This window comes from Arthrobacter rhizosphaerae, assembly GCF_023062595.1.
GTDB lineage: Bacteria > Actinomycetota > Actinomycetes > Actinomycetales > Micrococcaceae > Arthrobacter > Arthrobacter rhizosphaerae.
The window spans coordinates 249,627-364,969 of the sequence record NZ_JALLAN010000003.1 but is presented as its reverse complement, the minus strand read 5'-3'; the positions used below and the strand labels follow the sequence as shown (position 1 = coordinate 364,969).

Sequence of the window (115,343 nt, the reverse complement as noted above, 5' to 3'; positions counted from 1 at the left end):
TACTTCCGAAGTGAAGAATTCAAGTTCATTAAGAGCCAGACTCAGCGGGACGTCGTCGGGGTGTCCTTCCACATCGGCCAGGAACATGGTGGCGGCAAACTCGGCCCCCACCATGTAACTTTCGAGCCGCGTCATGTTCACTCCGTTCGTCGCGAATCCGCCCAATGCCTTGTATAGGGCCGAGGGAACGTTGCGGACCCGGAAAACCAGACTGGTGACCACAGCCTCCGGCAACTCCTCACGAACGGGAAGGGGACGCTTCTCCCCGAGGACCACGAAGCGGGTGGTGTTGGTGGGGTCGTCTTCGACTTCGGTCGCCAAGACATCGAGCCCGTACATCCCGGCGGCCAGAGGCGGTGCTAATGACACTTTGGTGGGGTCATTCCAGTCCCGCACTTCGCGGGCGGACCCTGCAGTGTCTCCGGCGATAACGGGCTTCAGCCCGCGGGAACGGATGAGTTTCCGGCACTGGCCGAGGGCGTGCAGGTGGCTGTGTACTTCCTTGGCCTGTTCGATCGTGCTGCCGGGGATTCCAAGCAGATTGAAGCGGATCCGAAGGAAATGCTCTCCGACAATCTGCAGCTCGGAGTCCGGGAGGAGTGCATGGATATCTGCCACCCTGCCTGCGATGGAGTTCTCGATGGGGATCATCGCCAACTCCGCTTCACCGGCCGTGACCAGCCCAAAGGCGTCCTCAAAGCTGGCACAAGGAACGGCAAGCATGTCCGGATACATTTCCATGCAGGCAATGTTTGAGTTGGACCCGGGTTCACCCTGGTATGCAATTTTAGGAACCATAGAGCACATGCTCCCATATGCCTCGTGGGGCATGTGCGTCGAGCAGCTGCGGGCCGTGCAGCCCGCGCATCCTAAGGTTGCTGCCAGCAGGACCTAAATGCCGCTGGCAGCAACCTTCAGGCTAGGACGACGACGGTCCGGCACCAACGCTGACGTCGTCGGCTTCCGGTGCGGGAACCGCTGCCTGCGGAACCGGAGGAGCTGACTTGCGGTAGCGGAACAAGCCGATCCCGACCACTACGGCAGCGAGGGCGAGCGACAGCAGGAGAGACTCGCGGGTGGATTCGAGGATAACCATTCCGATAAGGAGTGCCACGATGCTGACAATTGCAACCCATGTCAGGTAGGGGAAAAGCCACATTTTCAGGGAAAGATCCTTGGCGGCTGCGCCCATCCGGCGGCGCAAGATCAGCTGCGATGCGGAAATGACCAGCCACACGAACAAGGCGATGGCACCGGAGGTGTTGACGAGGAACAGGAACACAGTATCCGGGGCGATGTAGTTCAGGCCAACGGTAACGAATCCCACCACAGTGGAGGCCAGAACTGCTGACGCCGGAACGCCACGGGAGGAGATCTTGGTCCAGGACTTGGGGGCGTCGCCGCGCTTTGACAGGGAGAACAGCATGCGGCTGGCGGTGTACAGGCCCGAATTAAGGCATGACAACACTGATGTCAGAACCACTATGTCCATGATGGTCCCCGCGCCGGGAATGCCGAAGAGCTCGATGACGGCTACGTAGGGACTCTTGGCAACGGACGCGTCATTCCAAGGCAGGAGGGTGACGACGACGGCGATGGAGCCGATGTAGAACACCAGGATCCGCCAGACGGTGGAGCGTACGGCCTTCTTGACAGCATCTACGGGGTTTTCGGATTCACCTGCTGCGATGGTGGCAATTTCGGCCCCGAAGAAGGAGAAAACGACGACGAGGATGCCGGCGAGCACAGCGCCCGGTCCGTTGGGAAGGAAGCCGCCATTCTCCACCAGGTTGCTCAGCCCTGGAGCGGGCACTCCCGGAACCAGGCCCAGGATTGCAGCTGCACCGAAGAGCAGGAACAGGACAATGGCAGTGACCTTGATGGACGCGAACCAGAACTCGAACTCCCCGAAGGATTTCACCGAACTAAGGTTGGTCAGGGTTAGGAGGACCATCAGGATCAGGGCCCAGATCCACTGATCGATTCCCGGAACCCAGCGGTGCATGATGGCTGCACCCGCTGTGGCTTCGATGCCCAGAACGATGATCCAGAACCAGGCGTACAGCCACCCGATGCTGAACCCGGCCCAGCGTCCCAGCGCCTTGTCTGCGTATGTGGAGAACGAACCCGTTTCCGGATTTGCTGCAGCCATTTCACCCAGCATGCGCATCACCAGGATGACCACGAGGCCGGCCGCCATGTAGGCGAGGAGAATACCCGGGCCTGCCTGCTGGATGGCGGCGCCGGAGCCTACAAACAGGCCGGCGCCAATGACACCTGCAATGGCGATCATGGATAGGTGCCGCGGTTTAAGCGACTTCGAGAGTTGCTGTTCAGCCTGCATGGGCGGTTGTCCTCGTCTTCCTGGGTTCAGTTGGAGATTTGTATCGTGGATCACATCGCTCCTACCCTAAGCGTCGGACACCCTGAAGCGATCTGTGCAGTCATACAGTCTGCTGCACTACAAAAAGGAGAAGTCCACAAGAACTTGGCCAAATAGGCATTCACTGTTGCCTGTAGGGCAATTCAGAAACGCTCCGGAAACCCGGGCCGGTCAGGCGGTTCGTGACGGCACGGTCAAACCGCTGATGACTGCCACTATTGAAGGGTTGTGGCAGGTGTCCTGAAGAAGGCCTCGGTGACGTCGGCAAGCCGCTTCGGGTCCTCCACCCCACACAGCTCGCGGGCTGAGTGCATGGAAAGCAGCGGAACACCGACGTCGACTGTCCGGATGCCCAGCCGTGTTGCCGTCAGGGGCCCGATCGTGGAGCCGCAGGGCATCACGTTGTTGGACACGAACTCCTGGTAGGGCACCTCGGCTTCCGCGCATAAACGGGCCCAGAGCGCCGCACCGGCGGCGTCTGTGGCGTAGCGCTGGTTGGCGTTAATCTTCAGGAGCGGGCCGCCGTTGAGGACCGGCTTGTTCGCGGGATCGTGCCGCTCGGAATAGTTCGGGTGCACGGCGTGGCCTGCGTCGGCAGACACGCAAAACGACGCCGCATAGGCCTGACGCCGCTGGCTCACAGAGGCGCCAAGGCCATCCGAAATGCGGACCAGGATGTCTTCGAGGACGGGCCCGCAAGCACCTGAACGGGACGCCGACCCGATCTCCTCGTGGTCGAAGGCCGCAAGCACGGCGATGGGCGCCTGCCCGTTGGTGCTCTCCGGCGAGACGGCGTGGTTGATCAGGGCCGTCAGTCCGGCGTGGGTGGCGGACAGGTTGTCCAGTCGCCCGGAGGCGAAGAACTCCCCCTTTGCGCCGAAAACCGCGGGTTCCTGCGTGTCTGCAATAACGACGTCGTACCCGCCGATCTGCCCCGGGTCCACCGTCGTATTGCCAGCAACATTCCCGGCAAGGAGCGCGAGGATGTCCTCTCCGTTCGGCTCCCCGAGCCCGAAGACGGGATTCATGTGCTGTTGCTTGTCCAGGGTCAGTCCGTCATTCGCTGAACGGTCCAGATGGATGGCAAGTTGGGGAAAGCGAAGCAAGGGCCCTGTGGCCGTGAGGTGAAGCGTTCCGTCCAGCATGACCAGCCGGCCCGCGAGCCGCAGCTCCCGGTCCAGCCACGAATTCAGCAGCGGCCCCCCATAAACCTCCACCCCTGCCTGCAGCCAGCCGAACCTGCCCGTCGTGGGTTTGGGCTTGAGCTTAAAGGAGGGCGAATCGGTATGGGAGCCCAGGATATTGAAGGCCGTGGTGGGTCCCGAGCCGGCCGGAGTCACCCAGGCGATCAGGGCGCCGTCGCGGATCACATAGAACTTGCCTGCGCCGTTACTTTCAGAGCCCACGGCATCCCAGGCTGCCAGCTCGTCCAGGCCGGTGAACCCGGCTTCGTCCAGGCGGCGGGCCGCTTCATGGACGGCATGGAAACTCGACGGCGACGCCATGACGTACGCCGCAAGGTCCTGGATGTGCTCGGCGGCGCTGGTTTTGGAAGGCATGCCGTCGAGTCTATCCCCGCCAATATCTCCGCCTAAACCGTCACGTTCAGGCCTGCCGCATAACCCGCTGATACGGACCCGCCCATGGTGGCCAGTTGATGGATTCCTCCGTCGTCCCCGAAGACCATGTCCGATTGCAGAGTGGTGCTGGGGAAGTTGCTGGCACTGGTTTCGTAACCCGCTGAAGCATAGACCTCGCGGCAGGCGGCGTCCGTGAGCGCGATCTGCGAGACCGCCAGCACCTGCCCGGCGGCGGTTGCGTTGCTCATGGATTCAAAAACCTCAAAGTGGATGTGGGGCCAGCGGCCCCTGTAGGCGCCGGGGAAGATGGTCTTGAAAGTGACCTGCCCATTCGCGTCGGCCTCCTGGACGCCACGGAGGTAATTTTCGTTTTCCAGCCCGGAGTCGTACATGGAGTACTTGCCGTCCCGGTCGCAATGCCAGGCATAAACGGCAGCACCCGCCAGCGGGACGCAGCCGTTGGAGTTGTCCAGGAGCGTCATGGTGACGGTCAGCGGGACGCCGTCCACCTTTGTGGTTGAGGTTCCGAAGCTGGAGCTGATGTCCTGCCGCACCACGCCGGAAGCCTCCAGGACATTGGGGCCATTGGAGCCATCGCCAGGGTAAGGACCTGCCGTTTCGGCCGGAATCTCCACCCCGCATTCGGCAATTGCCCTGGTCAAGGTAGGTGAGGCGGTGGCCGTCGCTGTGCCGGCGGGCGCCGTCGTCGTACTGGTTGCGGTGGCAGTCGCTGTGCTGGTGCCACCAGCGGTTGATCCGCCCGGTGTGCACGCGGCCAAAGCTGCCGCCGCCGTACCCGCGCCAAGGAAAATACCAAGGGAACGGCGGCTCAGGAGTGTGGAGAGATCGAATTCCAGGCCTCGGTCGTGATTCGGATGAGGTTCGTGGGGTTGGGGGAGGTTGTCCATGGGTCAATAGAACCTTCCCCGGCTATGCACTGCATAGACCGTTCCTGTGCTTCTGCTGTGCTCCAGGTTCTCCAGGTGTTCCCCGGTGTCCCTGGGTGTTCTCAGTAGTCAGGGTTGCTTGGCACCACAAGTCCTGTCTCGTAGGCGTAAACAACTGCCTGGACGCGGTCCCGCAGATGGAGCTTAGTGAGGATACGCCGCACATGGGTTTTCACAGTGGCTTCAGAGAGGAAGAACTTCCGGGCGATCTCAGCGTTGGAAAGTCCCTCTGCCATGGACTCCAGCATTTCTGTCTCACGGGGCGTGAGGTCCTCCAGCAAGGGGTCGCGCTGCGGAGCGGTAACCTGCTCATGGCCGCCGCTCGCCTGCCCCGCAAATGCCGTTCCATTGCCGCGGACATAGGTTTCCAGCAATCGTTGCGTCACCCGGGGCGCCACCACTGCATCGCCGCTGGCCACCACTCTTACTGCGTGGGTCAGTTCTGCCGGAGCCACATCCTTGAGGAGAAAAGCCGACGCTCCCGCCTGCAATCCGGCGAAGGCATACTCGTCCAGATCGAAAGTGGTCAGGATAATCACCCGGGCATTCGAACCGGACGTCGAAATTGCACGCGTTGCCTCGATCCCGTCCAGCACCGGCATTCTCACATCCATAAGGACCACATCGGGTTCCAGGATCCGGACCTGCTGGACCGCCTCTGCGCCGTCTGATGCCTCGCCCACAACCTCAAGCCCATCCTCTCCCTCTAGGATCAGGCGGAAGCCCATCCGCAGTAAGGGCTGGTCATCCACCAGCACAATCCGTATGGCACTCCTGCCGCTCATTTGATCCCCTCGTCAGTCATGTTCAGCACTGCCCTCACGCTCCAGCCACCGGCTGCCCCGGGACCGGCGTCCACCTTTCCGTTGTAGATTCCTGCACGTTCCTTCATGCCTTCGATCCCCTGGCCGGTCCCGGACTGGCCCGACGGCACGCTCCCCTTACCGTCGTCAGTCACCTCTATGGTCACCCGGGAGCCGTCCCGGACAATGTTTGCATCCACCCGGCCTAAGCCTCGGCCATAACGGAGCACGTTGGTCAGTGATTCCTGCACTATCCGGTAGACAGTGAGTTGGAACGCCGCGTCAGCCGGAAGCGCCGGCCCTGTATGCGAGAAATGCAGCGGAAGTCCGGCCGTACGGAATCCGTCGAGGAGTTTGCCCAACGTGGCACTGCCCGCCGGAGGTTCGCGGGGAGATTCCTCGGGCCCGTCGTTCCTCAAGACACCCAGCACACGGCGCATGTCTGCCAGAGCCGTCCTCCCGGTTCGGGACAGCTCACCGAGAACCTCACCGGCTTGTTCGGGACTCCTTTTAACGGCGACGGCGGCACCGTCCGAAAGGGTGACCATCACCGTCAGGGAGTGGGCTATAACGTCGTGCATTTCCCGGGCTATCCTGTTGCGCTCATTGACGGATCCGAACTGGGCAGCCCGCGAGGCCCACGCCGCAATTTCCTGCTCGTGGAGGCGCCGCTGCCGGACGGAAAAGCCGATGCCGGCAGCAATGACGTTGGAAAGGGTGATGGTGATGCCGGCCACCAGGCTGACCAAATGCAGATCATTCCCTGCCCCTCCGGCGTTTTCGGGAAGGGGGCCAACCAGCATCAGGAAATAGACCAGGGAAAGGGGCGTCGTTGCCAGGGCCAGCGCCACAAGGGCAAAGCGGCGGGTGTGGGCAACAGCCAATGCATAGAGGGCGAACCACAATCCTGCAGAGACGTTCGCTCCCCAGGGATGGAGCATGGTGATTGCCACTTCAAGTATCGCCACCACAGTCACAACCATGGCCGGCTGATCCCGCCGGGAAAGCAGCACCACGGCAAGGGTGCCCATCAGGGCAATACCTGCCCAGTCGCCGTCGTTCGCGGCTTCAACGATGGTGGGTGTCACCAGCAGCAGGTAACCGGCAGCGACCAGGAGGTCCACCAAGCGGGGCCGCCCATGCAGGTAACGCCGCAGGCGGCCCCGGCGGCGGGCGGTAATCTCGGCAAAGGACGCGTCGACGTGGGTGGTCGACGCGCCCTTTAGCTGGGTTATTTCACTCATACGCTGAACCGGTGCTGGCTACACGTCGCGTTTCTTCAGCAGCAGCACGGCCAGGACCACCGGAACAACAACCCAGGCGCCGAGCACCAGGGCGGCCTGCCAGACTTCGAGAGTGCCCGGCTCATGGTTCACGGCCGTCATGGGACTGACAGTGTTGCCCGGGAGGTACTTCCGTATCTCCTTGGCAACGTCGCCTTGAATGATTTCGAGGGCAATCGGAGCCACAAAGAACAGCCCGACAAGGCTCATGATGCCGCCGGCGGAGTTCCGGATAATGCTTCCCAGTGCCAGACCAATAGCAGCCACCGCGGCGACGTAAATGCTGCTGACCAGCAGGAGCTTCACGGACTGGGAACTGGCGAGGTCAAGTTTGAGGTCGTAGGAATCCAGGATGGGAAGGGCAACGAGTCCGGCCAGGAACGAAGATACGGCTGTGAGAAGGAAGGAAGCCACCAGCACGACAATCAGCTTGGCTGCGAAGGCAGGCAGCCGCTTGGGCACGGCGGCGAACGTGGAACGTGCCATGCCGGTGGTGAATTCGGAACTCATCAGCAGCACGCCCAGCGAGCCCAGGATCAATTGGGCAAAGGCGATGCCGGAGGTGGGCACGGTGATTGCCAGGTCCCCTCCTTGGGCTGCCATCGCCGCAGCAGCCTCCGGGTCGCGCATGGCCTCCTCTGCAAAAGCTCCGGTTCCCCAGCCTGTCAGGGCACCGAAACCCACCATTACAAGCAGCGTGCAGGCCAACAGGATCAAGGTGGATGTGAGGGTACGGAACTTTATGAACTCGGAATTCAGCACCCTGAAGAAGCTCGGGCCCGGTCCGATGCCGGCAGCAGTTCCGCGGCGGCTCGGCGTTGATGAGTTCGGCGTTGATGAGTTCAGCGTGGACGTGTTCAGGTTTGATGTGCTCATGGCTCAGTTGCCTCCGGCCTGAACGGGAGCAGGGGCTCCCGAAGTGATCAGCGAGTGGTATTCGACCTCGTCCTTGGTCAGCTCCATATAGGCTTCCTCGAGGCTTGCCTGCAACGGCGTGAGTTCGTAAATCATGACCCGGTTCTCGAGTGCAATGCGGGCGATCCGGCGCGGATCAAGCCCGGTGACCTCCAGCAATTCAGGCTCTTGCACCTGGATGGAGACACCATCCCCGGCCAGAATGTTCATCAGGTGCTCAGGTTGGTCGGTCCTCACCCGGGCCCGGCTCTGTCCCTTGCCGTTGATGATCTGCTGGATGGGAGCATCGGCGATGATCCTGCCGCGGCCGATGACAATGAGGTGGTCGGCAGTGACTGCCATCTCGCTCATGAGGTGGCTCGAGAGGAACACAGTCCGACCCTCCGCGGCCAGGTATTTGGCGAGGTTGCGGACCCACACCACGCCTTCGGGATCAAGGCCGTTGACCGGCTCATCCAGAATGACGGTTTGGGGATCGCCCAAGAGTGCAGCGGCAATTCCGAGGCGCTGGCCCATGCCCAGCGAGAAGCCCTTGACCTTCTTCTTGGCCACGTCGGACAAGCCGGTCATTTCGATGACCTCGTTGACGCGCTTCCTGGGGATGCTGTGAGTGGCTGCCATGGCGAGCAGATGGTTGTAGGCGGTGCGTCCTGTGTGCACAGCCTTGGCGTCCAGCAGAGATCCGATCTCGCGCAGCGGGGCCACGTGTTTGGCGAACGGAACCCCGTTCACCGTGACGGAGCCCGACGTCGGCCGGTCAAGTCCCATGATCATTCGCATGGTGGTGGACTTGCCTGCCCCGTTGGGCCCTAGGAAGCCGGTGACCCGGCCTGCCTCGACCGTGAAGCTGACAGCGTCGACGGCGGTTTTGTCGCCGTAGATTTTTGTCAGGCCTTTTGCTTCAATCATGGAAGCTTTCCTTTGCGTAGCAGGTGGATGCAGGGTGCGTTGGGGTGCACCCTCCACGCTACCCATGTGGCGCGGGAAATTCGCCGGTCTCAGGGATGATTCAGGGGAGAATCAGGGTAGTCCGATCGGATGATCCTTCAGGCGGTCCTTCAGGGCTCGGGGGAGTAGTACCGCAGGGCACCGCGACGCACCGTAAACTCCACGCTGCGAACTCCCGGAATGACCTCACCGTCCACGGCCAGAGTCAGCGGGCTGCCGTTGGCCACAACCCTGATCCTCGTAGCCTCACGAAGATGGGTGATTTTCGACGTCGCCACTGTCCCGGTGAGAATTGACCACAACAGGCGCAGCCTGGCGAATGACTCATCGGCAGTAATTAGCCGGAAGTCCAGCACGCCGTCGTCCAGCACCGGACGTACCAGGGGAGCGTGGTCGCGGGGGAAGTACCTGCCGCGGCCCACGTAAAGCATCCAGAGCTTGTGGCGAACCCCGTCCACAAACAGTGTTGTGGGGGTGCCGGCTGCGAATGTCCGCAGCATTGCGACTACTCCTGCGAGCGGTTTACCCATGCTGGGCTGAAGATGCTCCCGGCGCCTGACCATATCGGGATACAAGCCGATGCTTGCAGTATTCAGCATTGTCAGCTCAAGGCGCTGGGGGTTGCCAGGCATCCCGCGCTCCACCACAACGTGGCCCACATCCGCAAGTGCTGCCTCACCCTTTTCAGCGGCATCCAACGCCAGGGTGAGGGTGGAGGTCCCGGCATCGCGGGCGAAGTGGTTGAGAGTTCCGCCGGGAAGCACCAGCAAGGGCAGCTTCTCGGCCACCCCGTACGCAGCGGCGGCGCCGACGGTGCCGTCTCCGCCCCAGACGCCCAGGGCTTCCGTTCCGGAGTGGGTGGCCACAGCCTGGATCGCAGCAATCAGGTCGTCGTCATGACTGATTTCTCTTATATACGCTGAGGGGAATACTTTTTGCAGCGCCGCTACTGTCTCCGGACCGTAGGATCCGCCAAGGGTGTTCACCGCGATGCTAAGACCCTGTCCACTTGAGATCTTGGGTGCGTGAGTGCGGTTTCGCCTCGTGTCAGGAAATGGTGGCCTGACAGGCCACCATTTTCGGGTGATAAGGGCGGCTCCCACTCCGATGGCAGATCCGAAGATCACATCTGACGGCCAATGGGCACCTGTATGCACTCTTGAGTATGCAACGCCGGCAGCGACGGGAGCCAGTGCCGCTCCTATGACGGGATGGACGAAACCAGCCCCCACAGCGAAGGCCGCTGCTGACGCTGAATGCCCGGACGGCATAGAAGAACTCGTCGGTTGCGGATGAACGAAACGAAATACCGGCAGGTGCTCCGGCAGTGGCCGTGCGCGGGGCAGCAGGGTCTTGAAGCCGACGTTGGTCACCGTTGAAGCCACGCCTTGGGCAATAAGGCCATGAAGGGCTGCACGACGGGGCTTGCCCTTGAGGATCGCGAGGACAGCGGCGACGGCGAACCACAGCTTCCCTTTGTTGGCCGCCGCGGACAGCCGGCGGAAGAAGTCGTCGTGTTCGCCTCCGGGGAAACCCGAAACAGCCCTAACGAGTGCCCGGTCCAGACGCGCAATCCTTCCAGGCCCCCTCCTCAGCATCCTTCGCATTTCCCCACCCTACAACCGAAGGCCCGTTGTGGATTTGAGTGGCTTTGGTTGAATGTCGGGTCAGGGGTAGGAGAAGGCACGCCGACTGCATCATCGGCTCAAATTCCGAGTCGCTTGATGGTTACGATGAACCAATGACGCGCGTCCTCGACCCGCAACGTTATTCTCCGGGCCCGGTGATCGCGGCCAGCACGGCCCTGCTCTCACTGATGTCCGTTCTGGGCGGCCTGCTCTTGGCTAACAAGGCTGACCCTCCCTTCCTGGCCCTGGACAACGGATGGCATCAGTTTGTCGAGACGCTGCAGAGCCCCGCGTGGGACGGCATCAACGAGTTCCTTAATCTGGCTGGCTACCGCGGAATCTACGTGCTGCACGCCTGCCTCGTCATCGTTCTCCTGGTGCGCCGAAGGCCCCAGGCTGCCGTTTTCTCCGTTGTCGCTGCCGCCTCTGTGGCACTGCTGACCCAACTGATCAAGGCGGGGATTGGCCGCGGCCGTCCCTCTAACACCATCGTCCTCACTGATACAGGTTCATTTCCCTCAGGCCATGTGTCCGCCACGGCAGCATTTCTGCTGGTGGTTGCACTCTTGATCGGACGGCTCTGGATGTGGCTCCTGGCCGTTCTGGGAACACTCACCATGATGGTCAGCCGGACGTACCTCAGCGCGCACTGGCTGATGGACACCTTGGGTGGTGCATTACTCGCTGCTGCGGTGGTGCCCCTGGTCTGGCTGATATTTCAGGGCACCTGCGTTCGGGAAAACAGCGACGCCCGCAGGTTGCTTACTTGGCGTGCAAGGGCTTCGCGGCGCCAGCGAGCAGCAAGGCAACGAGGATCGGAGCGAGGATAGCAAGGAGTGCGAGGTGGATCCCCGTAATGTCCCCGAGATATCCGAGCAAGGGCGGGCCCGCCAGGAACGACATGTAGCCGATCGTCGACACCACGGATACCCGTGCCGCAGCATGGCGGGGATCATCGGCCGCGGCTGACATCCCCATGGGGAAGGCCAGTGCGGCTCCCACTCCCCAGAGTGCGGCCCCAGCCGCCGCCAACCACACGTTGCCCGCCAAGACGAAGAGACCCAGGCCGGCGGCTGCCGCGGCCATGCTGGCTCTTAGCACCGCCACCCGGCCAAAGCGGTCGATAACCATGCCGCCCGCAAACCGCATGGCAGTCATGGCCAGGACAAATACCGCAAAGAGCAATGCGCCGGTGGACTCGGTTGTACCAAGGCCGTCGACTGATGCCTTTGCAATCCAGTCATTGCCTGCACCCTCGGTCAAGGTAGCGCCGAGCACCACCACGCCAATCAGGAGGGTCCGCCCGTCACGCCAGGCAGAGGGTCCCTTTGCTGGCTTGGGCTCGCCATCTGCTGGCCGCTCGGCCGCGATATGGGGAAGGAAGTAACGGGGCACCACCAGGGTCAGAACGGCAACCAGGCCGGCGATGACCAGGAGGTGTACGGGCAGGCTCACGCCGAGGTTTGACAGAGCGGAACCGATCAGGGCTCCCACAAAAGCACCGCCGCTGAAAGCCGCGTGGAACTGGGGCATGATGGTGCGTTTAAGCCGGTGCTCGACGTCGGCCCCTTCAATGTTCTGGGCGACATCCCAGAGTCCAATGCCCATTCCGAAAAAGAACAGGGCCAAGGCGGTGGCCGGTACAGACTCTGCCAACAGGGACAACGCAACAGCTGCGCCGGCCAATGCGGCGAGGATCCCGCTGGCACGAACTGTATTGGCGGTCCCGATCCGGCCGACAACCCAGCCTGCTGTGGGCAGGGCGATCAGCGAGCCAATGGCCGTACACAGGAGCAGCGTGCCCATCTGGCCAGATGTCAGGTGCAGGATTTCGGTGACAGCGGGGATCCGTGCCGCCCAGCTGGCAAACACCAGCCCATTCACCCCGAAAATCAGGAAAGTAGCGACCGATGCCGCTCTAAGGCTGGGGGCGGTTGCGATGTTGACGCTCATACAGTCACTACTTTCACCGAGTACGTTTCGAGTTGTGCGAGTTCTTCAGGAGTGAGGATTCTGTCCGTGACCAGGACATCGACTGCCGGCAGTGCGGCTACGAGGGCAACAGCGTTACCGTTCCACTTTGAGCCGGCGCAGGCAACCACTACCCGGGCCGCCGACTCCAGCCCCGCGCGCTTCACGGCGGCGTCGTCCACGTCGTGGGCCAGCAAGCCGTCCTTGAAGTTCAAAGCGCACGGGGTCACCACGGCCGTATCGAAGCGCAGGGAGCGGATGGTTCTTTCCGCCAACGGTCCACGGAAGGAGAACTCGCCAGGAATCAGGCTTCCACCTGGGAGCAGCAGCGCCGGGCGGTGTCCGCTCTGCCAATCGTCCACCGCCAGTACGTTCACGGACCGCAAGGACATGGGCATCAACGTGAGCTCACGCTGGCGCAGTTGACGGGCGATTTCCGTCGCCGTGGTTCCACTGTCCAGCCACACATGTTCGCGATCGCCCAAAAGCGATGCGACTCCAGCCGCAATCCTGACCTTTATGGCCTGGTCTTCAAGTTCCCGCTGACCATAGCCGGGGTTTTCGCCTCGAAGGACAAGGCTCTTTGCGCCGCCGTGGATCCGCCGGAGAACACCGTGTCCTGCCAGCACCTCAAGGTCCCGACGGATGGTGGCTCCTGAGGAGTTGCACTCAGTGACGAGCTCCTCGACGCTCACCTCATCCCGCGTTCGCAAAAGCTCTGCGATGAGACGATGTCTTTCTTCGGTCTTCACGCTCAAATGATAGTCCTTAGTGATCATTTAGTCACACAGAGTGGGGTTTTTGCACCGTAAGCTATTCCTATGGCTGAGGAATTGTTCAAGGACGGCAAGCTCTCCGGAACCGGCGAATACGTCGACGGCGAGAGGCAGGGCCGGTGGAAGTTCTACTACCGTAATGGCCAACTAAAGGCGGACGTCGCCTATTCCAAGGGCCAGCTCGACGGCGACTGCACGTGGTACCGCGAGGGCGGCGGTTTGCTGCAGCGGGGCGCTTTCCGTGACGGCCAGCAAAACGGTTTCTGGCAACGCTGGCACAGCACCGGTGAGCTGATGGACGAAGGAAGGTACGACGTCGGCCGCAAAGTAGGTGACTGGGTGACCTACGCCCCCGATGGATCCGAGACCAAGCGCAAGACGTTCAAATAAAACCCTCCCTCACCTTTCGCCGCAAAAGACCAAACCCTCCCTCACTAAGTGAGGAAGGGTTTGGCAAAAAGCTGCGAAATGTGAGGGAGGGTTGGGGCTAGCGGACGCGTTCCACGCGCTTTTCATCCCAGACAGGTGCCTCAGATTCGTACACCTTGCCGTCTGAGCCGAATACAAGGAAGCGGTCAAAGGTCCGTGCGAACCAGCGGTCGTGGGTGACTGCCAGGACAGTTCCTTCGAAATGGTCGATCGCGCGCTCAAGAGCCTCGGCCGAGTGGAGGTCGAGGTTGTCGGTGGGCTCATCGAGCAGCAGCAGCGTGGCTCCCGAAAGCTGCAGCAGCAGAATCTGGAACCGTGCCTGCTGCCCGCCGGACAGTGACTCATACTTCTGCTCAGACTGTCCTGCCAAGCCGTAGCCGTCCAGCGCACCAGCAGCCGCTTCACGGCCTAATCCCGAGCGGTGCTCGTCCCCGCGGTGCAGGATCTCCAGCAGGGTTTTGCCCAACAAGTCCGGGCGTACATGCGTCTGGGCGAAGAATCCGGGCCGGATGCGGGCGCCGAGTTTCACCGTTCCCTCGTGCGGAACCTCGGCGATCTCCACCTCTGAGACCGGCAGGTGTTCACGCTCAGGATCTGTACCCCCTGTGGCCAGCAGCCGCAGGAAATGGCTCTTGCCCGAGCCGTTGGACCCGAGAACACCGACACGGTCCCCAAACCACACCTCGGTGGAAAACGGCTTCATGAGGCCTGTGAGTTCAAGGCGTTCGGCGACAATGGCACGCTTGGCCGTCCTGCCTCCCTTGAGCCGCATCTTCACGTTCTGCTCGATGGGAAGGGCTTCGGGAGGGCCAACTTCCAGGAATTTTGCCAGTCGGGTCTGCGCAGCGTGGTACCGGTTGGCCATGTCAGAACGAAAGGCGGCCTTGTTCTTGTACATGTTGACGAGTTCTTTGAGCTTGATGTGCTCCTCGTCCCAGCGTTTGCGCAGTTCCTCGAAGCGCGCGTTCCGGTCAGCCCTCGCATCGACGTAAGAGCCGAAGCCGCCTCCGTGCACCCATGCGCCGGCGCCGTTGATGCCCGGTTCAAGGGTGACGATACGCCCGGCGGCATTGTTCAGGAGCTCACGGTCGTGGCTGATGAAGAACACTGTTTTTTTGGACTCGTTGAGTTTGCCTTCGAGCCAACGCTTTCCCGGGACGTCGAGGTAGTTGTCCGGTTCGTCCAGAAGCAGCAGTTCGTCAGGACCAGCAAAGAGGGCCTCCAGCACCAGTCTCTTTTGTTCGCCCCCTGACAGGCTCGACGCCGGGCGGTGCTGCGCCCGGTCAAAGGGAAGTCCCAGGGCAGCCATGCAGACCTCGTCCCAGACGGTTTCGACGTCGTAGCCGCCTGCATCTCCCCAGTCCACTATTGCTTGGGCATAGCGCATTTGGGTGGGTTCGTCGTCGAACTCCATCATTGCCAGCTCGGCTTCATCCACTGTGCGGGCGGCCGCCGCCAGAGCTGGTGGTGCCGCGGATACCAAAAGGTCACGAACGGTCGAATCGTCACGGACCTGGCCTACAAACTGCCGCATGATGCCCATATTCCCGGAGCGGCCAATGACTCCTTCATCGGGGACCAGGTCTCCGGCAATGATCCTGAACAGCGTGGTTTTCCCTGTGCCGTTAGGCCCGATCAGCGCAGTCTTACTTCCATCGGGCACTTTGAAAGTGACACCGTTGAGCAGTTGGGTGCCGTCGGAGAGGAAGTAATCAATGCCGGATACGTCAATATGAGCCACAAAAGCAATCTTCCCATGCCCCATTGCTGCGCTTGATCCGGTTGCCAACCCTCCCTCACGTTTCGCAACGAAAAGCCGGATCCTCCCTCACTTCATGAGGGAGCGTCGGCTAAAAACCCGCGAAACATGAGGGAGCGTCGGCTAACAACCCGCGAAACGTGAGGGAGCGTCGGGTGGTTAGCGGGCGGCGGTCAGGAATTCCTTCAGCAACGGACCCGAGGTGGTCGCACCAAGGCCGCCTTCCTCCACAAACACTGCGACGGCGAGGTCCCCGTGCACAGCAACGATCCAGGCGTGCGTCTTCGGCGGATTCTCCTTGCCGAATTCGGCTGTGCCGGTCTTCGCGCCCACCGGTGATCCCGGAACGTCCATGAGGAATCCGGCATGCCCAGAGGTCACTACCGCCCGCATCATGTCCGCCAGCGCTGTCGCTTCCTCTTTGGTGATCGGTTTATCGGCGGTTTTTGCAGGTGGCGGGGCGTCGGAGGCGGACGACGACGGTGTGGCGGCTGCCGCCGTCGGGCTTCCGGAAGCCGCGCCGCCCGGGACGGCTGCGTCAGCGTTGAGAACCAGTTGCGGTGAAACGGGGGAGCCCTTGGCTACAGAACCAGCCATCACGGCAGCAGACAGCGGGGACATGAGAATCTTGCCCTGGCCGATCATGGACGCCGCGTGTTCGGTACCTTCGGCCGCGCCTGGGACGGAACCGAGGAAGGCGTCCACCCCCAGCTTCGGTGCTTCTACGGCCACACCCAGTGAAGTGGCCGCCGACTCCAGCTGGGCCTGACTCACAGAGTCCCTGGCCGAGATGAAAGCAGTATTGCAGGAGTGGGCGAACGCGTCCCGCAGGGTGACAGACCCCAAGGACTCAGCGGGATAACCCTCGGCGTTTTTGAAGGTCCTGCCGTCCACGGTCAGAGTAGGTGTGCATTCCACCTTCGAATCCGGCGTCATTCCGTTGCGGAACATGGCCAGGGAATCCACCATTTTGAAGGTTGAACCCGGAGCGTATTGGCCCAGCATGGCGGTGTTGTAACCGTTGCTGCCAGGACCCGAAGCGGCGGCAAGGACAGCACCGGTCGAGGGGCGGAGCGCCACGATGGCGGATGCCGGTTGAATTTCAGCCAGGATCCCTTCGGCCAGTTGCTGCAAAGACGGGTCAAGGGTGGTCTTCAGTGGCGTGCCAGGTGTCGCTGGAATGTCGAAGACGGTTCGGCGGGGATCAGTGCCCGCCGCTCGGATCTCCTCAGCGGTTAGGTCTGCCTTCTGGGCCCGGATGATCACTCTGTCCGTTCCACGCAACAGAGCATCGTACTGCTGCTGCAGGCCTCCGGTCCCGGTCACGTCTCCGGCTGTCAGGGCGCCGCCGGATTTTTCAATCTGTTCAGCATTGGCTTGCCCCACCGTGCCCAGTAACGCCCGGGCGAAGGTGCGCGTAGGCGCGAGCGGCATGCTTTCTTTGATGGCACGCGCGCCGGGAATCGCGGAGATCTGCGCATCTGTGACAGTCCTGCTGGCGTCGTCACGCAGGGTGATGGCAACCACGAAAGCCTCAGCACCGGCAGCCTGCACCTGGCTGACGAACGCCGCGGAATCAACTCCCACCAGCTCAGCGAGCTTTCCTGCAGAGACCGCGGGATCCCCACCGGCGAGCTGTTGCTTGTCTATGCCAACGTTCACCACAGGCCGGGAAGTAACCAGCGGGGCATCACCGGCGCCAAGAATATCGGCGCGTTGAGGTGATTCGGTGGCCTTGGTGAGAATCTCGCCATCCACCAAGTCGGGCACCAGAAGCGCTGGCTTCCAGACAGTTAGCCACGAGTCGCCGGATTTCTTGAGTTCGGCCGTTACGGAATACTTCCATTCCGAGGCGCCGATTTTCCAGTTGTACGCCAGGGGGACGGTGGCGGTGTCTTCCTCCAGCTTCAGCTCACCGGTTTCTACGGCAGGCTTACCAGGCTCAAGTGCCTTGAAAACCTCGTGAAGCTGCTCGTTGGCGGCGGCAGCATCCTTGCCTTCAAAGGCAACACCCCCGACGTCGAGGGTTGAGATGGCGGACGCGAGCTGTTTTGCTGCGCCTTCCGCCCCTGCCCGGCCGTCGTCGCAACCCACCAACGAACCGCCAATAATGAGCCCGACAAGTGCCAGTGATATCTTCTGAATTTTCCCCACCGCGTCATTATGCCTGCTCACCCTGAGAATTGGGTTGTCAACTCGTTCGGACAGGCTTGTGTGGGCTCCATCAAAACGGCGGCAGGTACGTGCCGCGGCTACGGGCCGGTTGAGCCTTCCAGGACTTCCGCGTCCCGAAGTTCGTCGTAGGTATCACGGGCGTCAATGATGGCCGGCACGTTGTTCTCTGCCCATTCACGCAGTTGGCTTAGCGGTGCAAGCAGCGATTCGCCCAGGTCAGTCAGTGTGTAGTCCACTCTCGGCGGAACCTGCGCGTACACCTTCCGGGTGATGAGGCCATCCCGTTCCAGAGAACGAAGTGTCTGAGTCAGCACTTTTGGCGTGACCACATGGACCATCTTCCGCAGCTCGCTGAATCGGACGGGTCCTTCAGCCAGAACCTGGATCACTAAGGAGGCCCATTTATCCCCGATGCGCTGGAAAACCACCCGGGAAGGGCAGTCCGGGTCCAGGACGTTGGCAGCCTGCGGGTTGGTTTCCAATCGGATACTCAGTTTCTTTGAAGGTCTCTGTATCAAAAAGATACTTTTGGGGCTGTTCGAGAGTACCAAAACTAAGGAGCGTCATGAAAATCGCAGTCTATGGAGCCACCGGCATGGTCGGAAGCCAGATCGTCAATGAGTCTTTGAGCCGTGGGCATCAAGTGACCGCCGTTTCGCGGAGCGGTTCAGCCGTCCAAGGTGCGTCGGCACGCTCCGCTGATCTCGCTGACCAAGCCGCCTTTACCCAAATTGTTGAAGCCCACGACACTGTGGTCCTGGCTACCGGGCCGAGCCGCACCGGGGGAGACCACTCAGAATGGCTCGATGCGATGAACAGCGCCTACGCCACTGCCGCCGATACGCGACTGCTCATCGTCGGGGGCGCCGGCGCCCTTGAGATCGATGGGGTAAGGCTCGTGGATTCGCCCGATTTCCCCGAAGCCTACAAGGCGGAAGCACTCACCATGGCCGCGGCGTATGAGGCAGCCAAAGAGGCCCCTGAGCACGTGGACTGGACGGTTCTGGCCCCGGCTCCCCTGATCCAGCCAGGTGAGCGGACCGGGGAGTATGTGACTGACCTGGACACTCCGGCGGGCTCGCACATCTCCACCCAGGATTTCGCGGTGGCGATGCTGGACGAGATTGAAAACCCGAAGCACCGCCGCACCCGCTTCACTGCTGCAAACCAGTAATTCTTCGACGCCGCCGGTTCCGATCCCTTGGTTCCGCTAGCCCTACACAGCCCCCGATAGTTTCAGGAAGCCTGCCTTCCCAGAGAGGGCACCGGCAGTCCGAATATGTCTTTCAAGGCATACTTCGCTGCGTGGAATCCCGGCATACCCGTCACCCCCGGGCCCGGCGGCGTTGAAGACGAGCACAAGTACACTCCCGGGATCGGTGTCCGCCAAGGTACCGGACTGATGATGGGCCGCTTGATGATCCCGAAGACGTCAATTATTCCCGAACTGAAGTCACCGCCCACGTAGTTTGCATCGTAACTGGCCAGGTCCGCGGCCGTCGTTACCTTGGACTGGAGCACGACGTCACGGAACCCCGGCGCAAAACGCTCAATCTGGGCCACAACCCGTGCTGTCATATCCACAGTTGATCCAGCCGGAACATGGCAGTAGCTCCAGAGGATGTGGCGGCCAGCCGGGGCCCTGCCGGAGTCGAACCGAGAGGGCTGCGCCACCAGCACATAGGGCCGTTCCGGGTGCCGGCCGTCAGCCACGGCGGCTTCCGAGGAAGCTATTTCCTCTCGCGTCCCACCCACATGGACCGTTCCTGCGTCAGACAGTTCCGTGGCTGCCCAAGGAACAGGGCCTGACAGGATGAAGTCCACCTTGCACGCTGCATTACCAAACCGGAATGCTTCAAGGGAACGCCGATACCCCGGAGGCAGCCGGTTCCCGGCCATCCCCAGGAAGGCAGGTGGTGTCACGTTGAGGAGAACGGCCTTCGCTGAAGACAGCTGGTCCAGGGAGTCAATCCGCACTCCCGTTTCTATAATGCCGCCGTGTGCCTGGATGTCGTCTGTCATGGCCTTCACGATGGCCGCCGACCCGCCCACCGGAATCGGCCACCCCTCCACATGGGCCAAGGTAGCCAAAAGCAGGCCAGCACCGGCAGGCGCCAGGGACGGATGCCTGCCAACCGCATGAGCGGTCGCTCCGGAAAGAAGCGCCGGCGCCAGGTCTTCCTGAAATCTCCTGCCCCAGAGGGGTGACCCCTGCTCGAGCGTCCGTAATGCGAGCACTGCGGCGGCCAGCGGATGGCGTGGCACCCGCAGGAGGTGGTTCAGGGCGGTGTCCGTGACGCCCTCCACCATACGCACCAGCGGGCCCATGAGCCTTCGATAGGCGCCGCCGTCGCGTCCCAGCTCTGTTGCCGTCCGTTCCAGTGACCTGTACGCCAAGGCGACCCGGCCGCCGTCGAGCGTTGCACCGTACGACAACTCGGGTGTCTTCAGCTCGATCCGGGAAGAGAGCCCGAAGGCTCGAAAGAACGGCGAAGCCAACGCCATGGGATGGACGGCGGAACAGACGTCATGGAAGTGCCCTGTCTCCATCAGCTCGCTGGTCCGTGCCCCCCCACCTGCGGATTCAGCGGCCTCGTAGACTTTTACGCCGAGGCCGGAGCGGGCCATCATGACAGCTGCCGCCAATCCGTTGGGCCCTGAACCAACGACCGCGACGTCAGGCATTGCTTTTGTCCTTCCAACGGAGCACCGAAGCAGAGGGGCGGCCGAGATCCAGTCGCAGCCGGTCCGGGGCCCCGTCAAAAGGACCTCCGTGGGGATCATCCATGGCGTGCCTGCGGATGACGTCATAGTCGGGATACCAGATGTCCCAGCTCACCCTGATCATGAGGTAGCAGGTCGCCGCCATGTGCAGGATCACCGCGAGAACGTAATAGGGCATGTCGATGTTGTGCTGCGTGGACCCGTTGCTGGTGACTTGGCCGAGGTACATCCAGATCGCCGCCCAGTGGAGTCCCTCGATGGCCTGCCAGATGAGGAAGTCGCGCCATCGAGGCCGGGCAAGTGCCATGAGGGGTATCAGCCAGAGGACAAATTGCGGCGAGTAGACCTTATTCGTGAGGACGAACGCGGCCACGATGAGGAAGGCGAGCTGGGCGATCCTTGGCCGGGTGGGTGATGACATTGCCAGGAGGGCAATCAGGAGGCAGGCCAAGAAGAACAAGCCCAGTGCCATCGTGTTGATGGTCCCGGGTTCCAGGGGCTGCCAGTTGAGCCGTTCAGCGATCAGGTTGTACGCAAACCACGGGGAGCTGTAGCCGGCCGGCCGGTCCTCGGTGAAGTCATAAAAGTACCTCCAGCCGGACGGGTTCATCCCGGCAACGGGCAGGTTGACAGCCAGCCAGGCAGTGGCTGCTGCTCCCGTCGTGACCAGAAGCGGCCTGATCCGGCCAGTCCGCAGGGCGAGCAACAGGATCGCGCCCAGGATCAGGAGCGGATACATTTTGGTGGCCGCGCCCAGGCCAATGAAGATTCCTGCCAGCACCAGCCGGTCCCGGGCAAAGAAATACATGGCAAGGGCCAGCAGTCCGACGGCCCACATGTCCCAGTTGATCAGCCCGGACAGGATGATTCCGGGTGCCAGGGCAACCATGGCGGCGTCCCACGGGCGACGGCGGGTCATCCGTGCCGTTGCGAGCACGACGACGATCCATACGGCAATGATCAATGTCGCGTTAACATCGAAATAACCGAGGATCCTGGCATCATTGACTCCCGCACCGGGAATCATCAGGGCGGTGATACCGGCAATCAAGCCCGTCAGTACCGGGTACTCGAAGGAGGAACCTTGCGTGAAGAACGGAAAGACACCGTCACCCAGCCCTCGGTTCCTGAACAGCTCCGGGAAGTCCGAGTAGCACGTTGAATAGAACTGTCCGGGTGTTTCCCAGCCGTTGAGGCGGCAGTGGTTCTTGATGAGGACACCGGTTAAGGCCGCCGCCACCGTGAGGATGATGAGTACGCGTTCCACGGTAAAAAACCCAGGGGATACGACGCCGGGGGCTGACCGGGTGCCCATAGGGCCACCGATGAGTTCGGTGAAGTTCCGCAGCAGGAGGTCGCTTCGGCTTGGAATGACCAGACGCGCCCTTTTCGGCCCCGCCGGTTGCTTGATCTCCTGCATGTGTTCGAGCTTACCGCTGGAGGGAGCGGTGGCTAGGGACCCGGTTGTACGGGGCCAACGCCCCCCGTATATGCTCGTTTTAATCAGTCAGCCTCAGGGGGCTCCACAATGTCACGCCAACTTTCCCATGAAACCGGACCCGTTTCCGGGCAAAAGGGGCGCCGGTCCTCAGAGCTTCACAGAGTCCCGGCGTCGTCCAATGGGAGCCCATTGTCGCGCCCATGGCTCAGCCCTGTGGGGGTGGGGTTCGCAGCCTTCCTCGTGGCCTTCCTTGGTTCATGGATTCCCTCATTTTGGGACGATGAAATTGCCACAGTTTCATCAGCAGGGCGTTCGCCTGCCGAGCTGTTTACGCTGCTCCAGTCCGTTGACGCTGTCCATGGAACCTACTACCTCTTCATGCATGCCTGGACCTCTGTCTTCGGTTTCTCAGAGCTGGCGCTTCGTACGCCATCGGCCATCGCCGTAGGTCTGACCTGCGCGGTAACCGTCCTTATTGGACGCCGTCTTGGTTCCGAAAGCATCGGAATCGCCAGCGGCCTCGTCCTGGCTGTGCTCCCACGGATGGTGTGGTCGGGAACGGAAGCACGGCAGTATGCGATCTCTGCCTTACTGGCGGTGGTTCTCACCCTCCTGCTGATCCGGGCGTGGGAATCGAACCGCAGCATCGACTGGGTCCTTTACGGGGCGTGCGCTGCTGTGGGGGTATTCGTTTTCATGTTCTTTGCCCTCGCGGTCGCCTCTCATGCTGTGGCGGCACTCCTCCTTCGCAAACGGATCCTTGGAACGCTCATCACGTCAGCAGGGATCGGGCTTTTGGTACTTCCCTTCCTGCTGTTTGCGTTGACTCAAAAGGCGCAGGTTGACTGGATCCAAAACCGATCGTTCCTGCAGAACCTGAGCGCTGCTGCTGTTAAGCAGTTCTTCTACGGCGACGATCGCCCCACCGGAAACCTGCCTCCCACATGGATTCTCGCGGCAGTTGGGCTGCTGGGAGTTGCGCAACTCGTCCTGATCATCCTCGGCATTGTCGGCTTGGCCCGAGGCGACCGGCAGAGCGATCAGCGGACGCTCCTGGTGTTGTGCCTTACAACAGTGATCCTGCCCGTGACGGGTCTCCTGGTGGTCAGCCTGATAGCCCAGCCCGTCTACGTAGCCCGGTACCTGACCTTTACGGCTCCGGCCTTTGCGCTCCTCGTCGGACTCGGCCTGGACTATGTCAGGCGCAATCAGCGCCGGCTGCTGCCTCTTGCCGTGGCCGTTGTTCTCGGCGCCAGCCTGGTTCCGCAGTTGACCCTGAAGAGCGTTGTGAACGAACCCCAGGACACGGAACGCGATATTGCGGCAATCATCGGCAGCGAGACTCAGGGACCTGCTGCTGTGGTTTATGAGCGGCCGGACTTACGGGATGTCTCCATTGCATACCCCTCAGCTTTCCGGCCACTCGCGGACCTGTCCCTGGCTGCATCTCCAGCGGAGTCGGGCACCCTGTGGGGTACCAATAAAGAAGTTACGGCGGCTGCGCTTTCGGGGCGCGGTCATGTGTGGTTCGTCGGTGCAGGCGGTGGATCGGTCCCTGATCTAAGGGCATTCAGCGATGCAGGATGCTCCTCCACGGAAGTAAAGAGCTCCCAGCGGGTGCTGCTACTTTCCTACAACTGCCCGCCGCGTTAAGAGGCCCAGGCGTTAAACGGGGGGAGCCCACGCGTTGCCGCGTGGGCTCCTGGCGGATTGGTTCCGATGTGAATCATCAGATCCTCCTTCAATGGCGTAATCCGTTGAACTCGTGTCCGTTGTACTGCGGGCGGTCCGCACCGGCATCATCGGTTCAGCGGTTCACATGCATCATGTACATAGCGATCAGGACATCTTCCCTGTTCTTGTCGAGCTGGTCGCCGTTGAACAGAGTCCGTTCGTTCCGCGACGGGATGCCGATCATCGAGAAGAATTCATCGAATAACTTGGTCATGCAGATCACCTCCTCTCATTTACTCGAACTCAAAGTCCCGGACAGGCTGCCCGGAACTTGATTTTGGGCGCACCAATTAAAGCCTCTTAATTCACAAAGGAATTGGCCGGAATTGGGCAAAGAAATGCCCGATAGGGCAAGTAATTGCAAATAGGGAAACTACCCGTGGAATATGGATGCGAAAGACCCAGGGGAAGCTGGTTCCGATTCAGGAGGAATTGCGCAGCCGCTTAATACCGAGGGGTAGAGCCACTGCTACCGGGCATCCCCAAAAGAAGAAGCAGGGGATCTATCAAGGTCCTGGCCACTGGGGCCAACGGACACTAGGAGACAGTCACTCCCGTATGAGGGCGGGCGTGGGCAGCAGAGGCTGGGTTCGCGGCGACGGTCATCTTCCATCCGCTAGTCAAAGTAATCATTTTTCCCAACCTCCTTTTCTGCTGTGCCGTAGCTCCAACCGACTTCGTTGGGCTGCGCGCGCCTTGACCCTGGCAAGACGCACTGGGGCCATAAATAAAATTACACTAAAGACAGATCATTTGACCAGTCGAATTACAGACTTCTCTAAAGTTATTCCGCAATTCACTCATTTGACCCCGTCAAAGGGCCTGGAAACTACTGCTTAGAGGCCCCAGCGGACGACGGCGGGGGTCTTCTTGTCCCAGCCCAGCGTGCAAACTTTGGCTGTGCCCAAGAGGAAGTGCCGGCCGTACTGGGCGTCAAGTCCCAACCAGCGCGCAGTCAGGATCCTGGAGAAGTGTCCGTGGGCCACAATGAGCACGTTGTCCAGGCCGGACTCCAGTACCCGGGCAACGATCTTGTCCGCACGGGCAGCAACCTGATCCAGTGTTTCCCCGTTGGGAACTCCATGGGTCCAGATCAGGTAGTCGGGGTTGTCCTTGCGGATGAGGTCCGAACTGATTCCTTCGTAGTCTCCGTAGTCCCATTCCACAGCCAAGGGTTCCTGCTTCGCGTCCGGAAAGCCGGCAAGCTCAGCAGTGCGGCGTGCCCGCCGGAGGGGGGAAGTGAGGACCAGATCGAAGTCGACGCCGTCCAGGGCCTTCCGCGCCTCCACCGACTGCTGCTCTCCTTCAACGGTCAAGGGAAGGTCAGTGAGCCCCGTGTACTGCCCGCTCTTGGACCATTCGGTCTCCCCATGACGCATGATCCACAGTTGGGGACGGGGAGTGTTGAATTCTACGTTCACTTAAGACTCCTCGGTTGGGACATGGTCGACGTCGGCGGGAACAGGGGGGAGAGCTTCTGGTTGAGCCTCCCACCACTTCCGCAATTTTTCTGCAGCTTCATCTTGATCCAACGGACCGTGCTCCATCCGTTCCTCCAGCAGGAACTTGTAAGCGCGGCCCACCACCGGACCGGGCTTCAGACCAAGGATGGCCATGATCCGGCCACCGTCAAGATCCGGGCGAACCGCGTCGAGGGATTCCTGTTCCCGCAGGGCAGCAATCCTGGCTTCGAGATCGTCGTAGGCGAAGGCAAGCCTCTCAGCCTTGCGCTGGTTCCGGGTGGTCACGTCCGAACGAGTGAGTTTGTGAAGCCGATCCAACAACGGACCGGCGTCCGTCACGTACCGCCTCACGGCGGAATCGCTCCAGCCGGCCTCTCCATAGCCGTAAAAGCGCATGTGCAGTTCCACCAGCCGGGCCACGGCCTTGATGGTGTCGTTGTCAAAGCGCAGAGTCTTCATCCGTTTAGTGGTGAGCTTGGAACCCACCATGTCGTGGTGCCGGAAGCTCACCGCGCCGCCCGGTTCAAAACGGCGCGTAGCCGGCTTGCCGACGTCGTGCATCAGGGCAGCAAACCGCAGCACGAAGTCAGGACCCGGCACAGGTCCGTCGGGGCCATCCTCCAGGGACGCTGCCTGCTCAAGGACCTGGAGGGAATGCTGGTAAACGTCCTTATGCCGGTGGTGCTCATCTGATTCCAGTCGAAGAGCAGACACCTCGGGGAGCACAAACTCAGCCAGGCCGGTCTCCACCAGCAGGTCCACACCGACGCGCGGCTGCGGGCCGCAAATCAGCTTGACGAGTTCGTCCCGGACGCGTTCAGCCGAAATGATGGTGATGCGCTCCGCCATCCGGGTCATCGCGAGGCGGACGTCGTCGTGGACTGAAACCCCAAGCTGGGAGGCAAATCGTGCGGCTCGCATCATGCGCAGCGGATCATCGGAAAAGGATGTTTCGGGCGCACCCGGCGTGGCCAGCAAAGAGGCATGAAGATCCCGGACTCCGCCGAAGGGATCGACGAGCTCCAGGGAAGGCAGGCGAAGCGCCATGGCGTTGATGGTGAAATCGCGGCGCAGCAGATCGTCAGTCAGCGATGAGCCAAAGGCGACCATAGGCTTTCGGGATTCGGGATCGTATGCCTCGGCCCGGTAAGTGGTGATCTCTATCTGGAAGCCCGCTTTGCGCAGTCCGATGGTTCCGAAGGCACGGCCGATTTCCCAGAAGTTGTCGGCCCATTTCCGGATCAGGGCAATGGTCTGATCCGGCGTCGCGTCAGTAGTGAAGTCAAGGTCCGGCGAGGAACGGCCCAGGAACAGATCACGAACCGGGCCACCCACAAGGGAAAGTTCGTGACCTGCGTCGACGAAACGCTGGCCGAGCTCCAGGACCACCGGGTCCACCTTAAAATCAACGGTGTGGAAGTCAGTCGTGTGATGTGCGTGCGCCATAGTTACTTAAGCTTGGCAGAAAATCTTCAGCATTCTTCATCGAAGTACTGAAACATGCAGTAAAAGAGCAGGTGCAGGACCCCCATCATCTGGCTTTGTCGAAAGTTTGCGGGTGCGGATTCCGTCACATCCAGTCCACTTTCCTGTCATGTTCCGGTCATCACCACGGGGCAAGAGTCGTTAGAGTGGACGTTATGGCCCATCCCGTACCGAGCGCTCCCGGCAGGAGGACGAACCCACCGTTGCCGTCGGCAATCGGTGCGCACGTCGCGCCCGCGCCGCACTCGGCACCGGCCTCGCTGCCGACCGTCGAAGAAATCTCCGCTGGCGGCGTTGTGGTGGACACGTCCGACGGCGAACTCAGGGTTGCGATTATTGCCCGCCTGAACCGCGGCGGTCGCCTCGAATGGTGCCTGCCGAAGGGGCACCCGGAAGGCAAGGAAAAGAACGAGGAAGCTGCTGTCCGTGAAATCGCCGAGGAAACCGGAATTGACGGGATCATCCTGGCACCCCTGGGCAGCATTGATTACTGGTTCACAGTCAGCGGACACCGCGTCCACAAAACTGTCCACCACTACCTCCTGAGGGCAACAGGAGGAGAGCTGACCATCGACAACGATCCCGACAAGGAAGCTGTGGACGTCGCATGGGTGCCCATTACTGAGCTTGCCCGGAAACTGTCCTTTCCCAACGAACGCCGCATTGCCGACCTCGCTAAAGAAGTACTGCCGGAACATCTCTGAGAGCCCTGTGACTCATGCCATCCACCCCCGCTGACAGGATTACCCTCTTGCGAGTGAGACGATGAAGGCAATGTCAGCAGTCAAACCAGAACCCGCCGAAGGCGGATCAGCGCACGCAGGAGAAGCCCGTTCCAGCGCCATCATGGCGGCCGGTACCCTTATCTCGCGCTTTTTGGGCTTCGGTAAGACGTGGATGCTGGCTGCGGCGCTGGGACTGGGCTCCACAGTCAACGACACCTTTATCAACGCGAACAATCTGCCCAACCTTATTTTTCTCCTGGTGGCCGGCGGAGTCTTCAACGCGGTCCTTGTTCCGCAGATCATCAAGGCCAGCAAGGCTCCGGACAGGGGAGCGGACTACATCAGCCGCCTGCTGACCCTGGCTGTTCTCGTCCTCCTAACTCTGACCCTCCTGGTGACACTCTTCGCACCGGTGGTCATTGATCTGACCACGCAGAATTACTCCCCGGAACAAAAGGCGCTGGCCATTTCCTTTGCCTTCTGGTGCCTGCCGCAGATCTTCTTTTACGGGCTGTATGCGCTCCTGACCCAGGTCCTGAACGCCAACGGGGCCTTCGGTCCGGCCATGTGGGCTCCCATCCTTAACAACATCGTCGCTATAGCCGGCCTCGGCATGTTCATCTGGATCCTGGGTCCGAACGTCGACAACCCCCACACCTTGGAAACCTGGGGACCGTTCCAGACGTTCCTGGTGGCCGGCTTCTCCACCATTGGCGTCGTCGCTCAGACGCTCATCCTCATGATTCCGGTGCTGAAGCTCCGCCTCGGACTGCGACCCCGATTCGGCTGGAGGGGTGTAGGACTGGGGCAGGCAGCAAGGCTCAGCGTATGGACGCTCCTGACTGCCGCCGTCGGGCAACTCGCCTTCCTGTATGTAATGCGTGTTGCCACCATCCCCGGCGCTGAACGCCTGCGCCTGGAACAGGCGGGGGATCCGGCCGCAAACAGGCTCCCTGGCAACGCCATCCTGGAAGTGGCCAGCCAGCTGTACCTTCTTCCGCATTCGATCATCGCCCTGTCGCTGGCCACAGTGTTGTTCAACCGCATGACCAGGGCGTCGCAGGACGGAAATCGTGCGGCGCTGCGTGATGCCCTGTCCCACGGTTTGCGCACCATGGCCGTGGCCACGGTATTCGGTGCCCTCGCGCTGTTCGCCCTCGCCGGCCCCTTGGGGATGTTCTTTTCCGGCGGCAAGGAGCAGGACGGCGTAATGCTCGCCCAGACGCTTACGATCCTGGCCCTCAGCACACCTTTTATGAGCGCCAACTTCATGATGTCCCGGGTCTTTTATGCCAACGAGGACGCGCGGACGCCCTTCCTTATCCAATTGGTTCTGGCACTTGTCAATGTGGTTGCAGCTTTCTTCATCCAGTTCCTTCCTGCCGATCAGATCATCTTCGCCATCGCCATTCTGTACACGGGCGGCAACATCCTCTCGGTCATGGTCAGCGCTGCCTTCCTTCGCCGGCTCCTGGGCCATCTGGACGGTCCGCGTGTTGCCAATTCATATATCCGGATGGGGTACGCGGCGCTGGGTTCCGCCCTGACCGGGGCTGTGGCACTTTGGCTCCTGGGAAGCTACCAGGAAGACGGATTCGCATGGAGTGGCCGGATCGAGGCGCTGGTGACCATCGTCGTCGTCGGTCCGGTAATGCTCGTGGCGTACCTTTTCCTGCTGAAGATATTCCACGTCTCCGAGTTGCGGGATCTCCTGCGGCCACTGCTCGGCCGTCTCGGCCGGGGCCCGGCCGCAACGCCCGCGGCTCAACGCACAACGTCAGCCGGGCCGGACAGGGCCACCGTCTCCGTGGACACTGGCTTGATTCCTCGCATTTCGGGAGAGTTCGATTCTGCTTCCTTCCGGGCAGGCCCGAAAATGGAACATACCGACGATGATGCGGAAACCAGATACCTTCCGGCGGAAGAAATGCCCAACACCGCCCGCGGCAGCATGGTCCGTCAAGAGATCCCCCTGCCGGGCCGCAGAACCTACCAGGGAACGGCCGGACACAACCCGTATTTCCGCACGCGCAGGAAAAAGAAATAAAGGACCGATGCTCTGCCTGGCCCTGATTCCCACGGCAATTGGAAGGCATCGGCTAGGATCAGAAGCTAACAAGGGTAGTTGCCAACCAAGGATCGACGGACGTTCCGGATGATCCGTGATCACTGAGGGGATCATTCTGGCCAGCGCTTCCCGGACAGTCTAGGAGGAACCAGTGTCCCACCCGATCGACGTCGGATCAGTACTTGGCGGCCGCTACAAGGTCACCGCAACAGTGTTGACCTCTCACGACCAGGATCTGGTGCTGGATGGTGTGGACCAGGTTCTCAACCGTCCAGTCAGCATTTTGGTCGCCGGGCAGGGCAACGCCGACCAGGTGGCTCAGAGCGCACGTGAGGTGGCCACCGGTGAACGCCCCGGAAGCGTCCAGATCCTGGACCTTGGCGTCAGCGATGCAACCACCTACCTGATTACCAACCACACCTCCGCGGCGGATCTGCTCGATCTGGTGGTGGCGTCCCATGCCCCCTATGTGGAACCGTTCTTTACGGACACCCTGGGTAGTGAGATCTTCGGCCAGCCGCGGTCTAAGGAACCTGAGACTTATGACGGACTGTACGACGACGAAGAAGTCGACGCCGGGGTCATCAACTACCAGAACCTGAATCCGGCCGCCCCGCAACGTCCCGCAACCCAGCCCTCGGCGCCTCCCCGTCCGGCCCGTCCGGCATCTGCTCCCTCAGCCGCTCCCTCAGGGCGGACAGGTGCCAGCGCTGCAGGTGCCGCCGCCGCAGGAGCCGCCGCAGGGGCAGCCGGACTTGGCGCAGCTGCGGCATCCGGTCGTGGTTCCGCACCTGGAGCTTCACAGACACCGCGCACCACTTCACAGCCAGAGGCCCCGGCGTCACCTCCTCATTCCACCGTGTCCCAGCCCGTTCCGGCGGGTAACGGCCGGCAAGAGCCTGTCACCGAAGCTGCTTCGGGGGTAGCCAATGCACCCGCGGAGTCCCCGAAAGTGTCTCTCTGGGCTGAGGATGACTACGATTATCCCGCCGGATCCAACAACGACTCATACGATGATGTCGGTCCGGATTCACACAACGACTACGTGGCCGCGGGTTCGACGCAGGATGCGGACCGCGACTACTACGACGACGAGCCCAAGGGCGAACCACGTTCGCTGCGTTGGCTCGTGGGAGGACTGCTGGCCGCCGTGTTGATTGTGGGGCTGGTATTCGCAGTGGGCAATCTGGGCAGCCTGTTCAAGTCGGAACCCCAGGCTGATTCCACATCGGAGCCTGTGGCTACGGCTCCCCAAGCATCAGGGGAACCTACCCGGACCGACAACGCCGTGCCAACCGGTCCTCCCGCTGTTGAGGGTGTGACCCGCCTTGGCAGCTTCGACTTTGCAGCGACATACGACGGCGACCTATCCAAAACCTTCGACGGCAATGCGGCCAGTTACTGGTCCGACATGGAGTTCGCCACCGACAACTGGGGCGGTTTGGCCACGGAAGGCGTTTCACTGGTTGCCAAATTGAAGAGTCCGTCTCGGATTTCGTCGATCACGCTCAGCCAGCTGGGGGCCTCCGGCGGAAGCATCAGTGTATTCACGAATGACCGTCCCTCCCTGGATGGGGCCAAGCAGGTAGGAACGAACAGTTTCACCTCGCCGGACCTCACCATCCCGCTCTCTGAACCCGTCAACGCCCAGTACGTGATTGTGTCTATCAAGACCCTTCCCAAGCTCGCTGCGCCGAAAACCCGTTTCGGCTACGGCCTCCGGCTCGCTGAAATCAAGGTCCAATAGCCTGCTTTATCCAATAGCCTGGTTCAAGCGCGTTTCAGCGATTCATTAGCCGCGCCCGGTCAGCAGCCGATTCCGGTAATACGAATCAACGCCTTGCCCACCCGGACGGTACCCTGAATGGTGGCTTATCCCTGGTATGGGGAGTGCCCGGAATATTCATTAGGAAGATCGAGTTGTGCCATGTGGCCGGCCATAAAGGCGGGCGCATCGACTAAGGAAGAGGTTCACCGTTCAGTGAGCAACGCAGAAAACGCCACGTCAGACGTGCGTGATGTCATCATTGTCGGCTCGGGCCCTGCTGGTTACACCGCCGCGGTCTATACGGCACGTGCCAATCTGAAGCCGTTGCTTTTGGCGGGATCCGTCACCGCTGGTGGCGAGTTGATGAATACCACTGACGTTGAAAATTATCCCGGTTTTCCCGAAGGCATCATGGGCCCGGACCTCATGGAGAACTTCGAAAAGCAGGCTGCCAGGTTTGGCACGGAAATTCAGTTTGAGGACGTTACTGAATTGGCGCTCGACGGCGACATCAAGACCGTGACCATCGCCACGGGGGAGACCTTCCGCGCCCGGGCCATTATTCTTTCCACCGGGTCGGCATACCGGGAACTGGGTCTTCCCAATGAAAAACGGCTTTCCGGACACGGTGTCAGCTGGTGTGCAACCTGTGATGGTTTCTTTTTCAAGGATCAGGACATTGCGGTCATCGGCGGCGGTGACTCTGCCATGGAAGAAGCACTCTTCCTGACGAAGTTCGCGAAGTCCGTCACAGTCGTCCACCGGCGGGACACCCTGAAGGCATCCAAGATTATGGCCGACCGGGCACTCGCTCACGACAAGATCAGCTTTGTCTGGAATTCAGCTGTACAGGACATCGTGGGCGAGGCGAAGGTCACCGGCCTGAAGTTGAAGAATCTTGTGGATGGAACAGAGTCGGACCTGGCGGTTACTGGAGTGTTTGTCGCTATCGGTAACGATCCCCGGACAGAACTCATCAAGGACTCCTTGGAACTGACCCTCGAGGGCACTATTGCCGTGGAGGGCCGCAGCTCCAAGACCAGCATTCCGGGTGTTTTCGCAGCCGGCGACGTAGTCGATCCGACCTACCGACAGGCCATCACAGCCTCGGGGTCCGGCTGTGTTGCTGCAATTGATGTTGAGCACTACCTCGCAGATTTCCAGGCCTGAGATTCAGACGTTTCACGGCGCCGCTACAAGTTAGGGAGAAAGACAAGGTATGAGTAACGCAAAAGACGTAACAGACTCCAGTTTCGGCACAGATGTATTGGCCTCAGAAAAGCCGGTTATTGTCGACTTCTGGGCAGAGTGGTGCGGCCCCTGCCGTAAGCTGAGCCCCATCTTGGATGAGATCTCGGTGCAGTACGGGGAAAAAGTTGAAGTCGTCAAGGTGAACGTGGATGACAATCCCGCAATCGCCGCGGAATACGGCATCACCTCGATTCCCGCTGTCTACCTGTTCCAGGACGGCGAAGTGAAGAGCACCGTTATCGGCGCCAGGCCGAAGCAGTTCTTTGAGAAGGAATTTGCGGACGTCCTGTCCTGACCCACAAAGCAGAGTTGGCAGAAAGCGGCCCCCTTATGGGGGCCGCTTTTTTTGTGCCTGCCACGGAGCATCGATCAAGCGCCCGTGTTGGCCCGTGGGAGTTTTCTTCTGATATTCAACAGATTCCTGTTGTTGCTTTGGTGTCTTTTCTTGGGAACAGAACCTGGCGTCTCGACAACCACGAGTAGCCAGGTTCCTCATAGAATCGGCTACACTCTGCCGGGGAAGAGCCCCTGTTTTCCGGGCCTTCAGCTTGTTTCGTCTATCCGGGGTCTTCTGGGCCCTGGCAACTGAGCCTTCATCCGTTTGCAAGGTAATAGCTGTACTTCGGCGACACGTTGTCGAGCCGCAAGGCATCAATCCATCGTTTCACGTGAAACATTGGATTCCCTCTCTGAACCGAATCCGTTGGCCTTGCGAGGAGAACAGCTCTTAATCTGTTTACTTCAGAAAAACTGAGATGAGTCTGGCGCGGAACAGGGGACAGTTAACCACTGCGCCGCTTGGCCAACTTGGTAGGTTGCCATACGGAGTTACATGCCTAGTCACCTTGCTCCTATCCCACGGCTCCCTTCGAGCCACTTGACGTGCGCTTCCCAAGCTGGAGCTCTGGCCGCGCACAAAAATTCCGACTTCTACTGCAGACCACTTCACGATGGAGCTGCGCTAATCCTTCGAACGAGGGCGAACAGCAACCAGGTTTCACATACAGAACCCAAACCTGATCAGGTCACATTCCAGAGTGCAACCGGAAAACCTGGACGAGATGGTTTCACGTGAAACGCGCTTCTGAGTGCAACAACCGCCCCACCTTCTGCGCGTATCGGCAACTGTGGCCGATTAGGCTCCAGAGGCTGGACACCCAGTAACGGAATGAATCCATGCCGGCGGGTTGTTGGGCCAGCGGTGTTTGGTGTTCGAGAGAGAGATTCGCTGGATTGTCGGGAGTCACACGATTAATTGGCGGGTTCACTGTATCCCCAATCGAACTTGAGATTGTGGGAATGATCTCGACGTACGGGGTTTCCGGCTAGGTGGCTTTCAAGCACTAAGTCTCCTTGCCGGGGAGTAGAAACCACCAAGAAATGAGACTTTCGGTTCCTTTGCAACCGTGGCGCTCCATCCCTTCACTCGAGTCCGGGAGTTATTAACAGAAACTTCAGCAGTAGGGGAATACGTCCCAGGGAATCACTTCTCGTGTATGAACTCCTCGTGGGCCTTCGGGGGTGCCTCCGTTACCCATAGACGGGGTAATCGCAATCGTCCCGGCTAAGTCCATCGCATTTAGCGGCATCGCTCGCTATGAATCTTCTCCACTGGCCTTCATACGCTAACTGAAGTGTTTCACGTGAAACATCAACTGCAACCGACTATCACTCCTTGGAAAGGCGCTAAGCATGTTTCACGTGAAACATTGAAGGATCGACCCTCCGCGGGCTGAACTTCCTGATTCAAGCCTCGGGTCCATGTTCACAATTAATGTGGTTATCAGCATTGGCCAGGAACCAAGGCGCTCGACCACGGAAACAGATGGCATAACAGCCGAGAAGACATTCAAGGCGATCATCGAATCACACCGGCAGCGGGTGTGATCAGTTCGGTACGCCTAACGCCATTAGCATCCATACTTCGGGGAGCCGGGAGGACGAGACAGACACCGAATGCCCAAGCCCAGCCAGGTGTACATTCACAACTTCCACAAACGACGTTGTTCAGTTGAGCGTGATTAACGGACCAGACACAATCAGCGGCGCCGGTATACTGTATTTGCGGCGTACCCGATGTGGACATCTCTTAGCCAAACGACGGCTACGATTGCTATCTCACGGGAGTAGCGCTCCGCTGCAGCCGTCCGACGAAGTTGACCCATGATGACTCACCAGGAAACCACGACTCTTGGACCAGAGTGTTTCACGTGAAACCGAACGTCGACTGACGTAACCGACGTCGTCGGCGGAAAAGCGAAGGGTAGAAGAAGAGCACATCAATCATCCCCAGACCCCGGCTACCACCCGACAGCCCCCAGGCCAGGAGAGTCGGAACCACCCATCTGCTTGCTTCCGATCATTTGACAGTCAGCTGCTCTCGCCATAGGGCTAGGTGCGCGAGCCATTGGGTTCAGCTAGACCACAGGGTTGGCGGCAGTTAGGCAGCGATAGTCCGAGCTGCCTGCCTAACTCCTCAAGGTGCATACAGCCGCAATAGAACTCGGCTCATCGCAGCCTCATAGTAGGGGTTGGCGAAGCAACTGACGCGCACTCCAGGTGTCGGCGGCATGCCCGACCGCAAGCACGTCTGTTTCTTACGAGCCCAGGGAAAGTGACGCTGCGTTCCAGGCCAAGTCTTGTTCCTTGCTTGCAAGGAGCTGAGTCATCATGACCGACGACAATATTTACTGTGGCGAGCACAAGGGACTCTGACTCTGACCGGACAGCAGGGAATTTTTGACGACATTTTTTGCCGTTCCTCGAGAGGGCAAAACGTCAAATTGGGAAGCGGTCGGCACTTCACGGACTGGAGTATTCCACAGTTCATCCAAAAGTTATCCACAGCGTTACCCACAGGTGGAAGTGGGGAAATTCACAGGGCATGATGTCGTTCGGTTAGTCCGCACCACTCCAGATTCTCAAAGCACCGTAGCGTTCCCGAAGTGCGGCGCAGCAGCTGCGGGTAGCAGAATGGGTTCATCGGCAAGGAGGCATACCGTGCAGACGCGAGAAACCACCGTTTTCAGGCGTCTTTTCATTCGTATCTGGATCCTATGACTGGTGGACCAGGTTTTCAGAGTCGTTTCACGTGAAACATTCGCAGGAATCGGAAATCGGTACCGAAGGCAGGACGCATCAGTGTCAGTCGTGACGCACGGACCCACGAGTACAAGACGGCGGGACTGCGTCCTTGTCCACAAAGTTATCCACATGGATATCCACCGCGATATCCACCGGCATCTGAGTTGTGCACACCCCGCTCTAGCGGCTCGGCCAGGTTCAAGCTGTTATGATTTTTGAGCCGCTGAGCATACGAAGAGAACAGCAAGATTGAACCCACACCCCAAGTGCAAGGTGGACATCGTGTACAAGGATAGGAATCTCGGAGCACGGAATCCGCCACCCTCAAGTGGATGCCACACCACATTCAGACCCAGTGGTCCGATCCCACAGGGGACGCTGGCCTAGTCGCTTACGATCAACAACGAAGCCCCAGTACACCATCGGACTGAGTCGACTCTTGTAGTCGTTAGAAGCCATGGCTGTAGGGGTTGGCGCACGACGCTCCACGGTGGCACATACCAACTTGCTGTTCTGGCGGGAGGCACTATTGGTCATTTGCATTCGTTGCCGCCACGCACCCGGGGGAGCGACCAAGTCCTCCAGACCGGGACCGGGTCAGCTTTGCCGCTGTGAAAGCTCTCTGTGTCCTCAATGATTATTGACAGCGTTCAAGTAGTCTTCATGGCTGGAGGGAAGATCCTCGTGACAGCTCTGTCCCGGTCACCTTAACGGGGACTATTACTAGCGCCGCCTGGCTACGGCCGGGTCTGCGTGGGCACGCAGAGACGGTAACTATCAGGACTAATCCTAAGAAGCCGCGAGTAAGCCTCGGAGTCCGCTGGATTGGCAACCCCGAGGGTTGGCTCCCGCGGAGCATCTGGGCCAGGGGAGAAAACACTCAGTATCCTCTCCTGCTGGCTCACACCATAGACTTGTCACCTAATCCCTTGCTGCCAGGGCACCGGGCACAGGGGACTGTGTGAATGATCGTAATGCCCGCGCCATCCGACAACTCCTCTGATTCATCCTTGAAACGTGGTCAGCGTTCCTTGGCCGCTGCCCAGGTTGCCTGAAGACTCAGGGTTACTACCGAGCTGTTGTGATCCCCCTTCGGAACGACAACACGATGCTTTTGGTAACACCTCTAAACCCAGCGATCAAAAAGAGCGGGTTCGGGCTCGATCATGTTTCACGTGAAACATTGCTCTGTCATGACCACAGGGGTTGTTAGGCATCACCAGTAGGGGTCGGCAGAACGCCCAGGTATGACTGGAGATGTTTAGTGTCCAATCGTCAGGGATTAAGCCAACCGTTCGAATAGGCATTGAAGACGCTATAAACGATAGCGGCGATCTGCAAAGCTCGATGTTGCCGGTAGAGCCCGGACAATCCTTACAGCTGGCCAGCGAGGACAATTCTCCTGCTATCCGACAATTCATGGCACCCCGGGCAGGTGTGGATGCTCAGTAGACAGCAGGGGATAGGTCTGGGTACGACTGCGCTAATTTCTGAGTGCGTCCACAGGGCAGCTGAGGCGCCAAGTAGCCGTAGACCTGCAGCCCGGTAGAGCCTCTTGATGTCCAGGTACCAACGCCTCAGCACGGCGGGGGAAGGCGCAGCACGGCTCTCTGCTTCGAAGATTCACCGACGCCCGCTAGAAGGAAGAGAAGGCCAACGGGGCCAGCCTCTACCGGCTGTTTCACGTGAAACAGTCACTATTTTGCGCCTCACTGAATATTGGTTCGCCCGCTTAGTGCTGAAAGGGCTCGGAGCTCGGTAGCGGCCGCATGAGCCATGGCCACCCGATACCAAGTGCAAAAGTCGGGGCAAGATGACAGATAGACTCCAAGTCCGCAAATAATATCGGGAACTTGCCAGAAAGACATGGGAACCTAGCGTCGCGCCCGTACTCCCTGTTGATTTTCACATGCGAGGTTCGCCTTGCGGCGGCACCTTGAGTGCAGGTTCCGTGCAGTGATTGAGTGGCCGAGGTGCAAGGGTTCCACCGGAAGCGATCCAAGACGGTCCTCGGGATCCGACGCGCGGCTCGATTGCAGTTCGTCGAGAATGTGCGCAGGTGGTCAAATAACGTGAACTGCCATTCGCGACGAGTTGAGTTACAGAAATAGTGGGGTCGCTACGGGTTGTTGTTTCACGTGAAACAGGACAAAGCCGCGTGGTATCCACTCGTACACTTCAACCCGGAAGAATCGGGCCGGCAGCTTGCACGGACGGCAAAACAAGAACAGAGCACTGTATTTCAGTATGGCTCCGAAGCACACGTTCCATGTGAAAGATCTACAAGATCACGCCTAAGCACACAACGCTTGATTCCAGGATGACGTTTGATCACGGAACTTGTGGTTTCCAAGATGACGTTGAAGTGGGACGGCTACCAAAGAAGATGGGGCTAGTACTCTGATTGGGCAACCGAGTCCAAGACGGCAGCCCAAATCGACTGGCAAAATACCTGGCCATTAGCTGCTCAAACAGTATGCCAGGCTGGAACTCATCGTGATCAACTGGCTCCTAGTCGGATATTGCACCGACGGATAGCCCTCAAGACAACGGGGAAGCCTACAAATTGAGCCTCATGTATCTCCAAAAGAAAGCCAGCAAGAGTCTGGGGACCAACAGTAACCACTACCAGGTGCCGTCACATGAAGCCCAGAAGCATTAACTGGGGTGGAGCTTTCAGACTTTTGCGCTCAGCAGCGCTGCGACTTCCAAGGCAGCAAGGGCATCCTGACACCCAACTCAAACTTGAAATCAGCGACAGCAAACAAAAGCGGGTGCCCACTCCAACCTTGAACCGACAACAAGTCGAAGCTATGCCAACCATGAAGAACACAGACATAAAACAAAAAGGGGCCTGTTTCACGTGAAACAGGCCCCTCAAAGAAGAAGGCTCAGTTGTCTGAGTTGGGAGCAAGAACTTCCATAATGCGATTGAGATCTTCAACGCTTGCAAACTCGATGCTCACACGGCCCTTCCGTGCACCCAGGGAGATCTTGACGTTGGTATCCAAGCGATCAGAAAGAGACGATGCAAGATAATCCAAGCGTTCGTGCCTGGCCCCTGGGCGTGGAACGTTGTTCTTGGTGGGAGAAGCCGGCGCCTGATAGAGAGTGACTGCTTCCTCCGTAGCACGAACTGACATTCCCTCCGCCACGATCTTCTGGGCAAGGCGTTCCATAGCAGCGGCATCAGGCAGCGAGAGTAGAGCCCGGGCATGGCCGGCCGATATTACGCTGGCAGCAACACGTCGCTGGACCAAGGGCGGCAGCTTGAGCAATCTGAGCGTATTGGAAACCTGCGGGCGCGAACGGCCGATGCGGTCTGCCAACTGCTCGTGAGTAGTTCCAAAGTCCTCGAGCAGCTGCTGATAAGCAGCAGCTTCCTCCAAAGGGTTCAGCTGGCTTCGGTGCAGGTTCTCGAGCAGCGCGTCCCTGAGAAGATCGTCATCTGTGGTGTCACGGACGATCGCAGGAATCGTAGCCAGGCCTGCGGCCTGAACTGCACGCCAGCGACGCTCACCCATGACGAGCTCGTAAGGTTCTCCACCCTTTTCGGTTGATGTACGCACCACAATTGGCTGGAGGACACCGATTTCGCGAACAGAGTGCACGAGCTCAGCCATGTCGTCTTCATCGAAGATAGAACGAGGCTGCTTCCGGTTGGGATGAATGTCCGTAACAGGAATTTCCGCGAAACGGACACCTGGGACTTCCACCAGCTCAACGTCTTGGCTGGCGTCCCCGATATCCGAGTTGGCAGTTTCACCCGAGGCAACTGATGGACTGGCATCTGAGCCGGAAGTTTGATCTGCGCGGGCATCACTGTCATGGTCCGCGCCTTTGGGCTGGGCTCCAGTAGCCGGAGTAGCTTTCGGAGTTGCGGCGCTCTTCCGGGTACCAGAAGCTGCTGCCTTGGTTGGCCCGTTCGTCTCCGGGCCGGCGGCCTTCTTTGTTCCACCTACAGCGGGCTTTGCCGGTTTCTCTGAGATTGGGACGGTGGCAGCATCAACCTCTGTGGGAGCAGGGACCGCCGAGGGGGTCTTGCGTGCTTCAGGAAAGAAAAGATCCACGGGCCGAGACGGCGACGGTGACCCGTTGCCGGATACGTTAGTCGGCGCGGAACTTGGAATGAGTGCTCCAAGTCCACGGCCCAGGCCGCGTCTCTTTTCGCTCATCGGATGATTCCCTCCATTGGACGAGCCCGGCAGTCCTGGCTCTGGTTGGTGCAATTCTTGAAATTCTAGCGTTCAGCAATTTCGGCGGCAGCTTCCAAATACGAAAGTGCGCCGCTGGAGGAGGGGTCATACGTCATCACGGTCTGTTGGTAGCTTGGCGCTTCCGAGATACGGACAGAGCGCGGAACTACAGCGCCCAGGACTTGCTTCGGGAAGTGCTGGCGAACCTCGGCTGCCACTTGGGCCGCCAGGTTGGTTCGCCCGTCATACATCGTCAGGAGAATTGTCGACACCTCGAGATCTGCGTTCAGGTGCTTCTGGATCATCTCGATGTTCTTCAACAGCTGGCTCAGACCTTCCAGTGCGTAGTACTCACACTGGATGGGAATGAGAACTTCATCCGCAGCGCAGAATGCGTTGACGGTGAGGAGGCCAAGGCTGGGTGGGCAGTCGATGAAGATGTAGTCGAGGCGTTCCTCGCCATTCTTGGCGCGCTCCTTGGCATAGACATCGATAGCCCTGCGGAGTCTCTGTTCTCTGGCAACCAATGAGACGAGCTCAATTTCTGCACCGGCGAGGTGGATGGTGGCGGGAGCGCAGATCAGGTTCTCGACGTCGGGGCAAGGCGCAACAACTTCATGCAACGGTATGTCGTTGATCAGGACGTCGTAGATGCTGTCGATGTCCGCGTGGTGTTCGACGCCGAGGGCAGTTGACGCATTGCCCTGCGGATCAATGTCAATGACGAGCACCTGGAGTCCAGCCGCGGCAAGGGCGGCCGCAATGTTAACCGTCGTGGTGGTCTTACCCACGCCTCCCTTTTGATTCGAGACGGTGAAGACTCGCGTCTTGTCAGGTTTAGGAAGCTCACGGCCCAGAAGCCGTTCACGGCGTCTGTTCTCGTGGGCAAGGTCCCTCGCGATGGGGCTGGAATCGTCCATGGTGTCCATAACGTTGCTGAGCCCCCCAGAGATAGTTTCACGTGAAACTGCAAGGCTGGCTTCCCCGAAAATCGAGCCAGCGCGGAACGGCGGCAAAGCCTGAGTCGTGGAAGGCGCCACCATGGCACGCGCTGACCCCAAAGACACAAACGGCGGAATCCGCTGCGTGGAGGCTTCGCTACTCGTCATGTGACACTCTCACTCTCATTCGGCTTTTCATGCCGTTCACTAGCCTAACTGCTTACCCCTCCAGACGAATGGCGCATGGCCAGCGACTAGGCGATCTTTTGAGCCGACTTCACAATGATTCGCACCACTGTTGTGGGCTCCTCCAGGAGTTCCTGCCCAACTACTACAACAGACGTCTCAACGCCTCCGAGTTTTCGGATGACCTTGGCGGCTTTATCAATTTCTTCGTGGGCGCTTCTGCCCTTAATTGCCACTACTTCACCCTGCCCTGCAAGTAGCGGGATGGTGAGGCCGGCCAAATTTGAAAGAGCGGAAACCGCCCTGGCGGTAACGACGTCGGCGGTCACCATTCCTACGGCCAGTTCGGCCCGCGTCCGCATCACGGTGACGTTATCGAGACCGAGATCATCCACTACTTCCTGCAGCCAGATCACTCGCCGCTCAAGAGGTTCGATGAGCGTCAGCTCCAAATCCGGCCTGGCAATTGCAAGGCACAGGCCCGGAAGTCCGGCACCGCTTCCAACATCCGCAACGTGGCTGCCGTGCGAAATTTCACTTTCGATCACGGCGCAGTTCAGGACGTGACGGCTCCAGAGGCGAGGCACTTCACGCGGACCGATCAATCCACGCTCGGTACCTGATGTGGCGAGGTGCTCCACATATCTTTTGGCCAGTTCCAGGCGGTCGCCAAAGATTGTGATGGCGGCCTTGAGTTCAGTTTCGGTCAGTTCAACCATGATGAGTCAGCCGGAAGTCTTAGTCGGCGGACACAACGATGTGCCGGCCCGCGCCTTCACCTTCGGACTCGCTGACGAGTCCCAAATCGGCAACTGCATCATGCACGATCTTGCGTTCATAGGCACTCATCGGCTCCAGGGCCACTGCCTTGCCGGATTCTTTGACTGACGCGACGGCATCTTCAGCGATTTTCTGAAGGTGGCCGGCACGCTCCTGGCGATATCCGTTGATATCAAGGACGAGCCGCGAACGGTTTTCGGTGGCGGACAGAACCGAAAGCCGCGTCAGCTCCTGCAGTGCTTCCAGTACCTCTCCGTCAGGGCCTACGAGGCTCTCCAGGCCAGGTGAATCATCCTCAGCCACGATGGAGATATAAGTACGTCCATTACGGACTTCAATGTCAATGTCACCGTCGATGTCCGCGATGTCCAGCAGCTCTTCCAGGTAGTCGGCTGCGACGTCGCCTTCTTCTTCCAGACGGGTTGCCGAAGACCCCTTGTCCGGGTTCCCGGCGTCGTTCTGCGCATCGTCCTGGTCTTCAACAGCCTCAACGGGCGTGGATTGTTCGGTGCTTTCGACAGACATTTACTTCTTCTTCCTGTTCTTACGTTGTGGCTGGACGCGCTGGCTCCTGGCTTCGACAACGGCAGCGGCGGCAGCGGCTTCGGCTTCGACCTTTTTTCCGCCCAGGATGGGCAGGGCGGGCAGGCCCTTGGCGGCACGGCGCTCGGCGAGGGCCTTGGCGGCAGGGGAACCCGGCGTCGGCATGCGACGGATAACAAAGAACTGCTGGGCCATGGTCCAGAGGTTGGTGGTGGTCCAGTAGATAAGGACACCGATCGGGAAGTTGATACCGCCCACGCCGAAGACGATCGGCAGGATGTACAGCATCATCTTCTGCTGGCGCATGAACGGGCTGGCCATGGCTTCTTCAGACATGTTCTTGGCCATGATCTGCTTCTGCGTGATGAACTGCGAGGCCGTCATGGCCAGAATCATCACGATTGAGAGGATCCACACGGCCACCACGTTGCCGCCGGGTGGTGTTCCATGAAGCAGCGTGGCCGACAGCGGAGCGCCGAAGATGCTCGACTGGTCGAACTGCACTACCTGCTCGTGGCTCATCGCCCCGATGCCTTTGCCGGACACAGCGTTCGAGCTGATCCCGGAAAGCACCTGGAAGAGGGCGAAGAAGAACGGCATCTGGATCAGCATGGGCAGGCAGGCAGAGAACGGGTTGGTTCCGTGCTTCTTGTACATGGCCATCTGCTCCTGCGCCATGGCCTGGCGGGACAGCTGGTCGGTTTTGCCCTTGTATTTGTCCTGGAGCTTCTTCAGGTCCGGCTGCAGGAGCTGCATGCCGCGCTGCGCCTTGATCTGCTTCACGAACACAGGGATCAGAGCGGCACGGATCACCAGCACCAGCCCGATGATGGACAGCGTCCAGGTCCAGCCGTTGGCGGCGGGCATGCCAATGGTGCTCAGGCCCTCATGGAAGCCCACCATGATGATGGACACAAGCCACTTGAACGGAAACATGATTGTTTCAAAGAAGTCCATACGATATCCCTATTCGTCAGGCCGCAGCGCGGCCTTCTCCATCAGTCTGAGCAGCCAGGTACTTGTCCGGATTATTCAGCACAACAATTGTGGGGGTCTGGTTTTCAGGCCATTCCCGGTGACCGGCGGGGACATGGTCCACACCACCGGCATTCCATGGATGACAGCGCGCAAGGCGGCGGACAGCAAGCCAGCTACCCTTGACGGCGCCGTGGACGGTGATTGCTTCGAGGGCGTAGGCCGAGCAGGAAGGAAAAAATCGGCAGACCTGGCCGTAGAGGGGGGAAATCACCTTGCGGTAGGTCTTGAGCAGAACAATGAGGACGTTCCGTGGCAGATCCCAGATGAACCTGCCCAGTGGCAGCGCTGTGCCTGGGAAGGAACGGACGACGGCGGCACTAGGCTTACGCACGCGGTGTCCCTTCCTGTTGAATCTCGGTTGAAGCCGCTGATGCGGCCCGGGAAAGGCGGCCGTCCAGCCGTTTCATGGTTGATTCCAGAGCGGCCTTGTAGTCTGCCGACAACTGGTCCCAGCTCGCGCTAGCGGATGCAGGCAGGGCCCTCACCACAATCGCGAAACCGGCAGGATATTCCTGCAACGACAAAGCAGCCGCTTCTCTCAGTCTCCTCTTAACGAGGTTCCTGACCACAGCGTTCCCGACACTCTTAGAAACGATGAAGCCGAACCGGCTGGGTTCGTCGGCAGCAATAGCTACCGTATATAACACTACGTTCCGGCGTCCATTGCGGGCGCCGGAACGTACAGTATTTGAAAAATCGGTTGAAGTCCTCAGACGGTTCCGGGTGGCCAGCACCTTTAAACTCGCACAGGGATATTGACCGACGAGTCAGTATTTAGGCCGACAGTTCGATGCGTCCCTTGCCACGGCGGGCAGCCAGGATGGCGCGGCCGGCACGGGTACGCATACGAAGGCGGAAGCCGTGCTTCTTGGCTCGACGGCGGTTATTCGGCTGAAAAGTCCGCTTGCTCACGTTAGTTACTCCAGTGGATCAAAGGTGCGCCCACCCGATCAAAAAGGGGAAGAACTGGCCGACGCTAAGTTTTGTATATGTCCGCTGCTCTCAGCTCCTGATGCGCATGGCGCCGGGAGGTTCAATGAGGTCAAAAAGCGGACACAAAGGACTTCACAACGTTAGGGCAAAAAGCCACCCCCAGTCAAACCGGAAGGTACAAGCAAGGCTGTCCCCAACTGTGGTTAACCCTTTGTTTGTGCCTGTGGATGAAGTGGGTCACAGGGGTGTTTTTCGAACAACAACAGTGTAATTATCCACAAGGCACTTACCAGCTATCTTCTGGCCTTTTCATCCCCTAGAGTGGCCCAGTAGCCGATTATCCACGGTCTGTGTATAACCCTGTGGATGAAGCTGAACCAGAACCCTGGTTTCACGCTTGTGGCTGCAGGTAATGCAGGCAAGCAAGTTTGAGGGAACCATCGATGACAGTAGACGAAGCCAACCACGCGAATACTGTCGGAAGTTCCTGGCGCCGGGTAGTCACGCTCATGGAACAGGACCACAGGGTGTCACCCCGGCAACGTGGCTTCGTTATCCTCGCCCAGGCACAAGGGCTTATCGGCTCCACCCTCCTGGTTGCGGTTCCCAATGAACTCACCCGTGAGGTACTCCAGACCCAGGTCAAGGACGCCCTCGACGACGCGCTCCGCAATGTCTTCTCTGACGACATCCGCTGCGCGATCGACGTCGACACGGATTTGGTTCCCCTTCACACGGAGCCGGAACCCGTCGTCGAACTTTCCCTCTCAGCCGATGCGGCCGTGGAACTTAAACCGCAACCCATGTTGCCCAGCACTTCGCATGAATTCGGCCGCCTGAACCCGAAATATGTCTTTGACACGTTTGTGATCGGTTCCTCCAACCGTTTCGCCCACGCGGCCGCCGTAGCGGTAGCTGAAGCGCCGGCGAAGGCTTACAACCCGTTGTTCATCTACGGCGATTCGGGTCTGGGTAAAACCCACCTCCTCCACGCGATCGGTCACTATGCACGGCGCCTGTACAGCGGGATCCGCGTCCGTTACGTGAACTCAGAGGAGTTCACCAACGACTTCATCAACTCCATCCGCGACGATGAGGGCACAAGCTTCAAGACCACGTACCGGAATGTCGACGTCCTGCTCATCGATGACATTCAGTTCCTGGCAGGGAAGGACCGGACGCTGGAAGAGTTCTTCCACACGTTCAATGCCCTGCACAACAACAACAAGCAGGTTGTCATCACCTCAGACCAGCCGCCCAAGCTGCTGGCAGGGTTTGAGGACCGGATGAAATCGCGCTTCGAGTGGGGCCTCCTCACGGATATCCAGCCGCCGGAACTGGAGACCCGCATTGCAATCCTCCGGAAGAAAGCACTGAGCGAGGGTCTTTCCGCGCCCGACGACGCCCTCGAGTACATCGCCTCCAAGATCTCAAGCAACATCCGCGAGCTGGAGGGCGCCCTTATCCGCGTCACAGCGTTCGCCAGCCTGAACCGCCAGCCCGTTGACGTAGGCCTGGCCGAAATGGTGCTGAAAGACCTGATCACCGACGACGGCGCCCAGGAAATTACATCCGGCCAGATCCTGACCCAGACAGCTGACTACTTCAAGCTCAGCATGGAAGAACTGTGCAGCAAATCCCGGACACGCACTTTGGTGACCGCCCGCCAGATCGCCATGTACCTCTGCCGCGAACTTACCGACATGTCCTTGCCAAAAATCGGGCAGGAACTGGGCGGACGTGACCACACCACCGTGATCCACGCCGATCGTAAGATCCGTGAACTCATGGCCGAGCGACGTGTGATCTACAACCAGGTGACAGAACTGACCAACCGGATTAAGCAGCAGCAGCGCAACTCCTGAGCAGGAGCGATTCCCTCAGCCCCTACCTTATTAACAGGGGCATGTGGATAAGCCTGTGGATAGTTAAGGGGACAACCCCGTCCGATGGGCTTAAAACCCTTAAGCCATCTGTGGATCAGCGAAACCGCCCAAAAAGTTGTCCCCATCCACACCCTGTTTAAAACCTGCTCCACCCACAATCCATGAACAGGGAAGAACCGCGGAACCATACCGCAGGATTGGGTTATCCACAGTTTCCACAGCAGTTATTAACACTACTAATCCCAAAAAATTGAAATTCCCTCAAACAACAATTTCCCGACCTGGACCTTCCCGACGCCAAACCCCTTGCTCGAACCACCACCGCGTCAACCGGGGATGGGTTAATCCCGGATCTTCGGGCTAAGCTGTCAGCAGCGCTCCCATCCTTGGGACTTTCTGTGGTGGCCCATGTGAAAACCATGCAGGTCCGGCGGTGGAGCGCCACATGGTTTGGGGGACCTTCAGCCTGGAGCTCCCCGATCAGAAACGACAGCAGCAATGAAAGGCGGCACCCTTCCGTGAAGTTCAGAGTCGAACGGGACGTCCTGGCAGAAGCCGTCACCTGGACAGCCCGGTCGTTGTCTCCGCGGCCGCCCGTCCCGGTACTCTCCGGACTTTTGCTCAAGGCCGAAGCCGGAACTGTCAGCCTGTCCAGCTTCGATTACGAAACGTCCGCCCGGCTTGAGATCGCCGCGGACATCACGGACGAGGGAACCATCCTGGTGTCCGGCCGGCTCCTGGCAGATATCTGCCGCAGCCTTCCGTCCGCTCCAGTGGACATCGAAACCGACGGCAACAAGGTCACGCTCACTTGCCGTCGCAGCAGTTTCCACCTTGCCACCATGCCCGAGGCAGAGTACCCGCCCCTCCCTGCCCTGCCGGCCATCAGCGGCACGGTCTCGGGAGATGCGTTCGCCCAGGCGGTTTCCCAGGTGATTATCGCCGCGAGCAAGGATGACACCCTTCCCATCCTCACTGGCGTTCGGATGGAAATCGAAGATGACCTCATCACTCTCCTTGCCACTGACCGTTACCGTCTGGCCATGCGCGAAGTACCGTGGAAGCCTGTCACGCCCGGCGTCTCCACGAGTGCATTGGTCAAGGCCAAAACCCTCAACGAAGTGGCCAAGACCCTTGGTGGAAGCGGTGACATCAACCTTGCCCTGGCGGATGACGACAGCCGGCTTATCGGTTTCGAAAGTGGCGGACGGACCACGACGTCTCTGCTCGTAGATGGTGACTACCCCAAGATCCGTTCACTTTTCCCCGATACAACGCCCATCTACGCCACTGTCCGGACGCAAGAACTTGTTGAAGCGGTCCGTCGTGTCTCCCTCGTGGCGGAGCGGAACACTCCGGTGCGGCTTGCTTTCAGTCAAGGGCTGTTGAACCTCGACGCCGGTACCGGCGAAGATGCACAGGCCTCAGAAGAGCTGGAAGCGCAGCTCACCGGTGAGGACATTACGGTAGCCTTCAACCCGCATTATTTGGTGGAAGGTCTCAGTGTTATAGAAACCGCGTATGTCCGGTTCTCCTTCACCACCGCTCCCAAGCCCGCCATGATCACGGCTCAACGCGAGGCCGACGGCGAAGACCAGGATGACTACCGGTATCTCGTGATGCCGGTACGCCTTCCCAACTAGAACCAGCAGCGCAGAAAAGGGTTCCCCATGCACATCGGACTAATCGGCCTTGGCAAAATGGGTTTCAACATGCGCGAACGGCTTCGTCAGGGTGGCATCGAAGTCACCGGTCTGGATCGAAACCCCGAGATTACGGATGTAGCGTCCGTCGACGAACTCATCGCGGCCATACCCGCACCGAGGATTATCTGGGTAATGGTTCCGGCCGGTGAGATCACCGATTCGGTAATCAGCGATCTTGGGGACAAGCTGGAAGCAGGAGACCTGATCATAGACGGCGGAAACTCCCGCTTCACTGAAGATCAGAAGCATGCTGCCTCCCTTGCCGAAAAAAGCATTCGCTTCGCTGACTGCGGAGTGTCCGGTGGCGTGTGGGGACTGAAGAACGGCTACGGCCTGATGGCCGGCGGCGAGGCGGCCGACATCGAGCGGGCCATGCCGGTTTTTGATGCGCTGCGGCCCGAAGGCGAACGCGCCGACAGCTTCGTCCACGTCGGCGGAGTAGGAGCCGGGCACTACGCCAAGATGGTGCACAACGGGATCGAGTACGGCCTGATGCAGGCTTACGCCGAAGGCTACGAACTGCTCGCTGCCAAGGACATCGTCGCGGATTTGCCAGGCACATTCCGCGCCTGGCAAAAAGGCACAGTAGTGCGCTCCTGGCTCCTGGACCTTATGGTAAAAGCCCTGGACGAAGATCCGGGCCTGGCCTCCATTGATGACTACGTCGAGGATTCAGGGGAAGGACGCTGGACCGTCGAAGAGGCGATTGCAAACGCTGTCCCGGCACCCGCCATTACGGCGGCCCTGTTCGCGCGATTCTCCTCACGGGAGGACAATTCGCCGGCCATGAAAATGGTCTCCGCCCTGCGCCAACAGTTCGGCGGCCACGCCACCCGCCCGGCCAAATAAGGGTGGCACGCCACCCCCGAGGATTCTGAAAAGCGTGTACCTACAGCACCTTTCCCTGACTGATTTCCGCAGCTACGCCCAGGTGGACCTGACTCTTGACCCCGGGATCACCGTGCTGTTGGGTTCTAACGGCATCGGAAAAACGAATCTGATGGAAGCCATCGGTTATCTTGCCACGCTGAGCTCGCATCGGGTGAGCTCGGATGGTCCACTGCTTCGTTTCGGTGCAGACCGTGCCCTGATCCGGGCAAAGCTGGTCCGGGGCGACCAGTCAACGGTCCTGGAACTTGAGATTAACGCCAGCCGGGCCAACAGGGGAAGAATCAACCGCAGCAACCCGGTACGCTCCAGGGATCTGCTGGGAATCTGCCAGACGGTCCTCTTCGCTCCCGAAGATCTGGCACTGGTCAAAGGCGACCCTTCAAACCGCCGACGCTTCCTCGATGAACTTCTGGTCAGCCTTATGCCTCGCCACGCTGCAACCCGCAGCGACTACGACCGTGTGCTGAAACAGCGCAACGCCCTCCTGAAGTCCGCCCGGACAGGCAAGTTCACGGCAGGGCATGAAGCAACACTTGATGTCTGGGATCAACACATGGCGCGGGCCGGCGCGGAACTCCTGCATGCCAGGCTTGAACTTGTTGACAGGCTCCGCCCGCATCTGAAGAACGCCTACGAACAACTGACTGACGGATCAAAAGCTGCGGGAGCCGTGTACCGATCAACACTGCTTAACCAGTTGGACGACGACGGCGCCACCTCGGTCTTGGGAACTGACCCTGCCGTGCCCGGGCTAACGGCTGAGGATCTTGGAACACTGTCCGTGGATGAACTGACAGAGCGCTACGTTCAGGCGTTCGCCGCCTCCCGCCGAAGGGAACTCGAACGCGGAATCTCTCTCGTTGGACCACATCGGGACGAACTGGAACTGATTCTTGGGGAAGCGCCCGCGAAGGGATATGCCTCCCACGGGGAAACCTGGTCCATGTGCCTGTCACTGAGATTGGCTTCGTACTACGTGATGCTTGACGACACCAGGACGGGCGGGTCTGCCCCCATCCTTATTCTCGATGACGTTTTTGCGGAGCTGGATGTACAGCGTCGGCGTAAACTGGCTGCAATCGTCAGCGGTGCCGAACAAGTGTTGGTTACGGCCGCCGTCGAGGCTGACATTCCGGAAGAGTTGGCTGGGCGGCGGGTGAAGGTCATCCCAGGAGGAATCGATGAATAGGGACGACAAAAGTGCCGGCGGCCTGCAACCGGGCCGCGACCCTGATGAAATCGATGCTGCCCAGGTGGCACTCAACCGGATGAGGGAGGCCGCGGCTGCCCGCGGCGAAATCCGACGCGCGGCTCCCCGCGCCGGTGGCAACCTGCAGAAGCCAGGGCGGAGCGAGCGGGGAACCCGGGGGTTCACCCAGTTCCACGGAACGGGCCGCGACCCTTTGGGCCTGGGAAAAGTGGTGGGGCGGCTGGTTGCCGAACGTGGCTGGACTTCCCCCGTGGCCGTCGGTTCGGTCATGGCCGAGTGGGCCACCCTGGTGGGCCCTGAAATTTCTGCACACTGCACGCCCGAGAGTTTCACCGACACCACGCTGCACGTCAGATGTGATTCCAAGGCCTGGGCAACCCAGCTCCGCCTGCTCAGCCTCAGCCTGCTGGAGAAGTTCCGAACCGAACTGGGCGATGGAGTGGTGACAAGCATCAAGGTACTTGGACCGGCGGCGCCAAGCTGGCGCAAGGGCGGACGTACAGTGAACGGACGCGGCCCGCGCGATACCTACGGCTAAGCAACATGCCTTGTGTGGCTCTACAGGGATGATTGGTCTTCCAGGCCCCTGTCCAGACTCTTGAAAAATGGACAAACGGCGTGTAGGGCGCTTCAAAGGCCCCGAGTCGTATAGGCACCCATTCGGTGGAGTGTTCGGCGCTTCCAGCGTGGACCAATGGCCTCTCGTGGGCACGTTGGGTCCGGATGGGGCACCCAAATGCGGGATTGAGCGCCGTTACACGGTAGAATGGTCGGAGATAACTGGACGCCGGTGAAGCGTTGACTGAGTCCGTTTTCCTGCGTGTTCCAGCGTTGAGGGGGGCGGTCCGCCAGTCAGCCGAGTAGCCGGCGTCAACAGTGACGTGCCTGTTGGCGGCTGCAATCTCCCTTGGAGATGGCAACGGCCGGCCATCATCGATTACAGAGGAGTCGAAAGCGCCTGTGTCTAACGACAATACAGAAACCCTGACAGCGGAGTTCGCAGAAGAGATTCCTAATCCGGATACACCGGTGGAGAAGGCGACTCCAAGGGAATACGGCGCCAGCGACATCACTGTCCTCGAAGGCCTCGAGGCTGTTCGTAAACGGCCCGGCATGTACATCGGTTCAACCGGCCTCCGCGGCCTCCACCACCTTGTGTACGAAGTGGTGGACAACTCCGTTGATGAGGCGCTGGCTGGTTATTGCACCCACATCGAGATCACTTTGCAGGCCGACGGCGGCGTCAAGGTAGTGGACGATGGCCGCGGCATCCCGGTTGACATGCACCCCACGGAAAAGAAGCCCACCGTGGAGGTCGTTATGACCATCCTGCACGCCGGCGGCAAGTTCGGCGGCGGCGGGTATGCAGTATCAGGTGGCCTGCACGGCGTAGGCATCTCTGTCGTGAACGCACTTTCGAGCCGCGTGGATACAGAGGTCCGCAGGCAGGGCCATGTCTGGCGGATGTCCTTCGCTGACGGCGGCAAGCCCCAGGGCGGACTGGTGAAAGGCGAAGAAACCGACACCACCGGAACCACACAGACGTTCTACCCGGACGCCGGCATCTTCGAGTCAACGGTGTTTGAATTTGAGACCCTGCGCGCCAGATTCCAGCAAATGGCCTTCCTCAACAAGGGCCTTCGCATCACCTTGACGGATGAACGCCAGGCAGCTGCCGGCGTTGACGAGGCCGGGGACCTGAACCTCGATACCGTCGTTACCGAGGGTGAAATCGCCGCTGAGCACCGCACGGTGGTCTACCAGTACAACGACGGCCTGCTTGACTACGTGAAGCACCTGAACTCCAGCAAGAAAGTTGATGTAGTTCACGAGGACGTCATCGCCTTTGAAACTGAGGACACAGAGCGGCACATCGCCGTCGAGATGGCCATGCAGTGGACCACAGCGTATTCCGAAAGCGTCCACACTTACGCCAACACCATCAACACCCATGAGGGCGGCACCCACGAAGAGGGATTCCGTGCAGCCATGACCTCCCTCATCAACCGCTACGCGCGCGAAAAAAGCATTATCAAGGAAAAAGAAGAAAACCTTACGGGTGACGACATCCGCGAAGGCTTGACGGCTGTCATTTCAGTCAAGCTCGCGGAGCCTCAGTTTGAAGGCCAGACCAAAACCAAGCTGGGAAACTCCGAGGTCAAGGGGTTTGTGCAGCGGGTGGTTACGGACCAGCTCGGGGACTGGCTGGAGCGGAACCCTGGCCCTGCCCGGGACGTAATCCGCAAAGCCATTTCCGCGGCCCAGGCCCGCATGGCTGCCCGCAAGGCACGAGACAATGCGCGCCGCAAGAGCCCCCTGGAATCATTCGGCATGCCGGGTAAGCTCTCTGACTGCTCTTCGAAGGATCCGGCAAAGTGCGAGGTATACCTCGTGGAGGGTGACTCTGCAGGCGGTTCGGCCAAACGGGGCCGGAACCCGGAAACCCAGGCCATCCTGCCGCTTCGCGGAAAGATTCTGAACGTTGAACGCGCCCGGCTGGACAAGGCACTCGGCAATAACGAAGTGCAGTCGATGATCACTGCCTTCGGTACCGGCATCGGTGAAGACTTCAACCTTGCCAAGCTGCGCTACCACAAGATCGTCCTGATGGCAGATGCTGACGTTGACGGCCAGCACATCACGACCCTCCTCATGACGCTTCTCTTCCGCTACATGCGTCCGTTGATAGAAAACGGCTTCGTGTACCTGGCGCAGCCGCCGCTTTACAGGATCAAATGGTCCAACGCTCCCCACGACTACGTCTACAGCGACCGCGAACGTGACGCGAAACTGGTATCCGGCCAGGCCGCCGGCCGCAGGATCCCCAAGGACAATGGGATTCAGCGCTACAAGGGCCTGGGCGAAATGGACTACACCGAATTGTGGGACACCACTATGGACCCGGACCGGCGAACCCTGCTCCAGGTAACCATGGAGGACGCAGCAGCGGCCGACCAGACCTTCTCGGTTTTGATGGGCGAAGACGTTGAATCACGCAGGAACTTCATTCAGCAGAACGCCAAGGACGTCAGGTTCCTCGATATCTAGACCTTTTAGGCCCTGATTATTCTTGAACCGACATATACCTGAAACGGAATTAAAGAACCATGAGTGATGAAACACCTGAAGTTCCCGGCGAGTTCGGCGACGCCCTGGAACCCATCATTGAGGGCAACGTGCTGATCGACCGTGTGGAGCAGGTGGACCTGCAGACGGAAATGCAGCGGTCTTACCTGGACTACGCCATGGCCGTCATTGTTGGCCGCGCCCTCCCCGATGTGAGGGATGGCCTCAAGCCCGTCCACCGCCGGGTTCTGTACGCAATGTTCGACGGCGGCTACCGCCCGGACCGCTCCTTCAACAAGTGCGCCCGCGTGGTCGGCGAAGTGATGGGGCAGTACCACCCGCACGGTGACACCGCTATTTACGACGCACTCGTTCGCCTTATCCAGGATTGGACCATGCGGTATCCGCTGGCCTTGGGCCAGGGCAACTTCGGTTCGCCGGGCAACGACGGCGCAGCTGCACCCAGGTACACGGAAACCAAAATGGCGCCCTTGGCCATGGAAATGGTCCGGGACATCGACGAAGAAACCGTTGATTTCCAGGACAACTACGATGGCAAGAACCAGGAACCAACCATCCTGCCGGCGCGGTTCCCCAACCTGCTTGTCAACGGCTCCTCGGGTATCGCCGTCGGCATGGCTACCAACATTCCGCCGCACAACCTCCGCGAAGTTGCTGACGGTGTCCAGTGGTACCTGGCCAACCCCACCGCCAGCCGCGAGGAACTCCTCGAAGAGCTGCTGCTGCGCATCAAGGGCCCCGATTTCCCCACCGGAGCCCAGATTCTGGGCCACCGGGGCATTGAGGACGCCTACCGGACCGGCCGCGGTTCCATCACGATGCGTGCCGTGGTCAATGTCGAGGAATTGCAGGGACGAACCTGCCTCGTAGTCACCGAGCTGCCCTACCAGGCCAACCCGGACAACCTCGCCATCAAGATCGCTGAGCTGGTCAAGGATGGCAAGATCCAGGGAATCGCTGACCTCCGCGATGAAACCTCGGGCCGTACGGGCCAGCGCCTGGTTATTGTGCTCAAGCGGGACGCCGTGCCGAAGGTGGTGCTGAACAACCTTTACAAGCACACGCAGCTTCAGGACAACTTCTCCGCGAACATGCTGGCCATCGTGGACGGCGTGCCCCGGACACTGAGCCTTGATGCCTTTATCCGCCACTGGGTAACCCATCAGCTCGATGTCATCGCCCGCCGCACCCGCTACCGCCTGCGGAAGGCCGAAGAGGAAGCGCATATTCTCCGCGCACTCCTGAAGGCACTGGATATGCTGGACGAAGTCATCGCGCTGATCCGTGCCTCCAACACAACGGAAGCGGCCCGCGATGGGCTGATGCAGTTGCTGGACATCGACGAACTCCAGGCCCGCGCGATCCTGGACATGCAGCTCCGCCGTCTCGCAGCCCTGGAACGCCAGAAGATCCAGGACCGTCATGCCGAGCTTGAAGCCCTCATCACTGAGTACAACTCCATCCTGGCCTCCGAGGAGCGTCAGCGGGAGATCATCAGCAACGAGCTGGCCGAGATCGTAGCAAAACACGGTGACGACCGCAGGACCCACATCCTGATGGGATTCGACGGCGACATGTCGATGGAAGACCTCATTCCGGAAGAGGAAATGGTGGTCACCATCACGCGAGGCGGCTACGTCAAGCGCACCCGCAGCGACAACTACCGCTCCCAGCAACGTGGCGGCAAGGGCATCAAGGGTGCCCAATTGCGAGGCGACGACGTCGTGGAGCACTTCTTCGTCACCACAACCCACCACTGGCTCTTGTTCTTCACCAACCTGGGACGCGTATATCGCGCCAAGGCCTACGAGCTGGCTGAAGCCGGCCGTGATGCCAAGGGTCAGCACGTAGCCAACCTGTTGGCGTTCCAGCCCGACGAACACATTGCCCAGGTTCTGGATCTCAAGGACTACCAGCACTCGCCTTACCTGGTCCTGGCCACCAAACGAGGACTCGTGAAGAAGACGCGGCTGGAGGACTACGACACCAACCGTTCCGCCGGTGTCATCGCCATCAACCTGCGCGACGGCGATGAGTTGGTATCGGCGCAGTTGGTTTCGGAAACAGATGATCTGATGCTGGTCTCGCGTAAGGGCCAGTCCATCCGCTTCACAGCCACCGACGATGCCCTGAGGCCGATGGGCCGGGCCACATCCGGCGTTACGGGCATGAAGTTCCGTGAGGACGATGAACTCCTCGCGGCCAACGTCATCACAGAAGGATCCTACGTATTCATCGTTACCGACGGTGGCTATGCCAAGCGCACGGCCGTGGAAGAGTACCGGCTTCAGGGTCGCGGCGGCCTTGGCATCAAGGTTGCGAAGCTCGCCGAAGGACGAGGCGATCTTGTAGGCGCCTTGATTGTCCAGGAAGAGGATGAGGTCCTGGTGGTCATGGAGGGCGGCAAGGTGGTCCGCTCCTCCGTTGCGGGCGTCCCGGCTAAGGGCAGGGACACCATGGGCGTGATCTTTGCTAAGCCTGACAAGAACGACCGCATCATCGAGGTTGCCAGGAACAGTGAGAGAGGCATTGAGGCCGAGGACGGCGCCTTGGATGAGGACGCCGGCGAAGCTGGAAGCCTCACTGACGGCTCGGAGGAAACTCTGGCTGAAGGTCAGGGTAAAGCCAGTGATGACGTAACGTTGGCTGAAGATAACGGATCACATGAGGGATCTGGAGAAGCAGAATCAGTACTGTCCCTGCCGTCCGATGCTGAATCGGACGAGGATGTGCTGGACGAAGACACTACCGGAGGTAACGAGTGAGTAATTCCGACTCATATCCCAATCCGAGCAGCGGCGTTCCCGGCGGGGCCCGTCAGCCGGTGACCGCTCCGCGGGTGAATGCCCCAGTGCGTCCGCAGCAGCGACCCAGCACTCCAGGTGCTCCGGCGCAGCGGCCTCCCGCTCCCGGTCAGCGTCCTGCTGCGCCGGGTCAGCGCCCCACAGCGCCCGGTCAGCGTCCTGCAGCGGGTCAGCGTCCGGCGGCGCCCGGCCAGCGGTCCGGCCAAAGCACGGCGGGACTCATCAAACCTGCCCCCAAGGCAAAGGTCCGCCGGGCCCGGCTTCTCGTCAGCAAGGTTGACCCCTGGTCGGTGTTGAAGATGGCCTTCCTGCTGTCCGTGGCCTTGGGTATCGTCACGGTGGTGGCGGCGATTGTCTTGTGGACAGTGCTTGACCTGACGGGAATTTTTGATCAGGTGGACAGTCTGCTGGGTACCCTGGCCGGTTCCGAGGGCGGCGGATTCGAATTGAAGAAGGTCGCATCCCTTGGGCAGGTGGCGTCTTTTGCGACGATCATCGCCGTCGTGAATGTGGTCCTGCTGACTGCCCTCTCCATGTTGTCAGCGGTTCTCTACAACATTTCCGCCACCTTGGTGGGCGGTATCGGCGTCACTTTGACGGACGATTAAACAGCTGCTTTTCCACCCAAAAGCCTCGATTTGAGATCGGGCCGGGATGTGCTGTAAAGTCATATCTCGGCCCGATGAGGCATCGGGGCGTATAGCTCAGGCGGTTAGAGCGCTTCGCTGATAACGAAGAGGTCCCAGGTTCAAGTCCTGGTACGCCCACGGAACCTGCACAGGTTCAAGGAAAGATTCAGGTAAAACTGAGTCGGAACGGGGTGCATGTGAAGAAGTTGCTGGTTATTGCAGCGGCGATCGCAGGCGTCCTGCTCTACAGGAAAGTGCAGGAATCCGAAGCCCGGAAAACAGTCTGGAGCGAGTCCACCGATACGGTTGACTAGCAAGGACACCCGGTCTGGAAGCTGGCAAAAGGCTTCCTGGAACTAGGGTATGATTGACGGGTTGCTTCTTATGGGGGCATGGCGCAATTGGTAGCGCACCTGCTTTGCAAGCAGGGGGTTCGGGGTTCGAGTCCCCGTGCCTCCACCATAAGAATGAGTCCCGGTCAGCAATGACCGGGACTCATTGCTTTAACTGTTCGCCAGGATTGGCCGGGCTACAGTGGGCACGTGACTTTTCTTATTGCGGCTCTTGGGGTGCTGGGCGTAGCCTCCTCAGGGCCGCTCATAGCCGCAACCCTTGGTGCCACAACAGTCAGTGCCCTGGCTATAGCTTTCTGGCGTAATGCAATCGGTGCTGTTGTTATGGTGGCTCCGGTAGTGGTCCGGGATCCGCGGGAGCTGGGTCGAATCAGGGCGTCCGAGTTCCGCTGGTGCCTTATTGCCGCGGTTGCGCTGGCCCTGCACTTCGCCTGCTTCATTACCTCCCTTCAACTGACATCGGTGGCCGCCGCGACAGCCCTCGTCTGCCTGCAATCCGCCTGGATTGCAGTCTTTCAGCTGTTCCGTGGAATCAGACACAGCTGGACTGTGCTGGCCGGGTTGGCGGTCGCCTTTCTCGGAGTAGTAGCGATCACAGGATTCGATATGGGAACTTCACCGGAGGCCCTGGCAGGAGACTTGCTGGCAGTCGCTGGAGGTGCGCTGGCAGGCCTTTACACCCTTGCAGGAGGGAAGGCCCGGCAGACCATGACTACGGGCTCGTACACGACGCTCTGCTATGGAATGTGTGCTGCCTTGGTCGCCGTGCTCGCATTGTTCACCGGCCAGCCCCTCATTGGGTTCGAAGCTGCCGGCTGGTTGGGTATAGCCGCCATCACGGTATGTGCACAACTGGTAGGGCACACGGCGTTCAACCATTTGCTGGCCACGATGAGTCCGCTATTGGTATCCATGATCATCCTGCTCGAGATCCCGGGCGCAGCTTTGCTGGCAGCCTTGTTCCTGGCTGAGACGCTGCCGGCCGGAACCTACGCCGGCCTTGCTTTGATCCTGGTGGGCCTCGCCGTCGTCGTCGCCGGTCAGCGCAGCTCGGCCCGGAAAGCAGTCCCGCAGCTCGCGGAGCTTGGTACGGACTGATCCGGGGAATGCCCGGGAGAGCTATTGGCCCCCGCGGGTCTTGGGCTGGGCAGTATTCACTGTGTGGATAGCCCGCAGCAGCTTGGCCGGGAAATAAACCGAGAAGAACACCACCATGGGAGCCTTTAGGGCCATTTTCTTCACGTTGTGGGCTTTATAGGTGCGGTCAAAGCGAGTTACGTAGTAGCGGTAGTCCCGGGGCGAATCTTCTAAGCGCCGGGCCGACATTCCGGACACCATCTGGGGCCAGTACTGAACCTTGAGTTCGTGGTCTGCCAGGTGGAGCGAAAGGTCGATGTCCTCGTGCATCTCGTCTTTTTCGTCCCGGCACGTCTCTTCCCGAATGGTTTCCCACGCGGAGCGCCGCATAGCCATGTTGGAACCAAAGAGGAAGTGGTACTGGTGTTTGGCCAGCTTGAGCATGAGCTGGCGCATCTTGTCATCAGCCTTGAGCCCGAAGCGCCGCATTGGCATGTCGTAGTAGACCACAGGGCCGGTCGCCGCCTGGACGGTGGGGTCCTTGAACGCCTTTTGGACCTGTTCCACCCAGTCAGGCTCGAGAACCGAGTCCGCATCAATACGGCCCAGAATGTCACTCCGGGCGTGATCCAAACCGAAGTTCCTGGTGGGGATAAGGCCTTGTTCCTTGTGTTGGCTCAAAAGGATGATGGGGCTCTCTGGATATTCAAGCTGCATCTGACGCACGATCTTTGCCGTGCGGTCCTTGGACTTGTTGTCCACCACGATGATTTCGTCTGCCGGGACAGATTGGTATACGGCCGCGATGAGGCACTGCCGTATGACGCTCTCCTCGTTGAAGGCCGGGATAACAATGGAAACGCTCGGCAGGGGGTCAGCGTTCGAGGAATCCTCGGGGGCTTTATCGGGTGACATCAGTCCAAATTTAGCACCGATACGGTTGTCCTTAGCCGGTACTGCACGGTATCCACGTGCAGGAAGGGCCCCGCCTCGGCGGAGCCCTTCCCCATTTTCGACCCGCTTTCGCGGCAGCCGTCAGTTACTTCTCAGTGGACTTTTCCGCTTCACTGGTTCCGTTGGTGTTCAGGCTGGCGGCGATGTTTTTCACAGCAGTCTTGGCATCCGTGGCCACCTTGGCACCGGCGTCCTTGGCAGCTTCGACAGCGTCACCGGCAGCTGAGGCGACGTCACTGGAGGAGTCGGCTGCCTTGTCAGCGGCGTCCGCAACATCCTCACCCGTATCTGCCACCACACCGGTTGCTGCATGCTTGCCGTCGGCAAGGGCATCTCCGACGGAGGTCGCAGGAACCGGGGCCGGTGTCACCGGAGTCGTGTCCACAGGCGTGGGCGTCTTCCAGGGATCTTCCACGGGCTTGGAGGCCTTCCAAGCTGCTACACCTGCTGCCACGGCGGCAGCAATTACTCCGAAGATCAGCAGGCCGCGGTTCTTCGACTTCGGCGCCGCAGCCTTTTCCTTCGTGACGGCGCGAGTGGCTTCAGCAGCGGCGGCCTTCAGTTGATGGCCGGTGGTCTGTGCCTGCTCCTGGATGGTGTGGACAATTCCCACGTCACCGAGCTTCTGTGCCACTGCGTCCACGCGTGCCGGGGCATTCTCCAACGTGCGATGGACCACTTCCGATGCCTGGCCGATCTGGTCTGAAAGACGCGGCAGGTATTCCACCACAACGCGGTCGCGGGCATTGGCAATAACCGGGGTGGCCTTATCCAGAGCCTCGTGAAGCCGCGGAGTCGCGCCTTCTACTACGTCATGGATCTTCGGGGCCAGGGTGGCCAGGCCATCCTGGATACGGGGGGTGACGGTGGCAACGCCGTCGGCCAGGTTATGGGCCGCTGATTTCAACCCTTCCTGAATCTTGGGAGATGCGGTGTCAATGCCATGCTGCAGGCGGGGAACTGCCCAGTCCACCGCAGCCTCCACGCGGGGGCCGGCCCAGTCCTTGGCATTCTCTACTGCGGAGCTCACTGAGTGCTCCACGTCGCGGGCAATACGATCCGATTTCTTCACAACTACCTCCCGATTAATGTGGCGGTTCTTTCGTTAGCCTACGTGGATTGAACCTCACCGGCTATTCTTCAGCGGCAATTCGGATGGATTTCACCCAGCGCGGAACTCCTGTCCAGACTCTTTGCGCCCGGAGCCACCGTGGAACAATGGCCTTATGACTGCCATCGCAACTGCAAAAGCAACCATTCACACGAGCCTCGGCGACATCGTCGTCAACCTCTTCGGCAACCACGCCCCTAAGACCGTCAAGAACTTCGTCGGACTGGCAACGGGCGAGCAGGCCTGGACCCACCCCGAAACCGGTGAGGACAAGACAGGTACCCCCTTGTACAACGGCACCATCTTCCACCGCATCATCAAGGACTTCATGATTCAGGCCGGCGATCCCCTGGGACGCGGCATTGGCGGACCGGGATACAAGTTCGACGACGAAATCCACCCCGAACTGACGTTCAACGAACCCTACAAGCTGGCCATGGCGAACGCCGGAATCCAGATGGGCAAGGGCACCAACGGCTCGCAGTTCTTCATTACCACCATCCCCACCGACTGGCTGCAGGGTAAGCACAGCATCTTCGGTGAAGTGGCTGACGAGGAATCAAAGAAGGTAGTTGACGCCATCGAGGGTGTCCGCACCGGCATGGGCGATCGTCCCGTCGAGGACGTCACCATCAACAGCATCGACATCGAACAGCTCTGATTCCGCTCCTATGAGTTACGGAATACCGGCGGCCGAGCCGTCCGCACAGATCCCGGTTTGCCCCAGGCATCCGGACAGGCCTTCTTACGTCAGGTGTCAGCGCTGCGGCCGGCCTGCGTGTCCGGAATGCCAGCGGGCGGCCGCCGTCGGGTTCCAATGCGTTGACTGCGTCAACGAAGCAGCACGGGCGACGCCGGGCGTCAGGACCGTTTACGGCGGTGCCGTTGCCACGGGCCGGCCGTTGGTGACGTTCGCGATTATCGCCGTCTGTGCACTGGTCTACGTGCTGCAGTGGGTTATTCCCGGCCAGTTTGTCTACGAGCAGTTCGCGTACAACAACGTCTTTGTCAGCCCCAAATACGGGGCCTTCGAGCCGTGGCGGATGCTGACGGCCGCTTTCCTGCATTCCCCTGGCTTCATCCTGCACATCGTGTTGAACATGTACATGCTGTGGATGTTCGGCCAAGCCCTTGAACCCCTGCTGGGCCGGGCCCGATTCCTGGCCATCTACGTCCTCTCCGCCCTAGGCGGCTCTGTTGGCTACCTGGTGCTGAATCCCGTTGTGCTTCCAGGCCAGGGCCTTGTTGGAGTGGTCGGTGCTTCGGGCGCCATCTTTGGACTCTTCGGCGCCATGCTGGTGGTCCAACGGCACCGCGGCGGTGATACACGGCAGCTCTGGGTCCTGATCGCGATCAACGGCGTCATTGGATTCATTGTCCCCGGCATCGCGTGGGAGGCTCACCTGGGCGGGCTCATCACCGGTGCCGCATGTGCCGCAGTTGTTGCCTATGCGCCCAAGGGCAAGCGGCGGGGGCTTCTCCAGGCCGCCGGTCTTGTACTGGTGCTTGTGGCTTTGGTGGCCCTGTCCTGGTTCCGGGTGGCAACAGCTTAGGATCCCCGCGTACCTGTTTCCTGCACCTATCCCCCGGTGGCCTGAGGCCACCGGGGTTTTTTGTGGCACCGATTATGCGGCTACGCGACCCGGGAATAGGCGGGCCGTCGGTCCATGGAACTTTATCCACACGGCTTATCCACATTGTGAGTAACTTACATGGCTGTAGTTCAGGTCATTCGGCGGGACAGAAGCCCAGTGCTGGCGGTTTTCCACGAGTGGCGGGCACTTTTGTCCCCAACTGTGGATAACTAAGGAGACCGTGATTGTTGTTAAGTGGACAACTTTTCCCACTTCCAAGCTCCCTTGTGAACGCTCAAAGGGTGCCTTGATGCTCAAATCCACAGGATTATGCACAGGTGTTAATAACGCGGGCTGTCTGTGGATTGGCGGTATTCCCTGCCACTGGGACGAAAATGAGAGGTGAGTAGCGGGTAGCAGGAGAGGTTATCCCCAAATGTGGATAACTTTGTGGAAGGTCTGTGGAGAAGAAGGTGCAGGAGCCCGCGCCGTTGGAAAGTTTCAGTAGGTCCTTGGATATCCACAGGTGGATCCACAGTGTTAATAACTTACAAAAGTGTGATTTGGCCGGAACTACAGCGTTGTGGCTTCTACCGGGGCCAAGCCGCCAGGGTGGCCGGAACTTATGCACACTGTGGATAACTTTGCCCACAGGCGAAGTGCCGCGGCTTTACTCGGGCAGAGGCTAAGAACTCCAGATGCCGGACGAACCTCTCCTATGGCTATCCACAAGATGGGTGTCGATCATCCCGATGGCTTCCATCAGGGCGTACATGGTGGTTGGTCCAACGAACACAAATCCGCGCTTGCGGAGAGCTTTGGACAGGGCGATTGATTCAGGCGACGTAGTGGCGGTCTCCGCAAGCGTCGTCGGCCTGGGTGTGGTTGGAGGTTTGAACCCCCACACAAAGTCCACCAAGCCGCCGTCGGGCCTCAATGCGATGGTGGCCTGGGCATTCGTAATGGCTGCACGGATCTTGAGCCGGTTCCGGACGATTCCGGAATCCAGCAGCAGCCGTTCGACGTCTGCCTCGGTAAAGGCAGCGACAGTCTCGGGGTGGAAGTTATGAAAAGCTGCACGGAATGCGGGACGTTTCCGCAGAATGGTTGCCCAGGAGAGTCCGGCCTGAAAGGCTTCAAGGCTGATGCGCTCATACAGCCCCTGCTCATCACGAACGGGAAGTCCCCATTCGGTGTCGTAGTACTCGCGCAGCAGCGGGTCATTAGCCGCCCACGGGGGTCTCGCCAGTCCGTCGTCGCCGACGATGGTGCCGTTGCCTTCAGCAGTCATGCTTCAGCTCTCACTGTCCAAAGGGAATGGACGAACACCTCAGGTATTCAGGAACGCCAGCGAGTTGTCATAAGGAAGCCGAGGATGGCGATGCCAAATCCCGCAACAATGTTCCAGGACTCCCATTCGCGAACAGGAAAAGCACCTTCGCTGATGTAGTAAGTGATGATCCAGAGCAGCCCGATGATCATCAGGCCGAACATCACGGGCTTGAACCATACAGGGTTTGGCTTGTACGCCTGCGCTGCTGCCGGCTGTGCCGCGGATGCAGTCCTCTTGCGTGGCTTCGACTCGGGCACGGGTCCTCCTTGGCGGGCTGAATCAAGAGTGGCGGCCCTGGCTTGGTATCCTGCAATGAGGAAACGCCGGCGGTCAGTGCCCTCTTGGTCACGTCTGAATTCTTACTAGCAGCCAATTCTAGCTGTAATTCAGCCGGCGCCGGTGCCGCCGCTCACGCCGAAGGGGAGAATCAGTGCTGCTGCAGGAGAAGGAGACGCGTGTTGCTGTGCCACCGCCGCGCGCCGGTGTTCTCCGCACCGCTGTCCAGATCATGGGTGAGCTGCTGATTACGGCGGGGGTCATTCTGCTGCTGTTCGTGGCTTGGCAATTATGGTGGACCAACGTTGAGTCCGATGCCAAACAGAGTGAAGCCATAAAGAACTTCGTCCAGGAACTGGGACCTCTCGCACCGCCATCTGCCGCTCCCTCGAATCCGGCAGACTATGGACCGCCCGTGGTCTCAGAACCTCCAAGTCATGGCGGAACAATTGGAATCATGTACGTCCCCCGGTTCGGAGCTGACTACACGCGGCCCATCGCCCAGGGTACGTCCACTGACGTCCTGGATACCCTGGGACTGGGCCACTACAAGAACACGTCCATGCCTGGAGCGGTGGGGAACTTCGCTGTGGCAGGCCACCGGCAAACCCACGGCGCCGTACTGGATAACATCCATACCCTCGTGCCCGGGGACAAGATCTACGTCCAAACCAAGGATGGATACTACGTCTACGTTTTCCGTAACAACCAGGTGGTACTGCCCACCAGCACAGACGTGCTGCTGCCAGTGCCGGCCCAGCCCGCGGCGACCCCGACTGAAAGCTTCCTGACCATGACCAGCTGCAACCCGCGCTTCGGCGCACAGGAGCGCATCATTGCGTACTCAGTGCTCGAACGATGGCAGCCTGCCTCGGCAGGACCGCCGGCCGAAATTGCCAGGCAAGTGGCCAAAGCCCGCGGGGAGGGTTAAGTATGTACGGCTGGATATTCCGTCACCTTCCCGGTCCCCTGTGGCTGCGCATCCTGACGTCGTTGGTGCTGGCGGCCGCGGCAGTGGTCCTCATGGTGCAGTTCCTGTTTCCCTGGCTCTCACAGTTCACTCAGTTCACCGACTCAACGATTGGTTCAGTAACCCAACCATGAGCACAACCAAAATCCTTGTCGTGGACAACTACGACAGCTTCGTTTACACCCTGGTTGGTTATCTCCAGGAGCTGGGCGCGGAAACCACGGTGGTCCGTAACGACGACGTCACCCTCGCCGAGGCCATCGAGCTCGCTGAAACCCGCGACGGCGTACTCGTCTCCCCCGGGCCGGGCACCCCCGCTGAGGCAGGCGTCTGCATCGAACTGATCAAATGGTGCGGAGACCAGAGCAAACCCATGTTCGGGGTTTGTCTGGGACATCAGGCCCTCGCCGAAGCGTACGGCGGAACAGTGACCCATGCCCCCGAGCTGATGCACGGAAAAACCTCACTGGTTGAACACCACGGGACAGACGTGTTTCTTGGCCTGCCCTCCCCTGTCACAGCAACCCGCTACCACTCCCTGGCAGCGGTTCGAGGGACCATTCCGGAAGTCCTGGAAATCACTGCCGAAACCGCCACCGGTGTGATCATGGGGCTTAGGCACCGGACCGCGCCTTTGAGCGGCGTGCAGTTCCACCCTGAGTCCGTTCTGACAGAGGGCGGGTACCAAATGCTGGGGAACTGGCTGGAGTCCCTGGGAATGACCGGGGCTGCCGCACGTGCCGGGAAGTTGAGCCCGCTCATCAAGCACTGAGGCTTACGGGCCTCACTGTCAGGGGCCTGAGCAACTCAGCGTGCTCTTCAGCAGGACAGGAGCACCTGCTCACGGTCCTACTTCTTGGACGGCGTGGCTGTCGGTGTGGGGCTGGGTGTGGGCGGAGGCGCGGCCTTCGCCACGGTAACGGTTATGGTCTTGCCCTGTTCTACGAGAGCATTCAGCGGGTCGCTTTGCTCTGTCACCCGCCCGGGTTCCACCTGGGTATTTTCGACTTCCCGAAGCACCATCACCAGACCGAGGTTCTTCAGCGCAGCCTCTGCCTCTGCCTTGGGCAATCCCCGCAGTTCCGGCATGGAAACCTTCCCGGTGGAGACCACGATCTCGACCGTGCTGCCTACTGCCACCACTTGCCCCGGGGCAGGATTGGTGGTGATGACGATGCCCGCTGGAACAGTGGCGCTGTTGGCCATGGTGGTTACCGGTGCCCCCACCAGACCGGATTGGCGGAGGACATCCCGTACCGCAGCCTCAGTTCTCCCGGCCAGACCCTCAGGGATCTTTACGGCGCTGGGACCCTCGGAGATGTTCAGGATGACATCTGAATCCGGATCCAAGGACGTCCCGGCCGCAGGAACTGTTCCGATCGCGACCCCCTTGGCAATGTTGTCGTGTTGGAGCCGCTTAATCTGCGGATTGAGGCCGGCCCCATAGAGCTTTTGCAGGGCTTCAGACTCAGTCAGCGAAGCCACAGCCGGGATATCCACCCGCGCCACCGGAGGCGGGGGCTGGTTAACAATGCTGTAGACCCACACGCCACCGCCTCCCAGCACCAACAAGGTGAAGATGACCAAAGTGGCGATCCACGTCCGACGGCGGGATCTCTGCCGCGGTGTACGCTCGCGCTCCGGTTCAAAGCTGAGCGGCAATTCCGCTGCGCCAGGTGAATCGTAGGCTCCGCCAGCGCTCACCGAAAGGGCGCCGTCTTCTCCGGACGTGTCACTCATAGGCCTGATCCTGCCGCGAGGCGACTCGTCGAGGAACTTGGCGCCAGTGAGCGATAAAGCTGTAGTCTCAACAGCCCGCTCCGTCAGCGGGACGGTATGGTTCGGATCAGTCGGTGCTTCAGTTGCCAAGAGTTCGGGCACAGCCACGCCATTGCGGGCAGCCCGCAAAGCCCGACGGAACGCAGCAGCATCCTGGAAGCGATCCGCGCGGTTCTTTTGGAGCGCCTTGGCCAGAACGGTGTCCAAGGCAGGAGTGACGTCGGGATTAAGGGTGCTGACAGGCTCGGGAATTTCCCGGACGTGCTGGTAGGCGACCGACACAGGACTGTCCCCAATGAACGGGGGCCGTCCGGCGAGCATTTCATACAAAAGGCAGCCCGCTGAATACAGGTCGCTGCGCGCATCCACGGTTTCACCACGTGCCTGTTCCGGTGACAGATATTGTGCTGTTCCCACGACAGCCTGCGTTTGCGTCATCGTGGCTGATGAGTCCGCCATGGCCCGGGCAATTCCGAAGTCCATGACTTTGACTGAGTTGGAGTTGGTGCAGAACATGACGTTCGCAGGCTTGATGTCACGGTGGACGATTCCTGCTTTGTGGCTGTATTCAAGAGCCGACAGAACGCCCAACGAGAAATCTATCGCCTGGTCGATAGTGACTTCATCTGCACGGATGAGATCCCTTATGGTCTTGCCCGAGACGTACTCCATAACAATGTATGGAACCCTGACGGTGTCCTCCGGGCCGCCCGGAACAGCATGCTCGCCCGTGTCGTAGATGGCAACGATCGAAGAGTGGTTCAGGGCAGCGACTGCCTGCGCCTCCCGCTTAAAACGGGCCTGGAACTGCGGATCCCTGGCCAGGTCAGGGCGCAAGAGTTTGACTGCAACGGTTCGCCCAAGGCGGGTATCAACCCCGCGATAGACGTCCGCCATGCCGCCCCGGCCGATCAGCTCGCCGAGTTCGTAGCGACCGTTGAGGACGCGTTGGGTATCCACCGGGAGGCTATCCTCCCGGTGTGACGGCATGCGGGGCGAGTCTGACACGGTTCTGCGCTGCCTACGGAGCCGGTGAGCTGGTAGTCGGAGTAGATCCCAATCCCAAAGGCCTGGAAAGGTGATAGGTCACCACGGATCCGGCGGGTACCTTCATCCCGGCTTCAGGATCGGAGCTGACGAAGGTTCCGGCAGGTTGAGTTGGAGATCCGGTCACGTCATCACCCTTTGCCCAGCGCAAACCGGCAGCCTGTATGGCCTGCTGGACCTGGGCTTCGGTGCTTCCGACCCCGATGGCAGGAACCGAAAGCATCTCCGGACCCTTGGAATAAGTCACGGTGATGGTTTCGCCGGCCTGCACGGGGCCCGACGGATTGATGTCCGTCACTGTACCCGGGGCTGCATTGTTGAAGACCTCGTTACCCTGGACCGTCAATCCGAGGCCGATCAGCTCTGCCCGGACGTCATCATACGGACGTCCCTTGTAGGCGTCCGGAATCAGGTTGATGGCCGCAGGCGTGCTCTGGGTCGGTGTTGGCGTGGGAGTGGGCGTCGGTGAAGCCGATGTCCGGGTGGGCGTGGGCGTGCTGCTGGTAGGGGCACTGACCGAAGGGGCAGGGCTGGTTGCTGCCGGTTGGGGGAACAAGAGCCCGGACTGCGTCAGGATGAATCCGATGAGCGCGAAAAGGACCAACAGAATGAGTGCGATCAAAGGCCACGTCCAGGGGCTGCGGCCGCGGCGCTGAGGCTCATCTACGGGCTCGTCGTAGTCCTCTTCCTCCTGGATCCAGGTCCGCTCTGCGGCGAGGGCATTCGCGCGTGAAAGGGTATTCCGGGCTCCGCCTTCTTCCCCGTTGGCGCCTGCGGCCCCTACGGCTGCGCCGGCAGCAGCAGCGCCGAGAACCGGCAAGGCGGAGGTCGACGTCGAACGGTTCCGTTCAGCGCTCGATCCGATGACGCCGGTGGGTGCTGTGGGAATGTCCACGGGGGCTGTGATGGGTCCGGTTGTTGCTTCGAACAGCAGCATTCCGGGCACCGCGGCGTGAGCCGCCGCGATGTCGCCATTACGGATTGCTTCCGCCGCCTCTGCCAGCTTGATGGCATTGGCAGGACGGTTCTTGGGGTCCTTGGAAAGCATGGACATCAGGAGTGCCCGCACCGGCGTCGACAGAGTCTCAGGAAGGGGCGGCGGGGCATCGTTCACCTGGGCCAGGGCAATGGCAATCTGGGACTCGCCGGTGAAGGGCCGGTGGCCCGTCAGGCACTCGTAGCCGATCACGCCCAGGGAGTAAATGTCGGAAGAGCCGGTAGCTGTCTGCCCGGTGGCCTGCTCGGGAGCAAGGTACTGGGCCGTGCCCATCACCTGCCCTGTCTGCGTGAGCGGCACCTGATCGGCCAGGCGGGCTATGCCAAAGTCAGTAACCTTGACCCTGCCCTCCGGGGTGATGAGCAGGTTTCCCGGCTTGATATCACGGTGCACCAGGCCCTGGTCATGGGCGACGGCGAGAGCGCGGGCCGTCTGGGCAATCATGGACAAGGTGCGGTCGGGTGAGAGCACCTGCTCGTGTTCGATGATGCTGCTCAGGGGCTGGCCGGGTACCAGTTCCATGACAAGGTAGGCGGAGCCTTCTTCCTCACCGTAGTCAAAGACGTTGGCGATGCCGACGTGATTCAGGAGGGCGGTGTGGCGTGCCTCGGCGCGGAACCGCTGCAGGAACCCGGGGTCCCCCGTGTATTCCTCCTTGAGCACCTTGATGGCTACGATGCGGCCAAGGATCAGGTCTTTGGCTTTCCAGACCTCTCCCATGCCGCCAATCGCAATACGCGTGGTCAGCTGGAACCGCCCGCCGAGGGTGATTCCCGTTGTAGGCCTCACTTATTCAACACCGCCTCAAAAATCTTCTTTGCATTCGGACTGGTTAGCTGTGCGCCGGTGGTGATGTCTACGTCTTGCATGACGATGGTGACTGCCACCTGCGGGTCATTGGCCGGGGCGAACCCGGTAAACCATGAGTTGTTTAAGCCATCGGTACCGAGCTCCGCGGTGCCGGTCTTGCCTGCCACCTGGACGCCTGGAACAGCGGCGCCCCTGGCGATGCCGTTACTGACCACACTGGTCATCCACTCCGTGATCTGGCGTGAGATTTCCGGAGTTGTGGAGGTCCGGAGGACCTCGGGTTTCGGCTCGTCGATAATCCGGAGATCCGGGGCGCGGAGGGTTTTGATGAGGTTTGGCTTCATCTGAACACCACCATTGGCAATGGCGGAAGTCATGAGCGCCACCTGCAGCGGAGTAGCCCGGACATCCCGTTGCCCGATGGCAGACTGGGCCAGCCCGGGGGCGTCCAAGTCATCCGGAAATTCGCGGGTGTCGTAGTCGAGTTTCAGTTGATCGCCCATTTCCTGGCCGAAACCAAATTTGTCTGCCTGTTGGGCGATGGCATCGCGGCCGAGATCTCGGGCAATGCTTGCAAAGGGAGTGTTGCAGGACTGCTGCAGGGCGAAGGCGAAGCTTGCGGTGTCCTGCGTGTAGCAGTTGCCGCCGGCGTAGTTGGGCAGCCGGTACTCGATCCCGGGGAACGAAAGCTCTGCGGGATTTGGGAGCACGCTGTCTTTGTTGTACTTCCCGGAACTGAGGGCAGCAGCTGTATCGACCAGCTTGAATACCGATCCAGGCGCCAGGAGGGCACCCGTGGGGCCACTGACATTCTGGTTCAGGTTGATCCCGGGGACCTTATTGAGCTCGTTGATGTTGGCTTCAGCGGCAGCTTCATCCTGAGTGGCGACGAGGTTCGGATCGTAGGAGGGCTTGGACACCATGGCAATGATGCCCCCTGTTTTCGGGTTCGTCACCACGATTGAGCCACGCTGACCATCCGGAATCAGGTCGTATGCAAGTTTCTGGATCGCGGGGTCAAGGGTGAGTTCTACCGAGGCACCCTTGGGCTGGTTGCCCAGGAACAGCTGGCCCACCCTGTCGAGGAACAACTGGTCCGAAGTGCCTTCCATCTGCTCGTTCATGCCTTTTTCGAGCCCGGTAACTCCAAAGTTCTTGGAGAAGAAGCCCGTAATTCCGGCGTAAAGTTCCGGCTGGGTGTAGGTCCGCTGGAATTTGCAGCTTTCAGAACCCGGAACGGACTGGGCGATGGGAGTGCCGCCCACAATGATGGCGCCGCGGTCGTTGCAGAAGTTCTGCAAGAGCGTCCGGCTGTTCAGCGGGTTTGCCTTGAGTTCCTCGGCCCCGACCACCTGAACATAGCTGATGGCGCCGAAAATGAGGGCAAACATGGCCACCGCGGCGATCCATGAGTGTCGAATGGCCTGGTTCACAGTTGCTGCACCGCCTCAGTCTGGGAGTCAGTCCGGATTTGCGTGGTTCGCCGGGGGGGCGGGGGACCCGGGTTGCCCTGGGATGGCTGGGACAGCCTGCCGGGTGTCGGTTTCGGTTCCCGGAGGAAGGGGCGTGGTGTCAACAGGGCTTCGTGCCGTGTGGGAAATCATCAGAAGCAGGCCCACAATGATCCAGTTCGCGAGCAGGGAGGATCCGCCCGCCGCGAGGAACGGAGTGGTCAAGCCGGTCAGCGGTATGAGCCTGGTGACGCCGCCGATAACGACGAAACACTGCAGTGCAATTGCGAAGGACAAGCCGCATGCCAGCAGCTTTCCGAAGGCGTCGCGGGTACCCAAGGCAGCCCGGAAGCCGCGGGTGAAGAGCAGCAGGTACATCAAAACAATCGCGAACAGGCCGATGAGTCCGAGTTCTTCACCGAATGAAGCGATGATCATGTCGCTGTTGGCAAAGGGAACGGTATTGGGGCTTCCTTGACCCAGACCGGTGCCCACCAAGCCACCGCTCGCCATTCCGAAGAGTCCTTGGACGATCTGGAGGCTTCCGCCAAATTGGCGGTCGTACACCTCTGGGGTAAAGGCATTGAGCCAGCCGTCAATGCGAAGCCCCACGTGGGAGAACACCCGGGAGGCAACGAACCCGCCGCCAAGGATGAGGCCTACACCAATGACCACCCAGCTGACGCGGCTGGTGGCCACATAGATCATGACGATAAAGAGCCCGAAGAACAGCACTGACGAGCCGAGGTCCCGTTGGAAGATCAGCACACCGATACTGACCAGCCAGGCCGTGATCATGGGCCCCATGTCCTTGAAGCGAGGAAACTGCAGGGGACCGATTTTGCGGCCCGCCAGGAGGATGAGGTCCCTGTTGGAGGAAAGATAGCCGGCAAAGAATATGGCGAGGGTTATTTTGGCAATTTCGCCAGGCTGGAATGTCCAGGGACCAAGCCGGATCCACACGCGGGCTCCCAGAATTTCACCAGCCGAGATCCCAGGAATGAGTGGAAGGAGAAGGAGCAAGGCGCTCACCGCAAGGGAAATATAGGTAAAGCGCCGCAGGATGCGGTGATCCTTCAAGAACCAGATAACGGCGACGGCGACGGCCATGGCAACCAGGGTCCAACGGAGTTGGTCATTTCCGGTCTCGGAATCCGGACCGTCCAGACGATGAATCATCGCAAGGCCAAGGCCATTGAGCGCCACCACCAGCGGAAGTATTACCGGGTCGGCATACTTTGCACGAAGACGGAGAACGACATGAAAAAGCAGCGCTGCTACTGCCAACAGGCTGGACTGGAACCAGAAATCGGAGTCGAACGCCTTTTCCTGATCCACGCCAACCAGTGCGTTGGCGCCGATTCCCACGGACAACGCCAGAAGCAATAGCAGAAGTTCGATATTGCGGCGGGGCTTGGGAGCGCCATCTGTTTTCGTCATTTCACCACCTGGCAGTTCTGGGCGTTCTGTCCCGGCGAGACAGAAGGGGACTGGGTCGGCGCCGGCGAGGGTGCCGGCGACGCGGTGGGGTTCGGGGCGGGGGCGGTTGCACCTGGACTGCCTGAAGGCGCTGCGCCGGCTGACGATGTAGGGCATGGTTCAGACGGCGACGTGGTTCCGGTTTCCTCCAGGTTCTTCACGATCCGCTGGGCATCGTAGAGGTCACGCGCAGGTACGGTCTGGCGGACGCGCTGTTGGGAAAATTCAGGCAGGGAAGACATGGGGATCTCGGTTACCGCTTCGAGGGTGGAGAGCTGGATGGGACCCAGACGCTGGGAGACGCCGTTGTAGATGGCTACGCGCTGGTCGTACTCCCCGATGTAGTAGCGGGTTTGAGTCCAGGCGTACCCGAGCCAGAGGCCAACACCCAGTAATACAAGGACAACCACGGCAACCGCCATGCTAAGCCACCGCCGCGGCCGATATGACGAGCGGTAATCCTCGTAATCGTCGCGCGCCTGGTCGGATTTGTGGGTCAGCACAGTTGCGGCGCGGCGCGCAACAGTGCGCCCTGCGATGGATGGAATGGATCCGGACTCCGCTGCGGTGGCAGCGGCTCCCACGAGTTCGTGGGGCCTGCTGGCGAGTTCTTCTTTAAGAACCTCTGCTGACAGGTGCTCTCCGAGGTTTGGATCAGTGTTGGTCTCGGGCTCGTCTGACTGACTGTCGCCGGCCGGTTCGTGGCCAGGAGCTGTTCCCCCTGGAGGACGAGTGCCGGCGTCTGTGCTGTCGCGATCCGGGAGGACGGCACGGGTGGAGCCCGGGTTCGCGGGTGCGGGTCCGACGGCGGACGGCGGCGCAGCATCGACGGTGGCGGAGATGGTCCCCGCCTTGGCGTCACCGGAAGGGACGATGTCGACGGCGGCCGTGCTGACGTCGTCGAGCGTTTCCTCTGCTATTTCCAGCATCACCACAGTGACGTTGTCCGGGGATCCTGCTTCAAGGGTGAGATCAACCAGCTTGTCCGCGCATTCGCGGAGGCTTTTGGTCTCGCGCACGGTCCGTTCGACAACGTGGCCGGCAACGTAGTTCAGTCCATCAGAACAGAGCAGCCAACGTTCTCCCGGCTGGACGTCCAAGGCATCAAGATCGAGTTCCGGACTGGCGTCAACGTCGCCCAGCACCCGCATCAGGACGTTCTTATGGGGGTGGGTCTCCGCTTCTTCGGGCTTCAGCCGGCCCTCGTCGATCAACCGCTGAACGAAAGTGTGGTCGACGCTGACCTGTTCGAAGACACCGTCGCGGAGCCTGTATGCACGGGAATCACCGATGTGGGCGAAGTGCAGTTTGCCTTCCGCCAGCAGCAAAGCGGTCACGGTGGTACCCATACCGGCCAGCTTTGGATTCATGTGGACGAGTTCGGAGAGCAGGGAGTTTGCCGTCTGGATCTCATCCGCCAGGACGGTGGTGGCGTCGTCCTCGTAAGTGTTCTGGTCAAGGTGGATCATGTCCAGGACGGTAGCCGCAGACGCTACGTCTCCTCCCGCGTGGCCGCCCATTCCGTCTGCCACAACAGCCAGATGGCGGCCCACATAGGCAGAATCATCGTTTTTTGCCCGCACCCGACCGACGTGCGAGCGGGCTGCGTAACGCATGATGAGGGGCCGCTTCGAGGCAACTGCTTTCTCTGCGGGAACGTCCGGGGCGGCCATGGTTATGGCCTCAATTCAATAACCGTCTTGCCGATTCTCACGGGGACGCCAATCTCAACCGGAAGTGCCCGGGTGAGCTGTTGGTCTGCCAGATACGTACCGTTGGTGGAGCCGAGGTCCTCGATGAACCAGCGGGTGCCTTGCGGGAACAGCCGTGCATGCCGGCCGGAGGCGTAGTCATCCTCAAGAACCAGCGTTGCTTCCTGTGCGCGCCCCAACAAAATAGGGCTGGCAGCGAGAGGAATGGTGCGGCCCTTGAGTGGGCCCTCCGTGACTACCAGTTGCCGTGCCTGCTGCTTTACAGGTGGGGGTGTGGCTTCGGCCAGGTTCGGATTTCGACGCATCTGGCGAGCTGTGGGTACACCTGTGGCGGCCTTCTTGCCGATCATAAGATCGCGGCGCATTGCAGCGACAATGCTGAAGATCAGAACCCAAAGCAGCAGAAGAAAGCCGAAACGCAGGACTGTGATGGTCAGGTCACTAACATCATTCACGCGCGACCACCGGTGTTGGCGGGCAGGAGGCGAAAGACAATTTTGGTCCGTCCCATCGTGATGGTTGAGCCGTCGGTGAGTTCCACGCTACCTGCCACCTTGTGTCCATTGACGTAACTGCCGTTGGTAGACCCCAGGTCCACAGCTTCCGTGATGCCCTTGGTAGTGCGGACTTCCAGGTGGCGGCGGGAAACGCCGGTGTCGTCGATGAGGATATCCGCTTCCGATGAACGGCCCAGCACGATCGATGCTGCGTTGAGTGAATAACGCTGGCCGTCAATGTCCAGGACAGGCTGCATCCTTACGGGTTGCCGGGCTGGAGCTGCCGGAAGGTTGTTGCGCGGAGCGGGCGGGGCTGAGGGAGTACCTGTGGATTTCTCTGTCTTCGAGGCGATTTCGAAGTCTCCCGCACGCAGGACGTCGTCGCGCTGGAAGGAGATCCGCACCGGACCCTGGAGCGTATAACCCTGGCTTCGAACGTGGGCTATGACCACGTCACAGAGTTCCTCCGCGAGGGGAGTACCCCATTCCTGTGCCCTGATGAAGTCTTCGTCGCTGAGCTTGACGTCGAAAACGTTAGGGGCGAGCGTACGTCCGGCGGCAATGGTGATGGCCTTGTGATCGACTTCGCGGCGCAGGCGGCTCGCGATTTCCACAGGCTCCACTTGCGCCCGGGAACCGGTGGAGAAGACACCGCGGACGGCCTTTTCGATGCCGCGCTCGACTTTGTCCAGCAATCCCATGGTCCCTCTCCTTTCCTGACGGCTGCCAAGCAGCTCACGCACTTCGAACACAATTGACAACACACAATTTCATACCGGGAGGCGGTGCAGGGCACAGTCACTCCTACATCAGATACTACTGGGCACTACTGTGAATGGCCTTAATGCACAACGCCTACCCCGCCAGAATAGTTCGTGCCGGCCGCCCGGGGAGACTCCTGTGGAGCGCGTCACCGGACGTTCGACGGCGGTGCCGGTGCACAGTGCCCCGCTGAGCGGTGAGGGGGCGATTCGCGTTTTACCGTGATTGTCCGTTATGCTTGATCTCGCTGCTTTTACGCAGGTGATGGTCCTTATATTGGACTGTCAGCCGCTAAAAGAAGTTGCGCGCGAGTGGCGGAACGGCAGACGCGCTGGCTTCAGGTGCCAGTGTCCGAAAGGGCGTGGGGGTTCAAATCCCCCCTCGCGCACGCAAATCAGAACCCCGGTCTTAGGACCGGGGTTCTTTGCGTTAATACAGCTTTGGCCTTGGGTTTACTTGGAATCAGCTGGCGGCACCTCGTTGGGAGGCGATCAACCGGCGTCGCGAGTTCACCAGGTGGTTGCGCATCGCCGCCGCAGCGGCCGACTCATCCTGTTCCGCTATGGCCGCATAGATGGACCTGTGCTCCTCTGTCACCTGTTCGAAGTGGTCACGGGCATAATCCTCGGCTCCAGTGACGAGCCTTGTTCGCGGCATGGTGATCATGGTCTGGCCCAGGTTGGCCAGGCACTCGGAGTAGTACGGATTGCCGGTTGCCGCTGCAATGGCCCGATGGAAGCCGTAGTCGGATTTCATGGCATGCGCTGGGTGGCCTGAATTGGACATGAATTCTTCGAGTGAACCTTGAACAGCCTTCAGTTGGCGCTCTGAGCGGTTCTTGGCTGCAAGAGCGGCGCTTTCACCTTCTACTCCCATTCGGAACTCGAGCAGGTGCAACCGGTCTTCCAAAGTGGCAACAGGGCGGCTTCCAGGCGTAGCGGACTGCCCGACCTGCGGAGGCGTGAGGACAAAACTGCCTCGCCCGCGTTCAGTCTCCACCAGTCCCTCAGCCTGGAGCCGGGTCAGGGCGGACCGGACCACCGTCCTGCTCACACCGAATTCGCCAATCAGTGTGTTTTCGCTCGGCAGTTTATCTCCGGGCTGAATTGTCCCTTCAACAATGCGGTTCCGCAGGTCTGCTGCGAGGTCGGCGGTCAGGTTTCGGCTCATAAACCCAAGATTACGCGCCGACTTCCACCGAATCGGTGGTCCATGCGCGTGCCTGATCGCTGAGAGTCACCCCAAGACCAGGACGGTCCGGGACCAGCATTCTGCCGTTTTTGGTTTCAAGCCGTTCATTGAAGAGCGGATCCAGCCAGTCGAAGTGTTCAACCCAGGGCTCAGTCGGATAGGCCGCAGCCAGATGGAGGTGGATTTCCATGGCAAAATGCGGGGCAAGTCCAAGTCCGCGTTCGTCCGCCAGGGCGGCAAGGCGCAGGAACTGGGTGATGCCGCCTACCCGGGGAGCATCGGGTTGGATGATGTCACAGCCGTTCGCTGTCATCAAAGCTTTGTGTTCAGCCACCGAGGCGAGCATTTCGCCTGTGGCGATGGGTGTGTCCAAGGCTTGGGCAAGATGGGCATGGCCGTCGAAGTCGTAGGCATCAAGAGGCTCTTCGATCCAGACCAGGTCAAATTCCTCGAGCCGCCTGCCCATGCGCAGGGCGGTCGCCCGGTCCCATTGCTGGTTGGCGTCCACCATCAGCGGCACATCCCAGCCAAGGTGTTCGCGGACTCCCGCAACGCGGCGCAGGTCCTCTGCAGAATCCGGGAGTCCGACCTTGATCTTGATGCCCCCGATTCCCTCCTCAAGGGACCGGGTTGCCCGCGCTTTGACCTCATCCAGCGTGGCGTTGAGGAATCCGCCTGACGTGTTGTAGGTCCGCACCGAGTCACGGTAGGAGCCCAGTAATTTGGCAAGCGGCAATCCTGCCCGCTTGGCCTTGAGGTCATAGAGTGCGACGTCGATAGCAGCCAGTGCTTGAGTGGCCACTCCGGAGCGGCCCACCGAAGCACCTGCCCAGAGCAGTTTTGTATAGATCTTGCCGATGTCATTGGGGTCCTCGCCGATGACTCCCTGCACGACTTCCTTGGCGTGCGCATACTGGGCGGGTCCGCCGGCACGCTTGGAGTAGCTGAAGCCGAAGCCGGTGTGACCCTGTTCGGTCAGCAGTTCGGCGAAGAGGAAAACCACTTCCGTCATGGGCTTCTGCCTGCCGGTAAATACTTTGGCATCACTGATCGGAACCGTCAGGGGCAGCCTGGCCGTCGAAAGCTTGACGTGACGTATGAGATCGATGCTGCTCATGGTTCTCCCTTGGCGCTGAGTGGCAGGCGGCATTAGCTAACTTATCATACAAGTATGGAGCTTGTACTATAAGTTTTCCAGGGTTTCTTTCTTCTATTCGCCGAACTCGCGTCGTGTTTAACTACGCAGGGCTCCAAATCCGCTAATCAGCGCGTCGAGACCCAGCGTGAAGGCCACATCGGCGGGTTTGTCATGTCCCAACCGGGCGAGGCTCTCCACTGCGCCGGTGAAGCTGGGGGTGCGGCTGGCCATGTCCCCGGGATCGAAGATGTCCGCGGGGGCGGTGACGTCGTAGGCGGAGCCGAAGATGAACGATTCCAAAGCCACGATTGCCGGGATGATCTGTTCCGGTGGAAAGCCGGCATTGCGGAACCCTGCACTTACCGTCTCGTACATGGCCAGGGTCTGCGGGGCGTCCGTCACCGGCAATACTGCGATGACGGGAATCAGGGGTGTGTGTTGTGCGAAAACATCACGGTAACTCCATGCCCACTGCCGCACGGCCTCTTCCCATGGTTCCCTGCCGAAGGATGAGACATCCACAAGGGCTGCAAGATGATCCTCCACGAGCAGCAGGACATCGTCCTTGGAGGTGACGTGGTTATAAAGGGCGGAAGGTGCAACATTCAGTGAACGGGCCAGCGCTGCCATGGTCAGGCCGTCGTAGCCATTTTTCTCGATCAGCTTCAGCGCCGCGGCTGTAATTCCTGCTTTGTCCAGAACGGCCGACGAGGGGCGACCGGCTCTGCGGCGTTCCGCTACTGCCCGGAGGGGAGCCTCTCCGGAGGCGCGTGTGGATGCCGGCATTGCTGACCTTTCTCAGGAGGGTTTCCCAGCATTATTCCACCGCTCCCTTCCGGGGCGCCGCGGAACGCGCTATAGTTTCGTATAAATGAATGGCATTCATTTAGTGGCCCGCATCACCTTGCGGCCATAGAAAGGGACATCATGCTGGAACTTGATCGCGACGTCGTCGTCGTGGGTGCTGGACCATCGGGGCTCACCGCGGCCCGTGAACTGAAAAAAGCCGGCCTCACCGTCGCTGTGCTGGAAGCCAGGAACCGCGTGGGGGGCCGCACCTGGACCGACACAGTTGAGGGGGCCATGCTGGAAATCGGCGGGCAATGGGTTTCTCCGGACCAGTCGGCGCTTATGGGGCTGCTGGACGAGTTGGGCCTGTCCCTCTATTCCCGTTACAGGAGTGGCGATTCCATCTATGTGGGCGCCGACGGTAAACGCCACCGGTACTCGGGTGGTTCGTTTCCCGTGGGCGAAGCAACGGCAGTGGAAATGGACAAGCTGATTGCCCTGCTGGACGGGCTCGCCGCAGAGATCGGAGCAAAAGAGCCCTGGGCGCATCCGAAGGCGCGGGAACTGGACACCATCTCGTTCCATCATTGGCTTCGCCGCCATTCTTCCGACGAGGAGGCCTGCAACAATATCGGGCTGTTCATCGCGGGTGGAATGCTGACGAAACCTGCCCACGCATTTTCAGCACTCCAGGCTGTCCTGATGGCAGCATCCGCCGGGTCTTTCAGTCACCTGACCGACGAGGACTTCATCCTCGACAAGCGGGTTGTCGGTGGAATGCAGCAGGTCTCCCTGTTGCAGGCAGCGGAACTGGGCGACGACGTCGTACTTAACAGTCCGGTGCGGACCATCAACTGGGCGGAAGGCAGCGCTGCCGGGATGCCGGCAGGCAACGGCTCCGTCCCCCGCGTTACGGTTCTTTCCGAGCGTGCCACGGTAAGGGCACGGTTCGTGATTATGGCGGTGCCGCCGAACCTTTACTCCCGCGTCTCCTTTGATCCGCCGCTTCCCCGGCGTCAGCACCAGATGCACCAGCACCAGTCTTTGGGCCTGGTCATCAAGGTCCATGCGGTGTATTCGACCCCGTTCTGGCGGGATAAAGGGTTGTCCGGAACATGCTTCAGTGCGGGCTCGCTCGTGCAGGAGGTCTACGACAACACCAACTACGGAGACAGCCGCGGTACGCTCGTCGGCTTCATTTCCGATGAAAAAGCTGACGCCGTCTTTGAACTTAGCGAATCCCACCGCCGTCGGGCAGTTCTGGAATCTATTGCCGGCTTCCTGGGTGAGGAGGCCCTTGAGCCGGAGGTGTACTACGAATCCGATTGGGGCTCCGAGGAGTGGACGCGGGGAGCTTACGCCTCAAGCTACGACCTCGGCGGGTTGCATCGCTACGGCAAGGATCAGCATGCCCCCGTCGGCCCGATCTTCTGGTCTTCTTCCGACCTTGCCGCGGAGGGTTACCAGCATGTTGACGGAGCCGTCCGGATGGGTCAGTTGACGGCTGCGCGGATTGTGGAGGCAGCCGGGGTCAGGGAGTATCCGCTCGCTGCAGGGAAAATCACCGTTCCGGCATAGCCGCCGCCGGTGCCGCCTGCGTCCTACCTACGGGACAGTGCCGAGTCGATCAGTACTTCGGCGGCCGCACGGGCTTGCCTGGCCGGCTCGGCACTGCCGGAGATCGCCGCTGTGGTCTGCGCCCCCTCGGCAAGGATGGCGAGCTGAGGCGCCAAAGAGGGTGGCGCACCGATCTCTGCCGTGAGCCCTGAAAGATACTTTTGGAAGTCATCCTTGTGGCTTCGTACGATTTCTGCCACGCGGGGAGACGTGCCTCCGAGCTCTCCGAAGGAGTTGATGAAGGCACATCCACGAAAGTCCTCCTCGGTGAACCAGGAGGCAAGGAAGTCGTAGACGGCCAGGAGCCGCTCGCGGGGTTGGGTCTCGCGGGCTACAGCTGTTGCCACCCCCTCCGTCCACTTGCGGTGACGGCCGAGCAGGACCTGTTCAACGATCGCGTCCTTTGACGGAAAAAGCCGGTAGAGCCGCTTGAGCGATATCCCGGACGCGGTGCGGAGCTCATCCATCCCGACGCCCTGGACGCCTTTGGCATAGAACAGACGGTCCGCCGCCTCAAGGGCAGCTTCCCGCAAGGCTTCTTCGTCAGCTGAGCCGGAAGAGCCCTTCGTCAGCGGTGCAGTCGCTTTTGTCACCGGATTTCCTTATCTATTCAGTTTGACTTGCGTGGATAACGATCGTTCTCTATAGTAGAACATGCAACCAGAGAACGATCGTTCTCTGCAATCGAGAGGATCATCCCATGGCTTTCATTACGGTTGGAACAGAAAACAGCACGGACATTGAGCTCTACTACGAGGACCACGGCACGGGCCAGCCAGTAGTACTGATCCATGGGTACCCGCTGGACGGTCATTCCTGGGAGAAGCAGAGCGCGGCCTTGCTCAAGGCCGGCTACCGCGTCATCACCTACGACCGCCGGGGTTTCGGGCGCTCGAGCCAGCCGACCGCCGGTTACGACTACAACACCTTTGCGGAAGATCTGAAGGTACTGCTGGAAACCCTCGATCTCCGTGACGCCGTCCTGGTCGGCTTCTCGATGGGAACCGGCGAGGTGGGGCGTTACCTGGGAACGTATGGATCCGGGCGGATCGCGAAGGCGGCTTTCCTCGCGTCCTTGGAACCGTTCCTCCTGCAGACGGAAGACAACCCCGGAGGCGTCCCGCAGGAGGTCTTCGATGGCATTCTCGACGCCGTCACCACGGACCGCTATGCCTACTTCACCGACTTCTACAAGAACTTCTACAACACGGAAGAGAACCTGGGAAACAGGTTGTCGGAGGAGGCCCTGCGCAACAGCTGGAACGTGGCTGCCGGAGCTTCGTGGTACGCCTCGAGTGCCGCCGTGCCCACTTGGACCACGGACTTCAGGGCGGATATTCCGAAGATCGACGTTCCCGCGCTCATTCTGCACGGAACCGCGGACAACATCCTTCCAATCGATGCAACCGGACGGCCCTTCTACAAGGCACTGCCTACGGCCGACTATGTGGAGATCGAGGGAGCTCCGCATGGACTGTTGTGGACCCATGCTGAGGAAGTGAACGAGGCCTTGCTGGCCTTCCTCGCAAAGTAGATCCCGGTTGGGCATCCCGGCTCCAGCCGCGATGCCCAACTCCGGGAATCCTTGAATGAGATGAATCTTCCCTAGATGGTGCGGGGAGCGCGGGCCAGGTTCGCGGCAAGTTCGTCGGCGTTCTGCCGCACGACGTAAGCAGGCCGGTCCCGCTCCACCCGCCAGCTGTCGGACAGCGGGCCAATGTTCACGGTGTCGAAGCCAAACTCGTTGTAGAGCCGGCTGACCAGTTCCACGGCTTCCGGATAGTCGCTGGAGGTGGCGAGTGCCCGCCTGTCAGGGGCACCGGATGGCGCGCCGGTGGTGGTGATGTCCTTGGCCATGATGTGGTTGAAACCCTTGGCTACCTTGGATTCGGCCAGGTGCTCCTGCAGGAGCCCTGATGTGGTTGCCTCCCCGTTGTCCAAAGCCGGAATACGGCCGTCACGCTCGAAGTAGTAGTTGTTGGTGTCCACAACGATTTTTCCCGCCAGCGGTTCTGCCGGGATGTCCTTGTAGCTTTTCAGGGGGACGGTGACGACGGCGAAGTCGCCTGCAGCAGCCGCCTCCTGGGGCGTCGCGGCCTTGGCTCTGGGGCCCAGCTCGTTGACCAGTTCCGCCAGGGTTTCAGGTCCCCGTGAGTTGCTGATGACTACGTCATAATCGAGCTCAACAGCTTTGCGGGCGATTTGGCTTCCAATGTGTCCTGCACCGATGATTCCTATTGTTGTCATGCACACGCCAACTGACCTGCGTCCGCGATTATTTCCTCAGGTCCTTCATTGCTCCGCGTTCACAGGCCCGTGGACCGGGCGTAGCGTTGGCACCATGCGACTGAAAATGTGCAGCATCCACGTGAAGGACCCGGCGGCGGCCCATGAGTTTTACACCCGCATCCTGGGTTTCGAAACGATGATGGCCATTCCTGAATACAACCTCTACATCGTGAAGGATCCGGACAGCAGCGGGGATTCCGGCATGGGAGGAGTAGGCCTTCTGCTGGAACCCAGCGACAATCCCATTGGGGCTGCATACATGAATGGCCTGCACGATTCCGGGATGCCTGCCATAGTCCTTGGGGTGCCGGATGTGCAGGCTGAATACAAGCGCCTGTCAGCGCAGGGCGTAATTTTCCAGTCTGAGCCGACGGATGGCGCCACCGGGATTTCGGTTGTGCTGGACGACGGCTGTGGAAACTACGTACAGCTGCACCAGGACTGAACGGTTGTAAGTATCCAACGTTTTCACGGACTTCACACAGATTGTTGAACAATCTGAGAAAATCAGGCATGATGGTGAAGTAGCCAACCTGAGACGAGGGTCACAATGCCTTTCATCGATCTGAACAGCGACGTCGGAGAATCCTTCGGCAACTGGACCATGGGCGATGACGCCGCCATTTTCCGCCATGTTTCCAGTGCCAATGTGGCCTGCGGCTTCCATGCCGGTGACCCCAGCACCATTGCGCAGACCTGTCGGGACGCCGTTGCCGCGGGTGTCACCATCGGAGCCCACGTGGGATACCGCGACCTGGCCGGCTTCGGCCGTCGGTTCCTGGACTGCTCTGCCATGGAACTCGCCGATGACGTCCTCTACCAGCTCGGAGCCCTGCAGGCCCTCGCCAAGGCAGCAGGCTCCGACGTTAAGTACGTCAAACCCCATGGCGCCCTGTACAACGCGATCGTCCATCACGAGGTCCACGCCCAAGCGGTGGTAGATGCAGTCCATGCGTTCAGCCCAGGGCTGCCGCTGCTGCTGCTTCCCGGCTCGGTGGCCTTGCGCAAGGCAGAAGTACGCGGCCTGCGAGCCCTTTCAGAGGCGTTTGCCGACCGTGCCTACAATCCGGACGGCACACTGGTGTCCCGCCGGGAAGAAGGATCTGTACTGCACGACCACGACGAGATCACCCGGAACATGGTCCGCCTCGCAACCGAGGGCAAGATCGTGGCGCGGGACGGCTCCATCCTGGAGGTTCAGGCCGACAGCATCTGCGTCCACGGCGACACAGCAGGCGCCGTAGCCATGGCTGGGGCGGTCCGTGCCGGACTGGAAGCCGCAGGCGTCACTGTCCGGAGCTTTGCATGAGCATTACCGGAATCCGCTGGGCCGGCCCGAGGGCGTTGCTGGTGGAACTGACGGACCTCGCGTCCGTCCTTGCTTTCCATCACCATCTGCAGGCTGAGCCGTTCCCTGGCCAGCTCGACGCCGTCGCTGCCGCTGCCACTGTGCTGGTGAAATTCGCAACGCATCCCCAAGCCCTGGCAGCACGCGCCGTCGTCGGTGATTTTGACGTGGACGTACTGCACTACGAAGGCGGACGCGAAGTCACCATTGAGGTGGTGTACGACGGCGAAGACCTCGCCGAGGTGGGCAGGCTCACCGGACTCGGCGTTGACGGCGTCATAACCGCCCACACCAGCCAGGTCTGGACCGCGGCATTCGGCGGCTTCGCCCCCGGCTTCACCTACCTCGTGGGCGAGGACAGCAGCCTCAATGTCCCGCGCAGGACTTCACCCCGCACAGCCGTTCCCCCCGGGGCCGTGGCTCTGGGCGGGGAGTTCTCAGCCGTGTATCCACGGCAATCGCCCGGCGGGTGGCAGCTGATCGGCCGCACGTCCGCGGTCCTCTGGGATCTCGGCCGGGAGCAACCAGCCCTCATCCGACCGGGCGACAAGGTCCGTTATGTGGCTGTGGCAGCTGCCGAAACGGGTATGGCACCGACCGTCGCTTCCCGCACCCCGGCGATAAAGAACCCCGCCGAGAACGATGAGTTGGTGAATGGCCTCGCTGTGGAGTCGCCGGGGTTGCAGTCATTACTGCAGGATCTGGGCAGGCCCGGACTTGGCGACCTGGGCGTTTCGGCATCCGGGGCGGCCGACCAGCAATCAGCCCGCCAGGCCAACAGGCTGGTGGGGAACGAGCCCGGCGCCGCCGTGGTCGAGAACCTCCTCGGCGGGCTCACGGTGAGGGCAAGGGGCGACCAGGTGTTGGCGATGGCCGGAGCGGCGGTCCCGCTCGAGATCCGTTCGCCGGATGGTGTCGCCTTACGCCGCCCCACCGGGAGCTCCCCTTTTGCTTTACTCGACGGCGAAAGCCTCACCGTCGGTGTTCCCTCGGCTGGACTGCGCTGCTATCTGGCAGTCCGGGGTGGCGTCGATGTTCAGCCGGTGCTCGGCAGCCGCTCCACCGACTCGATGTCCGGGGTCGGTCCGCTGCCGCTGGCTGCCGGAAGCGTGCTGCCCGTGGCGCCCGTGGACGGTGTCCGTCCTGTGGGGCATCCGGAAACCTCCACCCTCCGGCTGGGGTCACGCACCGCTGACCTCCGGGTCACCTTAGGGCCACGGGATGACTGGTTCACGGAAGAGGCACTGCGGACTCTTTCAGGCCAGGAGTGGCACGTGACGGAGCAGTCGAACCGGATCGGCGTCCGCCTTGTTCCGAATGCGGGCACAGGTGAATCCCTGGCCCGCAGCCGAGAGGGTGAGTTGGCCAGCGAAGGTGCCGTGGCCGGAGCCCTTCAGGTTCCGCCCAGCGGCAATCCTGTTCTGTTCCTCGCGGATCATCCCGTAACGGGCGGCTATCCCGTGATCGCCGTCGTCGTCCCCGAAGACCTTCCGACGGCGGCACAGCTGCCGCCGGGTCACCGGGTCCGTTTTATCCCAGTAGATCCCTCCACGCTGGAACCCTTGGCACCAGCCGTCCCGCTTCACCATGAAGTCCCCGCCGAAAGCGGCGCAATTTCCGAAGGAATTCCGTCATGAAAAAGGTCCTGATCGCCAACCGTGGCGAGATTGCCGTGCGCATTGCCCGTGCCTGCTCCGATGCTGGCCTGCAGTCCGTCGCCGTCTATTCAGACCCCGACGCCGATGCGCTCCACGTGCGCCTGGCGGACGAGGCCTACGCGCTTGGCGGGTCCTCGGGAGCTGAGACGTACCTGGAAATGGCCAAACTGATTGGCGTGGCGCGCCGCGCCGGGGCCGACGCCGTTCACCCGGGTTACGGGTTCCTTTCCGAGAATGCCGACTTCGCGCAGGCCGTGATGGATGCGGGGCTGACGTGGATTGGTCCTACACCGCAGTCCATCCGCGAATTGGGCAACAAAGTAACGGCGCGCGACATCGCTGTACGGGCGGGAGCCCCCTTGGTGCCCGGCAGTGACGGTCCGGTGGCCAACGCCGGCGAGGTTTTGGCGTTCGCCCAGGAGTATGGTCTGCCGGTGGCCATCAAGGCAGCGTTCGGCGGCGGCGGCCGTGGCCTGAAGGTAGCCAGGCGCCTCGAAGACATTGAGGACGCCTTCGAATCGGCCGTTCGTGAATCCACGGTGGCGTTTGGCAGGGGGGAGTGCTTCGTGGAGCGGTTCCTTGACCAGCCGCGGCACGTTGAAGCCCAGGTCCTGGCGGACATCCACGGCAACGTGGTGGTGCTCGGGACGCGTGACTGCTCCCTGCAGCGCCGCAACCAAAAGCTCGTGGAGGAGGCCCCGGCCCCGTTCCTTACCGAGGAGCAGCGCGCCCAGATCCATGCCTCCGCAAAGGCAATCTGCAGGGAGGCAAACTATCACGGCGCCGGAACGGTCGAATACCTCGTGGGCAAGGACGGCATCATATCCTTCCTGGAGGTGAACACCCGGCTTCAAGTGGAGCACCCCGTGACGGAGGAAACTTCGGGCGTGGACCTGGTCCGCGAACAATTCCGTATAGCTTCAGGCGGTGTCCTGCCTTTCACCGAGGATCCGGAACCCCACGGACATGCCTTTGAGTTCAGGCTTAACGCTGAGGATCCCGCGCGAGGCTTCCTGCCCGGGCCAGGAACCGTGGACATCTTCGAGCCACCAACCGGCCCCGGCATCCGCGTTGACACCGGAGTCCGTTCCGGATCGGTGGTACCCGGCGACTACGACTCGCTGATGGCAAAACTGATCGTGTACGGCGAGGACCGTCCCCAGGCACTGCGACGGGCACGGGCAGCCCTCGATGAGATGCAGATCAAGGGGCTGCCAACGGTGTTGCCGTTCCACCGCGCCGTGGTACGTCACCCCGATTTCATCGCGGAGGAGCGGCTGGGGGTTCACACAACCTGGATCGAAAACGAATTCGCCGAACCTCTCGCAGCCTCACCCGAGATCGCCCGTACCGCCCCGGACGCCGCCCGCAGCACCATCACCGTGGAGTTGGACGGCAAAGCAGTGCAGCTTGGGTTGCCCGCCCGGCTCTATGAGGCCCTTCTCAGCGGCGGTGGAGGTTCAGCTGGGCTGGCCGGTGCGGGTTCTTCCGTCGTCGGCTCCCCGGGAGCCGACGACGCCAGCCTCATTTCCCCGATGTCCGGCTCACTGGTGAAGTGGCTCGTGGAGTCTGGTGACGCAGTGGAAGCCGGGCAGCCAGTCGCAGTTCTGGAGGCCATGAAAATGGAAACCACTGTGGTTGCCCACCGTGCGGGGATTGTGGCGAGGGGCCCGCAGGAGGCGGGCACCGCCGTCGGGAGCGGAGAGGTCCTCGCGAAGATCGGCTAAAGCTCGAAGACCGGCTAAAGCGTTGCGTGGGTAGACGCACTGAAGGGCGGGCTTTCGCCCGCCCTTCAGTTCGACCATTCCCACAGACCAGGAAAGCTCTTATAAGTCAGTGGGCCCCCGAGTCAGACGCGGCTTCTGCGGCCGGCAACCGCACCGTAGATAGCGAGAACTATGACGGCGCCGAGAATGGCCAACAGCCAAGTCCGGAGATCAAAGAACTCACCAAGACCTCCACCAAAAATCAGCGAACCGATCCATCCGCCGAGTATTGCTCCGACAACACCCAAAACGAGTGTGACGACCCATCCTCCGCCTTGCCGGCCCGGAAGGATGGCTTTAGCAATTGCTCCAGCAATGAGACCGAGCAGGAGAAATCCGAGAATTCCCATGACTGCACTTCCCTTTCATTATGGCAATGCCGACGGGTATCGGCCCATGACATGAGTTAATCAGCATCCTTACTATCCTGCAAGCATTTTTGTTTCATGACTTGTTGGGTGGTGGTTCGGGGCAGACACACGAAAGCGGCGACTGGGGCTATCCGGGGGGACATGATCCAATCGCCGCTTTTGTGTTTCCCGGAGCGGGTCCGGGAAGACTTGGGTAGCAGTCCTTTCCGAGCGTTCCTGGTTGCGTGTCTTGGACGGGTGCTACGACCAAGGCCGTAGCACCCGCTCCCCGCTACGCCCTGCGGCGGCGGGACACCAGGGTCAGAGCCAGTCCTCCAAGCAGGAGCACACCGGCCACGCCCGCTGCGATGAAGGCAACCCCACCGGTGTTAGCCAGGGAGCGTCCGGTGTTGGCCAGCGGAGCACCAGCATCCTTCTTGGTGACAGGCGTTTCGGTTGAATCCTCCGGTGAGAGCGCAGCCCCACCAAGACCGAAGGCCTTGGCGCTGGCCACATTCTCGATCGGATTGCCGGACGCCACATCTGCTGCCTGCACTGTGTAGTCTGCGGTGCAGATGATCGACTCACCAGGAACCACTGTGGTGGCAGGGCAGGTGACGGTGACGCCCGCGGCGGTCAGCCGGGGATCATCAACCTGAAGATCAGTCAGCGTAGTCGTGCCCGTGTTGGTAGCCGTGAACGTGTACTGGATGACTTCCCCGGCATCGGCCACGCCGTCGCCGTCCCCGTCGCGCAGCGCGTTGTCCTTCTCAAGCTTGAGGGCCTGAACTACGTGCGCCGGAGTGGAGGTGGTATCCGGATCCGAAACCAGCTCCTCCATACCCGCCGGCGGGGTTCCTGCAGCGGTGGCCACGTTATCAACGGAGCCAGCATCAATATCGGCCTGGGTAACCACGTACTCCTCAACTGCAGCGCATGTTGTCGATGCTCCGGGAGCCAGGACACTCTCGGCACAGGTCACAGCACCAGCCTTGGGATCATCAACCCGGACATCCGTGATGGTCACGTTGCCGGTGTTGGTCACCGTGAAGGTGTAGCTGATCTCCTCGTTCAGGTCGGCCATGTTGTTGGCGTCACCGTCGAGCAGTTCCGCGTTCTTTTCGATCTGCAGTTCAGCGGAACGTGCAACCGTCGTCGTGGTTGAATCCTCGTTCGACACGGTCGGCTCATCATCGGGGTCGGTTCCCGCTGCGGTCGCAACGTTAACAACCTCGCCAGCGTCTACGTCGGCCTGCGTGATTACATACAACTCATCGGCCGAGCAGTCGGTGGACTCGTCGACCCCGAGTTCAACATCCTCGCAGGTAACCGCCCCGGCTAGGGGGTCGTTTACCTGGATCTCGCGGACTGGAACATTGCCGTCGTTGGTCACGAGGAACGTGAACCGGATCGTATCGCCGGCATCAACGATGTCATTGCTGTTGACGTCGACAGGGTCTCCGGCTGTTTTCTCCAGCGTCAGCACCGGTGCCTGTTCCGTGACAGGCGTATTGGTTGAATCCGGATCCGATTCCACCGGAACATCATCCGGATCGGTTCCCGTTGCCCGCGCCGTATTGGCGACGACGTTCGCCGTCTCATCTGCCGCGGTGATGGTGTAAACGGCTTCCGCTGCACAGTCGGTGAAGGCTGTCGGAGCCAAGGCCGTCACACCGCAAAGGACTGATCCGACGAGCGGGTCCACCACTGCGATGGAGCCCACCGGAACATTCCCGTCATTGGTAACGCGGAAGGTGTACTGGATGGTGTCCCCGGCGTCGGTGATGCCGGAGTTGTTGACGTCCGTCGGAGCCCCTGCTGTTTTCTCGATCAGGAGGGACGGGTTCGGCAGGGTAACTTCCGTGGTGGTGGAATCCGGCACGGAAGTCACGGTGCCGCCGTCGGGATCAGTACCAGTGCTGGTAGCGGTGTTATCCACTGACCCGGCGATTTCGTTTGCTTCGGTCACTACGTAGAGTGCGTCAGCAACGCATTCCGCCGTTTCTCCCACACCCAGCGTGATCGGGTCACCGACCGCAAGCGGGCCAACTTCCCCGCCAGCAAAGGTGTGCGTGATGACCGTGCACGTGACGTTGCCAACCAAGGGGTCATTGACCCCGACGTCCCGGACCGGAACGTTTCCAGTGTTGGTGACCGTGAAGGTGTACCGGATGGTGTCGCCGGCATCGGTGATCCCCGAGTTGTTGACATCCACCGGGGCTTCGGCGGTCTTTTCGATGGCCAGGCCAGGCGCCGGGACCGTCACGGGAGTGGACGTGCTGTCCTCTTCCGAGTTCACCTGGGCGTCATCGGGGTCGATTCCGGTGGCCGTGGCGGAGTTGTCAACTGAACCTGCGGCTTCGTCGTCCTCCGTCACTACATACAGCTCGTCTGCGACGCATTCAGTGAAAGCCCCTGCAAGCAGTGTTGTGCTGGTGCAGGTGACACTGCCGATCAGGGGATCATTGACGGCGGCATCGTGGATGGTCACGTTGCCTGAGTTGGTGACAACGAAGGTGTACTGGATGGTGTCCCCAGCGTCGGTGATTCCTGAGTTGTTGAGGTCCGCCGGGGTTCCGGCGGTCTTCTCGATGCTCAACGCCGGGCGCGGGGCGATGACCTCGGTGGTGGTCTCATCCGGGTTGGACTCGACGGGATCGCCGTCGGGGTCGGTGCCCTGAGCCGTAGCGGTGTTGTCCACTGATCCAGCAGCCTCATCGGCTTCGGTGATCACATACACAGCGCTTGCTGCGCAGTCAGTGGACTCTCCCGGCGCCAGGGTGGTCTCCTCGCAGTTCACCGTGATTGCCGGGTCCAATCCACCCAGCAGTCCATCATCGATGACCAGGTCCGCCACAGGTACGTTTCCGTTGTTGGTGACCCGGAAGGTGTACTGGATGGTGTCGCCGGCGTCGGCGATCCCCGAAGAGTTGACGTCGGCGGGTGCACCGGCCGTCTTTTCGAGCACGAGCAGGTTCTGCTGTGCCGTGACCTCCGTCCGGGTGCTGTCAGGGTCCGAAGCAACAGGAGCGTTGTCCGGGCCGACGGCATTCGCCGTGGCAGTGTTCACCACGGCTCCGGCCGTTTCGTCAGCTGCCGTGATGGTGTAAGGCTGGCTGGCGGCGCAGGTGGTGGAGCCTCCCGGTGCCAGAGAGGTTGCCAGGCAGGTTATTGCAATTGCCGGATTCTGACCGGACAGCAGGTCATCTGCAATCGTCAGGCCTGTGAGCGGGAGATTTCCGTCGTTGGAGACGTTGAACGTGTACTGGACAGTGTCCCCTGCGTCGGTGATTCCGGAGTTGTTGACGTCCGTGGGTGTCCCTGCTTCTTTTTCCAGGGAGAGAGACGGGGCACGTTCGATCAGGGTGGTGGTGGTGTCTTCGTCCGTTGCCGGTGGGAGCCCGGCTACAGTCCCGCTAGCGGACGCGTTGTTCACTACCTCACCGGCATTGACGTCATTCTGCGAAAGCGTGTACGGGGCGGCTGTACAGGTTGTCATCGCGCCAACCGCCAGCGGACCGGGAGGGCATGTCACGGCGCCAACCAACGGGTCAGTCACCGTCACGGTCTCGAGCGGTATCGTTCCGGTGTTGGTCACATCGAAGGTGTACGTCACCGTGGAACCGGCAGTGTTACCTGTGGCGGCGCCGGCCTGCTTGTCCAACGTGAGGCCGGTGATCTGCGCCGCGTTGATGAACGTGCAGACCACGGCTACGCCGGCTGACCCGGCATCCGGCATGGTGAATTCGCCGGAGGTGCCTTGCCCGGTGGCGATAGTGCCGCCAGTGTTCTCATTCAGGCAAGTCCAGCTTGAGGCGTATCCGAACGCCGTCGGGCTGCTCGGTACGGTACCTGCACCGCTCTCGGAAATGGTGTAAGTGGTGCCTGCACGGCCAAAGACGGGCCCTGCAATTTCGGCTGGCTCATCCTGGATTCCTGCATCCGTACCTGCGGTGGTTCCGTCAATTCCCGCAGGAAGTCCGCCGCCGGCAAGAGTGACCATGACCTGGTCAGTCGGCGCCACACGACCTGCTGGAAAGTCCTTTTGCACCGTGATGGTGTTGGGTGTGGAGCAGGAAGCGAGGTCCACGGACCCGGTTTCGGAGAAGGGCAGGGTGCTGGTGACTGCGCCGGTGACGGGGTCTACCTGACGCAAGGTGTTGGAACTGCCCAGGTAGAGCATTCCGTCTCCGCCAAAAGCGATACCGTTGACCGGCTGCGGGGTCTCGATGGAAACCATCTGGCTTCCGGTGACCGTGATAGGTGCACCCGGCGACGTCGGAAGTTGCTGGTCGATGACCGTGAGAATGCTTTCAACGGTTCCACCGCCAACTACGTAAAGACGACCTTGACGGTCGAATGCCCAGTCGCCGTTAGCCCCGGCATTGGGAATGACGCCAGTGGCAACGAGGCCAATCGACGTGTTGGTTGTCGTGTTAAATCCGTAGATTTGAATGCTGCTGCCGCTGAATCCGCCGTAGTAGTAATATCCGGTAGCGGGATCGATTGCACCGTGAGTGACCGGGGTTCCGGCCTCACCGGCGCCCAGTGCGACTGTGGCTTCCGTTGACCTGTCGAGGCGGTAGATTGTGCGACCGGTTCCGGTGTTGTCAGGAAGTACACCGAAGGCCGCGCTGCCATCTGCGGCGATACCGAGTCCGTTGAGGTTGGCGGTTGCTCCGCCGATGTTGAATGAACCGACGCTGCTCTGGGTACCGGTGGCAGTGTCCACGAACCAGAGGTTGCGCTCGGCGGTTCCCTGGATCGAGTAGACGGACTCGCACGTGAGCGGGACGGCAGCTGCAGCGGGAGCCGGCACGTTCAGGCCGATGCCCCCCACTGTGAGAATTCCGGCGATAAGTGCGCCGCTTGTAAGTAAACCTACGCCTCGTCTGACAGCGTGGACTGGCTTGGTTTTTGTTTTTGCCGGATCGGCATTTGGGCGTCTTTTATACAACGGTCTACCCCCTGTAGATCGTTCGGGGCCAGACTTTGACCCGCGTGTTGTACGGGTCGCGTAGTTGCAAGTGTGCTCTTGATGCTTCCCCCACCGTAAATAGTTAGGGGCTGCTATCCGTTTGTCAAGTGAGTAATATTTCCATTACAATCGAATTAATAAATGCACTGAACAAACCTTTTGATATTAAACTATCGGTACTGTATTATCGGCCGTGGCGGCGGGGTGACTCGTCGGAAGGTCCAAAACTTGCAGGGTTTCAGGGGGAAAACTGCCTAGGACAGGTACTGAGAACATGAGTATTGCGCGCCAATCCAGGCGAGTTTGTGTCATTCGCGCAGGGACTATTGAAAAATAGAGGTCCCTTCGCCTGTAATCAACAGTCGCTTAAATTTCCTGATGGCGGATGAGATGTCAGCGCATACTTTTGTATTTAATTTGTAAATTCAACATTCCATAAGCGTGCTTACTTTTATCTTGTGGCGCCTTTCCCTACACGCAGAACTGATCCTTGGTGCCTTTGCGACGCCGAATTCTACGAGTGAAAGACTGGGATCCCTGCCTTGTTAGGTAGATTGGGATCATGCCCATGAACGCTGCACTCCAAGGGATCGCCGACAACGGCCACGCCACCCATGCCCACACTGGTGCCTGGGTCGCGGCCGTTCTTCGCGCGCGGATCTCCGCCGGGCAGCTCCCGCCGGGAACCAAACTCTCGGAGCAGAAGCTATCCGAGGCCCTAGGGGTTTCCCGGAACACACTGCGGGAGGCTTTCACAGTCCTTGCAGGAGAGTCCGTCGTCCAGCGCATTCCTAACAGGGGAGTGTACGTGGCAGCTCCGGGAGCTGAAGATGTCCGCGAGATTTACAGGGTGCGGCGGTTGATTGAGCCGGCAGCAGTCCTGTGGGGTGAGATTCCGGACGGTACGCTGGACCGGCTCGATACCATCATCTCTCACGCTCGTGAGGCGTTGGCTGCGGGATCAATCCAGGGTATGGCGGACGCGAACCAGGAGCTGCACAAGGCCTTGGTCTCACTCTCCGGCAGCGTTTCGTTGGATGAGCTCATGGAAAAGGTCCTTGCCGAAATGCGCCTGGTATTCCATGCAATGGCCACCACTCCGGATTTCCACAGCCACTATGTGGAGCGCAACGCCGCCCTGGTTGCCCAAATCCGGTCAGGCCAGCGGGAAGAAGCCGCCGCAGAGCTTCGACGTTACCTTGACGCTGCCGAGGATGAGTTGCTGGCCCACATCGGCGCCGCCCAATCTGACCGGCAGCGCTGACAGAAGCGCTGACTGCCCGCGCTGACTGCCCGCGCTGACTGCCGGGCACGTACAAAAGCGCCGCCGTGCTGGCGCGAACTCTATCCAGAAGCTTCTTCCCGGTAACCTCACACAGTGCCGACCCCTGGGGATGCGGGTAAGCCTGCGACCATTCCTGCCCACAACAGGTCGGTTGTAGCAATGGTCAAGTCGTCCGCGGATGCTCCATCGAGCAGGTTGCCCGCGGCCAGGAGCGCAGCACCATGGAGGCTCACGAAGCATACGAGCGCGAGCCTTTCTATGTCGCCTGACGCTAACTCTCCGGCGTCCTGGGCTTCTGTGAAGAGCCCCCTGGCTATCCGCATGCCTTCTTCGCCGATGCTGCGCAGTTCATCGCTGGCATCAGGATGGTGCTTAGTGGAGTGCATCACGGCCAGCAGGACCGGGTGGGAGACTGCGAAGTCCACGTAGGTTGCCGCAATCCCGACAAAACGTGAACGATGGTCTCCGGCAGCTTCTGATGCTCCGGTCATCCGGGCGTTCAGTTCACGGAAGCCGTCGAGGGCGAGGGCGTCGAGAAGCGCCTGTTTGTCACGGAAATGCTTTCCCGGCGCCGCATGGCTCACACCGAGGTCACGGGCGAGCTGCCGCAGGGAAAGTCCCTCAACCCCGGCATCTTCGATAAATTCCTTGGCGCGAGCGAGTAGCGCCTCGCGGAGCTTGCCGTGGTGGTAGGGCTGGTGTGTCATGCGATCCAGTATATGCGATATGTTGTCATTGACAACTTTAGTGACACTGCCTACTATGTTGACATTGGCTACATAAGTGGCAGTGACAGTGAGGATTTCGAGATGACCATGACCTACGCAGGAACCACAGCACTCATCACTGGAGCGAGCTCCGGACTCGGTTCCGAGTTCGCCGAACGATTTGCGGCGCGCCAGGCCAACCTCGTGCTGGTCGCACGGCGCGCCGACAGGCTTGAGGAACTGGCCCGGAAGCTGCGCGACGCCCACGGCGTTTCCGTAACTACACTCTCGAAGGATCTGAGCGTTCCGGGAGCCGGAGCAGAAGTTCACGGCGACCTCACCGAACGGGGCATCCGCATTGACACCCTGATCAATAACGCGGGCTTCGGCACGCGCGGCCCATTGGTAGAGGAAGACCCCGCGGTTATCGCCTCCGAGATCTCCCTGAACGTGGCATCCCTCGTCGAGACCACTCGGGTGTTCCTTCCTGAGATGCTCTCAGGAGGAAAGGGCGCACTCATTAATGTGGCCAGCACTGCAGCATTTCAGCCGCTCCCTGGGATGGCCGTTTATGGAGCGACCAAGGCTTTTGTCCTGAGCTTCACGGAAGCATTGGCCCATGAGACAAAGGGATCGGGCCTTCGGGTGCTTGCGCTCTGCCCGGGAGCCACCCGCACCGAGTTCTTCGACGTACTCGGGAGCCAAGCCGCAGCTTTCGGGCGGATGCAAAGTGCCAGCGAGGTCATCGACACGGCCCTGCAAGCTCTCGATCGGCGTGCTACCCCCGCAAGCGTCGTCTCCGGCTGGGGGAATCGCATTCTTGCCGGGATGGCCCAGCGTCTACCCAGGCAGGTCTCCCTCGCCATCGCAGGCAGAGCAGTGCAGGATTAGCAGCACACGGAAGAGTGCCGCGTGCAAAAGCGCCGCGGATCCGAAAACGGACCCGCGGCGCCGTAAACAAGCCAGGCGACTGTAGAGGCTACGGCACCAGGTAACTGCTGTCCCTGGCATCGGTTATCAGCATGTGCCCCGGGGCGTGCCCGATCGCAAGGGCGGGCCTGGACTCCATCACGGCAGCCTGGGGCGTAACCCCACAAGCCCAGAACACCGGGACATGGTTGGCGGGGATTTCTACGGCGTCGCCGAAGTCCGGACGGGCAAGGTCGGCGATGCCCAGCTCCGCAGGATTTCCCACGTGCACGGGGGCGCCGTGGACGGCCGGATAGCGCGACGTGATGCGTACGGCGTCGGAAACCTGCGAGGCCGGGACGGGGCGCATGGACACCACAAGCGGGCCGGCCATGGCACCCGCAGGTTCACAGCGCACACTGGTCCGGTACATCGGGACATTCACCCCTTGGTCGATGTGGGCCACCCGTATTCCGTTCTCCTGGAGTGCGGCTTCAAAGGTAAAGCTGCAACCCACAATGAACGTCACCAGGTCATCGCGCCAGTGCGCCAGAATGTCCGTCGGTTCGTCAACCTTGACCCCGTCTTCGTACACCACGTACCGTGCGACGTCGGTTCTCACGTCGCCGCCGAACAGCAATGGGCCGGATGTCTCACCGGCGTCGAGCACGCCCAGAATGGGACACGGCTTCGGGTTCCGCTGGGCAAACAGCAGGACATCGAAAGCCTGTGCCTTGGGGACAATGATCAGGTTCGCCTGGGCATAGCCCCCGCTCCAGCCGGAGGTGGGGCTAACAACGCCGGCCCGGAACAGTTCGCGGGCCTCCGACGGCAGCAGCGCTGCCGGATTCTCGGGAAGGACGACGCCAGCAGGGGAGTTCGTTGAAAGTGTCACTGTGCCTCCTACGCCCAGAGCTTGGCGAGGCCGGCCAGCGAGTTCCAGCCGAGGAACAGGGTCAGCAGCCAGGCGAGAGCACCGATGATGAGCAGCCACTTGGGATAAACATAGCCGTGCAGAAGGTCTCGGCGGCGCCAGGCCACCCACAGCAGGAGGGCGAAGCCCACGGGGAGGATAAGGCCGTTGAAGGCTCCGGCGAAGATGAGCAGCTGCTGCGGGGCCTGTCCGATCAGGAGGTAGGCGATGGCGCAGAAAGCGATGAAGCCAACGGTGATGAGGTTACGCGTGCGTTCCTTTGTTGAGGACTTGGTCACGAAGGAAACGGAGGTGTATGCCGCACCGATCACTGAGGTGATGGAGGCTGCCCAGAGAATCACGCCGAACATGCGCAGTCCGATCTGACCGGCGGCAGCTTCGAAAGCCGAGGCGGCAAGGTTGTTGTTGGCCAATGCCACGCCACCGGCCACGACTCCGAAAATCGCGAGGAACAGCAGGATTCGCATAACGCAGGTGACCATGATTCCCAGGATGGAGCTTTGGGTGATCTCTTTGACGTGCTCAACACCGGTGGCGCCGGAATCTAGCATCCGGTGGGCGCCAGCGTAGGTGATGTAGCCGCCGATGGTTCCGCCGATGAGCGTGGTGATCACCAGGAAGTCCACTTTCTCGGGCATCACCGTATTCCGGAGCGCTGCGCCCAGGGGAGGAGCGGAGACGATAGCCACGTAAAGCGTCATGAGGATCATGACGGCGCCCAGGATTACCACAATCTTGTCGAGTGCCAGGCCCGCCTTCTTGCTGAGGAAGATCAGGATGGCGATGACGGCGGAGATGGCGCCGCCAAGCTTGGGATCCAACCCCATCATGGCGTTGGTACCCAGGCCGGTGCCGGCGATGTTGCCGATGTTGAAGACCAGGCCGCCCAGGAAGACCAGGCCGGCGAGGAACCATCCCACACCCGGTAGGACCTTGTTGCCTAGCTCCTGGGCCCGCATCCCGGAAACGCCGATGACGCGCCAGACGTTGGTCTGTACCGCGATGTCCACGAGGATCGAAACGAGGATGGCGAACGCGAAGGCAGCCCCCAGCTGCACAGTGAACGCTGCTGTCTGGGTGATGAAGCCTGGACCGATTGCGCTGGTAGCCATGAGGAACATGGCTCCCAGGAGAGCCGAGCGCCTGCCGGCTTTTGTTGTGCTTGGTTTGAGTGTTGCTGTGCTTTCCACAGGGGCCGTCCAAATGGGTGTGGTGACCGTAGTCACAGGAGGGGTGTCATGGGCAACACTACAGACTGTTGAACAATCTGCGCAAGAGATTGTTCAACAATTATCAAAAACTATAAATTGATAGCGAGGGGACCGGAGGCCGTTTCGGCGGCTGCGAATGCCTTTTCGAGCCGCTCCACGGCAGCCGGGTAGTCGGTATCGGGTGCCAGCCGGCAACGTTGAGCTTCCTTCATGGCACGGAAGAATTCGGCTGTTTCAGGGACGCGAACGTCGCTCATGCCCGGAAAATCGATAGCATTTCCAGGGTCCAGTTCGTAGCGGCTCCACTTTTGGAGAACGGCATTGTGGCGTTCCGCTGCGGGGGCGAAACCGGGACGGTTCTCCGGCTTGCTTCTATGACGCAGGTCCAGTCTGCGGCTGCCGCTCAGAGTCAGTAGAGCAGCGGCAGCCCCGAGGCTCACCAATAGCAGTCCGACGACAGGCGACAGCACAGCCGGAATCAGCACAGCCGGGCCGATCACTACGAGGCCGGTGAACACGTTCCAGAACAGCGCGTCCGGCTCACTCCTGCCAAAACTGTTCTCGCTACGGGTGTTTTCCCTGGGCTTGGCCGCCGTAGGGTCGTTGCCGGATAGCAGGCCCGCATCGGAAATGGCGGGACTTCGGCTTATGCTCCGGTAGAGAACACGGACGGTGCATGCAATCGCGACCACCAGTACAGCAGCCCACAGGGCGATTTCGGCAGGCGCCATCGGCACGGCGTCAGGCATGGCGGGCATGGGACCACCTCCAGCGCTATTACCCGCTCGGCGCAGTCCTCCACGAATGCCGTATGAAGGTCGTGCGCCGCTTGAATTCAGTATGCGCCGACCCGTTGCGCCTCAGCTAGGCCCTTCTTCTGGCCGGTTCAGCCTTGGCGGGCCTTCTTGGCTTCCTTCTTCGCGGCCTCATCCTTGACACGCTGCGCTTCAGCGCGGACCGCGGCGTGTGTGGAGCGCTCAGCCACCAGCCAAGCAGGAGGCGCCTGCAGCAGGGCGGTGATTTCCGCCGTCGTTAGCGCTTCTTCAACTCCGCCACGGGCGAGGCCGCTGATGGAAACGTTCAGTTTCTGGGCCACAACAGGGCGGGGGTGGGGGCCGTTGCGGCGCAACTCGGCCAGCCACTCCGGCGGGTTGGCCTGGAGCTCGGCGAAGTCAGCACGGGTGATGACTGAATCCTGGAACTCCTGGGGTGTAGCGGGCAGGTAGATGCCGAGTTTCTTGGCAACGGTGGCCGGCTTCATGGACTGGGAGTTTGCAGAGGTCATGCTTCAAGGGTATCTGTACGCGCGCCTTGAACGCACCAGAGGAGGCGCCGTTCAGGCGCCATCCCCGTGCTGGTGGCGGTGAACGGCTGACGCTTTGGAATGGCTGACGGTACTGTGAAGCTGTGCCAGCAGACGATGAAATCCCCCAGGCTCCCGAACCTGCCCCTCCCGCTTCTCCTCCCGTTTCGACGGAAACGCCAATGGGCGAACCAGAAGCCGCCCGCCGGGGGCTGAGGTTTGCTTACGTTGCGGGGGTAACGCCGGGCAAGTGGATCCGCCGCTGGGAAGAGCGAATGCCTGACGTGCCGTTGCAGTCATTTATGTCCGACGACGGCCAGCAGCTCGCGGTGTTGCGGAACGGTTCTGCTGATCTCAGCTTCGTCCGCCTCCCGGTGGAGCGCGAGGGACTCAGTGTCATTCCCCTTTATGAAGAACAGCCGGTAGTGGTTGCACCGAAGGGCCACGAAATCTCTGTCTTCGAAGAGGTTGCCTTTGATGACCTATCGGAAGAAACCTTTCTGGATCCGGCCGAACTCGGGGGAGCAGAGAGTGCACTCCAGGTTGTGGCGTCCGGGGCGGGCCTGCTGATCCTCCCGATGTCAGTAGCGCGACACTTCAACGTCAAAGACACGGTGGCGCGGAGGTTGACCGGAGTGCCGGGCACGGAGATCGCGCTCGCCTGGCCGGCCGACGCGACCGACGAGGTAATCGAGGAGTTCATCGGAATCGTCCGCGGGCGTACCGCCCAGAGTTCCCGGCAGCCATCGGCGAACCAGGAGAAGCCCAAGAAGGCCCCAAAGCCTGACCGCAGGGGAACGGGCGGAGCCAAGAAACCGGCGGTGGCCCAGCGTTACGCCCCGAATCCTGACAAAGGCCGGGGCCGTGGTTCACGCAAAAAGGGCAAGCGCTAGCGGATTCGACGTCCTGGACAGCATCAGCGGTTCCCGGCTCTCAGTTTCCCGGTTTCGAAGAACGGGCGTAGCGGACAGTCCTGTTCCGGCCCAATGACTTTGCGCGGTAAAGAGCCGCATCTGCCGCGGCAATCAGTTCCTCGAGGCCTTCTGTATCCTCGTCCACAGCCACCAAGCCGTAGCTTACGGTTGGCATCTGAATACCAATCTCCCCGGAAGCAGCGTCCATGCGGCGGCTGATGTCCGTGGCGATGCCCTCGGCCCGGTAAGGACTGACACCAGGCAACAACAGGACAAACTCCTCGCCTCCATACCTTGCGACGAGGTCGGAAGACCGGACCGTCTGGGTGCACGCTATGGCGAACGCCTGTAGCGCGCGATCGCCGGCCGCATGACCGTGAGTGTCATTGATGGCTTTGAAATGATCCAGATCAGCAAGGAGAAGGGTTCCGGGAGCCCGCGTGTGCTGGAGCCTGAGTAGTTCTGCCTCGGCCAGATCGAGAAAGCCGCCGCGATTAAGCAGCCCGGTCAGTCCGTCACGCGTTGCGAACGTACGCAACGCGCGGGTCTGCTGCTCAGTGCTCAGTGCTGCCATGCTGAAGGAAGCCACCACCAGGAGAACCATGGTGATGCCAGTGGTGATGGCGGAACCGAAGTATGCCTGGAAAGTGGGGCCGTAGGGGCCCTCCAGAAGATACGCGATCAGCCGCAGGCAGTAGAACAGGGACAGCGAGCCGGCCGCGACAGCCATGGGAATGCGGATCTTGGAATAGCCCGGCTCGAGGTGCCAGAGTTCATTCGCGGCCAAACCAATAACCACGCTCATGGAGGCGAGGAAAACCGCGCCTCCAGACCATGTGTTGCCGGCCGGATTCTCCAGGCATGAGGCAGCAGCCGTTACCACCGGGCCTGCCAGCAGAAGCCAAGAACGCGGTACATGCGTGCGGAGAGAGCGGGCAGCCGCCCACACGCTGGAGGCACCTGCGACGAGCAGGCCGTGCCCTGCCGGAATGGCCAGCCATTGAAGGGGCGTTCCTTCCAGGAGCAACGACGCGGATCCGGCGAGGAACAGTATGAGCGCGAAACACCACCAGGCGCTGTACGCCGAGCGCGTGCTGCGGTACGCGGAGAAGTAGAAAAGGAGACCAAGAACCAAGGCCATCACTGCGAAAGCGACCCGGAGGGTGGCTGTATCGAGGACCATGCTCTTCTTCCCCCTGCTGAACGAGCCCGTGAAGCCCAAGTATCCCACTACCCGACGCCTCTGTAACGACCTTTTGCCGGAGTTTACCGGGAACCGTTGACCGCAGCACCGGATGTCCAGCGGAAACTGTTATTGCGTCAGGCGATACCGCTCGATTTGCTTCAGTCTCCGCTGGAGGCTGTCCCGCCGGGGGTGGGGGACGGCGTCGGACGTTTCAGCGGTGAGATCAATGTGCTTTGTGCCGTATTGCCAGAGCAAAAGGTCATCCAGCAGCCTGTCAGGTCCGGGAGAATACCGGTGGTCCAAGGCGCGTCGGACGTCGGTGATCCGGTTGGCGCTGAGAAGCTCTGCCAACTGGACTGTCTGGTTGAGGCCATGGGCGGCCATGAGCTCAGCTGCCCAGCCCCAATCGTCGTCGACCTTACGGTCCACGTGCGGCAGGAGCGTCCGCCAGACGTCCCGGATCCGGTTGGGGGTCAGCGGTGCCGCACCCTCGCCTTCCGCATCCCAGAAGCTGCGGACCTCCTCATAGCGCTCGTGCAGATCAGCGAACGCACCTTCCACTGTTTCCAGCATGGCGGCCGTTGCCGTGAATTGCCGGTCGAAATGCGGGGTCCAGGCTCGGGGATCTTCAGCTTTGAAGCGGATATCGTGCTCGATCTCGCTCCAGGCGTGGGCAAAGACCGTGCGGATCTGGCATTCAAAAAAGTAGCTGCCGTTCGCGGGCAGGTCAGGGTTGAATGCTTGCTGATAGTCCTTCACGGCATCGTTCTGGATGGTCCGCAGGATCAAATGACGGCTGGAGTACCCGTAGGTCCCGGATTCAATGGAACCGATATCCTTTTCCCGGTCGCCACGGCAGTCAAAAAGCTGACGCTGCCGTTTAATGAGGTTCGCCACCATAGCGTTCTCAGCCGGAAGCTTGGTAATGACACGGACTCCCACCATGTCGTTTAGCGTGCGGAACGGGTCCGGGAACTTCAGGACCGGAGGGTCTCCCACCTCCAGTGGCTCCTCCGTCCGCGAAATCTTCTCTCGAAAGGACTCAACAGTTTTGGTGCGGCCGGTGACAAACAACGGCGTGACTTCGGTGTCCTTGAGCATGCCACGCAGGATCAGCAAAACCTCGCGGGTGACAAGCTTCAGGGCCGGGCGCACCCGCTCATAAAGCTCAACATTTTGCTGCACAGCCTGCTTTTGGGCAGTGTCCAGGAGGTCCCAATTGCTCGCCATACAGTCAGCTTACGGCGGGGGTGCGACACGATGAGTCTGACACCCCGCCTGGCGGCACCGGCCACCCCGATGCAGGCAATCCAACCACCACAAATCGGGGTTGCATCCCAAAGGCCAAGGTAGGCTCGGATCTAACTGATGTGCATCGTCGAGACCAGGCGTCGCCGCAGTAGGCGGGACAGTTGGGGCATTGTCCGCTTCCTGTAGAACACGCCCCGAGGAGGATGCAGTGAAGCGGCACAAGTACCAGTACGGTGCAGACCCCAGTCAGTGGGGCGAACTTTTCCTGCCGGAGGCCAATGGCAAACAAACACCCAAAGGCGTTGTTGTGGTCATCCACGGCGGATACTGGCGTTCCCAATACGGTGCTGAATTGGGCGAACCGCTGGCTAGGGATCTTGCAATGCACGGCATGGCGGCATGGAACCTGGAGTACAGGCGGGCCGGAAACGGCGGTGGCTGGCCTCATACATTTGAGGATGTCCTGGCCGGCATCGACAAGTTGAGGGATCTCGCTGAAGAACACGACCTCGATCTTCGCAATGTGGTTGCGTTGGGGCATTCGGCGGGCGGGCACCTGGCCGTCTGGGCAGCAGGCCGTGACAAGCTTGGAACCCTGCCCGCGCCCGAGGCAGACCGTCAGCTGGTCCGTAAGAACGGCAACGGCGCCGTCCATCTCACCGGCGTTGTCAGCCAAGCCGGCCTCCTCAACATCGCTGACGCAGAAAAGCTGGACCTCAGCAACGGCGCTGTCAGCAACCTCCTTGGCGGGCCGGCACGGAGGTATCCCAAGCGCCACATGTACGTGGACCCTATGAGCACAGTCCCCCTGACAGTGCCTGTTTACGCCGTCCACGGCCTCGAGGACGACACCGTTCCCCTGAGCCAGTCCGAGGCCTATGCAATAGCGGCCCGGGCTGCAGGTGCACCCGTTCAGCTGCTGAAGTTGCCGGGAGACCACTTTGCCCTGATTGATCCGAAGGCGCCGTCATACCGCAAATGCCGGGAACTGGTTCAGGGCCTGCTGGGCTAAGTGGACGGGAATCGTCGGCGGGGCCCGGCTGGGAATGCGCGGAGGCCCCGCCTCAACCCGGAGCAATATTGGGTAGGGGCATCCCGTCGGCGCCTATTCGTCCCCTACACTGGATGGCAGGTGTGCCGGGAAGTCTGGTCGGCGTGACTTTGTCGACGCTACCTTGAGGACCTTGATGAGCCAGAATCCTGCACCAATTCCTCCACGCATCACCATCTTCGGACGCGGAAGCTACGCCGAGTCCCTGCGCATCGGCGAGATCCTCCGCAAAGAAACCGTTGGCGGAGCACTCTTGGTTGCCGCCGCCGTCATCGCCTTGGTCTGGGCAAACTCTCCGGCGTCAGACAGCTACTTTGCCTTGCGGGATTACAAAGTCGGCTACGAACCATGGCATCTGGAGCTCACCCTCGGAGCCTGGGCTGCCGACGGGCTCCTCGCGGTTTTTTTCTTCCTCGTAGGTCTTGAGCTCAAACGTGAATTCGTCGCCGGGGATCTGAGGCAGCTCAACAAATCAGTGGTTCCGGTGGCTGCCGCTGCCGGTGGCGTCCTCATACCGGCCGTCATATACGCCATCGTTAACCTCACCAGCCCGGAAACCCTTCGCGGCTGGGCCATCCCCACGGCCACGGACATCGCCTTCGCCGTCGCGGTCCTGGCCATCATCGGATCCCACCTTCCCAGCGCGCTGCGGATCTTTCTCCTGACATTGGCCGTTGTTGATGACCTGATTGCCATCACCATCATTGCCCTCTTCTACTCTGAGAACATCCAGCCGATGCCCCTGCTGCTCGCGCTGATCCCACTTGGCCTGTACACCCTCCTCGCCCAGAAGTACCGCCGGTTCTTTGGGACCCGCGTGTGGGCTGCCTGGCTCATCCTGCTGCCTTTAGGGATTGTTGTCTGGGGGCTGGTGCACGCTTCGGGAATCCATGCCACTGTGGCCGGTGTGCTCCTTGGCTTCGCGATCCCCGTCCTGCGTTCACAGGCCAGTGGCGGTCCCCAGGCCGGTCCTGGCCTCTCGGAACTCTTTGAGCACCGATTCCGGCCCATTTCTGCCGGCATCGCCGTGCCCATTTTTGCCTTCTTCTCAGCAGGCGTGGCCGTGGGCAGCTGGGACGGACTCCGTTCGGCACTGGCCGATCCGGTCGCCGTCGGCATCATTGCCGCGCTGGTGCTCGGAAAGCCGATTGGCATTATGGGCACCACCTGGGTTCTCACTAAAACGAGCAAAGCCGCCCTCGACAGCTCCTTCAAATGGATTGACGTCTTCGGAATCTCGTTGCTGGCCGGGATCGGCTTCACTGTCTCCCTCCTCGTTGCGGAGTTGAGCTTTGGGCATGGAACAGTTCAGGACGATCACGCCAAGGTGGGAATCCTCGCCGCGTCCCTACTGGCTTCGCTCCTGGCCACCGTGGTACTGCGCGCCAGGAACCGGGTGTACCGCCTGGAAGAGGAAGAGGAAAAGGTGGACGCGGACAACGACGGCATTCCCGATGTGTACGCCAAGGACACGCACTCCTGAATCCAGTGATTTCCGGGTTGGGCGGAAGGCCGCCACAATGAGGCATTCTCTGGCAGAGTAGGAAGCATGCTCACAGTAATCGGCGAAGGCCTGGTTGACGTTGTGCAACGTCCAACGGGAATTGAAGCCCACGTGGGCGGAAGCCCGCTGAACGTGGCGGTCGGGCTGGCGCGCCTCGGCCACCCGGTTCAGTTCATCGGCCGCTACGGGCGCGATGCCTTTGGTGATTCGGTGGCGGCCCACCTCAGATCAAGCTCCGTGATGGTGCCCCAGGGCCCGGACTCGCTGCCTACCAGCGTGGCCACCGCACTGATCGACGACGACGGCGCCGCTACCTATACGTTCGACCTCGCTTGGGAGCTTCCCGGCCTCATTGAGCGGCTTCCGTTCATGCTGCAGGGAACCACGCTGCTGCACACCGGATCCATTGCCACCATGCTGGCACCGGGAGCGGCGGAAGTGCTGGCCGCCGTCGAACACGCACACCCTTCTGCCACCATCAGCTTCGATCCCAACTGCCGGCCGAGCATCGTTGCCGATGTGGACTATGCGCGGCGGCAGGCAGAGAAATTCGTGTCGCTCGCGGACGTCGTCAAGGCCTCTGATGAGGACCTCGACTGGCTCTATCCCGGGGAGGACATACTGGAGTCTGCCCGCCGCTGGCTTTCCCTTGGCGGGTCCGAGGGTCCTGCGCTGGTGGTGGTGACCTGCGGCTCAGCAAACCCTTGGGGAATCACGGCTGCGGGGGAAGCCGAAGCAGTCACACCTGCGGTTGACGTCGCGGACACGGTCGGCGCAGGTGATTCCTTCATGGCGGCCCTGCTCTCAGGATTGGTGGATCTGGGATTGGACGGCGCACAGAATCGGAAGGATCTGCGTGCAATGCCCCCGGAGACCCTCGCTGAGCTCCTTGCCCATGCCGCCACTGCAGCCGCCGTCACAGTCTCCCGCGCGGGGGCCAACCCGCCCACCCGCAGCGAACTCAACCACGCCCTGGTCCTCAACGGAGACGTTGCCCCGGAAGGAAACATTCCCGCCGTCGGCCTCGCGGATTCTGACCGCACGTGAGGCCGATTCATACCGAAACTGAGAGGCAGCCATGACAGTACCTGACCCATTCGAAGCAGCATCCGGCATCGCATCGTTCCAAATGAGCAGCGAGTCCTTCCAAGACGGCCAGGTTCTTCCGCAAGCCCAAACCAGCGGTGTTTTGGGAGCCGGTGGTCAAGACGAATCGCCGCAGCTTAACTGGTCAGGGGCCCCCGAAGGAACCAAAAGCTATGCAGTTACAGTCTTCGATCCCGACGCGCCAGGCGGGGGATATTGGCATTGGGCAGTCGCGAACATCCCCGCGGACATAACCTCGCTGCAGGCCGGTGCGGGATCCCGCGACAATGCCCTCCTGCCTTCGGAGGCTGTTCAACTTAAGAACGACGCCGGCTTTTCGGGTTTTGTAGGTGCCGCTCCACCGCCCGGGCACGGGCCTCACCGGTATCTGCTGGTGGTGCACGCCCTGGACACCCAGCAAGTGGACGCTGCTCCGGACGATTCGGCTGCCTCGATAGTATCCAGGCTTGCAGACCGCACCCTGGGCCGCGCCAGGCTGATGGGCATGTTCGAACGGCGGTAGATCCAGGAACGTCCGTGCCGCTAGTGACGAGAGGCCCACGTAGACTTGCGTCATGCGGCTCGTAGCAAGTGACATTGACGGAACCATTCTGGGACACGACGGAAAAATCAGCGACCGCACCATCCGTGCCTTCCGTGCCTGCCGCGCTGCCGGCGTCGAACTTGTCTTCGTTACGGGAAGACCCCCGCGTTGGCTGCACCCGCTGGAGGACCAGCTTGGCCACACCGGGAGGGTCATCTGCTCCAACGGTGCCGTCGTCTGGGATCTCGAAGGAGACCGGTTGGTTTCGGCCCGGACCTTGGAGCTCAAGGCGGTGTTCGAGGTGCGGCGGATCATCAAGGAATTGCGGCCCTCTGCGCTCTTCGCGGCTGAAACCCTTACCAGTTTCCACCTGGAGCCGGGGTTCATCGAGAACGATTCCAGTGAACTCCTTGCCCAGTTCACTCCTGCACCCTTGCACACGACGCTGTCGGCAGATGATGCCGTGGTGAAGTTCCTCGCCGTCGTCCGTGAAGGAACAGCCGATGAGTTCCTGGCTGAGGTAGCGCCTGCGGTGGGACATCTGGCGTCGGTGACCCATTCTGCACCCACTGTGGCCATGCTGGAAATCGCCTTTCCCGGCATCAACAAAGCCGTGACCCTCGCTGAATACGCAGCCTCACTGGGGATAGAAGCAGCCGACGTTGTTGCCTTCGGAGATATGCCCAACGACATCGAGATGCTTAAGTGGGCCGGCGACGGCTATGCCATGGCAAGTGGACATCCCGCCGCAATCCGCGCGGCAGGCCAGCAGGCACCGCACTTTGACGACGACGGTGTGGCGCAGATCCTCGAGGCCAAGTTGCAGAAACTTGGTGTGGCGCTTTCCTAGGCGTCCTCAACTGTCCACCTCGCTCCCAGCCAACGGTCAACCAACGTTCATTTTGGCGCCCTACTCTTCCAATTACAGGGGATCACTCTAAGAAGGGGACGGGAAGAAAATGTCCAGGTACCGCAGTAACAGGGTTGAAGACCAGCCGTTGCGCCACGTGGAACCGGACGTGCACTGGAAGGCCCTCCGGCAGGGGGACCGTGTCCTCGTGCGCAGCGCGCCGGGCTTTGAGACGCGTGGCTTCGTAGACGCCGTCAGCCGGGACCACACCACCGTGTGGGTGGACCTCGACGGCGGCCGCGGCCGCACGCTGGTGCACTGCAGCGACGGCGTGGAGATTCTGCCCACCAGCTGAGGGCACGCCTTCGGGTTACGCTTCAGGAATGAGTGAGCCGCCGCCGTTCCTGGCGTCATTGAATGACGCGGGCGCTCCTGTGCCCATAGCCATGGCCCACCGAGGATTTTCCCTCGAAGGGCTCGAAAATTCCATGACGGCATTCCGTGCTGCGGTAGACCTGGGCTACCGCTATCTGGAAACGGACGTTCACACTACGGCCGACGGCGTACTGTTCCTCTTTCACGACGATCACCTTGACCGCATCACCGATGGTAAAGGCCGTATTTCCCACCTGAGCGCTGCAGAAGTGGCTGCCGCGAAGATCGGTGGGGTGGAGGCCATCCCTCTTTTTGACGAGCTGGTGAGTGAATTTCCTGATGTCAGGCTGAACCTGGATGTAAAGGACTGGAACTCGGTACGCAGCGTTGCCGCCGCCATCGAGCGCCATGGTGTACATGACCGTGTACTGGTCACCAGCTTCTCGGACCTGCGAAGGCGGGCTGTGCTCAGGCTCCTCAGTAAACCTGTGGCAGCATCTGCCGGTACGGTGACCAGCGCCGTGTTCGTGCTGCTGGGCAGGTTCCTTCCCACATGGCTGCTTAGGCGCGTCATGCGGGGAATCCATGCCCTGCAGGTCCCTGTCCGCCGAGGCAGGGTGCCGGTGGTGACTCCCGCTCTTATCCGGCGGGCGCACCGGCATGGATTGCAGGTTCACGTCTGGACCATCAATGAGGCAGCCGAAATGACCAGGCTCTTGGACCTTGGCGTGGACGGGATCGTGACGGACCGGGCGGATCTGCTGAAGCGTGTGCTGCAGGAACGGGAGGCGTGGCACGAGCCTTCCCGCTAGGCCAGACGCCTGTCAGCTCGGTGTCAGCTCGGGTGCAAACCGGCCGAGTGGTGCCATGGTGCGTGGTCCACTTGCAGTAACCGCGCCATGTCCAGAGCGGCCAGCGGGCGGCTGTAGTAGTAACCCTGGGCGCTGATGCAGCCGATACTGCGCAGGTACTCGGCCTGTTCCGCGGTTTCCACACCCTCCCAAACAGCTTCCAGGCCACATGCCCGGATGAGCTGCAGGACTGCTGCGATCAGTGCAGGCTGATCCGGGTCGGTGCCCAATTCCATGAGGATGGAACGGTCAACCTTCACCCGGTCAACAGGAAGTCGGCGCAGGTAGCTGATGGAGGAGTAGCCTGTGCCAAAATCGTCAATCTCCAGCCCGACGCCAAGTTTGCGCAGGCTGTTAAGGGAGTATCTGTCCAGCTCGTTCCCCATTATTATGGCCTGCTCCGTCAGCTCGAGGACGAGCAGGTCGGGGCTGAGATCGGCGCGGGTGAGGATGTCCCTCACTTCTTCAATAAACTCCAGGCGCTGGAGGTCAGTGGCTGCGATGTTTACGCGCATGGACATTTCAGGAGGCGCGATTCCGTCTTCGCGCCAATGACGTAGCTGCTCGATGGCGGTCCGGAGGACCCAGATACCCAGCACGGACATCAGGCCTGCATCCTCAGCGATCGGCAGGAACTCGTCCGGCATGACCATTCCGCGCTCCGGATGGTTCCACCGGACCAGGGCCTCCACACCCTCGATCCTCCCGCTGGCAAGCTCCACTATGGGCTGGTAAAAGAGCACCAACTCAGAGTCCGCTATAGCGCTCCTCAGGTCTTCAGCGAGCTGGCTCCTTAGCTGGCGGGCGTGAAGCATGGAAGGCTCAAATATTTTCAGCTTGCTCCGACCCTCAGCCTTGGAGGCGTACATGGCGATATCGGCTTCCACCATCAGTTGCTCAGCGGTTTCCCCGGGTTCACCGATCCGCAGGCCCATGCTTGCCCCGCAATGGATGCTGTCGTTGTCCAGTTCAATGGGTTCATTCAGCGCATGCAGGATCCTGGTGCCCACGCCCGCAGCGCGGGTCGCGGAAGTGGCGGGCATCAGGACGGCAAACTCATCCCCGCCCAAGCGTGCCACGAGGTCCGTTTCCCGGACCGCTTGCCTGATGCGTTCGCCCACCAGGGCAAGCACCCTGTCTCCGGCAGCGTGTCCTCGTGTGTCATTAATGCTTTTGAAAGCATCAAGATCCAGAAGCACGACGGCGGGCGGCGGGCGGTCCTCCGCGGCCTCGGCGTCGGCCTGTGCCTGGGCCAGTGCCGCTACAAACGCACTGCGGTTGGCCAAGCCGGTCAACGAATCAGTCAGGGCCATCGCCCGCATTTCCTCATGCGCCTGATGCAGCAGTTGCGTGCGGGATTCAACCCGTTGCTCGAGCTCCTGATAAATAATCTCGAGGTCCTCAGCCAGAAGATTGGTTCCCATGATGATGGCATCCAACTCATCCCGCGCAGGGGACACTTCTATCCTGGAATGCAGCTCGCCAGCAGCCAGCCGGACGATACCGTCAAGCAACTGTCCCAGGCGAGGGTCGTCTTCAGCGAACATCTCGCGGGCCCATCAGCGGCAGAGTGACCGGAACGGCGTCGGTTCGGGTCAACGGGAGCGTGCCGGGCGTTACCGGAACCCTTAGTGACTCTGACATGAACCCCCGCTTGCACTAGGGGAGAGGCGTCCGCCCTCCCGACTCCGTCCCCGATTGCGGGACGGAGCTGTGTCACTAAAATACCGCCCCTGCGCCGGTAAAGCACCCCTCGGCCAATAACTGGACTAATTCTGCTGGCTTTCGAAAATCAGGTCCGGGCCTTCCTATTCCAGGGAAAGATCATTCCAGTGCGGCTGCAAATGCGCGTACTTCCTCGCTGCGCTCGGTAGCGGACGCACTTTCGAATAGCACTTGCGCAGTCCTCAACTGTTCCTGCGCTCCGATTGAATCACCGTTGGCGAGCAACACCTTACCCAACAGGAAACGCGCTTCTCCTTCTGTTTGAGTAGGCAGGAATTCCGATCGCGCGCATACAGATTTCGACAAGGTAAGCGCGTTTTCCATGTCTCCGGTCAGGAAATACCAGTACGCCCGAACAAAAGACATTTCCAAGCGGTCACGTTCACTTCCGCCCACAATGTCGGTGGCCAGTTCGGCCCGTTCAATACACCGGAGCGTCGCAGGATCGGTCAGGTTTGCCTCCAATCGCATCACTGCCGAGGCCCTGTTGAAATGTGCCCATAAATCAACGTCTTTCGAATGCGAAAGCTGCTCAGCCGCCATGTCGTGGTACCGGCCGCCCTCTTCAATCCGCTTGCTGAGGAACGCCACATTGCCGATGACCCAATAGGCTTTCCCCGCAGTATCCTCATCCACCAGATCCGTCAACAACGTCTCCAGCACCAGGGATTCCCGCCAAGCCTCATCGACCCTGCGGCTCTCGGCGAGGGCGGCGATCAATCCCCGCTGAGCCTGAATCTGCAGGTCCACCTGCTCTTCGTCCCCGGACACAAGTTCGGCAGCGCGGGCGGCATTCGCGGCCGCCTCCGCGAGATGGCCCAGCCCCTGATGAGCGGTGGAAAGCATGATATGCGTGCGGGCGGCCAGCGCAGGTTTGGCGGCGGAGAGGGGATGTTCGGCCAGTTGCCGGGAAAGTTCGAGACAGTCCCAGAGCGATTCCAGGTCCCGCTGGCATTCCGCCTGAAGGTACGTCATGTTCCACCAGCCGGTCTGGTCGCCGGCTTCAAGGGACTCACGCGCGGCTTCCCTGGCCAGATCCAAAGCCGCTTGGAAGTCGCGGTTCCTGAAGCTCTCTCGGGCCTGCAGATCGGCAAGGACGTAGGGCGACAGTTTTTCGGGCTTGGCCATTCCCCAATTATCCACGGTGAGGGGGAACCTGCGGGTTACCTGCCCTAAAACTTAGAAATTCAATCGAGTGGATATTGATTATTGGGCGCTATAATAGCGTGCGTAATGCTTTACTGCATCTAATTGATAAAAGGATCACAGGATGAAAAAGATTGCTGCTACATTCTTGCTCACCGGCATCCTTGCTGTGGCAGGATTTGCTGCCCCCGCCACGGCAGCGTCGGATAAAGAGTCGAAGGTCTCGGTAGAACAGACTTCCGGATGGTGGCCGAAATAAGATCGGCCAACCTTAACTGCCCTTGGATAAGTAATCCTGGGGCAGTTTTGCTTAAGGCCCCGTGACGGGAAGTCGGACTTCGATAGTAGTCCCTTCACCTAATTTGGAGCGAACGTCCATGGTTCCTTTGTGACGATCCACGATGTCATGAGCAATAGCGAGGCCAAGGCCACTGCCGGGTACAGCACCGGAAGTGGCGTTCGAGGCCCGGTAGAAGCGTGTGAACAGATGAGGGATTTCGTCTTCCGGAACCCCGACTCCGGTGTCCGTCACCTGGACAATCACGCAGGGGTTCCCGTCGTCGTCGTCACCATAGGTATTTCCGACGGAGATCTTGCCCCCGCGGGGGGTGAACTTGATCGCATTGGATACCAAGTTGGTGAAGACCTGCTCCAGTTGAACTTCGTCAGCCATGACATCCGGATCCCGCCGGTCAAGGTCCAGGGAAATGTCCACTTGCCGCTGCTCTGCCAGGGGACGGAGTGCCGCCGTGATGATCCTTAGCGTGTGGCCCACCCGGGAAGGTGCCAGGTGGAGTCCGGTGGCTTCATAGTCCGGCTTGGAAACAGCGAGCATGTCCTCGATGAGCCGACGGAGACGTTCGGAGTTTCTGACGATGATGTCCAGCATCCGGTTGACCTCATCGGGAAGTTTCCCGCCTGACCCATCCCGGATCATGTCGAGGTAGGCGGTGATGGAGGTCAATGGTGTTCTTAACTCGTGATTCACGGTGGCAAGAAAATCCGTCTTGGCCTGATCCAGTTGCTGTAGTTGCCGGAGGACCTGCTGTTGGCCGCTGATCAGGTGTCCCTGGATCAGGCCGTAGGCGACGTTTCCTGCCACGTGCTGGATCATGGAAATCTCGGTTCGGGACCAGAAACGGGGCGAGTCGAGTTGGGTGATCCAGATGAGGCCCAGCGATGAGTTTCCTTCACCCACCGGAATCAGTGCCGAAGTCCGTGGGTTCATCCCGCTCATCCAGTCACGGAGCTCGAGATCATCCCCATCCCACTCATGGTTGCTGTGATCATCGACTATGAGAACGTCGCCTTCAGCCCACAAGCGGTCCGCCAGGCGGTGCGCGGCGGCCTCGGATCCTTCCAGGCCCTCGGTGAGTGGCGGAAGGTTTCTGCGAGTCCACTGGGCGGTTATTCGCGGAACGCGCTGGTCTTCGAAGGTAGTGAAAAGTACGCGGTCGGCCTCGAAGGTCTTGCCAAAGCCATTGACAACGTGATCGGCAATCAATCGCGGATCATTGGTGGTGCGGATGGCCGCAGAGACGTCCCGAAGCCTTTCGCGAAGCCGCTCAGCATGGTGGCGGGCCTCTGACCTTGCCGCAACGCTGCGGATGATGGAATCCGCCCTGAACACAAGCTCCTCAGGAGATGGAGGCTTGACGATGAAGTCCGCCACTCCGTGCCAATTGCCCGGTGCCGTTTTCACTCCATTCGCGAGGTCGACCAAGAGGAGGATCGGGGATGTTGTGGCAGCTTCCGCGAAGGATTGATCCAGCACCACGATGCTCGCATCCGGCTGGTCGGCCAACAACTTGGCAAGCGCCTGCTGGTCAGATGCGCTCGCAACGGCATACCCGGCGCTGCTCAACACTGCTCCCACGGAGGCCAGTCTTCCGGCATCGTGGTCGGCAATGATGGCAGTGCGTGGCATGGGCAACTTCTCCGCTGATTGTCTTACCACCCGTGCCCCCTCCGGTTCTGGTTGAGTTCATTGTAGGGCGACAGCAGCCGCCAAAAGGTGAATTGTTCACTTCCGACCGGGATGGCGTGAAGTGGCACGCCGTCCGCAACGCTCAGCAAACCGCCCCGGACCAGCCGAAACATCTATATTTGGACCATGCTCTCCGCGCTGAAAAAGTACCTGCTGGTTCCCAGGCTTGTATGGCTGTCTGCTGGTGCTCCCAAAGAACGCGGCGTCGCCTGGGACCGCTATTGGGCACGTGTGAAAGCCACGGGCGCCCAAGGTGAAGTCCTTTGGGACTCCGGCGGAGACCATGAACTCCTTGGTTATGCAGGAAGTCTGAAGCAGCACCTTGATCCCGGGCTGCCGGTGTTGGACATTGGCTGTGGAAACGGCACGCTTACGCGGTGGCTTGCACGAAACTTTCCGGCTGCGGTAGGGGTGGACATTTCCTCCCATGCCGTGGAGCGTGCCCGCAGCGAGTCCACGGGAATCACCAATGTGTCGTTTCTTACGATGGATATGACCCGTCCCCGGGCTGGGAGCATCGTGGCCGAGGCGTACGTGGCAAGCCCCGGAACGCATCCTCCCGGGCCGCAGGATGCCGACCGGCCCGAGGTTAATGTTTTCCTCCGCGGCGTGCTCCACGTCCTCGATGAGGCGGATCAGGCTGCCCTGGCCCGGAATATCAAAGACCTGGTTGGCATCCGGGGCCGCGTCTTCCTGGCCGAAACAGACTTCCAAGGCAATGCCCTGGACTATGTTTCGCATCTCGGTGCAACGCTCCGGTCGATCCCGGCGCCACTCGAAAGCGCCATACGGGGCCTGCCCATGCCCGGGCATTTTGGCGCCGCCGAGCGGCGGCGGGCCTTCCCCGATTCCGAGTGGGAAGTGCTCGAGGAAGGCGCCACGTTCATTGAGACCGTCCCCTTGAGGGATCCCTCCACGCCGGAGCTTATTCCCGGCTACTACGCGGCGCTCCGGGTCAAGCAGGGCTAGCCCCGACCCATGCTTGACGTAGGATCCCCATCAGCCTCCGAGGGGTCCGCGCGAAGTTCCTCCGGATCCGGATTGGGAAGGCCGGCCGGTCCGGTCGGCGCATCCGGGTTACCCAGGGGAGGGCTGTCATCTGGCAGGGTCTCCGGCCGATCAGGAGGCGTGCCGGGAGGGGGCTGTTCCGGGGTGTCGGGAAAACTGCTGTCTGTTCCGGATTGGGGAGGCCCGGATTGCCCCGGTTCAGCAAAGCCACCGGCGGACATGCCCTGGTGTTGAGGGTAGTCGTCGGTCTCGTCATCCATGGCGTTTGACCCCTCGCTGATGGAGGAGTGAACCTGAATGTCGTCGTCGCGCTGCCCGGGCTCAGGAGCGTGGGCGTCGTCGACGTGATCGGCGGTGCCCCCCAAGTCCTTCATGGCGTTCTCCGCGGCCTTTTTGATGTTGTCTCCGATGCCCATCACCAACTCCTCACGACGTCCAGCCGGCTGATACCTATCCGGCTGGGTGATTCGGCCTGTGCCTTCAGATTTATCAGCATGCTTACGATTAGTCCAGAGTTCCTTGCCCATTTCGACGGTTCCCTGCCCGATCGATGCTGCCGAACGTCGAGTGGGCAGGGAACCATCGAAACGGCGCACCAAGGCGGCGAAGGCATCCGTGCAGTTCAGGCGGCCCGCGCCGTGATGATCATCTCTCTGCTTGCAGGTTCCAACGGCTCGCCAAACCAGCCGCCGGATTGGCCTTCAATGACAAAGCCGGCGTCTGTGAGGAAGTCGGACAAAGTATCAAGATCGAGAAAGCGCAGGATGGTGCGGTCCGTCCTGAGTGCCGGACCTCCGAGCTCGGAGGTGGTCTCCGTGAACGTGACGGCATCGCCTTCCACGGACTCCACCTGGTGGATGATGCGCAGCTGCCGGCCGTCGGCATCTGTAACGTCTGTGGGATGGTCAGGATTCCACCTTTCCCAGGAGCGTACCCGCGGGTTTCGGGTCTCGAAAGTGAACCGGCCTCCGTCCACCAACGCCGCCCGGATGGCTGTGAGCGATGCCTGAATGTCGTCGTCGCTTACCAAGCACTGGAAAGCGTGGCTCATCATCACTGCCTGATGAAATTCCTGGCGCCAATGCATGCTGGCGGCGGTGCCTTCCACCCACTCGACGTCGTCGCGTCGCCTGGCCACGTCCAAGGCGGCAGCGTCAGGGTCGATGCCGAGAAGCCGTCCCTGATGGCCCAGGGCGCGGGCCCGATGCAGCATCATTCCGGTGCCGCAGCCGACGTCGAGCACTGACGGCGCCGCCATCACGAGGGAAAGGTAGAAATCGTCGCTGGGCCCCCACGCGTTGAGCACGTTATAGAGCTCAGCCGCCTGGGCATCAGAATAAGGGACTTGGTTGGTCATTCCTGCAGCCTAGCGGCAGGTCCGCCCGTGGCTGCCGTACGGCGGCCACGACACCGCAGCTCCAATTCAAGGGGCCGGCGGCAGCTGGGAAGGCACCCCGCTCACCGGGGCTCTGTATTGCCGTCGGCCCTGCTTCAATTCTAGAAGAGAATCGGCATTTTGCATCCGTGCTGCGGCCTCTTAGGGCGGGCCCTGAAGCGGCCTCGACAGGAGTCAACCGGCGGCCTACCGTGGGCCTATGAGTGATATTCCAGCTGATGACACGCCCGGGCTTGATAAGGACCCGGCGGCCGATAGGAAGGCAGAGAAGTTCTTACCTCCCGACGCTCTTTCACCCGTACTTGATCCCGATTTTGTGCCCGACGACGACCCGACGACGGCAAGGGAGAAGAGGGCGCGCGAACATCCCGAGGAGACCGGAAGCTGACCCTGGGCGTGCGGCAATCAGTCCTGACGAAACCAAGTCAGTCCTGACGGAACCAACTCAGTCCTGACGGAACCAACTCAGTGGGAGGTCAGTGCTCCCGGTGAAGCATGTTGGTCCAGCGGCCTGCCTTGTGCGGCCGGCCTGTGCCCGCCCGGTGACCGGAACGGCCGCGGTACTTCGTCCCACGCGTGGTGAATGGGCCAGCTGCTTTGGCGTTCATGCGGGTCTCGCGGTCGGACTTGTTGGGCTCCAGATC

102 protein-coding genes and 3 tRNA genes (2 of these 105 cut by a window edge) are annotated in these 115,343 nt (G+C 60.8%); 47 read left to right on the top strand and 58 right to left on the bottom strand.

Features of this window, described 5'->3' with window-relative positions; translation table 11 throughout:
• The 9 genes from MU551_RS06580 to MU551_RS06540 form a co-directional block, all read right to left on the bottom strand.
• A protein-coding gene (locus tag MU551_RS06580) for a prephenate dehydratase (protein WP_247041801.1) crosses the window boundary here: on the bottom strand, window positions 1–798 show its 5' portion. The gene continues 63 nt to the left of window position 1, outside the view; 798 of the gene's 861 nt are visible here — the first part of the coding sequence; its start codon is at window positions 796–798; its stop codon lies off the left edge, out of view.
• A 121-nt stretch (window positions 799–919) separates the two neighbouring features.
• Window positions 920–2,344, bottom strand: a complete 1,425-nt coding sequence (locus MU551_RS06575) for an amino acid permease (protein ID WP_247041799.1) — start codon at window positions 2,342–2,344, stop codon at window positions 920–922.
• Window positions 2,345–2,598: 254 nt separating this feature from the next.
• A complete protein-coding gene (locus MU551_RS06570) occupies window positions 2,599–3,942 on the bottom strand; it encodes a M18 family aminopeptidase (RefSeq protein WP_247041790.1) in 1,344 nt (447 codons plus the stop codon).
• A 32-nt stretch (window positions 3,943–3,974) separates the two neighbouring features.
• Window positions 3,975–4,871, bottom strand: coding sequence for an intradiol ring-cleavage dioxygenase (locus MU551_RS06565; RefSeq protein ID WP_247041788.1), 897 nt, complete (start codon window positions 4,869–4,871; stop codon window positions 3,975–3,977).
• A gap of 101 nt (window positions 4,872–4,972) precedes the next feature.
• Window positions 4,973–5,695, bottom strand: coding sequence for a response regulator (locus MU551_RS06560; RefSeq protein ID WP_247041786.1), 723 nt, complete (start codon window positions 5,693–5,695; stop codon window positions 4,973–4,975).
• A complete protein-coding gene (locus MU551_RS06555) occupies window positions 5,692–6,957 on the bottom strand; it encodes a sensor histidine kinase (RefSeq protein ID WP_247041785.1) in 1,266 nt (421 codons plus the stop codon). Before MU551_RS06555 ends, MU551_RS06560 begins: the two co-directional genes overlap by 4 nt.
• Window positions 6,958–6,975: 18 nt before the next feature.
• Window positions 6,976–7,872: an ABC transporter permease gene (locus tag MU551_RS06550; protein WP_247041782.1), complete on the bottom strand. Its 897-nt coding sequence runs from the start codon at window positions 7,870–7,872 to the stop codon at window positions 6,976–6,978.
• Between the two features lie 3 nt (window positions 7,873–7,875).
• A complete protein-coding gene (locus MU551_RS06545; RefSeq protein ID WP_247041780.1) occupies window positions 7,876–8,820 on the bottom strand; it encodes an ABC transporter ATP-binding protein in 945 nt (314 codons plus the stop codon).
• Window positions 8,821–8,969: 149 nt separating this feature from the next.
• The gene (locus MU551_RS06540; RefSeq protein ID WP_247041778.1) at window positions 8,970–10,466 is read right to left on the bottom strand and encodes a bifunctional phosphatase PAP2/diacylglycerol kinase family protein; all 1,497 of its coding nucleotides are present in this window, start codon (window positions 10,464–10,466) and stop codon (window positions 8,970–8,972) included.
• A 134-nt stretch (window positions 10,467–10,600) separates the two neighbouring features.
• On the opposite strand from MU551_RS06540, the gene MU551_RS06535 reads away from it, so the two are divergent.
• Window positions 10,601–11,317, top strand: a complete 717-nt coding sequence (locus tag MU551_RS06535; RefSeq protein ID WP_247041776.1) for a phosphatase PAP2 family protein — start codon at window positions 10,601–10,603, stop codon at window positions 11,315–11,317.
• On the opposite strand, the gene MU551_RS06530 is transcribed toward MU551_RS06535, so the two are convergent.
• Together MU551_RS06530 and MU551_RS06525 are read right to left on the bottom strand one after the other, a co-directional pair.
• Entirely contained in the window at window positions 11,250–12,440 is a 1,191-nt protein-coding gene (locus MU551_RS06530) for an MFS transporter (RefSeq protein ID WP_247041768.1), read from the bottom strand. The two genes, MU551_RS06535 and MU551_RS06530, sit on opposite strands and share 68 nt — an antisense overlap.
• Window positions 12,437–13,210: a DeoR/GlpR family DNA-binding transcription regulator gene (locus MU551_RS06525; RefSeq protein WP_247041766.1), complete on the bottom strand. Its 774-nt coding sequence runs from the start codon at window positions 13,208–13,210 to the stop codon at window positions 12,437–12,439. Before MU551_RS06525 ends, MU551_RS06530 begins: the two co-directional genes overlap by 4 nt.
• A gap of 69 nt (window positions 13,211–13,279) precedes the next feature.
• Between MU551_RS06525 and MU551_RS06520 the strand changes: the two genes are divergently transcribed.
• Window positions 13,280–13,624, top strand: coding sequence for a toxin-antitoxin system YwqK family antitoxin (locus tag MU551_RS06520; protein ID WP_247041764.1), 345 nt, complete (start codon window positions 13,280–13,282; stop codon window positions 13,622–13,624).
• A 97-nt stretch (window positions 13,625–13,721) separates the two neighbouring features.
• Here MU551_RS06520 and MU551_RS06515 read toward each other — a convergent pair whose 3' ends face one another.
• The 3 genes from MU551_RS06515 to MU551_RS06505 form a co-directional block, all read right to left on the bottom strand.
• Window positions 13,722–15,404 carry an ABC-F family ATP-binding cassette domain-containing protein gene (locus MU551_RS06515; protein ID WP_247041762.1) on the bottom strand — a complete coding sequence of 561 codons (1,683 nt, stop codon included), beginning with the start codon at window positions 15,402–15,404 and terminating at the stop codon, window positions 13,722–13,724.
• Between the two features lie 177 nt (window positions 15,405–15,581).
• On the bottom strand, window positions 15,582–17,576 hold the full coding sequence (locus tag MU551_RS06510; RefSeq protein WP_247041759.1) for a penicillin-binding transpeptidase domain-containing protein: 1,995 nt from the start codon (window positions 17,574–17,576) through the stop codon (window positions 15,582–15,584).
• Between the two features lie 98 nt (window positions 17,577–17,674).
• Window positions 17,675–18,079 (bottom strand): winged helix-turn-helix transcriptional regulator, encoded by a 405-nt coding sequence (locus MU551_RS06505; protein ID WP_247041757.1) that lies wholly within the window; start codon window positions 18,077–18,079, stop codon window positions 17,675–17,677.
• An 83-nt stretch (window positions 18,080–18,162) separates the two neighbouring features.
• Between MU551_RS06505 and MU551_RS06500 the strand changes: the two genes are divergently transcribed.
• A complete protein-coding gene (locus MU551_RS06500; RefSeq protein WP_247041756.1) occupies window positions 18,163–18,771 on the top strand; it encodes an NAD(P)-dependent oxidoreductase in 609 nt (202 codons plus the stop codon).
• Window positions 18,772–18,833: 62 nt separating this feature from the next.
• Here the strand turns inward: MU551_RS06500 and MU551_RS06495 are convergent, their stop codons facing one another.
• Window positions 18,834–20,282 (bottom strand): phytoene desaturase family protein, encoded by a 1,449-nt coding sequence (locus MU551_RS06495; RefSeq protein WP_247041754.1) that lies wholly within the window; start codon window positions 20,280–20,282, stop codon window positions 18,834–18,836.
• A complete protein-coding gene (locus tag MU551_RS06490) occupies window positions 20,275–21,741 on the bottom strand; it encodes a glycosyltransferase family 87 protein (protein WP_247041752.1) in 1,467 nt (488 codons plus the stop codon). The genes MU551_RS06495 and MU551_RS06490 overlap by 8 nt, the downstream gene beginning before the upstream one ends.
• A 210-nt stretch (window positions 21,742–21,951) precedes the next feature.
• Between MU551_RS06490 and MU551_RS06485 the strand changes: the two genes are divergently transcribed.
• Window positions 21,952–23,415, top strand: coding sequence for a glycosyltransferase family 39 protein (locus MU551_RS06485; RefSeq protein WP_247041750.1), 1,464 nt, complete (start codon window positions 21,952–21,954; stop codon window positions 23,413–23,415).
• Window positions 23,416–23,569: 154 nt separating this feature from the next.
• Here MU551_RS06485 and MU551_RS06480 read toward each other — a convergent pair whose 3' ends face one another.
• The 3 genes from MU551_RS06480 to MU551_RS06470 form a co-directional block, all read right to left on the bottom strand.
• Window positions 23,570–23,710 (bottom strand): hypothetical protein, encoded by a 141-nt coding sequence (locus tag MU551_RS06480; protein ID WP_247041748.1) that lies wholly within the window; start codon window positions 23,708–23,710, stop codon window positions 23,570–23,572.
• 622 nt (window positions 23,711–24,332) lie between these two features.
• The gene (locus MU551_RS06475; RefSeq protein ID WP_247041842.1) at window positions 24,333–24,875 is read right to left on the bottom strand and encodes a histidine phosphatase family protein; all 543 of its coding nucleotides are present in this window, start codon (window positions 24,873–24,875) and stop codon (window positions 24,333–24,335) included.
• A 42-nt stretch (window positions 24,876–24,917) separates the two neighbouring features.
• Complete coding sequence (locus tag MU551_RS06470; RefSeq protein ID WP_247041745.1) at window positions 24,918–26,405, bottom strand: CCA tRNA nucleotidyltransferase; 1,488 nt, start codon at window positions 26,403–26,405, stop codon at window positions 24,918–24,920.
• Window positions 26,406–26,599: 194 nt separating this feature from the next.
• On the opposite strand from MU551_RS06470, the gene MU551_RS06465 reads away from it, so the two are divergent.
• The 6 genes from MU551_RS06465 (at window position 26,600) to MU551_RS23290 (ending at window position 34,143) form a co-directional block, all read left to right on the top strand.
• Entirely contained in the window at window positions 26,600–27,148 is a 549-nt protein-coding gene (locus tag MU551_RS06465) for an NUDIX hydrolase (RefSeq protein WP_247041744.1), read from the top strand.
• A 61-nt stretch (window positions 27,149–27,209) separates the two neighbouring features.
• Window positions 27,210–29,216: a murein biosynthesis integral membrane protein MurJ gene (gene murJ / locus MU551_RS06460; protein ID WP_372489805.1), complete on the top strand. Its 2,007-nt coding sequence runs from the start codon at window positions 27,210–27,212 to the stop codon at window positions 29,214–29,216.
• Window positions 29,217–29,388: 172 nt separating this feature from the next.
• Window positions 29,389–30,984 (top strand): ABC transporter substrate-binding protein, encoded by a 1,596-nt coding sequence (locus tag MU551_RS06455; protein ID WP_247041740.1) that lies wholly within the window; start codon window positions 29,389–29,391, stop codon window positions 30,982–30,984.
• A 234-nt stretch (window positions 30,985–31,218) separates the two neighbouring features.
• Entirely contained in the window at window positions 31,219–32,175 is a 957-nt protein-coding gene (gene trxB, locus MU551_RS06450; RefSeq protein WP_247041738.1) for a thioredoxin-disulfide reductase, read from the top strand.
• Window positions 32,176–32,224: 49 nt separating this feature from the next.
• On the top strand, window positions 32,225–32,551 hold the full coding sequence (trxA, locus tag MU551_RS06445; protein ID WP_247041736.1) for a thioredoxin: 327 nt from the start codon (window positions 32,225–32,227) through the stop codon (window positions 32,549–32,551).
• A 1,466-nt stretch (window positions 32,552–34,017) separates the two neighbouring features.
• Entirely contained in the window at window positions 34,018–34,143 is a 126-nt protein-coding gene (locus MU551_RS23290) for a hypothetical protein (RefSeq protein ID WP_281506929.1), read from the top strand.
• Between the two features lie 4,088 nt (window positions 34,144–38,231).
• On the opposite strand, the gene MU551_RS06440 is transcribed toward MU551_RS23290, so the two are convergent.
• The 8 genes from MU551_RS06440 to rpmH all read right to left on the bottom strand — a co-directional run bounded on the left by MU551_RS06440 (window position 38,232) and on the right by rpmH (window position 43,936).
• Window positions 38,232–39,515, bottom strand: coding sequence for a ParB/RepB/Spo0J family partition protein (locus MU551_RS06440; RefSeq protein ID WP_247041734.1), 1,284 nt, complete (start codon window positions 39,513–39,515; stop codon window positions 38,232–38,234).
• A 65-nt stretch (window positions 39,516–39,580) separates the two neighbouring features.
• Window positions 39,581–40,645, bottom strand: coding sequence for a ParA family protein (locus MU551_RS06435; protein ID WP_247041732.1), 1,065 nt, complete (start codon window positions 40,643–40,645; stop codon window positions 39,581–39,583).
• Between the two features lie 86 nt (window positions 40,646–40,731).
• Window positions 40,732–41,382 (bottom strand): 16S rRNA (guanine(527)-N(7))-methyltransferase RsmG, encoded by a 651-nt coding sequence (rsmG, locus tag MU551_RS06430; protein ID WP_247041730.1) that lies wholly within the window; start codon window positions 41,380–41,382, stop codon window positions 40,732–40,734.
• 19 nt (window positions 41,383–41,401) lie between these two features.
• Window positions 41,402–41,968 carry a Jag family protein gene (locus MU551_RS06425; RefSeq protein ID WP_247041729.1) on the bottom strand — a complete coding sequence of 189 codons (567 nt, stop codon included), beginning with the start codon at window positions 41,966–41,968 and terminating at the stop codon, window positions 41,402–41,404.
• Entirely contained in the window at window positions 41,969–42,943 is a 975-nt protein-coding gene (yidC, locus tag MU551_RS06420) for a membrane protein insertase YidC (RefSeq protein WP_247041724.1), read from the bottom strand.
• A 16-nt stretch (window positions 42,944–42,959) separates the two neighbouring features.
• The gene (gene yidD, locus MU551_RS06415) at window positions 42,960–43,355 is read right to left on the bottom strand and encodes a membrane protein insertion efficiency factor YidD (RefSeq protein WP_247041723.1); all 396 of its coding nucleotides are present in this window, start codon (window positions 43,353–43,355) and stop codon (window positions 42,960–42,962) included.
• Window positions 43,348–43,758, bottom strand: coding sequence for a ribonuclease P protein component (gene rnpA / locus MU551_RS06410; protein WP_247041722.1), 411 nt, complete (start codon window positions 43,756–43,758; stop codon window positions 43,348–43,350). The genes yidD and rnpA overlap by 8 nt, the downstream gene beginning before the upstream one ends.
• Before the next feature lie 40 nt (window positions 43,759–43,798).
• Window positions 43,799–43,936: a 50S ribosomal protein L34 gene (gene rpmH, locus MU551_RS06405; protein ID WP_062008104.1), complete on the bottom strand. Its 138-nt coding sequence runs from the start codon at window positions 43,934–43,936 to the stop codon at window positions 43,799–43,801.
• 464 nt (window positions 43,937–44,400) lie between these two features.
• On the opposite strand from rpmH, the gene dnaA reads away from it, so the two are divergent.
• From dnaA to MU551_RS06345, 12 genes are all read left to right on the top strand, one after another.
• A complete protein-coding gene (gene dnaA, locus MU551_RS06400) occupies window positions 44,401–45,822 on the top strand; it encodes a chromosomal replication initiator protein DnaA (RefSeq protein WP_247041721.1) in 1,422 nt (473 codons plus the stop codon).
• Between the two features lie 539 nt (window positions 45,823–46,361).
• A complete protein-coding gene (dnaN, locus tag MU551_RS06395; protein WP_247041720.1) occupies window positions 46,362–47,486 on the top strand; it encodes a DNA polymerase III subunit beta in 1,125 nt (374 codons plus the stop codon).
• A gap of 27 nt (window positions 47,487–47,513) precedes the next feature.
• Window positions 47,514–48,398 (top strand): phosphogluconate dehydrogenase (NAD(+)-dependent, decarboxylating), encoded by an 885-nt coding sequence (gene gnd / locus MU551_RS06390; RefSeq protein ID WP_247041719.1) that lies wholly within the window; start codon window positions 47,514–47,516, stop codon window positions 48,396–48,398.
• A gap of 34 nt (window positions 48,399–48,432) precedes the next feature.
• On the top strand, window positions 48,433–49,629 hold the full coding sequence (gene recF / locus MU551_RS06385; protein WP_247041713.1) for a DNA replication/repair protein RecF: 1,197 nt from the start codon (window positions 48,433–48,435) through the stop codon (window positions 49,627–49,629).
• Complete coding sequence (locus MU551_RS06380) at window positions 49,622–50,188, top strand: DciA family protein (protein WP_247041705.1); 567 nt, start codon at window positions 49,622–49,624, stop codon at window positions 50,186–50,188. The genes recF and MU551_RS06380 overlap by 8 nt, the downstream gene beginning before the upstream one ends.
• A gap of 422 nt (window positions 50,189–50,610) precedes the next feature.
• Window positions 50,611–52,698, top strand: a complete 2,088-nt coding sequence (gene gyrB, locus MU551_RS06375) for a DNA topoisomerase (ATP-hydrolyzing) subunit B (protein ID WP_308198290.1) — start codon at window positions 50,611–50,613, stop codon at window positions 52,696–52,698.
• A 59-nt stretch (window positions 52,699–52,757) separates the two neighbouring features.
• The gene (gene gyrA / locus MU551_RS06370; protein ID WP_247041703.1) at window positions 52,758–55,502 is read left to right on the top strand and encodes a DNA gyrase subunit A; all 2,745 of its coding nucleotides are present in this window, start codon (window positions 52,758–52,760) and stop codon (window positions 55,500–55,502) included.
• Entirely contained in the window at window positions 55,499–56,149 is a 651-nt protein-coding gene (locus MU551_RS06365; RefSeq protein ID WP_247041701.1) for a DUF3566 domain-containing protein, read from the top strand. Before gyrA ends, MU551_RS06365 begins: the two co-directional genes overlap by 4 nt.
• Window positions 56,150–56,234: 85 nt before the next feature.
• Window positions 56,235–56,308, top strand: a tRNA-Ile gene (locus tag MU551_RS06360).
• A gap of 59 nt (window positions 56,309–56,367) precedes the next feature.
• Window positions 56,368–56,484, top strand: a complete 117-nt coding sequence (locus MU551_RS06355; RefSeq protein ID WP_247041699.1) for a DLW-39 family protein — start codon at window positions 56,368–56,370, stop codon at window positions 56,482–56,484.
• Window positions 56,485–56,556: 72 nt separating this feature from the next.
• A tRNA-Ala gene (locus MU551_RS06350) sits at window positions 56,557–56,632 on the top strand.
• Window positions 56,633–56,712: 80 nt separating this feature from the next.
• Window positions 56,713–57,621 (top strand): DMT family transporter, encoded by a 909-nt coding sequence (locus MU551_RS06345; protein ID WP_247041697.1) that lies wholly within the window; start codon window positions 56,713–56,715, stop codon window positions 57,619–57,621.
• Between the two features lie 21 nt (window positions 57,622–57,642).
• On the opposite strand, the gene MU551_RS06340 is transcribed toward MU551_RS06345, so the two are convergent.
• Both MU551_RS06340 and MU551_RS06335 read right to left on the bottom strand, forming a co-directional pair.
• On the bottom strand, window positions 57,643–58,515 hold the full coding sequence (locus tag MU551_RS06340) for a glycosyltransferase family 2 protein (protein ID WP_247041695.1): 873 nt from the start codon (window positions 58,513–58,515) through the stop codon (window positions 57,643–57,645).
• A 124-nt stretch (window positions 58,516–58,639) separates the two neighbouring features.
• The gene (locus MU551_RS06335) at window positions 58,640–59,626 is read right to left on the bottom strand and encodes a hypothetical protein (RefSeq protein ID WP_247041693.1); all 987 of its coding nucleotides are present in this window, start codon (window positions 59,624–59,626) and stop codon (window positions 58,640–58,642) included.
• A 154-nt stretch (window positions 59,627–59,780) separates the two neighbouring features.
• Between MU551_RS06335 and MU551_RS06330 the strand changes: the two genes are divergently transcribed.
• Both MU551_RS06330 and MU551_RS06325 read left to right on the top strand, forming a co-directional pair.
• The gene (locus MU551_RS06330) at window positions 59,781–60,326 is read left to right on the top strand and encodes a peptidylprolyl isomerase (protein ID WP_247041691.1); all 546 of its coding nucleotides are present in this window, start codon (window positions 59,781–59,783) and stop codon (window positions 60,324–60,326) included.
• A gap of 10 nt (window positions 60,327–60,336) precedes the next feature.
• Window positions 60,337–61,218: a rhomboid family intramembrane serine protease gene (locus MU551_RS06325; RefSeq protein ID WP_247041689.1), complete on the top strand. Its 882-nt coding sequence runs from the start codon at window positions 60,337–60,339 to the stop codon at window positions 61,216–61,218.
• A gap of 706 nt (window positions 61,219–61,924) precedes the next feature.
• Here the strand turns inward: MU551_RS06325 and MU551_RS06320 are convergent.
• Both MU551_RS06320 and MU551_RS06315 read right to left on the bottom strand, forming a co-directional pair.
• A complete protein-coding gene (locus MU551_RS06320) occupies window positions 61,925–62,530 on the bottom strand; it encodes a DNA-3-methyladenine glycosylase I (protein ID WP_247041687.1) in 606 nt (201 codons plus the stop codon).
• A gap of 47 nt (window positions 62,531–62,577) precedes the next feature.
• Window positions 62,578–62,829, bottom strand: coding sequence for a cell division protein CrgA (locus tag MU551_RS06315; protein WP_247041683.1), 252 nt, complete (start codon window positions 62,827–62,829; stop codon window positions 62,578–62,580).
• Between the two features lie 173 nt (window positions 62,830–63,002).
• On the opposite strand from MU551_RS06315, the gene MU551_RS06310 reads away from it, so the two are divergent.
• Genes MU551_RS06310 through MU551_RS06300 form a run of 3 tightly spaced genes read left to right on the top strand, consistent with a single transcriptional unit; the run spans window position 63,003 to window position 64,590 of the window.
• On the top strand, window positions 63,003–63,779 hold the full coding sequence (locus MU551_RS06310) for a class E sortase (RefSeq protein WP_247041682.1): 777 nt from the start codon (window positions 63,003–63,005) through the stop codon (window positions 63,777–63,779).
• A 2-nt stretch (window positions 63,780–63,781) separates the two neighbouring features.
• A complete protein-coding gene (locus tag MU551_RS06305) occupies window positions 63,782–63,952 on the top strand; it encodes a hypothetical protein (RefSeq protein WP_247041681.1) in 171 nt (56 codons plus the stop codon).
• A complete protein-coding gene (locus MU551_RS06300) occupies window positions 63,949–64,590 on the top strand; it encodes an aminodeoxychorismate/anthranilate synthase component II (RefSeq protein WP_247041679.1) in 642 nt (213 codons plus the stop codon). The genes MU551_RS06305 and MU551_RS06300 overlap by 4 nt, the downstream gene beginning before the upstream one ends.
• A 77-nt stretch (window positions 64,591–64,667) precedes the next feature.
• Here MU551_RS06300 and pknB read toward each other — a convergent pair whose 3' ends face one another.
• From pknB to MU551_RS06265, 7 genes are read right to left on the bottom strand one after another with little or no spacing between them, the layout of a single operon-like run.
• Entirely contained in the window at window positions 64,668–66,587 is a 1,920-nt protein-coding gene (gene pknB, locus MU551_RS06295; protein ID WP_247041677.1) for a Stk1 family PASTA domain-containing Ser/Thr kinase, read from the bottom strand.
• Between the two features lie 31 nt (window positions 66,588–66,618).
• Complete coding sequence (locus tag MU551_RS06290; protein WP_247041675.1) at window positions 66,619–68,430, bottom strand: protein kinase domain-containing protein; 1,812 nt, start codon at window positions 68,428–68,430, stop codon at window positions 66,619–66,621.
• A complete protein-coding gene (locus MU551_RS06285; protein ID WP_247041671.1) occupies window positions 68,427–69,884 on the bottom strand; it encodes a penicillin-binding transpeptidase domain-containing protein in 1,458 nt (485 codons plus the stop codon). The genes MU551_RS06290 and MU551_RS06285 overlap by 4 nt, the downstream gene beginning before the upstream one ends.
• Window positions 69,885–69,911: 27 nt before the next feature.
• The gene (locus tag MU551_RS06280; RefSeq protein ID WP_247041669.1) at window positions 69,912–71,342 is read right to left on the bottom strand and encodes an FtsW/RodA/SpoVE family cell cycle protein; all 1,431 of its coding nucleotides are present in this window, start codon (window positions 71,340–71,342) and stop codon (window positions 69,912–69,914) included.
• The gene (locus tag MU551_RS06275; RefSeq protein WP_247041667.1) at window positions 71,339–73,054 is read right to left on the bottom strand and encodes a PP2C family serine/threonine-protein phosphatase; all 1,716 of its coding nucleotides are present in this window, start codon (window positions 73,052–73,054) and stop codon (window positions 71,339–71,341) included. The genes MU551_RS06280 and MU551_RS06275 overlap by 4 nt, the downstream gene beginning before the upstream one ends.
• Before the next feature lie 2 nt (window positions 73,055–73,056).
• Entirely contained in the window at window positions 73,057–73,548 is a 492-nt protein-coding gene (locus tag MU551_RS06270) for an FHA domain-containing protein FhaB/FipA (RefSeq protein ID WP_247041665.1), read from the bottom strand.
• Complete coding sequence (locus MU551_RS06265) at window positions 73,545–74,291, bottom strand: FHA domain-containing protein (protein WP_247041663.1); 747 nt, start codon at window positions 74,289–74,291, stop codon at window positions 73,545–73,547. The genes MU551_RS06270 and MU551_RS06265 overlap by 4 nt, the downstream gene beginning before the upstream one ends.
• Before the next feature lie 366 nt (window positions 74,292–74,657).
• On the opposite strand from MU551_RS06265, the gene MU551_RS06260 reads away from it, so the two are divergent.
• Window positions 74,658–74,740 (top strand) — tRNA-Leu (locus MU551_RS06260).
• Between the two features lie 74 nt (window positions 74,741–74,814).
• Here MU551_RS06260 and MU551_RS06255 read toward each other — a convergent pair.
• From MU551_RS06255 to MU551_RS06245, 3 genes are all read right to left on the bottom strand, one after another.
• Window positions 74,815–75,522, bottom strand: coding sequence for a FadR/GntR family transcriptional regulator (locus tag MU551_RS06255; RefSeq protein ID WP_247041661.1), 708 nt, complete (start codon window positions 75,520–75,522; stop codon window positions 74,815–74,817).
• 10 nt (window positions 75,523–75,532) lie between these two features.
• Window positions 75,533–76,660, bottom strand: coding sequence for an L-talarate/galactarate dehydratase (locus tag MU551_RS06250; protein WP_247041659.1), 1,128 nt, complete (start codon window positions 76,658–76,660; stop codon window positions 75,533–75,535).
• A gap of 117 nt (window positions 76,661–76,777) precedes the next feature.
• Window positions 76,778–77,467 (bottom strand): TetR/AcrR family transcriptional regulator, encoded by a 690-nt coding sequence (locus MU551_RS06245; RefSeq protein WP_247041657.1) that lies wholly within the window; start codon window positions 77,465–77,467, stop codon window positions 76,778–76,780.
• 141 nt (window positions 77,468–77,608) lie between these two features.
• On the opposite strand from MU551_RS06245, the gene MU551_RS06240 reads away from it, so the two are divergent.
• Complete coding sequence (locus MU551_RS06240) at window positions 77,609–79,048, top strand: flavin monoamine oxidase family protein (protein WP_247041655.1); 1,440 nt, start codon at window positions 77,609–77,611, stop codon at window positions 79,046–79,048.
• A gap of 23 nt (window positions 79,049–79,071) precedes the next feature.
• On the opposite strand, the gene MU551_RS06235 is transcribed toward MU551_RS06240, so the two are convergent.
• Complete coding sequence (locus tag MU551_RS06235; protein WP_247041653.1) at window positions 79,072–79,680, bottom strand: TetR/AcrR family transcriptional regulator; 609 nt, start codon at window positions 79,678–79,680, stop codon at window positions 79,072–79,074.
• A gap of 107 nt (window positions 79,681–79,787) precedes the next feature.
• On the opposite strand from MU551_RS06235, the gene MU551_RS06230 reads away from it, so the two are divergent.
• On the top strand, window positions 79,788–80,621 hold the full coding sequence (locus MU551_RS06230; RefSeq protein ID WP_247041651.1) for an alpha/beta fold hydrolase: 834 nt from the start codon (window positions 79,788–79,790) through the stop codon (window positions 80,619–80,621).
• Between the two features lie 71 nt (window positions 80,622–80,692).
• Here the strand turns inward: MU551_RS06230 and MU551_RS06225 are convergent, their stop codons facing one another.
• The gene (locus MU551_RS06225) at window positions 80,693–81,334 is read right to left on the bottom strand and encodes an NADPH-dependent F420 reductase (protein ID WP_247041649.1); all 642 of its coding nucleotides are present in this window, start codon (window positions 81,332–81,334) and stop codon (window positions 80,693–80,695) included.
• 94 nt (window positions 81,335–81,428) lie between these two features.
• On the opposite strand from MU551_RS06225, the gene MU551_RS06220 reads away from it, so the two are divergent.
• The 4 genes from MU551_RS06220 to MU551_RS06205 all read left to right on the top strand — a co-directional run bounded on the left by MU551_RS06220 (window position 81,429) and on the right by MU551_RS06205 (window position 86,109).
• Window positions 81,429–81,821 carry a VOC family protein gene (locus MU551_RS06220; RefSeq protein WP_247041647.1) on the top strand — a complete coding sequence of 131 codons (393 nt, stop codon included), beginning with the start codon at window positions 81,429–81,431 and terminating at the stop codon, window positions 81,819–81,821.
• Window positions 81,822–81,926: 105 nt separating this feature from the next.
• A complete protein-coding gene (locus MU551_RS06215) occupies window positions 81,927–82,685 on the top strand; it encodes a LamB/YcsF family protein (RefSeq protein WP_247041645.1) in 759 nt (252 codons plus the stop codon).
• Entirely contained in the window at window positions 82,682–84,361 is a 1,680-nt protein-coding gene (locus MU551_RS06210) for a 5-oxoprolinase subunit B/C family protein (RefSeq protein ID WP_247041643.1), read from the top strand. Before MU551_RS06215 ends, MU551_RS06210 begins: the two co-directional genes overlap by 4 nt.
• Window positions 84,358–86,109, top strand: a complete 1,752-nt coding sequence (locus MU551_RS06205; protein WP_247041641.1) for an acetyl/propionyl/methylcrotonyl-CoA carboxylase subunit alpha — start codon at window positions 84,358–84,360, stop codon at window positions 86,107–86,109. The genes MU551_RS06210 and MU551_RS06205 overlap by 4 nt, the downstream gene beginning before the upstream one ends.
• Before the next feature lie 122 nt (window positions 86,110–86,231).
• On the opposite strand, the gene MU551_RS06200 is transcribed toward MU551_RS06205, so the two are convergent.
• Both MU551_RS06200 and MU551_RS06195 read right to left on the bottom strand, forming a co-directional pair.
• Window positions 86,232–86,498 (bottom strand): GlsB/YeaQ/YmgE family stress response membrane protein, encoded by a 267-nt coding sequence (locus tag MU551_RS06200; protein WP_247041639.1) that lies wholly within the window; start codon window positions 86,496–86,498, stop codon window positions 86,232–86,234.
• A 292-nt stretch (window positions 86,499–86,790) separates the two neighbouring features.
• Entirely contained in the window at window positions 86,791–91,338 is a 4,548-nt protein-coding gene (locus MU551_RS06195; protein WP_247041637.1) for a beta strand repeat-containing protein, read from the bottom strand.
• A 700-nt stretch (window positions 91,339–92,038) separates the two neighbouring features.
• Between MU551_RS06195 and MU551_RS06190 the strand changes: the two genes are divergently transcribed.
• Entirely contained in the window at window positions 92,039–92,740 is a 702-nt protein-coding gene (locus MU551_RS06190) for a GntR family transcriptional regulator (RefSeq protein ID WP_247041635.1), read from the top strand.
• A 107-nt stretch (window positions 92,741–92,847) separates the two neighbouring features.
• Here the strand turns inward: MU551_RS06190 and MU551_RS06185 are convergent, their stop codons facing one another.
• Window positions 92,848–93,468 carry a TetR/AcrR family transcriptional regulator gene (locus MU551_RS06185; protein WP_247041633.1) on the bottom strand — a complete coding sequence of 207 codons (621 nt, stop codon included), beginning with the start codon at window positions 93,466–93,468 and terminating at the stop codon, window positions 92,848–92,850.
• Window positions 93,469–93,570: 102 nt separating this feature from the next.
• On the opposite strand from MU551_RS06185, the gene MU551_RS06180 reads away from it, so the two are divergent.
• Complete coding sequence (locus tag MU551_RS06180) at window positions 93,571–94,359, top strand: SDR family NAD(P)-dependent oxidoreductase (RefSeq protein WP_247041631.1); 789 nt, start codon at window positions 93,571–93,573, stop codon at window positions 94,357–94,359.
• Between the two features lie 88 nt (window positions 94,360–94,447).
• Here MU551_RS06180 and MU551_RS06175 read toward each other — a convergent pair whose 3' ends face one another.
• From MU551_RS06175 to MU551_RS06160, 4 genes are all read right to left on the bottom strand, one after another.
• Window positions 94,448–95,272, bottom strand: coding sequence for a putative hydro-lyase (locus tag MU551_RS06175; RefSeq protein WP_247041629.1), 825 nt, complete (start codon window positions 95,270–95,272; stop codon window positions 94,448–94,450).
• Between the two features lie 8 nt (window positions 95,273–95,280).
• A complete protein-coding gene (locus tag MU551_RS06170) occupies window positions 95,281–96,432 on the bottom strand; it encodes an NRAMP family divalent metal transporter (protein WP_247041837.1) in 1,152 nt (383 codons plus the stop codon).
• 179 nt (window positions 96,433–96,611) lie between these two features.
• Window positions 96,612–97,280, bottom strand: a complete 669-nt coding sequence (locus MU551_RS06165) for a hypothetical protein (protein ID WP_247041627.1) — start codon at window positions 97,278–97,280, stop codon at window positions 96,612–96,614.
• A gap of 128 nt (window positions 97,281–97,408) precedes the next feature.
• The gene (locus MU551_RS06160) at window positions 97,409–97,807 is read right to left on the bottom strand and encodes a DUF5997 family protein (protein WP_247041624.1); all 399 of its coding nucleotides are present in this window, start codon (window positions 97,805–97,807) and stop codon (window positions 97,409–97,411) included.
• 200 nt (window positions 97,808–98,007) lie between these two features.
• Here MU551_RS06160 and MU551_RS06155 point away from each other — a divergent pair, with 200 nt between their 5' ends.
• Entirely contained in the window at window positions 98,008–98,718 is a 711-nt protein-coding gene (locus MU551_RS06155; RefSeq protein ID WP_247041621.1) for a LysR family substrate-binding domain-containing protein, read from the top strand.
• A 40-nt stretch (window positions 98,719–98,758) separates the two neighbouring features.
• Here MU551_RS06155 and MU551_RS06150 read toward each other — a convergent pair whose 3' ends face one another.
• Entirely contained in the window at window positions 98,759–99,922 is a 1,164-nt protein-coding gene (locus MU551_RS06150) for a GGDEF domain-containing protein (protein WP_247041620.1), read from the bottom strand.
• A gap of 129 nt (window positions 99,923–100,051) precedes the next feature.
• Window positions 100,052–101,155, bottom strand: coding sequence for a GTP pyrophosphokinase (locus MU551_RS06145; RefSeq protein WP_247041617.1), 1,104 nt, complete (start codon window positions 101,153–101,155; stop codon window positions 100,052–100,054).
• 229 nt (window positions 101,156–101,384) lie between these two features.
• Here MU551_RS06145 and MU551_RS06140 point away from each other — a divergent pair, with 229 nt between their 5' ends.
• From MU551_RS06140 to MU551_RS06110, 7 genes are all read left to right on the top strand, one after another.
• On the top strand, window positions 101,385–102,188 hold the full coding sequence (locus tag MU551_RS06140; RefSeq protein ID WP_247041615.1) for an alpha/beta hydrolase fold domain-containing protein: 804 nt from the start codon (window positions 101,385–101,387) through the stop codon (window positions 102,186–102,188).
• A 175-nt stretch (window positions 102,189–102,363) separates the two neighbouring features.
• Window positions 102,364–103,710, top strand: a complete 1,347-nt coding sequence (nhaA, locus tag MU551_RS06135) for a Na+/H+ antiporter NhaA (RefSeq protein WP_247041611.1) — start codon at window positions 102,364–102,366, stop codon at window positions 103,708–103,710.
• 66 nt (window positions 103,711–103,776) lie between these two features.
• Window positions 103,777–104,778, top strand: coding sequence for a carbohydrate kinase family protein (locus MU551_RS06130; RefSeq protein WP_247041610.1), 1,002 nt, complete (start codon window positions 103,777–103,779; stop codon window positions 104,776–104,778).
• A gap of 31 nt (window positions 104,779–104,809) precedes the next feature.
• Window positions 104,810–105,340 (top strand): YbhB/YbcL family Raf kinase inhibitor-like protein, encoded by a 531-nt coding sequence (locus MU551_RS06125; RefSeq protein WP_247041608.1) that lies wholly within the window; start codon window positions 104,810–104,812, stop codon window positions 105,338–105,340.
• Window positions 105,341–105,392: 52 nt separating this feature from the next.
• On the top strand, window positions 105,393–106,211 hold the full coding sequence (locus tag MU551_RS06120; RefSeq protein ID WP_247041606.1) for an HAD family hydrolase: 819 nt from the start codon (window positions 105,393–105,395) through the stop codon (window positions 106,209–106,211).
• A 109-nt stretch (window positions 106,212–106,320) separates the two neighbouring features.
• Window positions 106,321–106,566, top strand: a complete 246-nt coding sequence (locus MU551_RS06115) for a hypothetical protein (RefSeq protein ID WP_247041604.1) — start codon at window positions 106,321–106,323, stop codon at window positions 106,564–106,566.
• Window positions 106,567–106,594: 28 nt separating this feature from the next.
• Window positions 106,595–107,398, top strand: a complete 804-nt coding sequence (locus MU551_RS06110; RefSeq protein WP_247041603.1) for a glycerophosphodiester phosphodiesterase family protein — start codon at window positions 106,595–106,597, stop codon at window positions 107,396–107,398.
• Window positions 107,399–107,421: 23 nt separating this feature from the next.
• Here MU551_RS06110 and MU551_RS06105 read toward each other — a convergent pair whose 3' ends face one another.
• Together MU551_RS06105 and MU551_RS06100 are read right to left on the bottom strand one after the other, a co-directional pair.
• Complete coding sequence (locus tag MU551_RS06105) at window positions 107,422–108,984, bottom strand: putative bifunctional diguanylate cyclase/phosphodiesterase (RefSeq protein ID WP_247041596.1); 1,563 nt, start codon at window positions 108,982–108,984, stop codon at window positions 107,422–107,424.
• Window positions 108,985–109,261: 277 nt separating this feature from the next.
• Window positions 109,262–110,290, bottom strand: coding sequence for a hypothetical protein (locus MU551_RS06100; RefSeq protein ID WP_247041595.1), 1,029 nt, complete (start codon window positions 110,288–110,290; stop codon window positions 109,262–109,264).
• Window positions 110,291–110,432: 142 nt separating this feature from the next.
• Between MU551_RS06100 and MU551_RS23285 the strand changes: the two genes are divergently transcribed.
• Entirely contained in the window at window positions 110,433–110,567 is a 135-nt protein-coding gene (locus tag MU551_RS23285; protein WP_281506927.1) for a hypothetical protein, read from the top strand.
• A 51-nt stretch (window positions 110,568–110,618) separates the two neighbouring features.
• Here MU551_RS23285 and MU551_RS06095 read toward each other — a convergent pair whose 3' ends face one another.
• A complete protein-coding gene (locus MU551_RS06095) occupies window positions 110,619–112,235 on the bottom strand; it encodes a sensor histidine kinase (protein WP_247041594.1) in 1,617 nt (538 codons plus the stop codon).
• Window positions 112,236–112,421: 186 nt separating this feature from the next.
• Here MU551_RS06095 and MU551_RS06090 point away from each other — a divergent pair, with 186 nt between their 5' ends.
• A complete protein-coding gene (locus MU551_RS06090; protein WP_247041593.1) occupies window positions 112,422–113,264 on the top strand; it encodes a class I SAM-dependent methyltransferase in 843 nt (280 codons plus the stop codon).
• Here the strand turns inward: MU551_RS06090 and MU551_RS06085 are convergent.
• A complete protein-coding gene (locus MU551_RS06085) occupies window positions 113,261–113,719 on the bottom strand; it encodes a hypothetical protein (RefSeq protein WP_247041592.1) in 459 nt (152 codons plus the stop codon). The genes MU551_RS06090 and MU551_RS06085 overlap by 4 nt on opposite strands.
• Before the next feature lie 206 nt (window positions 113,720–113,925).
• Window positions 113,926–114,660: a class I SAM-dependent methyltransferase gene (locus MU551_RS06080; RefSeq protein WP_247041590.1), complete on the bottom strand. Its 735-nt coding sequence runs from the start codon at window positions 114,658–114,660 to the stop codon at window positions 113,926–113,928.
• A 238-nt stretch (window positions 114,661–114,898) separates the two neighbouring features.
• Here MU551_RS06080 and MU551_RS06075 point away from each other — a divergent pair, with 238 nt between their 5' ends.
• Complete coding sequence (locus tag MU551_RS06075) at window positions 114,899–115,087, top strand: hypothetical protein (RefSeq protein WP_247041588.1); 189 nt, start codon at window positions 114,899–114,901, stop codon at window positions 115,085–115,087.
• A gap of 88 nt (window positions 115,088–115,175) precedes the next feature.
• Here MU551_RS06075 and MU551_RS06070 read toward each other — a convergent pair whose 3' ends face one another.
• Window positions 115,176–115,343: the 3' portion of a hypothetical protein gene (locus MU551_RS06070; RefSeq protein ID WP_247041587.1), read on the bottom strand. 48 nt of this gene lie beyond the right edge of the window; the window shows 168 of its 216 coding nt (coding positions 49–216); the start codon falls outside the window, past its right edge; it ends in the stop codon at window positions 115,176–115,178.

What these genes read in the sequence shown, in the direction of transcription:
- MU551_RS06265 (WP_247041663.1), bottom strand. Translation starts at nt 74,291, where the DNA reads ATGGGATTGCTGGACAAAGTCGAGCGCGGCATCGAAAAGGCCGTCCGC.
- MU551_RS06435 (WP_247041732.1), bottom strand. Translation starts at nt 40,645, where the DNA reads ATGACGAGTAGCGAAGCCTCCACGCAGCGGATTCCGCCGTTTGTGTCT.
- MU551_RS06575 (WP_247041799.1), bottom strand. Translation starts at nt 2,344, where the DNA reads ATGCAGGCTGAACAGCAACTCTCGAAGTCGCTTAAACCGCGGCACCTA.
- MU551_RS06110 (WP_247041603.1), top strand. Translation starts at nt 106,595, where the DNA reads ATGAGTGAGCCGCCGCCGTTCCTGGCGTCATTGAATGACGCGGGCGCT.
- MU551_RS06540 (WP_247041778.1), bottom strand. Translation starts at nt 10,466, where the DNA reads ATGCGAAGGATGCTGAGGAGGGGGCCTGGAAGGATTGCGCGTCTGGAC.
- MU551_RS06170 (WP_247041837.1), bottom strand. Translation starts at nt 96,432, where the DNA reads ATGTTCCTCATGGCTACCAGCGCAATCGGTCCAGGCTTCATCACCCAG.
- MU551_RS06530 (WP_247041768.1), bottom strand. Translation starts at nt 12,440, where the DNA reads ATGAGCGTCAACATCGCAACCGCCCCCAGCCTTAGAGCGGCATCGGTC.
- MU551_RS06095 (WP_247041594.1), bottom strand. Translation starts at nt 112,235, where the DNA reads ATGCCACGCACTGCCATCATTGCCGACCACGATGCCGGAAGACTGGCC.
- MU551_RS06150 (WP_247041620.1), bottom strand. Translation starts at nt 99,922, where the DNA reads ATGGTCCTCGATACAGCCACCCTCCGGGTCGCTTTCGCAGTGATGGCC.
- MU551_RS06200 (WP_247041639.1), bottom strand. Translation starts at nt 86,498, where the DNA reads ATGGGAATTCTCGGATTTCTCCTGCTCGGTCTCATTGCTGGAGCAATT.
- MU551_RS06155 (WP_247041621.1), top strand. Translation starts at nt 98,008, where the DNA reads ATGGGCGAACCAGAAGCCGCCCGCCGGGGGCTGAGGTTTGCTTACGTT.
- pknB (WP_247041677.1), bottom strand. Translation starts at nt 66,587, where the DNA reads ATGCCGTCACACCGGGAGGATAGCCTCCCGGTGGATACCCAACGCGTC.
- MU551_RS06495 (WP_247041754.1), bottom strand. Translation starts at nt 20,282, where the DNA reads ATGCCTGACGTCGCGGTCGTTGGTTCAGGGCCCAACGGATTGGCGGCA.
- gyrA (WP_247041703.1), top strand. Translation starts at nt 52,758, where the DNA reads ATGAGTGATGAAACACCTGAAGTTCCCGGCGAGTTCGGCGACGCCCTG.
- MU551_RS06240 (WP_247041655.1), top strand. Translation starts at nt 77,609, where the DNA reads ATGCTGGAACTTGATCGCGACGTCGTCGTCGTGGGTGCTGGACCATCG.
- MU551_RS06330 (WP_247041691.1), top strand. Translation starts at nt 59,781, where the DNA reads ATGACTGCCATCGCAACTGCAAAAGCAACCATTCACACGAGCCTCGGC.
- MU551_RS06570 (WP_247041790.1), bottom strand. Translation starts at nt 3,942, where the DNA reads ATGCCTTCCAAAACCAGCGCCGCCGAGCACATCCAGGACCTTGCGGCG.
- MU551_RS06115 (WP_247041604.1), top strand. Translation starts at nt 106,321, where the DNA reads ATGTCCAGGTACCGCAGTAACAGGGTTGAAGACCAGCCGTTGCGCCAC.
- MU551_RS23285 (WP_281506927.1), top strand. Translation starts at nt 110,433, where the DNA reads ATGAAAAAGATTGCTGCTACATTCTTGCTCACCGGCATCCTTGCTGTG.
- MU551_RS06250 (WP_247041659.1), bottom strand. Translation starts at nt 76,660, where the DNA reads ATGAGCAGCATCGATCTCATACGTCACGTCAAGCTTTCGACGGCCAGG.
- MU551_RS06470 (WP_247041745.1), bottom strand. Translation starts at nt 26,405, where the DNA reads ATGGCGCACGCACATCACACGACTGACTTCCACACCGTTGATTTTAAG.
- MU551_RS06080 (WP_247041590.1), bottom strand. Translation starts at nt 114,660, where the DNA reads ATGACCAACCAAGTCCCTTATTCTGATGCCCAGGCGGCTGAGCTCTAT.
- trxA (WP_247041736.1), top strand. Translation starts at nt 32,225, where the DNA reads ATGAGTAACGCAAAAGACGTAACAGACTCCAGTTTCGGCACAGATGTA.
- nhaA (WP_247041611.1), top strand. Translation starts at nt 102,364, where the DNA reads ATGAGCCAGAATCCTGCACCAATTCCTCCACGCATCACCATCTTCGGA.
- MU551_RS06160 (WP_247041624.1), bottom strand. Translation starts at nt 97,807, where the DNA reads ATGACCTCTGCAAACTCCCAGTCCATGAAGCCGGCCACCGTTGCCAAG.
- MU551_RS06305 (WP_247041681.1), top strand. Translation starts at nt 63,782, where the DNA reads ATGTACGGCTGGATATTCCGTCACCTTCCCGGTCCCCTGTGGCTGCGC.
- MU551_RS06520 (WP_247041764.1), top strand. Translation starts at nt 13,280, where the DNA reads ATGGCTGAGGAATTGTTCAAGGACGGCAAGCTCTCCGGAACCGGCGAA.
- MU551_RS23290 (WP_281506929.1), top strand. Translation starts at nt 34,018, where the DNA reads ATGTTCACAATTAATGTGGTTATCAGCATTGGCCAGGAACCAAGGCGC.
- MU551_RS06130 (WP_247041610.1), top strand. Translation starts at nt 103,777, where the DNA reads ATGCTCACAGTAATCGGCGAAGGCCTGGTTGACGTTGTGCAACGTCCA.
- MU551_RS06320 (WP_247041687.1), bottom strand. Translation starts at nt 62,530, where the DNA reads ATGACTGCTGAAGGCAACGGCACCATCGTCGGCGACGACGGACTGGCG.
- MU551_RS06125 (WP_247041608.1), top strand. Translation starts at nt 104,810, where the DNA reads ATGACAGTACCTGACCCATTCGAAGCAGCATCCGGCATCGCATCGTTC.
- MU551_RS06210 (WP_247041643.1), top strand. Translation starts at nt 82,682, where the DNA reads ATGAGCATTACCGGAATCCGCTGGGCCGGCCCGAGGGCGTTGCTGGTG.
- MU551_RS06145 (WP_247041617.1), bottom strand. Translation starts at nt 101,155, where the DNA reads ATGGCGAGCAATTGGGACCTCCTGGACACTGCCCAAAAGCAGGCTGTG.
- MU551_RS06245 (WP_247041657.1), bottom strand. Translation starts at nt 77,467, where the DNA reads ATGCCGGCATCCACACGCGCCTCCGGAGAGGCTCCCCTCCGGGCAGTA.
- MU551_RS06325 (WP_247041689.1), top strand. Translation starts at nt 60,337, where the DNA reads ATGAGTTACGGAATACCGGCGGCCGAGCCGTCCGCACAGATCCCGGTT.
- MU551_RS06275 (WP_247041667.1), bottom strand. Translation starts at nt 73,054, where the DNA reads ATGGCCGCCCCGGACGTTCCCGCAGAGAAAGCAGTTGCCTCGAAGCGG.
- MU551_RS06180 (WP_247041631.1), top strand. Translation starts at nt 93,571, where the DNA reads ATGACCATGACCTACGCAGGAACCACAGCACTCATCACTGGAGCGAGC.
- MU551_RS06165 (WP_247041627.1), bottom strand. Translation starts at nt 97,280, where the DNA reads ATGCCCGCCATGCCTGACGCCGTGCCGATGGCGCCTGCCGAAATCGCC.
- MU551_RS06105 (WP_247041596.1), bottom strand. Translation starts at nt 108,984, where the DNA reads ATGTTCGCTGAAGACGACCCTCGCCTGGGACAGTTGCTTGACGGTATC.
- MU551_RS06225 (WP_247041649.1), bottom strand. Translation starts at nt 81,334, where the DNA reads ATGACAACAATAGGAATCATCGGTGCAGGACACATTGGAAGCCAAATC.
- MU551_RS06490 (WP_247041752.1), bottom strand. Translation starts at nt 21,741, where the DNA reads ATGCAGGAGATCAAGCAACCGGCGGGGCCGAAAAGGGCGCGTCTGGTC.
- MU551_RS06120 (WP_247041606.1), top strand. Translation starts at nt 105,393, where the DNA reads ATGCGGCTCGTAGCAAGTGACATTGACGGAACCATTCTGGGACACGAC.
- MU551_RS06425 (WP_247041729.1), bottom strand. Translation starts at nt 41,968, where the DNA reads ATGTCTGTCGAAAGCACCGAACAATCCACGCCCGTTGAGGCTGTTGAA.
- MU551_RS06190 (WP_247041635.1), top strand. Translation starts at nt 92,039, where the DNA reads ATGCCCATGAACGCTGCACTCCAAGGGATCGCCGACAACGGCCACGCC.
- gnd (WP_247041719.1), top strand. Translation starts at nt 47,514, where the DNA reads ATGCACATCGGACTAATCGGCCTTGGCAAAATGGGTTTCAACATGCGC.
- MU551_RS06545 (WP_247041780.1), bottom strand. Translation starts at nt 8,820, where the DNA reads ATGATTGAAGCAAAAGGCCTGACAAAAATCTACGGCGACAAAACCGCC.
- MU551_RS06465 (WP_247041744.1), top strand. Translation starts at nt 26,600, where the DNA reads ATGGCCCATCCCGTACCGAGCGCTCCCGGCAGGAGGACGAACCCACCG.
- rsmG (WP_247041730.1), bottom strand. Translation starts at nt 41,382, where the DNA reads ATGGTTGAACTGACCGAAACTGAACTCAAGGCCGCCATCACAATCTTT.
- MU551_RS06340 (WP_247041695.1), bottom strand. Translation starts at nt 58,515, where the DNA reads ATGTCACCCGATAAAGCCCCCGAGGATTCCTCGAACGCTGACCCCCTG.
- MU551_RS06550 (WP_247041782.1), bottom strand. Translation starts at nt 7,872, where the DNA reads ATGAGCACATCAAACCTGAACACGTCCACGCTGAACTCATCAACGCCG.
- MU551_RS06220 (WP_247041647.1), top strand. Translation starts at nt 81,429, where the DNA reads ATGCGACTGAAAATGTGCAGCATCCACGTGAAGGACCCGGCGGCGGCC.
- MU551_RS06560 (WP_247041786.1), bottom strand. Translation starts at nt 5,695, where the DNA reads ATGAGCGGCAGGAGTGCCATACGGATTGTGCTGGTGGATGACCAGCCC.
- murJ (WP_372489805.1), top strand. Translation starts at nt 27,210, where the DNA reads ATGAAGGCAATGTCAGCAGTCAAACCAGAACCCGCCGAAGGCGGATCA.
- yidC (WP_247041724.1), bottom strand. Translation starts at nt 42,943, where the DNA reads ATGGACTTCTTTGAAACAATCATGTTTCCGTTCAAGTGGCTTGTGTCC.
- MU551_RS06255 (WP_247041661.1), bottom strand. Translation starts at nt 75,522, where the DNA reads ATGAGCCGAAACCTGACCGCCGACCTCGCAGCAGACCTGCGGAACCGC.
- MU551_RS06500 (WP_247041756.1), top strand. Translation starts at nt 18,163, where the DNA reads ATGAAAATCGCAGTCTATGGAGCCACCGGCATGGTCGGAAGCCAGATC.
- dnaA (WP_247041721.1), top strand. Translation starts at nt 44,401, where the DNA reads ATGACAGTAGACGAAGCCAACCACGCGAATACTGTCGGAAGTTCCTGG.
- MU551_RS06565 (WP_247041788.1), bottom strand. Translation starts at nt 4,871, where the DNA reads ATGGACAACCTCCCCCAACCCCACGAACCTCATCCGAATCACGACCGA.
- MU551_RS06090 (WP_247041593.1), top strand. Translation starts at nt 112,422, where the DNA reads ATGCTCTCCGCGCTGAAAAAGTACCTGCTGGTTCCCAGGCTTGTATGG.
- MU551_RS06215 (WP_247041645.1), top strand. Translation starts at nt 81,927, where the DNA reads ATGCCTTTCATCGATCTGAACAGCGACGTCGGAGAATCCTTCGGCAAC.
- MU551_RS06100 (WP_247041595.1), bottom strand. Translation starts at nt 110,290, where the DNA reads ATGGCCAAGCCCGAAAAACTGTCGCCCTACGTCCTTGCCGATCTGCAG.
- MU551_RS06085 (WP_247041592.1), bottom strand. Translation starts at nt 113,719, where the DNA reads ATGGGCATCGGAGACAACATCAAAAAGGCCGCGGAGAACGCCATGAAG.
- MU551_RS06480 (WP_247041748.1), bottom strand. Translation starts at nt 23,710, where the DNA reads ATGACCAAGTTATTCGATGAATTCTTCTCGATGATCGGCATCCCGTCG.
- MU551_RS06280 (WP_247041669.1), bottom strand. Translation starts at nt 71,342, where the DNA reads ATGACGAAAACAGATGGCGCTCCCAAGCCCCGCCGCAATATCGAACTT.
- MU551_RS06205 (WP_247041641.1), top strand. Translation starts at nt 84,358, where the DNA reads ATGAAAAAGGTCCTGATCGCCAACCGTGGCGAGATTGCCGTGCGCATT.
- MU551_RS06440 (WP_247041734.1), bottom strand. Translation starts at nt 39,515, where the DNA reads ATGAGCGAAAAGAGACGCGGCCTGGGCCGTGGACTTGGAGCACTCATT.
- MU551_RS06380 (WP_247041705.1), top strand. Translation starts at nt 49,622, where the DNA reads ATGAATAGGGACGACAAAAGTGCCGGCGGCCTGCAACCGGGCCGCGAC.
- MU551_RS06555 (WP_247041785.1), bottom strand. Translation starts at nt 6,957, where the DNA reads ATGAGTGAAATAACCCAGCTAAAGGGCGCGTCGACCACCCACGTCGAC.
- MU551_RS06230 (WP_247041651.1), top strand. Translation starts at nt 79,788, where the DNA reads ATGGCTTTCATTACGGTTGGAACAGAAAACAGCACGGACATTGAGCTC.
- MU551_RS06535 (WP_247041776.1), top strand. Translation starts at nt 10,601, where the DNA reads ATGACGCGCGTCCTCGACCCGCAACGTTATTCTCCGGGCCCGGTGATC.
- MU551_RS06475 (WP_247041842.1), bottom strand. Translation starts at nt 24,875, where the DNA reads ATGCGTCATGGGGAGACCGAATGGTCCAAGAGCGGGCAGTACACGGGG.
- MU551_RS06075 (WP_247041588.1), top strand. Translation starts at nt 114,899, where the DNA reads ATGAGTGATATTCCAGCTGATGACACGCCCGGGCTTGATAAGGACCCG.
- MU551_RS06300 (WP_247041679.1), top strand. Translation starts at nt 63,949, where the DNA reads ATGAGCACAACCAAAATCCTTGTCGTGGACAACTACGACAGCTTCGTT.
- MU551_RS06185 (WP_247041633.1), bottom strand. Translation starts at nt 93,468, where the DNA reads ATGACACACCAGCCCTACCACCACGGCAAGCTCCGCGAGGCGCTACTC.